The 112,044-nt window shown below is 67.6% G+C and carries 110 protein-coding genes (1 of these 110 only partly in view); 44 read left to right on the forward strand and 66 right to left on the reverse strand.

Annotation, left to right across the window (positions count from 1 at the left end; translation table 11 throughout):
- The 5 genes from ARTB_RS05220 to acs form a co-directional block, all read left to right on the forward strand.
- Positions 1-775 carry the 3' portion of an amino acid permease gene (locus ARTB_RS05220; RefSeq protein WP_243178045.1) on the forward strand. 809 nt of this gene lie to the left of the window's left edge, so 775 of the gene's 1,584 nt are visible here — the last part of the coding sequence; the start codon falls outside the window, past its left edge; its stop codon occupies positions 773-775.
- 121 nt (positions 776-896) lie between these two features.
- Positions 897-2,213, forward strand: coding sequence for an ATP-binding protein (locus ARTB_RS05225; protein WP_243178046.1), 1,317 nt, complete (start codon positions 897-899; stop codon positions 2,211-2,213).
- A gap of 195 nt (positions 2,214-2,408) precedes the next feature.
- Positions 2,409-3,698, forward strand: a complete 1,290-nt coding sequence (locus tag ARTB_RS05230) for a GAF domain-containing protein (RefSeq protein ID WP_243178047.1) — start codon at positions 2,409-2,411, stop codon at positions 3,696-3,698.
- A 260-nt stretch (positions 3,699-3,958) separates the two neighbouring features.
- Positions 3,959-4,969, forward strand: a complete 1,011-nt coding sequence (gene adhP, locus ARTB_RS05235) for an alcohol dehydrogenase AdhP (protein ID WP_243178389.1) — start codon at positions 3,959-3,961, stop codon at positions 4,967-4,969.
- A gap of 162 nt (positions 4,970-5,131) precedes the next feature.
- Positions 5,132-7,138 carry an acetate--CoA ligase gene (gene acs / locus ARTB_RS05240; RefSeq protein ID WP_439954097.1) on the forward strand — a complete coding sequence of 669 codons (2,007 nt, stop codon included), beginning with the start codon at positions 5,132-5,134 and terminating at the stop codon, positions 7,136-7,138.
- Positions 7,139-7,223: 85 nt separating this feature from the next.
- Here the strand turns inward: acs and ARTB_RS05245 are convergent, their stop codons facing one another.
- Together ARTB_RS05245 and exaC are read right to left on the reverse strand one after the other, a co-directional pair.
- Positions 7,224-7,811, reverse strand: coding sequence for an adenylate kinase (locus tag ARTB_RS05245; protein WP_243178392.1), 588 nt, complete (start codon positions 7,809-7,811; stop codon positions 7,224-7,226).
- A gap of 87 nt (positions 7,812-7,898) precedes the next feature.
- The gene (gene exaC / locus ARTB_RS05250; RefSeq protein WP_243178049.1) at positions 7,899-9,422 is read right to left on the reverse strand and encodes an acetaldehyde dehydrogenase ExaC; all 1,524 of its coding nucleotides are present in this window, start codon (positions 9,420-9,422) and stop codon (positions 7,899-7,901) included.
- Positions 9,423-9,605: 183 nt separating this feature from the next.
- Between exaC and ARTB_RS05255 the strand changes: the two genes are divergently transcribed.
- Positions 9,606-10,229, forward strand: coding sequence for a transmembrane-type terpene cyclase (locus ARTB_RS05255; protein ID WP_243178050.1), 624 nt, complete (start codon positions 9,606-9,608; stop codon positions 10,227-10,229).
- Here ARTB_RS05255 and ARTB_RS05260 read toward each other — a convergent pair.
- Genes ARTB_RS05260 through gluQRS form a run of 3 tightly spaced genes read right to left on the reverse strand, consistent with a single transcriptional unit; the run spans position 10,219 to position 12,863 of the window.
- Positions 10,219-11,220 carry an NADP-dependent oxidoreductase gene (locus tag ARTB_RS05260; protein ID WP_243178051.1) on the reverse strand — a complete coding sequence of 334 codons (1,002 nt, stop codon included), beginning with the start codon at positions 11,218-11,220 and terminating at the stop codon, positions 10,219-10,221. The genes ARTB_RS05255 and ARTB_RS05260 overlap by 11 nt on opposite strands.
- A 2-nt stretch (positions 11,221-11,222) precedes the next feature.
- Entirely contained in the window at positions 11,223-11,906 is a 684-nt protein-coding gene (locus ARTB_RS05265; protein WP_243178052.1) for an HD domain-containing protein, read from the reverse strand.
- 9 nt (positions 11,907-11,915) lie between these two features.
- Positions 11,916-12,863: a tRNA glutamyl-Q(34) synthetase GluQRS gene (gene gluQRS / locus ARTB_RS05270; RefSeq protein ID WP_243178053.1), complete on the reverse strand. Its 948-nt coding sequence runs from the start codon at positions 12,861-12,863 to the stop codon at positions 11,916-11,918.
- Positions 12,864-13,196: 333 nt separating this feature from the next.
- Between gluQRS and ARTB_RS05275 the strand changes: the two genes are divergently transcribed.
- Positions 13,197-13,655 (forward strand): Lrp/AsnC family transcriptional regulator, encoded by a 459-nt coding sequence (locus ARTB_RS05275; protein ID WP_176803545.1) that lies wholly within the window; start codon positions 13,197-13,199, stop codon positions 13,653-13,655.
- 14 nt (positions 13,656-13,669) lie between these two features.
- Here ARTB_RS05275 and ARTB_RS05280 read toward each other — a convergent pair whose 3' ends face one another.
- Positions 13,670-14,125 (reverse strand): Lrp/AsnC family transcriptional regulator, encoded by a 456-nt coding sequence (locus ARTB_RS05280; protein ID WP_079555658.1) that lies wholly within the window; start codon positions 14,123-14,125, stop codon positions 13,670-13,672.
- A gap of 117 nt (positions 14,126-14,242) precedes the next feature.
- Here ARTB_RS05280 and ARTB_RS05285 point away from each other — a divergent pair, with 117 nt between their 5' ends.
- Positions 14,243-14,905, forward strand: coding sequence for a LysE family translocator (locus tag ARTB_RS05285; protein ID WP_028277561.1), 663 nt, complete (start codon positions 14,243-14,245; stop codon positions 14,903-14,905).
- A 21-nt stretch (positions 14,906-14,926) separates the two neighbouring features.
- Here ARTB_RS05285 and ARTB_RS05290 read toward each other — a convergent pair whose 3' ends face one another.
- From ARTB_RS05290 to ARTB_RS05320, 7 genes are all read right to left on the reverse strand, one after another.
- On the reverse strand, positions 14,927-15,283 hold the full coding sequence (locus tag ARTB_RS05290) for a nuclear transport factor 2 family protein (protein ID WP_028277562.1): 357 nt from the start codon (positions 15,281-15,283) through the stop codon (positions 14,927-14,929).
- Positions 15,284-15,364: 81 nt separating this feature from the next.
- Positions 15,365-16,414, reverse strand: a complete 1,050-nt coding sequence (locus ARTB_RS05295) for a hypothetical protein (RefSeq protein WP_243178054.1) — start codon at positions 16,412-16,414, stop codon at positions 15,365-15,367.
- Positions 16,415-16,447: 33 nt separating this feature from the next.
- Complete coding sequence (locus tag ARTB_RS05300) at positions 16,448-16,948, reverse strand: DUF456 domain-containing protein (RefSeq protein ID WP_243178055.1); 501 nt, start codon at positions 16,946-16,948, stop codon at positions 16,448-16,450.
- 9 nt (positions 16,949-16,957) lie between these two features.
- Complete coding sequence (locus tag ARTB_RS05305; protein WP_243178056.1) at positions 16,958-17,221, reverse strand: hypothetical protein; 264 nt, start codon at positions 17,219-17,221, stop codon at positions 16,958-16,960.
- Positions 17,222-17,389: 168 nt separating this feature from the next.
- Positions 17,390-18,583 (reverse strand): NAD(P)-dependent malic enzyme, encoded by a 1,194-nt coding sequence (locus ARTB_RS05310; protein ID WP_439954098.1) that lies wholly within the window; start codon positions 18,581-18,583, stop codon positions 17,390-17,392.
- A 302-nt stretch (positions 18,584-18,885) separates the two neighbouring features.
- The gene (locus ARTB_RS05315) at positions 18,886-19,443 is read right to left on the reverse strand and encodes a helix-turn-helix domain-containing protein (RefSeq protein ID WP_439954085.1); all 558 of its coding nucleotides are present in this window, start codon (positions 19,441-19,443) and stop codon (positions 18,886-18,888) included.
- Between the two features lie 182 nt (positions 19,444-19,625).
- Positions 19,626-20,891: an MFS transporter gene (locus tag ARTB_RS05320; RefSeq protein WP_243178058.1), complete on the reverse strand. Its 1,266-nt coding sequence runs from the start codon at positions 20,889-20,891 to the stop codon at positions 19,626-19,628.
- 154 nt (positions 20,892-21,045) lie between these two features.
- Here ARTB_RS05320 and rraA point away from each other — a divergent pair, with 154 nt between their 5' ends.
- From rraA to ARTB_RS05335, 3 genes are all read left to right on the forward strand, one after another.
- On the forward strand, positions 21,046-21,522 hold the full coding sequence (gene rraA / locus ARTB_RS05325; RefSeq protein ID WP_028277568.1) for a ribonuclease E activity regulator RraA: 477 nt from the start codon (positions 21,046-21,048) through the stop codon (positions 21,520-21,522).
- A 102-nt stretch (positions 21,523-21,624) separates the two neighbouring features.
- A complete protein-coding gene (locus tag ARTB_RS05330) occupies positions 21,625-23,283 on the forward strand; it encodes an MDR family MFS transporter (RefSeq protein WP_243178059.1) in 1,659 nt (552 codons plus the stop codon).
- A 202-nt stretch (positions 23,284-23,485) separates the two neighbouring features.
- On the forward strand, positions 23,486-24,961 hold the full coding sequence (locus tag ARTB_RS05335; protein WP_243178060.1) for a sugar porter family MFS transporter: 1,476 nt from the start codon (positions 23,486-23,488) through the stop codon (positions 24,959-24,961).
- Between the two features lie 119 nt (positions 24,962-25,080).
- Here ARTB_RS05335 and ARTB_RS05340 read toward each other — a convergent pair whose 3' ends face one another.
- From ARTB_RS05340 to ARTB_RS05360, 5 genes are all read right to left on the reverse strand, one after another.
- Positions 25,081-26,307 (reverse strand): MFS transporter, encoded by a 1,227-nt coding sequence (locus tag ARTB_RS05340; protein ID WP_243178061.1) that lies wholly within the window; start codon positions 26,305-26,307, stop codon positions 25,081-25,083.
- A gap of 38 nt (positions 26,308-26,345) precedes the next feature.
- Complete coding sequence (locus tag ARTB_RS05345) at positions 26,346-26,810, reverse strand: MarR family winged helix-turn-helix transcriptional regulator (RefSeq protein WP_243178062.1); 465 nt, start codon at positions 26,808-26,810, stop codon at positions 26,346-26,348.
- A gap of 185 nt (positions 26,811-26,995) precedes the next feature.
- The gene (locus ARTB_RS05350) at positions 26,996-28,144 is read right to left on the reverse strand and encodes a mannitol-1-phosphate 5-dehydrogenase (RefSeq protein WP_243178063.1); all 1,149 of its coding nucleotides are present in this window, start codon (positions 28,142-28,144) and stop codon (positions 26,996-26,998) included.
- A complete protein-coding gene (locus ARTB_RS05355; RefSeq protein WP_243178064.1) occupies positions 28,144-30,114 on the reverse strand; it encodes a PTS mannitol transporter subunit IICBA in 1,971 nt (656 codons plus the stop codon). Before ARTB_RS05355 ends, ARTB_RS05350 begins: the two co-directional genes overlap by 1 nt.
- 58 nt (positions 30,115-30,172) lie before the next feature.
- Positions 30,173-30,901 (reverse strand): TetR/AcrR family transcriptional regulator, encoded by a 729-nt coding sequence (locus ARTB_RS05360; protein WP_028277575.1) that lies wholly within the window; start codon positions 30,899-30,901, stop codon positions 30,173-30,175.
- 184 nt (positions 30,902-31,085) lie between these two features.
- On the opposite strand from ARTB_RS05360, the gene ptsP reads away from it, so the two are divergent.
- The 3 genes from ptsP (at position 31,086) to ARTB_RS05375 (ending at position 33,560) form a co-directional block, all read left to right on the forward strand.
- Positions 31,086-32,771 (forward strand): phosphoenolpyruvate--protein phosphotransferase, encoded by a 1,686-nt coding sequence (gene ptsP / locus ARTB_RS05365; protein ID WP_243178065.1) that lies wholly within the window; start codon positions 31,086-31,088, stop codon positions 32,769-32,771.
- 22 nt (positions 32,772-32,793) lie between these two features.
- Positions 32,794-33,216: a helix-turn-helix domain-containing protein gene (locus tag ARTB_RS05370; RefSeq protein WP_243178066.1), complete on the forward strand. Its 423-nt coding sequence runs from the start codon at positions 32,794-32,796 to the stop codon at positions 33,214-33,216.
- Between the two features lie 74 nt (positions 33,217-33,290).
- Positions 33,291-33,560 carry a hypothetical protein gene (locus ARTB_RS05375; RefSeq protein WP_084476217.1) on the forward strand — a complete coding sequence of 90 codons (270 nt, stop codon included), beginning with the start codon at positions 33,291-33,293 and terminating at the stop codon, positions 33,558-33,560.
- An 8-nt stretch (positions 33,561-33,568) separates the two neighbouring features.
- Here ARTB_RS05375 and ARTB_RS05380 read toward each other — a convergent pair whose 3' ends face one another.
- Complete coding sequence (locus ARTB_RS05380) at positions 33,569-34,789, reverse strand: PucR family transcriptional regulator (protein WP_243178067.1); 1,221 nt, start codon at positions 34,787-34,789, stop codon at positions 33,569-33,571.
- Positions 34,790-35,034: 245 nt separating this feature from the next.
- On the opposite strand from ARTB_RS05380, the gene ald reads away from it, so the two are divergent.
- Entirely contained in the window at positions 35,035-36,153 is a 1,119-nt protein-coding gene (ald, locus tag ARTB_RS05385) for an alanine dehydrogenase (RefSeq protein WP_243178068.1), read from the forward strand.
- 132 nt (positions 36,154-36,285) lie between these two features.
- On the opposite strand, the gene ARTB_RS05390 is transcribed toward ald, so the two are convergent.
- From ARTB_RS05390 to ARTB_RS05415, 6 genes are all read right to left on the reverse strand, one after another.
- On the reverse strand, positions 36,286-37,341 hold the full coding sequence (locus tag ARTB_RS05390) for a Gfo/Idh/MocA family protein (RefSeq protein WP_243178069.1): 1,056 nt from the start codon (positions 37,339-37,341) through the stop codon (positions 36,286-36,288).
- A gap of 138 nt (positions 37,342-37,479) precedes the next feature.
- A complete protein-coding gene (locus ARTB_RS05395) occupies positions 37,480-39,177 on the reverse strand; it encodes an ABC transporter family substrate-binding protein (protein ID WP_243178070.1) in 1,698 nt (565 codons plus the stop codon).
- Positions 39,178-39,246: 69 nt separating this feature from the next.
- Entirely contained in the window at positions 39,247-41,415 is a 2,169-nt protein-coding gene (locus ARTB_RS05400; protein WP_243178071.1) for a dipeptide ABC transporter ATP-binding protein, read from the reverse strand.
- Complete coding sequence (locus ARTB_RS05405) at positions 41,412-42,422, reverse strand: ABC transporter permease (protein WP_243178072.1); 1,011 nt, start codon at positions 42,420-42,422, stop codon at positions 41,412-41,414. The genes ARTB_RS05400 and ARTB_RS05405 overlap by 4 nt, the downstream gene beginning before the upstream one ends.
- Before the next feature lie 2 nt (positions 42,423-42,424).
- Positions 42,425-43,411 (reverse strand): ABC transporter permease, encoded by a 987-nt coding sequence (locus ARTB_RS05410; RefSeq protein WP_243178073.1) that lies wholly within the window; start codon positions 43,409-43,411, stop codon positions 42,425-42,427.
- 357 nt (positions 43,412-43,768) lie between these two features.
- On the reverse strand, positions 43,769-44,401 hold the full coding sequence (locus ARTB_RS05415; RefSeq protein WP_439954086.1) for a TetR/AcrR family transcriptional regulator: 633 nt from the start codon (positions 44,399-44,401) through the stop codon (positions 43,769-43,771).
- A gap of 126 nt (positions 44,402-44,527) precedes the next feature.
- Here ARTB_RS05415 and ARTB_RS05420 point away from each other — a divergent pair, with 126 nt between their 5' ends.
- The 3 genes from ARTB_RS05420 to ARTB_RS05430 all read left to right on the forward strand — a co-directional run bounded on the left by ARTB_RS05420 (position 44,528) and on the right by ARTB_RS05430 (position 47,082).
- Positions 44,528-45,091 carry an NAD(P)H-dependent oxidoreductase gene (locus ARTB_RS05420; RefSeq protein WP_018775397.1) on the forward strand — a complete coding sequence of 188 codons (564 nt, stop codon included), beginning with the start codon at positions 44,528-44,530 and terminating at the stop codon, positions 45,089-45,091.
- Between the two features lie 163 nt (positions 45,092-45,254).
- Positions 45,255-46,547 carry an aminotransferase-like domain-containing protein gene (locus tag ARTB_RS05425; RefSeq protein ID WP_028277584.1) on the forward strand — a complete coding sequence of 431 codons (1,293 nt, stop codon included), beginning with the start codon at positions 45,255-45,257 and terminating at the stop codon, positions 46,545-46,547.
- 106 nt (positions 46,548-46,653) lie between these two features.
- Positions 46,654-47,082: a universal stress protein gene (locus ARTB_RS05430; protein WP_223914942.1), complete on the forward strand. Its 429-nt coding sequence runs from the start codon at positions 46,654-46,656 to the stop codon at positions 47,080-47,082.
- A 4-nt stretch (positions 47,083-47,086) separates the two neighbouring features.
- Here the strand turns inward: ARTB_RS05430 and ARTB_RS05435 are convergent, their stop codons facing one another.
- On the reverse strand, positions 47,087-48,730 hold the full coding sequence (locus ARTB_RS05435) for an AMP-binding protein (protein ID WP_243178074.1): 1,644 nt from the start codon (positions 48,728-48,730) through the stop codon (positions 47,087-47,089).
- Positions 48,731-48,986: 256 nt separating this feature from the next.
- Between ARTB_RS05435 and ARTB_RS05440 the strand changes: the two genes are divergently transcribed.
- Entirely contained in the window at positions 48,987-49,325 is a 339-nt protein-coding gene (locus tag ARTB_RS05440; protein WP_028277587.1) for a hypothetical protein, read from the forward strand.
- 124 nt (positions 49,326-49,449) lie between these two features.
- On the opposite strand, the gene ARTB_RS05445 is transcribed toward ARTB_RS05440, so the two are convergent.
- The 4 genes from ARTB_RS05445 to ARTB_RS05460 form a co-directional block, all read right to left on the reverse strand.
- The gene (locus ARTB_RS05445) at positions 49,450-50,982 is read right to left on the reverse strand and encodes a dihydrolipoamide acetyltransferase family protein (protein ID WP_243178075.1); all 1,533 of its coding nucleotides are present in this window, start codon (positions 50,980-50,982) and stop codon (positions 49,450-49,452) included.
- A 9-nt stretch (positions 50,983-50,991) separates the two neighbouring features.
- Positions 50,992-51,972, reverse strand: coding sequence for an alpha-ketoacid dehydrogenase subunit beta (locus ARTB_RS05450; protein WP_243178076.1), 981 nt, complete (start codon positions 51,970-51,972; stop codon positions 50,992-50,994).
- On the reverse strand, positions 51,972-53,252 hold the full coding sequence (gene pdhA, locus ARTB_RS05455; protein WP_243178077.1) for a pyruvate dehydrogenase (acetyl-transferring) E1 component subunit alpha: 1,281 nt from the start codon (positions 53,250-53,252) through the stop codon (positions 51,972-51,974). The genes ARTB_RS05450 and pdhA overlap by 1 nt, the downstream gene beginning before the upstream one ends.
- Before the next feature lie 147 nt (positions 53,253-53,399).
- Positions 53,400-54,518 (reverse strand): histidinol-phosphate transaminase, encoded by a 1,119-nt coding sequence (locus ARTB_RS05460; protein ID WP_243178078.1) that lies wholly within the window; start codon positions 54,516-54,518, stop codon positions 53,400-53,402.
- 128 nt (positions 54,519-54,646) lie between these two features.
- Here ARTB_RS05460 and ARTB_RS05465 point away from each other — a divergent pair, with 128 nt between their 5' ends.
- Positions 54,647-55,033 (forward strand): phage holin family protein, encoded by a 387-nt coding sequence (locus ARTB_RS05465; protein ID WP_028277592.1) that lies wholly within the window; start codon positions 54,647-54,649, stop codon positions 55,031-55,033.
- Here the strand turns inward: ARTB_RS05465 and ARTB_RS05470 are convergent.
- Both ARTB_RS05470 and ARTB_RS05475 read right to left on the reverse strand, forming a co-directional pair.
- Positions 54,984-56,438, reverse strand: a complete 1,455-nt coding sequence (locus ARTB_RS05470; protein ID WP_243178079.1) for a hypothetical protein — start codon at positions 56,436-56,438, stop codon at positions 54,984-54,986. The two genes, ARTB_RS05465 and ARTB_RS05470, sit on opposite strands and share 50 nt — an antisense overlap.
- The gene (locus ARTB_RS05475) at positions 56,438-56,782 is read right to left on the reverse strand and encodes a hypothetical protein (RefSeq protein WP_243178080.1); all 345 of its coding nucleotides are present in this window, start codon (positions 56,780-56,782) and stop codon (positions 56,438-56,440) included. The genes ARTB_RS05470 and ARTB_RS05475 overlap by 1 nt, the downstream gene beginning before the upstream one ends.
- A 260-nt stretch (positions 56,783-57,042) precedes the next feature.
- Here ARTB_RS05475 and purB point away from each other — a divergent pair, with 260 nt between their 5' ends.
- The 5 genes from purB (at position 57,043) to ARTB_RS05500 (ending at position 65,335) form a co-directional block, all read left to right on the forward strand.
- The gene (purB, locus tag ARTB_RS05480; RefSeq protein ID WP_243178081.1) at positions 57,043-58,485 is read left to right on the forward strand and encodes an adenylosuccinate lyase; all 1,443 of its coding nucleotides are present in this window, start codon (positions 57,043-57,045) and stop codon (positions 58,483-58,485) included.
- Complete coding sequence (locus tag ARTB_RS05485) at positions 58,482-59,153, forward strand: histidine phosphatase family protein (RefSeq protein ID WP_243178082.1); 672 nt, start codon at positions 58,482-58,484, stop codon at positions 59,151-59,153. The genes purB and ARTB_RS05485 overlap by 4 nt, the downstream gene beginning before the upstream one ends.
- A 156-nt stretch (positions 59,154-59,309) precedes the next feature.
- On the forward strand, positions 59,310-64,166 hold the full coding sequence (locus tag ARTB_RS05490) for an NAD-glutamate dehydrogenase (protein WP_243178083.1): 4,857 nt from the start codon (positions 59,310-59,312) through the stop codon (positions 64,164-64,166).
- 160 nt (positions 64,167-64,326) lie between these two features.
- Positions 64,327-64,830, forward strand: a complete 504-nt coding sequence (locus tag ARTB_RS05495; protein ID WP_043436378.1) for a GNAT family N-acetyltransferase — start codon at positions 64,327-64,329, stop codon at positions 64,828-64,830.
- 70 nt (positions 64,831-64,900) lie between these two features.
- Positions 64,901-65,335 (forward strand): acyl-CoA thioesterase, encoded by a 435-nt coding sequence (locus ARTB_RS05500; RefSeq protein WP_079555099.1) that lies wholly within the window; start codon positions 64,901-64,903, stop codon positions 65,333-65,335.
- Here the strand turns inward: ARTB_RS05500 and ARTB_RS05505 are convergent.
- The 4 genes from ARTB_RS05505 to ARTB_RS05520 form a co-directional block, all read right to left on the reverse strand.
- Complete coding sequence (locus ARTB_RS05505) at positions 65,274-66,326, reverse strand: FAD-dependent monooxygenase (RefSeq protein WP_243178398.1); 1,053 nt, start codon at positions 66,324-66,326, stop codon at positions 65,274-65,276. The genes ARTB_RS05500 and ARTB_RS05505 overlap by 62 nt on opposite strands.
- A 44-nt stretch (positions 66,327-66,370) precedes the next feature.
- Positions 66,371-66,763, reverse strand: coding sequence for a nuclear transport factor 2 family protein (locus tag ARTB_RS05510; protein ID WP_043436380.1), 393 nt, complete (start codon positions 66,761-66,763; stop codon positions 66,371-66,373).
- Between the two features lie 117 nt (positions 66,764-66,880).
- The gene (locus tag ARTB_RS05515; RefSeq protein ID WP_243178084.1) at positions 66,881-68,071 is read right to left on the reverse strand and encodes a 4-hydroxybenzoate 3-monooxygenase; all 1,191 of its coding nucleotides are present in this window, start codon (positions 68,069-68,071) and stop codon (positions 66,881-66,883) included.
- A 93-nt stretch (positions 68,072-68,164) separates the two neighbouring features.
- Entirely contained in the window at positions 68,165-68,944 is a 780-nt protein-coding gene (locus ARTB_RS05520) for an IclR family transcriptional regulator (RefSeq protein WP_243178085.1), read from the reverse strand.
- Positions 68,945-69,077: 133 nt separating this feature from the next.
- Here ARTB_RS05520 and ARTB_RS05525 point away from each other — a divergent pair, with 133 nt between their 5' ends.
- On the forward strand, positions 69,078-70,328 hold the full coding sequence (locus ARTB_RS05525; RefSeq protein WP_243178086.1) for an MFS transporter: 1,251 nt from the start codon (positions 69,078-69,080) through the stop codon (positions 70,326-70,328).
- Positions 70,329-70,341: 13 nt separating this feature from the next.
- On the opposite strand, the gene ARTB_RS05530 is transcribed toward ARTB_RS05525, so the two are convergent.
- A complete protein-coding gene (locus ARTB_RS05530; protein ID WP_243178087.1) occupies positions 70,342-71,424 on the reverse strand; it encodes an FUSC family protein in 1,083 nt (360 codons plus the stop codon).
- Between the two features lie 231 nt (positions 71,425-71,655).
- On the opposite strand from ARTB_RS05530, the gene mscL reads away from it, so the two are divergent.
- From mscL to ARTB_RS05545, 3 genes are all read left to right on the forward strand, one after another.
- Positions 71,656-72,171, forward strand: coding sequence for a large conductance mechanosensitive channel protein MscL (mscL, locus tag ARTB_RS05535; RefSeq protein ID WP_243178088.1), 516 nt, complete (start codon positions 71,656-71,658; stop codon positions 72,169-72,171).
- 94 nt (positions 72,172-72,265) lie between these two features.
- Complete coding sequence (locus ARTB_RS05540) at positions 72,266-72,859, forward strand: DinB family protein (protein ID WP_243178089.1); 594 nt, start codon at positions 72,266-72,268, stop codon at positions 72,857-72,859.
- Between the two features lie 90 nt (positions 72,860-72,949).
- A complete protein-coding gene (locus ARTB_RS05545) occupies positions 72,950-73,819 on the forward strand; it encodes an ACT domain-containing protein (RefSeq protein WP_243178090.1) in 870 nt (289 codons plus the stop codon).
- Positions 73,820-73,882: 63 nt separating this feature from the next.
- On the opposite strand, the gene ARTB_RS05550 is transcribed toward ARTB_RS05545, so the two are convergent.
- Positions 73,883-74,842, reverse strand: coding sequence for a diacylglycerol/lipid kinase family protein (locus tag ARTB_RS05550; protein ID WP_243178091.1), 960 nt, complete (start codon positions 74,840-74,842; stop codon positions 73,883-73,885).
- Positions 74,843-75,014: 172 nt separating this feature from the next.
- On the opposite strand from ARTB_RS05550, the gene ARTB_RS05555 reads away from it, so the two are divergent.
- Positions 75,015-75,251: a hypothetical protein gene (locus tag ARTB_RS05555; RefSeq protein WP_028277604.1), complete on the forward strand. Its 237-nt coding sequence runs from the start codon at positions 75,015-75,017 to the stop codon at positions 75,249-75,251.
- Positions 75,252-75,304: 53 nt separating this feature from the next.
- Here ARTB_RS05555 and ARTB_RS05560 read toward each other — a convergent pair whose 3' ends face one another.
- The 12 genes from ARTB_RS05560 to ARTB_RS05615 all read right to left on the reverse strand — a co-directional run bounded on the left by ARTB_RS05560 (position 75,305) and on the right by ARTB_RS05615 (position 87,007).
- Entirely contained in the window at positions 75,305-76,111 is an 807-nt protein-coding gene (locus ARTB_RS05560) for an IclR family transcriptional regulator domain-containing protein (RefSeq protein ID WP_243178092.1), read from the reverse strand.
- 62 nt (positions 76,112-76,173) lie between these two features.
- On the reverse strand, positions 76,174-76,881 hold the full coding sequence (locus tag ARTB_RS05565; RefSeq protein ID WP_243178093.1) for a 3-oxoacid CoA-transferase subunit B: 708 nt from the start codon (positions 76,879-76,881) through the stop codon (positions 76,174-76,176).
- A 1-nt stretch (position 76,882) separates the two neighbouring features.
- The gene (locus tag ARTB_RS05570) at positions 76,883-77,542 is read right to left on the reverse strand and encodes a 3-oxoacid CoA-transferase subunit A (RefSeq protein WP_243178094.1); all 660 of its coding nucleotides are present in this window, start codon (positions 77,540-77,542) and stop codon (positions 76,883-76,885) included.
- Positions 77,543-77,560: 18 nt separating this feature from the next.
- Positions 77,561-78,760: a thiolase family protein gene (locus ARTB_RS05575; RefSeq protein ID WP_243178095.1), complete on the reverse strand. Its 1,200-nt coding sequence runs from the start codon at positions 78,758-78,760 to the stop codon at positions 77,561-77,563.
- Positions 78,757-79,242, reverse strand: coding sequence for a 4-carboxymuconolactone decarboxylase (gene pcaC, locus ARTB_RS05580; RefSeq protein WP_243178096.1), 486 nt, complete (start codon positions 79,240-79,242; stop codon positions 78,757-78,759). Before pcaC ends, ARTB_RS05575 begins: the two co-directional genes overlap by 4 nt.
- Complete coding sequence (locus ARTB_RS05585) at positions 79,239-80,057, reverse strand: alpha/beta fold hydrolase (protein ID WP_243178097.1); 819 nt, start codon at positions 80,055-80,057, stop codon at positions 79,239-79,241. The genes pcaC and ARTB_RS05585 overlap by 4 nt, the downstream gene beginning before the upstream one ends.
- The gene (locus tag ARTB_RS05590) at positions 80,050-81,579 is read right to left on the reverse strand and encodes a lyase family protein (protein ID WP_243178098.1); all 1,530 of its coding nucleotides are present in this window, start codon (positions 81,577-81,579) and stop codon (positions 80,050-80,052) included. Before ARTB_RS05590 ends, ARTB_RS05585 begins: the two co-directional genes overlap by 8 nt.
- On the reverse strand, positions 81,576-82,166 hold the full coding sequence (gene pcaG / locus ARTB_RS05595; RefSeq protein ID WP_243178099.1) for a protocatechuate 3,4-dioxygenase subunit alpha: 591 nt from the start codon (positions 82,164-82,166) through the stop codon (positions 81,576-81,578). Before pcaG ends, ARTB_RS05590 begins: the two co-directional genes overlap by 4 nt.
- On the reverse strand, positions 82,159-83,067 hold the full coding sequence (gene pcaH, locus ARTB_RS05600; protein WP_243178100.1) for a protocatechuate 3,4-dioxygenase subunit beta: 909 nt from the start codon (positions 83,065-83,067) through the stop codon (positions 82,159-82,161). The genes pcaG and pcaH overlap by 8 nt, the downstream gene beginning before the upstream one ends.
- A gap of 41 nt (positions 83,068-83,108) precedes the next feature.
- The gene (locus ARTB_RS05605) at positions 83,109-85,082 is read right to left on the reverse strand and encodes a bifunctional sugar phosphate isomerase/epimerase/4-hydroxyphenylpyruvate dioxygenase family protein (RefSeq protein WP_243178101.1); all 1,974 of its coding nucleotides are present in this window, start codon (positions 85,080-85,082) and stop codon (positions 83,109-83,111) included.
- Positions 85,082-85,963, reverse strand: a complete 882-nt coding sequence (locus ARTB_RS05610; RefSeq protein WP_243178102.1) for a shikimate dehydrogenase — start codon at positions 85,961-85,963, stop codon at positions 85,082-85,084. Before ARTB_RS05610 ends, ARTB_RS05605 begins: the two co-directional genes overlap by 1 nt.
- Positions 85,964-86,164: 201 nt before the next feature.
- Positions 86,165-87,007 carry an IclR family transcriptional regulator gene (locus ARTB_RS05615; protein ID WP_243178103.1) on the reverse strand — a complete coding sequence of 281 codons (843 nt, stop codon included), beginning with the start codon at positions 87,005-87,007 and terminating at the stop codon, positions 86,165-86,167.
- A gap of 224 nt (positions 87,008-87,231) precedes the next feature.
- Between ARTB_RS05615 and ARTB_RS05620 the strand changes: the two genes are divergently transcribed.
- On the forward strand, positions 87,232-88,548 hold the full coding sequence (locus ARTB_RS05620; RefSeq protein ID WP_243178104.1) for an MFS transporter: 1,317 nt from the start codon (positions 87,232-87,234) through the stop codon (positions 88,546-88,548).
- Positions 88,549-88,674: 126 nt separating this feature from the next.
- On the opposite strand, the gene ARTB_RS05625 is transcribed toward ARTB_RS05620, so the two are convergent.
- Positions 88,675-89,760 carry an ATP-dependent DNA ligase gene (locus ARTB_RS05625; protein WP_223914914.1) on the reverse strand — a complete coding sequence of 362 codons (1,086 nt, stop codon included), beginning with the start codon at positions 89,758-89,760 and terminating at the stop codon, positions 88,675-88,677.
- A 118-nt stretch (positions 89,761-89,878) separates the two neighbouring features.
- Here ARTB_RS05625 and ARTB_RS05630 point away from each other — a divergent pair, with 118 nt between their 5' ends.
- The 3 genes from ARTB_RS05630 to ARTB_RS05640 all read left to right on the forward strand — a co-directional run bounded on the left by ARTB_RS05630 (position 89,879) and on the right by ARTB_RS05640 (position 92,997).
- Positions 89,879-90,877, forward strand: a complete 999-nt coding sequence (locus ARTB_RS05630; protein WP_243178105.1) for a TIGR03885 family FMN-dependent LLM class oxidoreductase — start codon at positions 89,879-89,881, stop codon at positions 90,875-90,877.
- A complete protein-coding gene (locus ARTB_RS05635; RefSeq protein WP_243178106.1) occupies positions 90,874-92,607 on the forward strand; it encodes an alpha-amylase family protein in 1,734 nt (577 codons plus the stop codon). The genes ARTB_RS05630 and ARTB_RS05635 overlap by 4 nt, the downstream gene beginning before the upstream one ends.
- Before the next feature lie 153 nt (positions 92,608-92,760).
- On the forward strand, positions 92,761-92,997 hold the full coding sequence (locus ARTB_RS05640) for a hypothetical protein (RefSeq protein ID WP_018775353.1): 237 nt from the start codon (positions 92,761-92,763) through the stop codon (positions 92,995-92,997).
- Positions 92,998-93,001: 4 nt separating this feature from the next.
- Here ARTB_RS05640 and ARTB_RS05645 read toward each other — a convergent pair whose 3' ends face one another.
- The 3 genes from ARTB_RS05645 to ARTB_RS05655 form a co-directional block, all read right to left on the reverse strand.
- The gene (locus ARTB_RS05645; protein WP_243178107.1) at positions 93,002-93,316 is read right to left on the reverse strand and encodes a MoaD/ThiS family protein; all 315 of its coding nucleotides are present in this window, start codon (positions 93,314-93,316) and stop codon (positions 93,002-93,004) included.
- A 15-nt stretch (positions 93,317-93,331) separates the two neighbouring features.
- On the reverse strand, positions 93,332-94,456 hold the full coding sequence (locus ARTB_RS05650) for a WD40/YVTN/BNR-like repeat-containing protein (RefSeq protein WP_243178108.1): 1,125 nt from the start codon (positions 94,454-94,456) through the stop codon (positions 93,332-93,334).
- 78 nt (positions 94,457-94,534) lie between these two features.
- Positions 94,535-94,747 carry a hypothetical protein gene (locus ARTB_RS05655; protein ID WP_028277621.1) on the reverse strand — a complete coding sequence of 71 codons (213 nt, stop codon included), beginning with the start codon at positions 94,745-94,747 and terminating at the stop codon, positions 94,535-94,537.
- A gap of 150 nt (positions 94,748-94,897) precedes the next feature.
- Here ARTB_RS05655 and ARTB_RS05660 point away from each other — a divergent pair, with 150 nt between their 5' ends.
- From ARTB_RS05660 to ARTB_RS05675, 4 genes are all read left to right on the forward strand, one after another.
- The gene (locus tag ARTB_RS05660) at positions 94,898-95,395 is read left to right on the forward strand and encodes a universal stress protein (RefSeq protein WP_243178109.1); all 498 of its coding nucleotides are present in this window, start codon (positions 94,898-94,900) and stop codon (positions 95,393-95,395) included.
- Positions 95,396-95,634: 239 nt separating this feature from the next.
- A complete protein-coding gene (locus ARTB_RS05665) occupies positions 95,635-95,970 on the forward strand; it encodes a metal-sensitive transcriptional regulator (protein WP_243178399.1) in 336 nt (111 codons plus the stop codon).
- A gap of 67 nt (positions 95,971-96,037) precedes the next feature.
- A complete protein-coding gene (locus ARTB_RS05670) occupies positions 96,038-96,268 on the forward strand; it encodes a heavy-metal-associated domain-containing protein (protein ID WP_243178110.1) in 231 nt (76 codons plus the stop codon).
- Positions 96,269-96,340: 72 nt separating this feature from the next.
- Positions 96,341-98,644 (forward strand): heavy metal translocating P-type ATPase, encoded by a 2,304-nt coding sequence (locus tag ARTB_RS05675; RefSeq protein ID WP_243178111.1) that lies wholly within the window; start codon positions 96,341-96,343, stop codon positions 98,642-98,644.
- A 27-nt stretch (positions 98,645-98,671) separates the two neighbouring features.
- On the opposite strand, the gene ARTB_RS05680 is transcribed toward ARTB_RS05675, so the two are convergent.
- Together ARTB_RS05680 and ARTB_RS05685 are read right to left on the reverse strand one after the other, a co-directional pair.
- Positions 98,672-98,944 (reverse strand): DUF2277 domain-containing protein, encoded by a 273-nt coding sequence (locus tag ARTB_RS05680; RefSeq protein ID WP_028277626.1) that lies wholly within the window; start codon positions 98,942-98,944, stop codon positions 98,672-98,674.
- A 221-nt stretch (positions 98,945-99,165) separates the two neighbouring features.
- Positions 99,166-100,119: an EamA family transporter gene (locus ARTB_RS05685; protein ID WP_243178401.1), complete on the reverse strand. Its 954-nt coding sequence runs from the start codon at positions 100,117-100,119 to the stop codon at positions 99,166-99,168.
- Positions 100,120-100,359: 240 nt separating this feature from the next.
- On the opposite strand from ARTB_RS05685, the gene ARTB_RS05690 reads away from it, so the two are divergent.
- Positions 100,360-100,902: a CGNR zinc finger domain-containing protein gene (locus tag ARTB_RS05690; RefSeq protein ID WP_243178112.1), complete on the forward strand. Its 543-nt coding sequence runs from the start codon at positions 100,360-100,362 to the stop codon at positions 100,900-100,902.
- A gap of 97 nt (positions 100,903-100,999) precedes the next feature.
- Here the strand turns inward: ARTB_RS05690 and ARTB_RS05695 are convergent, their stop codons facing one another.
- From ARTB_RS05695 to ARTB_RS05705, 3 genes are all read right to left on the reverse strand, one after another.
- A complete protein-coding gene (locus ARTB_RS05695) occupies positions 101,000-101,362 on the reverse strand; it encodes a hypothetical protein (protein WP_243178113.1) in 363 nt (120 codons plus the stop codon).
- A gap of 83 nt (positions 101,363-101,445) precedes the next feature.
- On the reverse strand, positions 101,446-102,039 hold the full coding sequence (locus tag ARTB_RS05700; protein WP_028277630.1) for a hypothetical protein: 594 nt from the start codon (positions 102,037-102,039) through the stop codon (positions 101,446-101,448).
- 59 nt (positions 102,040-102,098) lie between these two features.
- Entirely contained in the window at positions 102,099-103,454 is a 1,356-nt protein-coding gene (locus ARTB_RS05705) for an MATE family efflux transporter (RefSeq protein ID WP_243178114.1), read from the reverse strand.
- A gap of 149 nt (positions 103,455-103,603) precedes the next feature.
- Between ARTB_RS05705 and ARTB_RS05710 the strand changes: the two genes are divergently transcribed.
- Positions 103,604-104,038: a DoxX family protein gene (locus tag ARTB_RS05710; RefSeq protein WP_028277632.1), complete on the forward strand. Its 435-nt coding sequence runs from the start codon at positions 103,604-103,606 to the stop codon at positions 104,036-104,038.
- A 169-nt stretch (positions 104,039-104,207) separates the two neighbouring features.
- Complete coding sequence (locus ARTB_RS05715; protein ID WP_243178115.1) at positions 104,208-105,182, forward strand: acyl-CoA thioesterase; 975 nt, start codon at positions 104,208-104,210, stop codon at positions 105,180-105,182.
- Positions 105,183-105,194: 12 nt separating this feature from the next.
- Here the strand turns inward: ARTB_RS05715 and dnaB are convergent, their stop codons facing one another.
- Complete coding sequence (gene dnaB, locus ARTB_RS05720) at positions 105,195-106,580, reverse strand: replicative DNA helicase (protein WP_018775337.1); 1,386 nt, start codon at positions 106,578-106,580, stop codon at positions 105,195-105,197.
- Positions 106,581-107,276: 696 nt separating this feature from the next.
- Here dnaB and ARTB_RS05725 point away from each other — a divergent pair.
- Positions 107,277-107,723 carry a hypothetical protein gene (locus ARTB_RS05725; protein ID WP_028277634.1) on the forward strand — a complete coding sequence of 149 codons (447 nt, stop codon included), beginning with the start codon at positions 107,277-107,279 and terminating at the stop codon, positions 107,721-107,723.
- A 3-nt stretch (positions 107,724-107,726) separates the two neighbouring features.
- Positions 107,727-108,299, forward strand: coding sequence for a hypothetical protein (locus tag ARTB_RS05730; protein WP_243178116.1), 573 nt, complete (start codon positions 107,727-107,729; stop codon positions 108,297-108,299).
- A 57-nt stretch (positions 108,300-108,356) separates the two neighbouring features.
- On the opposite strand, the gene ARTB_RS05735 is transcribed toward ARTB_RS05730, so the two are convergent.
- Positions 108,357-108,791, reverse strand: coding sequence for a zf-TFIIB domain-containing protein (locus tag ARTB_RS05735; protein ID WP_243178117.1), 435 nt, complete (start codon positions 108,789-108,791; stop codon positions 108,357-108,359).
- 74 nt (positions 108,792-108,865) lie between these two features.
- Positions 108,866-109,492 (reverse strand): FMN reductase, encoded by a 627-nt coding sequence (locus tag ARTB_RS05740; protein ID WP_243178118.1) that lies wholly within the window; start codon positions 109,490-109,492, stop codon positions 108,866-108,868.
- A 140-nt stretch (positions 109,493-109,632) separates the two neighbouring features.
- Between ARTB_RS05740 and ARTB_RS05745 the strand changes: the two genes are divergently transcribed.
- Positions 109,633-110,055, forward strand: coding sequence for a DUF1801 domain-containing protein (locus ARTB_RS05745; RefSeq protein WP_243178119.1), 423 nt, complete (start codon positions 109,633-109,635; stop codon positions 110,053-110,055).
- A gap of 154 nt (positions 110,056-110,209) precedes the next feature.
- Here ARTB_RS05745 and rplI read toward each other — a convergent pair whose 3' ends face one another.
- From rplI to rpsF, 4 genes are all read right to left on the reverse strand, one after another.
- Positions 110,210-110,662, reverse strand: a complete 453-nt coding sequence (gene rplI / locus ARTB_RS05750; protein WP_018775331.1) for a 50S ribosomal protein L9 — start codon at positions 110,660-110,662, stop codon at positions 110,210-110,212.
- 17 nt (positions 110,663-110,679) lie between these two features.
- The gene (gene rpsR, locus ARTB_RS05755) at positions 110,680-110,919 is read right to left on the reverse strand and encodes a 30S ribosomal protein S18 (RefSeq protein ID WP_003800144.1); all 240 of its coding nucleotides are present in this window, start codon (positions 110,917-110,919) and stop codon (positions 110,680-110,682) included.
- A 125-nt stretch (positions 110,920-111,044) separates the two neighbouring features.
- The gene (locus ARTB_RS05760) at positions 111,045-111,620 is read right to left on the reverse strand and encodes a single-stranded DNA-binding protein (protein WP_243178120.1); all 576 of its coding nucleotides are present in this window, start codon (positions 111,618-111,620) and stop codon (positions 111,045-111,047) included.
- A gap of 55 nt (positions 111,621-111,675) precedes the next feature.
- Positions 111,676-111,981: a 30S ribosomal protein S6 gene (gene rpsF, locus ARTB_RS05765; RefSeq protein WP_026266755.1), complete on the reverse strand. Its 306-nt coding sequence runs from the start codon at positions 111,979-111,981 to the stop codon at positions 111,676-111,678.
- Positions 111,982-112,044: the final 63 nt, after the last annotated feature.

Here is a 112,044-nt window from a genome sequence, read left to right on the forward strand (position 1 = left end):
GACCGAAAACCCCGAAAAGATCATGCCGCGGGCCATCAACACGGTGATCGTGCGCATCGCGGTGTTTTACGTCGGCTCGCTCGTGCTGCTCTCCCTGCTGCTGCCCTACAGCTCCTACAAGGCCGGCGAAAGCCCCTTCGTGACATTCTTCGGCTCCATCGGGGTCGACGGCGTGGACGCCATCATGAACCTCGTGGTCCTCACCGCGGCGCTGTCCTCGCTCAACGCAGGCCTTTACTCCACCGGCCGGATCATGCGCTCGATGTCCATTTCCGGTTCCGCGCCGAAATTCGCCGGCCGGATGAATAAGTCCGGCGTCCCCTACGGCGGCATCGCCCTCACTGCCGCAGTGGCTGTCCTGGGCGTGATCCTGAACGCCGTGGTCCCGGCCGAGGCCTTCGAGATCGTCCTGAACGTCGCATCGCTGGGCATCATCAGCACCTGGGCCATGATCGTCCTCTGCCAGATGCAGCTCGCCCGGCTCGCAGCCCGCGGAGAACTGCTCCGGCCCGCGTTTCGTATGCCGGGCGCACCCGTCACGGGCTGGATCACCCTGGCCTTCCTCCTGGCGGTGCTGGTCCTCATGGCCTTCGACTCGCCAGTCGGAACGTGGACCATCGCCTCCCTCGCGGTCATCATCCCGCTGCTGATGCTCGGCTGGCGCCTCTGCCGGCACCGCATCCTGGAGATCGCCGCCGTCCGCGACGGGTTCACCGGCCCGTATCCGCTCGTGGCCAACCGACCCGTGCGTGGGACCGGCGGGGATTCGGAGTAACATCCCGGCAGTCCGCCTCCGCGTAACGCAACGTCCCCGCAACCTCTCCTGCACGTGGTTCGCATATGCTCAGCGGACAGACTCAACATGGCTCAGCGACGAACCACCCGGGAGACAGCTCATGACCAATTGGCGGATCAGGGATTTCCATTCGGCCGATCTTGACGGGATCCTGCACCTCTGGGAGTCCCTCAAGGAATCAAACGTCGAGCCCGTCTACGCGCTCTCGGAGGTGCTCGCCTCCTGCGAGAAGGACCACGCCGTCGTCGCGGTGCAGGGCGAGCAGGTGGTGGGCGCCGCCGTCGGACGGGCCGCCCACGACCAGGGCTGGATCGTCTTCCTGGCCACGTTGCCCGAATTCCGGGGCCGCGGGATCGGCACCTCGCTGCTGGCCGCGGTCGAGAACCGGATGGCACCGCACGGGCTCAACAAGCTCTCGGCCCTGATGCCGGAATCCGAAACCCGGGTGGAGGCGTTCCTGGGCCGCGGCTTCGCGCTGAAGAAGAACCTGCGCTACTTCGAACGGAAGATCCCGGTCCAGCGCCAGGAACTGGAACCCCTCAGCCTGCTTGGCGGCCGCATCCTGGCCCGTGACCTGTGGGAGAACGTCGCAGGCATGCGCCTCGAAAAGGAACTCCTGGAGCGCCGGCTGGTCCTTCCGCTCGCGGAGGCCGACCTCGCCGACGAATACGGTGTGGTGCCGCCGCGCGCCGTGGTCCTTTTCGGCCCTCCCGGTACCGGCAAGACGACGTTTGCGAAGGCGATCGCGTCCCGGCTGGAGTGGCCGTTCGTGGAGGTCTTCCCCTCCCGGCTGGCCGCCGATCCGAAGGGGCTGGCCGGGGCGCTGCGCGAGACGTTCCTGGAAATCGCCGAACTGGAGCACGCGGTGGTCTTCATCGACGAGGTCGAGGAGATCGCCGCGCAGCGCTCGGGCGAACCGCCCTCTCCCCTGCAGGGCGTCACGAACGAGCTCCTGAAGATCATCCCGGCCTTCCGCGAGCAGCCCGGCCGGCTCCTGGTCTGCGCCACCAACTTCATCCGCGCCCTGGATTCGGCGTTCCTGCGGCACGGCCGGTTCGATTACGTCATCCCGATCGGCCTGCCGGACCGGCAGGCCCGGGAGGCCATGTGGCAGCGCTTCATCCCCGTTGCCGTGGTGGACGACGTCGACGTCGAGCTCCTGGTGGACCGTACCGAGGGCTTCTCCCCCGCGGACATCGAATACGCGGCCCGCAGCGCCTCCCAGCGGGCACTGGAAAAGGCGGTGTACGACGACGGCGGCGCGGCGTCCAGCGGCAGCGCCTCAGTCCGCGAGGCGGTCCGGAAGGGCCCCTCGACCCAGGACTATCTCGACGCGATCGCGGACACCCGGACAACGGTCAGCGATGAAGTGCACCAGCAGTTCCTCGAGGACATCGACGCCCTGGGACGCGTCTAGATGGGCTCCGCCAGCAGTTTGTGATGGGGCCAGGCCGCGATCAAGGCATACAGCGGCGGTATCCTTGTGATTGGGGCCACTTGGACCCCACTTCTGTTTGTCGACACTGGAGCCACCGTGCGTAGTCCCCGGTTGCTATCCCCAAACCCGGCGACCGAGCCGGCGCAATCTGCTGCCAGGCGTGTCACAGCATCGATGCAGCTCAGCATCAGGTCCGGGACGGGTCCGCTTCGCAGAATCATTGAAGAATCCTGGAAGCGTTCGCTCCGGCTGCAGGCCAACCCTGACATGCCGCCGTCCTCGGTACTCCTCGATGGAGAAGCCCTTGAGGAGTACCGTCGCGGCCATCCGCTGGCGTCGATCATGCCGGTGATTAACAAGCTGCTGATTCAGCCCAGTTCCGACCAAGGGTTGCTCGTGGCTGTCGGGGATGAGCTGGGCCGGCTCCTGTGGGTCGACGGGGACGCTGCCCTGCGCCGGCGTGCCGAGGGCATGATGTTCGTTGAGGGCGCGGACTGGTCCGAGGCCAGCGTGGGCACGAGCGCTCCTGGAACCGCCCTGGCGCTGGGCCGCAGCCTCCAGGTCTCCGGTCCCGAGCATTTCAACCGGGCTGTTCACGCGTGGAGCTGCACGGCCGTGCCGTTCCGTGATCCAGACACCGGTGCCGTGATCGGAGTCCTGGATATCACCGGCACCGAGATGGCAGTCGCCCCGCACACGCTTTCCCTCGTAGAGGCTGCGGTCGCGGCCGCGCAGGCGCAGCTGCGCGTGGAGCGTCTCCTGCTGGCCGCTGCGCAACGCGACCGGCTCGCACGGCGGCGAGAGCCCGCGTCCGCCGCAAGGCCCAGAACCGTTCCCGGCAGCCCGGCCCGGAGCCTCTATCGCAACAGCCTGCAACTGCTCGGCCGCGACCACGCGCTGCTCAGCATCGAAGGAAGAACAGTATCGCTGTCTCCACGGCACAGTGAGATTCTGGCCCTGCTGAGCATCCATCCGGATGGTCTCAGCGGCGAAGAGCTGGGCGGCATGCTGTTCGGGGAAGTCCCAGCCATGACACTTCGGGCGGAGATGGTCCGGTTGAGAAAAGTCCTGCAGCAGTTCAATCCTGCCGCCGTACCGGAATCCCGGCCCTACAGACTCATCGTGGACGTGCTGCCGGACGCCGGACAGGTTCTCAGTTGCCTCCAGCGCGGGGCACACCGAGTCGCCCTGGAGATTTATCGCGGACCGGTGTTGCCTCGCTCCGAGGCTCCGGGTGTGGTGACGCTGCGCAGGCGCGTCTCCACACTCCTTCGGGAGGCGGTCCTAACGGACGGCAGCGCGGAAGCCCTGCTCCAGTATGCGGAACTTCCCGAAGCGAGCGATGACATTGCCGTCCGGATGGCGGCGCTGAAGCTGCTGCCGCCCCGCTCCCCTAAGAGAGCTGGGGTGGTGGCCGACATCGAGCGCCTGGAAGCCGAACTCGGAACTCACCAGCCAAGGTGACCTGACTCACAAGACTGCAACCTCGTCGCAACCCTCCCTTCCCTAGGCTTTAGGCAGCGGCCATCATCCTGCTCAGCACAAGTGCCAGCGATGGTTGGGTTATCCACACCCTGACAATCCGCGGGCCTCACCCGCACCCCCGGTGAGGCTTTCGGCGGACAACGGGCATCACGCCCGGCTTCTGGAGTGACGTTCAAACTCATGCCTGCGCATTATTTGCTGCGGCTACAAACGACGAAGGAATATCGACAATGACGACGATGAGAGCAGCTGTAGTTACCGAATTCGGCAAGGATCTTCAGATCCAGGACCTGCCCGTTCCCGTGCCGGGACGCGGAGAGGCCCTGGTCAAGGTCCTCACCACCGGCGTATGCCACACCGACCTGCACGCCGCGGAGGGAGACTGGCCGGTCAAGCCGTCACCGCCCTTCATTCCCGGCCACGAAGGCGTGGGCGAGGTCGTCGCCCTCGGCGAAGGCGTCACCGATCTGGCCATCGGCGATTTGGTCGGCAACGCGTGGCTCTGGTCCGCTTGCGGCGACTGCCAGTACTGCCGCACTGGCTGGGAAACCCTGTGCGAGGCGCAGCAGAACGCCGGTTACAGCGTCGACGGCTCCTTCGGCGAGTACATGCTGGTCGCCAGCCGGTTTGCCGCCCGCATTCCGGCCGGATCGGACCCGGTGGAAATCGCACCCGTGCTCTGCGCCGGCGTGACCGTCTACAAGGGCCTGAAGATGACCGAGGCCAAGCCGGGCCAGTGGGTCACCATCTCCGGGATCGGCGGACTCGGGCACATCGCTGTCCAGTACGCCGTCGCCATGGGGCTGCGGGTCGCTGCGGTGGACATTGCCGATGACAAGTTGGCCCTGGCCAAGAAGCACGGCGCCGAACTGACCGTCAACGCCCTGCACGAAGACCCCGTCGAAGTTATCCAGCGCGATACCGGAGGATGTCATGGAGTCCTGGTCACGGCAGTGCACCCGTCAGCGTTCGGGCAGGCCATCGGGATGGCCCGGCGCGGCGGAACGATCGTTTTCAACGGGCTGCCGCCGGGGGACTTCCCGGCGCCGATCTTCGAGATTGTGCTCAAGGGCCTGACGGTCCGCGGCTCAATTGTCGGAACCCGGCAGGACCTGGAAGAAGCACTCGACTTCTACGCCCAGGGCAAGATCCACCCCACGGTCTCCACGAGGGAGCTCTCCGAAGTGAATGCTGTCCTCGACGAAATGAAGCATGCCAAGATCGACGGCCGCGTGGTCATCAAGTACTGATCAACAAGTACTGATCAACCCGGCTGGCTGCGGCAGCGGCGTATCCCCAGGCACCCTGGGGATACGCCGCTGCCGCACACACGCAATTTTCACTGCAGAATATGTAAGAAAGAACAGGGGTTTCCCATGTCCAACGCCCGCACCGCGGTACCACCCGGCTCCATGGCCACGCAGATGACCCAGGGCGATGCCTTCGAAAACCTGTCGCAGGAGAACCGCCGTTTCGCGCCGTCCGCCGAGTTCGCCGCGAACGCAGTGGTCACCGCCGCCGACTACGCCGAGGCCGACGCCGACCGTCCCGCGTTCTGGGCGAAGCAGGCCCGGGAGCTGCTGAGCTGGTCCAGGGACTTCACCCAGGCGCTGGACTGGTCCGATCCGCCGTTCGCGAAGTGGTTCGTCGGCGGCGAGGTCAACGCGGCCTACAACGCCCTGGACCGGCACGTCGAGGCCGGCAACGGGGACCGGGTGGCCATCTACTTCGAGGGCGAGCCCGGCGACACCCGCACCTACACCTACGCGCAGCTGACCGAGGAAGTGAAGAAGGCCGCGAACGCGTTCGAGTCCCTCGGCGTGGCCAAGGGCGACCGCGTGGCCGTGTACCTGCCCATGATCCCCGAGGCCGTCATCACCCTGCTGGCCTGCGCCCGGATCGGCGCGATCCACTCCGTGGTCTTCGGCGGCTTCTCCGCCGAAGCCCTGCGCTCCCGGATCGACGACGCCGAGGCCAAGCTCGTGGTCACGGCCGACGGCACCTACCGCCGCGGCAAGCCCAGCGCGCTGAAGCCGGCCGTCGACGACGCGTTGTCCCACGAGGGAGACGGCACCGGACACACCGTGCAGAACGTCGTGGTGGTCAAGCGCAACGGGGCGGATGTGGACTGGCACGAGGGCCGGGACCACTGGTGGGCCGACACCGTCGGCGCCGCGTCCGCCGAGCACACCGCCGTCGGGCACGACGCCGAACACCCGCTCTTCATCCTCTACACCTCCGGCACGACGGGCAAGCCCAAGGGCATCCTGCACACGACCGGCGGCTACCTCACCCAGGGCGCCTACACGCACAAGGCGGTCTTTGACCTCCACCCGGAGACCGACGTCTACTGGTGCACCGCGGACGTCGGCTGGATCACCGGGCACTCCTACGTCGCCTATGCCCCGCTGATCAACGGCGCCACCCAGGTCATGTATGAGGGCACCCCGGATTCCCCGCACCAGGGCCGCTGGTGGGAAATCGTGGAGAAGTACAAGGTCTCCATCCTCTACACCGCCCCCACCGCGATCCGCACCTTCATGAAGTGGGGCAAGGACATCCCGGCCAAGTCCGACCTCTCCTCGATCCGTGTCCTCGGTTCCGTCGGCGAACCCATCAACCCCGAAGCCTGGATGTGGTACCGCGAGAACATCGGCGGCAACGCCGGCAAGAACGGCGAACGCAAGGAGCACCCCGCGCCGATCGTGGACACCTGGTGGCAGACCGAGACCGGGGCGCAGATGATCGCCCCGCTGCCCGGCGTCACGGCCACCAAGCCCGGCTCGGCCCAGGTCGCGCTGCCGGGCATCGCCGTGGACGTCGTGGACGAACTCGGCGAATCCGTACCCAACGGCCACGGCGGCTTCCTGGTGATCCGCGAACCCTGGCCTGCCATGCTGCGCGGGATCTGGGGCGACCCGGAGCGGTTCAAGGACACGTACTGGTCCCGCTTCGAGACCATGTACTTCGCCGGCGACGGCGCCAAGAAAGACGAGGACGGCGACTTCTGGCTGCTGGGCCGCGTCGATGACGTGATGAACATTTCCGGCCACCGCCTCTCCACCGCCGAAATCGAATCCGCCCTCGTCTCCCACCCCGCGGTGGCGGAAGCCGCCGTCGTCGGAGCCGCGGACGAGACCACCGGCCAGGCCGTCGTCGCCTTCGTGATCCTCCGCGCCGACGCCACGGACACCGGCGACGCGACCGTCCAGGAGCTCCGCAACCACGTGGGGAAGGAAATCGGCCCGATCGCCAAGCCCAAGATCATCCTCGTGGTCCCGGAACTGCCCAAAACCCGGTCCGGCAAAATCATGCGCCGCCTGCTCAAGGACGTCGCCGAAGGCCGCGAAGTTGGCGACGCGACCACCCTGGCAGACAACACGGTCATGACCCAGATCGCCCAGTCACTGAAGAAATGAGTCAGTAGACCGGGCCATCCCCGCGCAAATACGACGGCGGCGCCCCCCACTTTGGTGGGCGGCGCCGTCGTCGTCGTCGTCAGTGCTAGCGTCCGCTCATGACGGAGGTCTGAACGGGATGTTCCAGGCTCCGTATCACCCTGTTTGTGACGTCGTCGATCCCGCCCAAGCCGTTAACTGGGGCCAGTATGCCGCGCTCGGCATACTTCGCCACCACAGCTTCCGTCTGCCCGTGGTACAGGTCCAGCCGGTGGCGGATCACGGCCTCGTTGTCGTCGCTCCGCCCGGTTTCCTTGGCACGGTGCAGGAGACGGGAGACCAGTTCCTCGTCGTCGGCAGTCAACTGCAGGACGACGTCAAGAACCCGGTCTCCGGACGCCAGAATGTCGTCCAGCTCGTCAACCTGGCATGTGGTGCGCGGGTAGCCGTCCAGCAGGAAGCCCGACGTGGCGTCTTCCTGCAGCAGCCTGTCCCGCACCATCTTGTTGGTCACGCTGTCCGGGACGAAGTCGCCGTTGTCGATGTACTGCTTTGCTTCCAGCCCCAGCGGCGTTCCGCCTTTGACGTTGGCTCGGAAGATGTCGCCGGTGGAGATCGCAACGACGCCGAGGCGCTCGGAAATCCGTTCCGCCTGGGTGCCTTTGCCGGATCCGGGCGGGCCAATAATCAACATTCTCGTCATTTGTGAGTCCTTCGTGGTGCCGTCGTTGAAAGGGTGCGTCAAGGGCCCGCCGCTGTAGCGGCCGGCCCTTGATCGGCTTTAGAAGAAGCCGAGCTTGTTCTCTGAGTGACTGACCAGCAGGTTCTTGGTCTGCTGGTAGTGGTCCAGCATCATGGCGTGGTTCTCGCGGCCGATGCCGGAGGACTTGTACCCGCCGAACGCGGCACCGGCGGGGTAGGCGTGGTAGTTGTTGACCCACACTCGGCCGGCCTGGATCTCACGGCCGGCGCGGTAGGCGACGTTTCCGTTGCGGGACCAGACGCCGGCGCCGAGGCCGTAGAGCGTGTCGTTGGCGATACTGATGGCGTCGTTGTAGTTGCTGAACCGCGCCACCGACACGACAGGACCGAAGATTTCCTCCTGGAAAATCCGCATCTTGTTGTTGCCCTCGAAGATGGTCGGCTGGACGTAGAAGCCACCGGCCAGGTCTCCGTCGAGCTGTGCCTGGTTCCCGCCGGCGAGGATCCTGGCGCCCTCCTGGAGCCCGATGTCGATGTAGGAGAGGATCTTCTCCATCTGGCCTACAGACGCCTGGGCACCGATCTGGGTGGTGGTGTCCAGCGGGTTGCCCTGGATGATCTGCTGCGTGCGGGCCACGGCGTCGGCCATGAAGGAATCGTAAATGCCGTCCTGGACGAGGGCGCGCGACGGACTGCTGCAGACTTCGCCCTGGTTGAAGGCATACAGGGTGAAGCCCTCGAGGGCCTTGTCGTAGAAGGCATCGTTGGTGTCGGCGACGTCGTTGAAGAAGATGTTCGGGCTCTTGCCGCCGAGCTCCAGCGTGACCGGAATCAGGTTCTGGCTGGCGTACTGGCTGATCAGCCGTCCGGTGGAGGTTTCGCCGGTGAAGGCGATCTTGCGGATACGCGGGCTGGAGGCCAGCGGCTTGCCGGCCTCGACGCCGAAGCCGTTGACCACATTGAGGACACCGGCGGGCAGCAGGTCCGCGATGAGCTCGGCCAGCACCAGGATGGAGGCCGGGGTATTAGACGCGGGCTTGAGGACGACGGCATTGCCGGCGGCCAGGGCCGGAGCCATTTTCCAGACGGCCATCAGGATCGGGAAGTTCCAGGGAATGATCTGGCCCACGACGCCGAGCGGTTCGTGGAAGTGGTAGGCCGTGGTGTCGTCGTCGAGCTGGGACAGCCTGCCCTCCTGGGCCCGGATGGCGGAGGCGAAGTAGCGGAAGTGGTCCGCCGCGAGCGGGATGTCCGCGTTGAGGGTTTCGCGGATCGGCTTGCCGTTGTCCCAGGATTCGGCGACGGCGAGCATCTCCAGGTTCGCATCGATGCGGTCGGCGATCTTGTTCAGGACGGCGGCGCGCTCGGTGGCCGAGGCCTTGCCCCAGGAGGGAGCGGCTTTATGGGCGGCATCAAGCGCCAGCTCAACGTCGGCGGCTGCGCCTCGGGCCACCTCAGTGAATTGCTTGCCGTTCACCGGGGAGACGTTCTCGATGTATTGGCCGGTAGTAGGAGCCACCCATTCGCCGCCGATCCAGTTCTCGTAGCGGTCCTTAAACTGGACCTTGGATCCTTCTTGGCCGGGCTGGACATAAACAGTCATGGTTACTCCTCATGGGAAACAGACGTCTTCGTCCTGGCCGCAAGCCTAGAACTTCAAAGGTTGCGGCCACGCTGCAACGGGGCCGTCTGCTGCTCCCTGACCTTCCGCTGAGCGGCCTCTGCCAGCCATCGATATGCTCGCTGTGTCGGCACAAATTGACGCCTGCGCATGCGAGGAGGGACCGTGATCCTGTTTCTTACGGTTGTGAGCGGCCTGGCCTGGACCGTGGTCTACGTCGATGCCATCCGGATCGGCTTCAAGGACCGGAGCTACGCGATCCCGGCCGCCGCGCTGGCCCTGAATTTCGCCTGGGAGGCCATCTACGCCACGCGCTCCATCGCGACGGGAATCACCGCCCAGGGGGTCTTCAATATCGCGTGGGGCCTGGCCGACGTCGTGATTGTGTACACCTTCCTGAAGTTCGGCCGCTCCGAGCTGCCGGCCTGGGTGACGCGGCGGCTGTTTATCGGCTGGGCGCTCCTGCTGGGCGTCACGTCCTTCGCGGTACAGCTGCTGTTCGTCGTCCAGTTCGGCTGGGACGACGCGGCCCGCTACGCGGCGTTCCTGCAGAATCTGCTGATGTCCGGGTTGTTCATCGCCATGTTCGCCGCCCGGGCCGGCACCCGCGGCCAGACCCTGCTGATCGCCGTGGCCAAGTGGGTCGGTACCCTCGCGCCTACGATCGCGCTGGGCTGGTACGGCAACTCGCCCCTGATCCTGGGCGTGGGGGTGCTCTGCAGCGTCTTTGACCTGGTCTACATCGGCCTGCTGTGGCGGGCCCGCCAGCCGGGAGCCGCTAGAGGGTGACGACGATCTTGCCCTTGGCGTGGCCCTGTTCGAGCGCGGCGAAGGCTCCCCCAATTTCCGCGCACGGGTAGGTGCGGTCCATGACCGGCTGCACGTGGCCGGCGTCGACGAGGGCCGCCAGGGTGCGCAAATCATCCCCGCTGGGGTGCATGAACAGGTAACGGTAGCTGGCTTTCGCCTTGCGGGCGCGGCGGCGGATGCCCATGCTCATCAGCCAGAACGCGGCGGTGATCATCGGCGGCGAGCCGAGGTCTTTCGTCGCGGTGAGCGGCTCGGGAACGCCAGCAATGGATACCACCCTGCCGCCGGGCCGAAGAATGCGGAAGGAATCCCTGAGGGTCACGCCGCCGACCAGGTCCAGGACCGCGTCGAACCCGTGCAGTACCGCGGAGAAGTCATCCCGGTTGTAGTCGATGACGGCGTCCGCCCCCAGCCGGCGCACCAGCACCTCGCCGCGGACCGATGCCGTGGTGGTGACCTGGGCGCCGAGATACCTGGCGAGCTGGATGGCGAGTGTTCCCACCCCGCCGGCGCCGCCGGAGATGAAGAGCCGGGTGCCGCGGCCCACGGCAAGTTCATCGCGGAGGGCCTGCAGCGCCGTGAGCCCGGCCAGCGGCAGTCCTGCGGCCTCGGCGAATCCGAGCGACGCCGGCATGGCGGCCACCAATTCCTGCTGCACGCACACCAGCTCGGCGAAGGCTCCAAGCCTGGCCTTGTCCACCCGGGCGTAGACGCGGTCGCCGATGGAAAAGCGGTTGGGCCCAGGTCCGATTGCTTCCACCGTCCCGGCGAGTTCACAGCCGGCAACGATCGGCAGTCGGACATGGCTGATGGGCCGCAGCGCGCCCCGGCGGAACTTGAAGTCCACCGGGTTCAGCCCGGCCGCGGCGACCTTGATCCGGACGTCGCCCGGGCCGGGCTGGGGAACCGGAACATCCCGGAGTTCCATGGCGTCCGGGCCGCCGTAGCGTGTGAGGACGTAGGCGCGCATGCTCAGTCCCGTGCGGACCCGGTGTCGCCGGCCGGAGCATCGCCCGGCGCAGCTTCCGCGTCTGCTGCTGCAGCGTCTGCTGCCGTGTCTGCTGCGGGGACGTCATAGGAGAGGAACTCGTAGTCCGTGTCGTCCGCCTCGTCGAGCATGTCGTCGAGTTCGTTCAACAGCCAGGGATTGATCCGGGCCAGGATTTTCCGGGTTTCCTCGACAGGAACGGCGGCGTAGAGCACCGGGCGGGCATCATCATAGCGGGTGACCGGGGGCTTGTCCGGCCACTTTTCGGCCAGCGCCTTGACCCGTTCGGGCAGCGAATTGTGCGCGTTGTCGGCAATCTTCACGAGCGTGGCGTCGTGGTCCTCGGCGATGTACCGGATGCCGGCCTGGTAGTCGTCCGGATTCTCATGCAGGCGCTTCGTGACCCGTTCGATGATGTCCGCGGCACGCTCGGAGACCCCCATGTCCAGCAGCGCCTGCCGCGTCATCGGGGTATCCTCCGCGATGTCGTGGAGGTACCCGGCGATCCGGATGTCGTCGTCGAAGTCCGCCAGGGCGTCCCCGACGGCGAGCACATGCTCCCGGTATGGCCGCTTGAGCTTGTCCTTCTGGCGGTTGTGGGCCACCTCGGCCAGGACCTTGGCTGTCTCGACAGTGAAGCGGGGCTGGGGGTGTGCGGGCTCGGTCATGAATCCAGCCTACGCGCCGCGGCTGTCCGTCCCTGCCCGCAGGCCGGTTCCCGGATGCGCCCCCTTGTGCGCTCCCGGCACCCCGGGCCACACCCAGGGCTCGCGGGGCAGGGCGGCCGGGTCGAAGGCGGCGAGGACATCGTCGAGGCGGCCCGGCGGGAGGCCAAGGGAGTCCAGCAAAGTGTCCCGGACCTGGTCCGCGCCCACCCCGGCCAACGCCAGGTCGGCGAGCGTGACGGCGCCGTCGCGCTTGGCCAGCCTGGCACCGTCGGCGTTCAGTACCAGCGGCACATGCGCATATTCCGGAACAGGCATATTGAGCAGCGAGGCCAAATATGCCTGGCGCGGCGTGGACGGCAGCAGGTCATCGCCGCGGACCACCTGGTCGATGCCCTGCGCGGCGTCGTCCACCACCACGGCCAGGTTGTAGGCGGTCACGCCGTCGTTGCGCCGGAGCACGAAGTCGTCGACCACCCCGGTGTAACTGCCGTGGAGCACGTCCCACACCGTCGCCTCGGCCACGGTGGAGCGGAGCCGGACAGCCGGCGGCCGGGCGGCCCGCTTGGCCTCGCGCTCGGCGCCGCTGAGGTTCCGGCACGTTCCCGGGTAGGCGCCCAGCGGAGCGTGCGGTGCCGAGGGGGCCTCCTGGATTCCGCGGCGGGTACAGAAGCACTCATAGGTCAGGCCGGCCGCCGTCAACTCCGCGATCGCCCCGTCATACAGGTGCTCACGCTCCGTCTGGCGCACGACGCCGCCGTCCCAGCTCACGCCGATCGCCGCCAGGTCGCGGAGTTGTTCGGCCTCGGCGCCGGCCCGGGCACGGTCCAGGTCCTCCACCCGCAACAGGAACCGCCGCCCCCCGGACCGGGCGAACAGCCATGCCAGGATGGCCGTCCGGAGGTTGCCCACATGCAGTTCGCCGGAGGGACTGGGGGCGAAGCGGCCAGCTGAGGTCATGTGACTAGCCTATGCGGAGCAGCACAAGAGCCCCTCAGCTACCGATGACTTCGGGAAATCCGACGTCGGTGGCTCAGGGGCTCTTGCCGCGAGTGCGTTGTGCGGAAAGACGATGCGTGAACAAGAGTCAATCAGCGGCTGGTTCCTTGCGGGAGCCTCGTTCGGGGTCCGGGTGGTGTGCCGGGATGTCCGTAGCCTTCGGGATCGTGGCGGTGGCCTCGTCCCCTTGTTGTCACTATTTGAGCAGAAGCCCTACAGTTGATGCAACGGACCGGCCCCAGAGTAGTCAATCTGATCAACCACAGCCCGGGCCGCGAACAGGAAGTAGTCATTTTGCAGGAGCTCGACGCGACGGACCGGCGGATCCTCGCCGCGCTGGACGAAGATCCCCGCGTGCCGGTCATGGTGCTGGCGCAAAAGCTGGGCCTGGCCCGCGGCACCGTCCAGTCCCGCCTGGAGCGGATGTCGGCGTCGGGCGCGCTCCGGCCGAACAGCAGCCGGGTGCTGCCGTCCGCCCTGGGCCGCGGCGTGGCGGCCGCGGTCAGCGCGGAACTGGACCAGAGCCACCTCAACGAGGCAATCGCCGCCCTGCGCAACATCCCGGAAGTGCTCGAATGCCATGCCCCGGCCGGCGATACCGATCTCCTGATCCGGGTGGTGGCCAAGAGCCCGGACGATCTCTACCGCGTGTCCGAGGAAATCCGGCTGTGCCCCGGAATCGTCCGGACCTCAACGAGCATGTTCCTGCGCGAGGTCATTCCCTACCGGACCACGGGACTGCTCGGCGCCTGAGCAGGCGGCCGCGTTTAGACCGGCGGCCCGGCATTGGCCTTCAGGTTCTTCATGACCAGCGTTGACGTCAGGCGCTCGACGCCGGGCAGCGAGGTCAGTTCACTGTCGTAGAAACGCTGGTAGGACGGCAGGTCCTCCGCGATGACCTTGAGCAGGTAGTCCGGCGACCCGAAGAGCCGCTGGGCCTCGACGATGTTGGGATTGCCGGCCACCCGGCTCTCGAAGATCTCCATGGTGGAACGGTCCACCTGGCGCAGGGTCACGAACACGATCGCCTCGAAACCGAGCCCCACCGCGGCCGGATCAATATCCGCCCGGTAGCCCCGGATGATCCCGGCGGCCTCCAGATCCCGCAGCCGGCGATGGCACGGAGCCACGGTCAACCCCACCTTGGCCGCCAGGGCCGTGGCAGTCATCCGGCCGTCCGATTTGAGGTAGCGCAAAATACTTCTGTCAATGGCGTCAATCACGCAATTATCTTACCCAAAAGCGGCGATTCTTCAGTAAATAAGCGAGCACTTCCGGGCCGAATTTGCCTAGAGTTTTTCTTGTACCCGCCACGGGGTGCCGCAATCCTGGAGCCCGCCATGAACCCCCAGCTTTTCCTCGCCTTCCTGGTTGTCGCCGTCGCCCTGGCATGCACCCCCGGCGTCGACTGGGCCTATTCGATCGCGGCCGGGCTCCGGCAGCGCAGCTTCGCGCCCGCCGTCGCCGGTCTTTGCGGGGGCTACGCCCTCCACACGGCGCTGCTGGTGCTGGGCCTGGCGGCACTGCTCGCCGGGATGCCCGGCGTGCTGGGCTGGCTGACCGCGGCGGGCGCCCTCTACCTGCTGTGGCTGGGCTTCAGCACCCTGCGGTCCTGGCGCGGGGCGAGCTTCAGCACCGGCACCGCTGCTCCCGGTGCCGCCACACCCGCGAGCCAGTTCCGGGTTTTCCTCCAGGGCATGGGCATCAGCGGAATCAACCCCAAGGGCCTGCTGTTCTTCGTGGCCCTGGTGCCGCAGTTCGTCAGCCCTGACGCCGCGTGGCCGGTCCCGGTCCAGTCGGGTCTGCTCGGGCTGACCTTCATCCTGCTCGTGGGCGTCATCTACAGCTGTGTGGCACTCCTGGCGCGGAAACTGCTGCAGGCCAGGCCGGGCGCAGCGCGCCAAGTGACGCTGGCCAGCGGGATCATCATGCTGGCCCTGGGCGCCTTGCTGCTCGCCGAGCAGATTGTGCCCGCCCTCAGCGCAGCCATGACGCACGGGTGAGGGCGCGAATCCGCCCTGGGGCTACTTGCGCTGCATGTACCACTCGGTGAAGGACGACGCGCGGCCGTCCGCGGTCAGTTGGATGACCCACAAGTTGTCATAGCTCCGGCTGTTGCCGCGGTACGTCGTCAGGCCCTGCACAAACGCCCGGCCGCCGTCGACCCCCAGCAGCTTCCATTCAAACATCCAGTCATCCGGCTCATCACGCCCGGCAAGCCAGTGCTCCACGATATCGTCCCGGCCCTGCCACGGTTCGGCTTCCTGGGGGCTGGTCGCATAGATGGCGTCTTCGGTAAACAGCGCCCGGATGTCCTCCGGATCGTTCGTCGTCCACGCCGTGATGTAGTGCTGCATCCAGCGCTCCACCGCATCTCTCATGCCTCGTTTGTACTCCGCGCCCCAGGGGCCCGCAAGAGTAGTGGATACGTGGATTTGGCCGCGATCGGGCGTGGAAGCCTGTCAGTCGTCGTCAGCGCGCCCGTATTCGCGGTCCCAGAGTTCGTGCATTTCGGCGTCTTTGCGGATGGCTTTCACGGCCTCCAGCTGTGCAGGTTTGTGGCGCTGCCAGTCCCGGCCGCCGAGGGTTTTGCGGCCCGCCTCGAGGAGGAGCAGGGCGGTGTCCGTCAGCGCGTCGCTGCGGAGGGTGAAGTCAGTCTTCCGGCGCCGCAGGACTTCCTGCAGGGCAGACCGGGATGCGGTGTAGGCGCCGAGCCTGCGCAGCGACCGGGCACGCACCAGCAGCAGGGCCGCGGACAGATCATCCGCGTTCAGCAGGCCCTCGGTCTCTGCCACCACGTCGACGTCGCGTCCCAGCTCGGCCTCCAGCGAACAGCGCGCCAGGGCGAGCGGCAACGACGGCGGCAGGCCGGCCAGCGCCGCCAGCGCCGCCTCCGTCTGGCCGGTCTCGCGCAGGGAATGGGACAGCGCCAGGAACACGGCCTCCTCGGAGAAGAGCACCGGAACCTCAATCCGCTCGGCCACCTCCACCCTGGTGACCACGCCGGCCAGGTATTCGCCGGCGTAGCGGTTGGCGTCCTCGTCGTTCCGCAGTCTCAGGCCGTGCTGCAGGAGTTCGGACGCGCGCAGGTGCCCGCCGTGGGCGTACGCCAGCAGCCCGGCCATGAGATAGCACACCCCTGCCCAGCCGGGGTAGGAACGGGCCAGGGTTATCAGGCGGTCAGGATCGGTGCTGCCGAAGACGGCGGAGTGCACGGCCTTCATCCTCTTGGCGGAGGTCCGGCCCCCTACCCTGCCCAGCCGGGGCACCCCGCCTTCGGCGGCCAGCGTCCCGGGTGCCCGGCCCGCCATGAGTCCGGCCACCGCGCCGCCCACGGTGCCGGCCAGGCCGCGGACGGGTGTCCGTACCACTACCTTGCGGAACGGCGTCAGGTCGCGGGTGTCCGTGTACGGCCTGCGCTGGCCGTCGGGACTTTCGCCGTCAGCAAGCTGGCCAGCGGGAATGCGGCCGTCGGGAATTTGGGGGGCGGATTCGCCAAGTCCGGCGCTCATTCCCCCATGGTAGTAGGCTCCGGCAGGCCGCTGCTAGGCCGCCGAGGCCACCCAGAGGCCGATCACCCAGGTGCTCGCGGCGAGGCACGCGAGGCCGAATTCCACGATCATGCCCAGGCCCGTGGCCTTCAGCGCGGCCCAGCTCGAGGCCACTGCGGTGCCGAACACACGGGTCCGCTGCAGCTCGCTGAGCAGGAGCCCGGCGGCGAAGCCCACAAAGAGCCCCACCACGGGGATGACGAACATGCCGGCCACGCCCAGCACGAGGCCCACCACCACGGAACGGCTCGGGATGCTGTGCTCCTTGAGCTTCCGGCCGGTCAGGACGGTGCTGGCGGCCATGCCGGCCAGAACGAAAAGCATCCCGATCCCGAAGACCACCCAACCGGTGGTCCCGGCGCCGCCCCACAGAGCCCAGGCCAGCAGGCTCGCCCCAATCAGGATGCTGCCGGGCAGAACGGGAATGATCGTCCCGGCAACGCCCACCACGATGGCGAGGCCGCAGAGCACTGTCACGACAATCTCGGGGTTCATCGCACCAGTCTATGGCCGGTCCCGGGGCTGCCGTTGACGGCCCCGGGCCCGGGAATGCCGGCGCCTAACTTCCGGACGGCTCCCGTACATGACGGAGTAGTGCGAGATGTCCTTGCCCGAGTAGTGCGAGATTGTCACGGACAGCTGGCTGGAATAGAAGTAGTCGATCTGAGCACCGAGGCCCTGCTTGGCCGAGCCGGCCTTGACGCAGACGGCAATGATCTCCAGACCGTCCGGGGCGGTGATTTCCAGCGACTTGATGCCGTCGGCCACGTCTATTCTGCCGGTGTCCCATTCCGGACAGAGCTGGCCCTCCGGCTCGAGTTTTCCGGATCCCGGACGGAGTGCTGGTGGTTTCCCGCCGAACGACAGCGGCGACGCTCCCCCTAGGGAAGCGCCGCCGTCGTCGTCCGGTGTCGGATGTTTTCTGACGCGGTCCGGCTACTCGGCGGCCACTGCCGCGGCGACTGCCGCGGAGACAGCCGGGGCCACGCGCGGATCCAGCGGGCTGGGCACGATGTAGTCCGCCGAAAGGTCATCCTCGGCCAGTTCCGCGATGGCCCGGGCCGCGGCGAGCTTCATGGCCGGCGTGATCCGGCGGGCGCCGGCGTCGAGGGCGCCGCGGAAGATGCCGGGGAAGGCCAGGACATTGTTGATCTGGTTCGGGAAGTCGCTGCGTCCGGTGGCGACGACGGCCGCGTACTTGCTCGCGACCTCCGGCAGGACCTCCGGGTCCGGGTTGGACAGGGCAAACACGATCGAGCTGTGGTTCATCAGCTTGAGGTGCTCCTCGTCCAGCTTCGAAGAGGAGACCCCGACGAACACGTCGGCGCCGAGCAGCGCCTCCCCCGGGCCGCCTGTCACGCCACGCGGGTTGCTGCGGGCGGCGAGCTGGGCCTTCTTGCTGGCCGGATCGGCGGCGATGTCCGCGCGGTCCTTGTTGATGGTGCCGCGGGAGTCCAGGAGGACGACGTCGCCGATCCCGGCCGTCAGCAGGATTTCGGCGACCGCGATCCCGGCGGCCCCGGCGCCGGAGACCACCACACGCAGGCTGTCGAGGGTCCGGCCGGTCACCTTGGCGGCGTTGGTCAGGGCGGCGAGGACTACGACGGCGGTGCCGTGCTGGTCATCGTGCATGACCGGGCAGTCCAGCGCCTCGATGAGTTTCTCCTCGAGCTCGAAGCAGCGGGGCGCGGCGATGTCCTCAAGGTTGACGGCGCCGAAACTGGGGCGCAGCCGGACAAGAGTCTCGATGATTTCGTCGACGTTCGTGGTGTTGAGGACCAGCGGGATGGAGTCGAGTTCGCCAAAGGCCTTGAACAGCGCGGACTTGCCCTCCATCACGGGCAGCGAGGCGCTGGCGCCGATGTTGCCCAGCCCCAGCACGGCCGTGCCGTCGCTGACCACCACCACGAGGCGCTGGGCCCACGTGAGCGTCTTGGCGAGCTCCGGGTTGGCGTGGATGGCGCGGCTGACCTGGGCGACACCAGGTGTGTAGGCGATGGAGAGGTCGCGCTTGCTGGCAAGCGGGACGGTGCTGGAAATCGACAGCTTGCCGCCCTCGTGGGATGCGAAGATTTCCTCGTCGCTGAGCACGGCTACTGCCTCAGCCGGGGAGGTGGAATCGGCGGGAATGATCGTTTCAGTGGACACGTCGTTGTCTCCTGGGGCTCACCGTGGGCGCACGGCTCATGGAAGCTCAAGCAAGGATGCTCAAGTTGGTCTGGCAGGGGCGGCGGCGACCAGAGGTGGCGGTCGCCGGTGTTTCCCCGAATTGCTGGCGTCAGCCGGCTCCGGTCCAGCAATGGTAAACAGGGCATCGCGCCCGTTACGCCCGCCGGGAGCGTTACCGCCCCCCGGTGAAACGTTTCTCCTCCAGAATATGTGACCCGGATCACACGCGGGAGGGCATATTCCGGGCTGCTGGTCTAGACCAGTTACGCGGCCTGCGGGGCCCGCTGCAGGAGGGAACAGGCCTTCTTCAGGTCCTCCTCCGCTTCGAAGAGGGACAGCCGGCGGCAGCGGACGGCCTGGACCAGGCCCGTAACCGTGAGCAGCAGGACCCGGGCCACTGCCGGGTCGCCGCACGCCGCAGTGACTGCCTTCTCGGCCGTCGCATCGATCTCGCGCAGCAGCCGCGTTGTGTCGTTGTCCTTGACGTAGACCGCCCGGTTGAGGGACTGCTCCACGGCGGGCTGCATCAGGCGCATGTGGAAGATCTCCATCACCACTCCCGCGAGGGCCTGGGCCGCGACCTTGCCGGCCGCCGGCGAGCTCCCCGCGAGCAGTTCGCCCAGTTGCTTGCGGTACAGCGCCAGGACCAGTTGGGTGGCCGACGGGAAGTAGCGGTACAGCGTCCCCAGTGGCACGTCCGCCTTGGCCGCCACCTCGGACAGGACCACGGAGTCCAGGCCTTTGCGGGCAAACCCCGCGGCGACATCAAGGATCCGCACGTAACGGAGCCGCTGCCGGGGCAGAGTGGGTGGAGGGGCCATCGGTGGAAGATCTGAGTGAAAATCAGGCATCAGCAGCGTTCCGGGGGGTCGTTTTTCTCGGCAGCCGGGCGCGATCCGCCCACCGCGCTGCCGCGGCAATTGCCGTCCACTATACGCCACGAATCCGGGGGCCCGGCGAGTAGACCGGGGCGCCGAAGCCCCCTGTACGGAACGCGGCCGGGTCAGTCCACGCCCTTGATCTTCACCACGAACACGGCCCCCAGAAGCCCAATCACGGCGGCCGCCACGTACAGCGCCACATAGCCGCCCCAGAAGGCAACAAAGGGGTACGCGATCAGCGGGGCGAGCACTTGCGGCAGCGAGTTGGCAATGTTGATGACGCCAAGATCCCTGCCCCGGTTCAGGGCCGTGGGCAGCACCTGGGTAATGAGGGCAAAGTCCACCGCCAGATAGCAGCCGAAGCCGATGCCGAGCACGGACGCGCCGATCAGCGCACCCGGCCAGGTGGGGGCGAAGGCAAGAATGAGGGAGGCTGCGGCGATCACGGCGGATGAGATGATGACCAGCGGCTTCCGGCGGCCCAGGCGGTCGCTCAGCCGGCCGCCGACCACGCTGGTGATGATCACCATGACCGCATACAGGCCCGTGAGGATCAGGACGCCAAACTCGGGCTCGATACCCTGGGTTTCGCGGACGCGGACGGCGTCGTTGAGGAAGAACAGCAGGTAGAGGGTGACCATATGGTTGCCGATGTTCACCAGGAGCCGAGTCAGCCAGGCCCAGGCAAAATCCGGATGGCGGGCCGGGGAAATCCAAAAACCCCGCACAAAGCCGCCCAGGCTGAACGGCGGACGGGCCTGCGCAGGCAGCGGAACGTCGTCGTTCTTGTAGTAATAGAGGACGACGCCGGCGAGCAGCGCCACCGCGCAGACAACATACCCCGCGGCGAAGTTTCCGGCGACGGCGGCGGCGATCGCCGCCCCTGCCAGGATTCCCGCTGTCTGGCCCATGGCGGCAAGGCCGCCGACCATGCCGCGCTGGGGTACCGGCACGCGGTCCGGGATGGCCGCCGTGATGGCCGCATAGGCGCCGTTGCAGCCGGCCTGGACGAGGCACCAGAGCAGCGTCATGGCGGCAACGCCCGGGGCGCCCGCCAGCGCGATCAGGGCCGCGGCACCCAGGACGGCACCGAAGAGCACCCACGGCACCCGCCGCCCCCGGCGCGCGGTGGTCCGGTCGCTGAAGGCGCCGAAGAGGGGGTTGGCCACCAGGGACACGGCCGCCCCCGCACCCGTCACGAGGGCGAGGATGGCTTCCTTGTCCGGTTCGCTAAAGGCTGCCGCCTGCTGGCCGAGGAGCACCTGGAGCGGGCCGAAGAATGCCGCGTTGATGCCGACGTTGACCAGCACCACCCCTGCCGTCCAGACAGGCCGGACGCGGCGTTCGGGTTCGGCGAGCGCCGGCGCGGTGGTATCGGACATGCTCATGGCTCCCCCTGGAACTGATGCTCAGGCATATGTATCAGTGCGCAGCCAGACTACCGGGACTCGGCGGATCTGGGCGCAATGTGCGAGTCTCGATCATGAAACACACTGCCAACCCGCTCTGCCATGTCATCCCGTAAACACGCAAGGAGTCACTGTGAACGCTTCCGCCCTGAATACTGCAGACCTTTACGACGAGCGCGGCGGGGAGCTGGAATCCGTGTCGGTGCAGTTCCAGTCCCTGGGCGGGCACACGCATTTCAGCGGACCGGTCCGGACCATTCGCTGCTTTGAGGACAACGCGCTGGTCAAGACCGTGCTGGCCACTCCCGGCCACGGCTCCGTCCTGGTGGTCGACGGCGCCGGTTCCCTCCGCACGGCACTGATGGGGGACATGATCGCGGCGAGCGCCGTCGCGAACGGCTGGGCCGGCGTCGTCATCAACGGTGCCATCCGGGACCGGCTCGCCATCGCGGCGCTGCCGCTCGGGGTCAAGGCACTGGGCAGCAACCCGCGCAAGAGCGCCAAGGACGGCGCCGGGGCAATCGACGTGCCCCTGGAGATCGACGGCGTGGCCATCCGCCCGGGCGTGATGATCTGGTGCGATCCGGACGGGATCCTGGTCGAACGGTAAGGACTTTCTTCTCCCCGAGGTAGTGGCGGGAACAATTCAGCCAGTAACATAGTTACTGAAAGCAACTATCCGCTTAATCCCCCACTTCACCTTGGAGCAGTCATGTCCAAAACCACCTCCGTGCGCGCCGCGGGAGAGGTCCTGACCCACCGTCAGACCATCACCGTCATGGTGGGACTCATGCTCGGCATGTTCCTGTCTTCGCTGGACCAGACAATCGTGTCCACCTCGATCTACACGATCGCCAATGACCTCGACGGCCTCTCCCTGCAGGCCTGGGCCACCACCGCCTACCTCATCACCTCCACGGTGAGCACGCCGCTCTACGGCAAGCTCAGTGACATCTTCGGGCGCCGCCCGCTGTATCTCATCGCCATCGTGATCTTCCTCGCCGGTTCGCTCTATGCCGGCTCGGTCCACTCGATGACCGAACTCGCCATTGCCCGCGGCATCCAGGGCATGGGCGCCGGCGGCCTCCTGGCCCTCGCCCTGACCATCATCGGCGACATCGTGCCGCTCAAGGACCGGGCCAAGTACCAGGGCTACTTCATGTCGGTCTTCGGCATCTCCTCCGTCCTGGGCCCGGTGATCGGCGGCGCCTTCGCGGGCACCGAAACCATCCTCGGGATCGACGGCTGGCGCTGGGTGTTCCTGATCAACATCCCGATCGGTCTCGCGGCCCTCACAGTGGTGTTCATGTACCTGCACCTCCCCGCCAAGCACGTGAAGCAGAAGATCGACTACTGGGGCGCCGCGGCCATCACGCTGGCCATTGTGCCGCTCCTCCTCGTGGCCGAACAGGGCCGCACCTGGGGCTGGAGCTCCGCGAACTCCTACCTCTGCTACGGGCTCGGCGTCGTGGGTATCATCGCGTTCCTGCTTGCCGAACGGCACGCCGCCGACTACGCGCTGATCCCGCTCCGGCTGTTCCAGAACATCACCTTCGGCCTGTCCTCGCTGCTGAACTTCATCATCGGCATCGGCATGTTCGGCGCCATCGCGATGCTGCCCATGTACCTGCAGCTGGTCAAGGGCCTGACCCCCACCGAGGCCGGCCTCATGATGATCACCTTCACCGTGGGCATCCTCACCGGCTCCATCACAGCGGGCCGGACCATCTCGGCCTCGGGCACCTACCGGATCTTCCCGATCCTTGGCACCGCTACGCTGACGGTGGCCGCCGTCGTCATGGGCCTCTCCCTCGGCGTGGACACCCCACTGTGGGTCCCCGGCGCCATCGCCGTGTTCTTTGGCCTGGGACTCGGCTTCTGCATGCAGCCGCTGACGCTGGCCATGCAGGTCTCCGTGCCCTCGAAGGACATGGGCGTGGGCACTTCCTCCGCCGCGTTCTTCCGTTCCATGGGCGGCGCTGTTGGCACTGCCGTGTTCATCTCGATGCTTTTCAGCCTCGCGGCGGACAAGATCGCCACGGGCATGAAGGACGCCGCGCAGAATGCTGATTACCTCAAGGTGCTCAAGGATCCGGCCGTGGCCGCCGACCCGGCCAACGCTCAGCTCTACGACTTCTTCAAGAACGGCGCCAGCAACGACTCGCTGAACGACACCAGCTGGCTGCACACGGCCAACCCGACGCTCACCCGTCCCATCGTCGAGGGCTTCGCGCAGTCGATCGACGCCGTCATGCTCACGGCCGCCGTGCTCACCGGCATCGCCTTCCTGATCACGTTCGCCCTGCCGAACAAGAAGCTCACGGACCCGAAGGCGGTTGCCCGGGAGGGCGCCGTGGCCGCCGCCCACTAGGCGATCCCGAGGTCTGGAACACGACGACGGCCGGCAGTCTTTCTGGACTGCCGGCCGTCGTCGTCTGTCCTCAGCCGCAGCAGCGGCAAAGTGTATGTTTCGTCTCACTTTCCGGTGGTTGTGACAGGGGGCACGCCGGGTCGGGTGCAAGACTGGGTAGTTGCGGCGAAGGCCGTGGACCGCGAACTGCCAAGGGAGCCGTATGACCACCACCCATGACCAGACCGCCGCCAAGATCCCAAAAAGGGTCATTTGGCTGGCCGTAGCGGGCGCCGTCGGCGGCTTCCTCTTCGGCTTTGACTCCTCCGTCGTCAACGGCGCCGTCGACGCGATCAAGGACGAGTTCGCCCTCAGCGAGGCTGTGACCGGCTTCGCCGTCGCCGTGGCCCTCCTCGGCTGCGCGGCAGGGGCCTACCTGGCCGGCAAGATCGCCGACCGCTACGGCCGGATCCCGGCCATGAAGCTGGGCGCGCTGCTGTTCCTCGTCAGCGCCATCGGCACCGGGTTCGCGTTCGGCGTCTGGGACCTGATCTTCTGGCGCCTGGTGGGCGGGCTCGGCATCGGCCTGGCCTCGGTGATCGCGCCGGCCTACATTTCCGAAATTTCCCCCCGCCACGTCCGGGGCCGCCTGGCCTCGCTGCAGCAGCTGGCGATCACCACCGGCATCTTCGCCGCCCTGCTCTCCGACGCCGTGTTCGCGACGTCGGCCGGCGGCGCGGACCAGGCCCTGTGGCTTGGTTTGGAAGCCTGGCGCTGGATGTTCATGGCCGCCGCCGTCCCCGCGGTCGTCTACGGCTGGATCGCCTTCACCCTGCCCGAATCGCCGCGGTTCCTGGTGTTCCAGGGCAAGGACGAGGAGGCCCTCAGGGTCTTCAATTCGATCGCCCCGGACGATGACTCAGACCGGCACCTGCGCGACATCAAGAAGGCCATCGACGAGGACAAGCTCGCCGGCCAGAAGGGATCCCTGCGCGGCAAGGCCCTGGGCCTGCAGCCGGTGGTCTGGATCGGTATCATCCTGTCCGTGCTGCAGCAGTTCGTCGGCATCAACGTGATCTTCTACTACTCCACCACGCTGTGGAAGGCGGTGGGCTTCCAGGAAAAGGATTCGCTCACCATCTCCGTGGCCACCGCCGTCACCAACATCCTGGTCACGCTCGTGGCAATCGCCCTGGTGGACCGGATCGGTCGCCGTCCGATCATGCTGGCCGGCTCCATCGGCATGGCCCTCTCGCTGGGCACCATGGCGCTGGCCTTCGGCTCGGCCACCGGGTCCGGCGACGCGATCTCGCTGCCGGGTGCGTGGGGGCCGGCGGCGCTGGTCGCCGCCAACGTCTTCGTCATCAGCTTCGGCGCCTCCTGGGGCCCGCTGGTGTGGGTACTGCTGGGGGAGATCTTCCCGTCCCGGATCCGCGCCCGGGCCCTGGGCCTGGCCGCGGCCGCGCAGTGGATCGCCAACTTCGCCATCACCCTGAGCTTCCCGGTCATGGCCGCGGCCTCCCTGCCGCTGACGTACGCCATGTACGCGCTGTTCGCGGCGGCGTCTTTCTTCTTCGTCATGTTCAAGGTCCCGGAGACCAACGGCATGTCCCTGGAGCAGGCCGAAACCCTGTTCGTACCCAAGGGATCCGCAAAGGAAGCCGCCAAGGAATCCGCGAAAGAGTCCGCCAGGGCCTGAGCCGGCGCTTCTGTCAGGCCCGCCGCGCCTTCAGCGTTCCGACAAAGAGCGCCCATGCTTCCTCGGAAGCATGGGCGTTCTTTGTCACCTCAGCGGGTTCTGCACAACACCGGGCGTTGCTACACCACGTGCGGCTCGTGCGCCGCCAGGTAGCGGCGTCCGCCGAAGACGACGGCAATGGCGGCCACCATGGCCAGCGCGCCGGTGAAGAAGGGCACCTGCGGACCGAAGTGCTCGCCCAGCTGCGCCGCGGCAAACGGTGCCAGGGCGCCGCCCATCCAGCGCACGAAGTTGTAGCCGGCCGAGGCCACCGGCCGCGGCGAGTCGGACACGCCCATGGCCAACTCCGTGTAGATGGTGTTGTTGATGCCCAGGAGCGCCCCGGAAATGACCACGAGGACGACGACGGCCGGCACCGAGTGCCCGGCGGCCAGGCCCAGTCCCACAAGGTCGAGCATCAGCAGGACCAGGGTGCCGGTGAGGACCCGGACCGCTCCGAAGCGGTTCTGCAGCACGGGGGCGGCAAACACTGAGAAGACCGCGACGGCCACACCCCAGCCGAAGAACACCCCGCCGATCCCGTAGGCGTCCATGCCGAGGATGAACGGCGTGAAGGCGAGGACGGTGAAGAAGCCGTAGTTGTAGAACAGGCCGCTGGCCGCAGTCGTCCGCAGCCCCTTGTGTCCGAGGGCCAGCAGCGGATCCCGGAGCCGGACTTTCCGCTCGGGCAGCGGCGTCTTGGGCAGCAGGGCAATCAGCGCGATGAATGCGGAGGCCATCAGCACAGCCGTGCCGAAGAACGGGGCGCGCCACTGCCAGCCGCCCAGCAGTGCGCCCAGGAGCGGGCCGAGGGAAATGCCCAGGCCGAGCGCGGCCTCGTAAAGGATGATCGCCGTGCCGGCGCCGCCGCTTGCGACGCCGACAATCACGGCCAGCGCCGTGGCCACGAACAGGGCGTTGCCCAGCCCCCAGCCGGCGCGGAAGCCGATGAGCTCAGCCACGCTGCCCGACGTGCCGGACAGGGAGGCGAACACGACGATGACCGCCAGCCCGATCAGGAGCGTCCGCTTCCCGCCGATCCGGGAGGAGACGTAGCCGGTGATCAGCATGGCGACTGCGGTCACCAGGAAATAGCTTGTGAAGAGCAGCGACACCTGGCTCGGCGAGGCGTCCAGGTTCTTGGCGATCGCCGGCAGGATGGGGTCCACCAGCCCGATCCCCATGAAGGCGAACACTGCCGCGAGGGCCGTGGCCCACACTGCCTTGGGCTGTTTGAGCAGTGAGGCCTTCTCGGCCTCGAGGGTTACTTCCGCTGCCGGCAGGGTGTCGGCGGGCTGGCCGTGCATGGGGGCACTCCTAAGTGATTGGAATTGTTGGGTGAAGATCAGGCCAGGAGCGTCGCGTTGATCCTGCCGATGACCGGGAGGGCGGCCGCGAGAGCGGCGCGGTCTTCGTCCGAAAGGGACGAGAGAACGCCCGCCATGACGGTGTTGCGGCGCTCATTGGCGGACGCGACGGCAGCGAGGCCGGCGTCCGTGAGGGTGACCCGGACGGCGCGGGAATCGTCGGGATCCGGCTCGCGCCGGGCGAGGCCGGCGCGCTCGAGCTTGATGATCTGCTCGGTGGCACTGGGCACCTTGACGCCGAGGTTCCGGGCGATTTCGCCCACCCGCACACCGCCTGCGGCGCGCCCGGCGTCCAACAGCATCTTGAGCATGCTGAGCTGGGCGGCGCTGAGTTCGCCGTCGGCGTCCAAGCGGCGGACGAGGTAGATGCTGTGGCGGAGGGCCTCGCGGAAGTCCTCGGCGAGAGCGAGGAGGCCGGGGTCAGCCGATTCACTGGCGTTCATAGTTAGGTAGCCTAACAGTTAGGCAACCTAATGGTCAACGGCCAGCCCCTCCCTCACTTTTCGCGTCAAAAACACAGACCCTCCCTCACCAGAAGTGAGGGAGGGTCCGTGTATCGGACAATCATCTGAGGGAGCGTCGCCCAAAAACCCGCGCGATCTGAGGGAGCGTCGTTGGGCTGGAGCGGCTAGACGACCGCTGTGGCCTCCTCGATGAGGGAGGACACGGCGGCAAAGAGCGGGTGGTCCGCCGGCAGGCCAGTGATCTTCTCCGTGGCCTCGTCCGGCGTGGACGCGGAGAGGATTTTCGCCAGCTCCACGGCCTCGGCGTCGGCCGGATCACTGAAGCGCAGGGCCGCGGCGATGGCCCCGAGCAGCGCCTCGGGGACAATTCCGCGTTCGGCCAGCTCGGCAGCGGGACCGATGAAGCGCTCATGCCGGCTGAGTTTGCGCAGCGGGGCACGGCCCACCCGGGTGACGGTGTCCGGCAGGTGCGGGTTCGAGAAGCGGCCCAGGATTTTTTCCACGTACGCCTCCTGCTCGGCCCGGTTGAAGCCGTGCTTGGCCACCAGCAGCTCCTTGGTTTCGTCCAGGACGGCGCGCACATCGGCCGCGACGTCCTGGTCGGCCATGGCCTCGGAAATCTTGCCCAGGCCGGCCTCGAATCCGAAGTAGGCCGCCGCCGCATGCCCCGTGTTGACGGTGAACAGCTTCCGCTCGATATACGGTTCCAGATCGTCCACGAACGTCGCGCCCGGGACCACCGGCTCGTTCCCGGCGAACGGGGTACGGTCGATCACCCACTCATAGAACGTCTCCACCGTGACGTCCAGGCCCTGCCCGGCCTCCTGGTTCGGCACAATCCGGTCCACCGCCGTGTTGGCAAACACGGCGGCCGCGTCCAGGGCGCCCGCGGCCGGATCCCACTGGGCAACGACCTCGGACTTCAGGATGTCCGTGGCGTTGATCGCGTTCTCGCACGCCATCACCTGCAGCGGCGCCAGCCCGGCGGCACGGGCAGCAATCCCCTTGGCAATCACGGGCGCCACGAACTTCAGGATGTGCGGCCCCACGGCGGTGGTGACGATGTCCGCCGTCGCGATTTCCGCGACGACGTCGGCCTCCTGGGTGCCGGAGTTCAGCGCCCGGAAGTTGTTGACGGTACGGACTGCGGGGTTCTCTCCCACTTCGTGGACCTCGTAGCTGTCCGCGGCGGCCAGCTCGGTGATGAGGGCGTCCGCGACGTCGGCGAACACCACCTCGTACCCTGCGTCGTGCAGCAGCAGGCCCACGAAGCCGCGCCCGATGTTTCCGGCTCCGAAATGAACAGCCTTCACTAGGAGTTGACCTTTCCGAACAGGGCCAGCACTTCGTCAACCGTGGTGGCCGCCTCGAGCTGGGCCACCTGGGCCTTGTTAGTGAAGACCTTGGCGATTGAGGACAGGATGTGCAGGTGTTCGTTGTTGACGCCGGCCACACCGACGACGAACTTCACTTCCTTGCCGTTCCAGTCGATGCCGTTCGGGTAGCGGATAACGGAGACCGCCGACTTCATGATGTGGTCCTTCGCGGCATTGGTGCCGTGCGGGATGGCCAGGAAGCTGCCCATGTACGTGGAGACCGATTCCTCGCGTTCGTGCATGGCGTCCACGTAGCCGGAGTCGACGGCGCCGCGGTCCAGCAGAAGCTGCCCGGCCTCGTCGATCGCGGCGTCCCGCGTGGTCGCATGGCCGTTGAGGACGACGCTTTCGGCCACCAGGATGCCGGCGGGACCCTCCTCGGCTTCTGCCTCGGCGGCCGCGGGGGCGGTGCCGGCGGCGGCCGCGGCAGGGGCCGCGTCCGTGGTGCCGGCTTCCGTGTTGCTGGCCTCGACCAGTTCCACGATCTCGTCGTACCGCGGGCTGTTCATGAAGTTGTCCACAGAGACATGTACGGCGCTGGCGGTCGCGGGCTTGGCCCGTTCGGTCAGGTCCTGGTGGGTGATGACGACGTCGTACGTGTCGGTCAGGTTGGCGATCGCGGAGTTGGTGACCTTGACGTCCGTGAATCCGGCGGCCTTGATCTTGTTGCGGAGCACCGAGGCGCCCATCGCGCTGGAGCCCATGCCGGCGTCGCAGGCAAAGACGATGTTCTTGATCGGGGTGGCGAGGACGGCGACGCCGCTGGCGCCCACGCCCTCACCGATCAGGGCTGCGGACACCGAGCTCTTCTTGCCCTTCAGGGCCTCCATCCGGTGGGTGGCCTGATCGAGGTCGTCTTCGGCGGGCGCCTTGCTGGCTTTCAGGACCACGGAGGCGATCAGGAAGGACACGGTGGTGGCAAAGAGGACGGAGAGCGTCACGCCGACGTAGCTGTCGCGTGCCGTGGAGGCGTAGACCGCGATGATGCTGCCCGGGGCTGCCGGGGACCGGAGTCCGGCACCGGTGACCACGAGCGTAAAGATGCCGGTCATGCCGCCGCCGATTGCGGCGAAGATCGTCATCGGCTTCATCAGGACGTACGGGAAGTAGATCTCATGGATACCGCCGACGAACTGGATCACGGCTGCGCCCGGCGCGGACGCCTTGGCCAGGCCCTTGCCGAAGAAGGAAAAGGCGAGCAGGATGCCGAAGCCCGGACCGGGGTTGGCTTCAAGCAGGAACAGGATGGACTTGCCCTGCTCGAGCGCCTGCTGCGTGCCCAGCGGGGTGAGGATGCCGTGGTTAACGGCGTTGTTGAGGAACAGGACCTTTGCGGGCTCGATGAAGATGCTAGTGAAGGGCAGCAGGCCGTTGGTGACCAGGAATTCGACCACGGCGCTGGCGCCATTGCTGAAGGCCTTCACGATCGGGCCGACCACCAGCATGCCGACGACCGCCATGGCGGCGGCAACGATGCCTGCCGAGAAGTTGTCGATCAGCATTTCGAAGCCGGGCTTGACGCGGCCTTCCCAGATCTTGTCCAGCTTCATCATGATCCAGGCAGTGAGCGGGCCAAGGATCATGGCGCCGATGAACATGGGGATGTCGGTACCGACGATGACGCCCATGGTGGCCACCGCGCCCACCACGCCGCCGCGCACGCCGTAGACCATCCGGCCGCCGGTGTAGCCGATCAGCAGCGGGAGCATGTACGTGATCATGGGCCCGACAAGCTTGCCGAGCTCCGCATTGGGGAAGAAGCCGGCCGGGATGAAGAGCGCCGTGATGAAGCCCCAGGCGATGAAGGCGCCGATGTTGGGCATGATCATTCCGGACAGGAACGTCCCGAATTTCTGGACGTGTACGCGCATGCTGGTGCGTGGTTTCGCAACTGTCTCTGTTGCCATGTGAGTTCCTAACCGTCGTTCCCGCTGCATTGCAGGATGGTCCGATAATTTCGCCGAGCTAGCTGGTGGAGCTGTTGGAGATCCGGTGGAGCCATTCGAGGAAGAGTTTGAGTTCCGAGCTGGAGAGCTGGTCCGAGTGGGACGCCTGGAGGGCTGCGTTCAATGCGATGGCCGCCACAACCACTGAGGACTTTCCGCTGTCCACAGAACCGTTGTCCCGGGCCTGCTCGGTGGAAACCGCAAAGATCATGGCGTCGCGGGTCATGGCGGAGAGCTCGAGGTTCCGCTCCGGCACCTTTTCCGCGATCAGCATGAGGGTCATGCCCACATTGGCCGCCAGGATGGACCTGGCCGCCTCCTTGGGCGGGACGTTGAGCTGGCCGGAGACAGCCGCCTTGTTCAGCATTTCCTCCATGAGGGCCTCGGCATCGGCGACGATGGCCGGGCGGCTCTCAGGGCGGATATTGCCGAACATGACGAGGTACAGTTCCGGCTGTTTCAGCCCGAACTGGACATGGTTGTCCCACATCCTCCGGATGTCCTCCAGAGGCTGGCCAGAGGGCGCGAAGTCCCGTTCGCCCGCGACATATTCGTCGAAACCTGCTGCGACGACGGCGTCGAACAGCCCTTCTTTGTCACCAAAGTGGTGGTAGAGGGTCGGTGCCGTGACACCGGCCAGCTGCGTGATCTGGCGGGTCGAGACTGCGGATCCGCCGGAGTTGGCCAGCAGCTCGGCGGCCGCACGCAGCAGCCGGGCTTTGGGTGGTAGCTGGCCATCGATACTCATAACCGCTACCCTAGCACCTATAGCAACGCTATATGAACTGCATCACATACAATTTTTTCAGGTGCCGTGACCCGCCCGCTGCCGTAGCCGTCAGCCGCAGGCGCAAATGATCAGCAGGGTCGCTGCGGCACCTGGTTTACCGGCTTAGTGGCCACTGGCCTACGACAGAATATGAGGACCTTCAGTGCAGAACTTCCCAGGAGTAGGCGTTAGCCCCGGCCGCATCATCGGCACCGTCCGGCAGATGCCCAAACCGATCAGCGAACCGCCCGCCGGAGAGCAGCTTCCCGCCGGCGTCACGGCGGAGGACGCGACTGCGGCGCTGAAAGCCGCGGCGAAATCCGTCCACGACGAACTGAAGGCCCGCTCCGAGACCGTCTCGGGCGACGGCAAGGCCGTCCTCGAGGCCACGGCCCTCATGGCCACTGACACCATGCTGCTCAAATCCGCAACGAAACTGATCGGCCGCGGCACCTCCGGGCAGCGGGCAATCTGGGAAGCCGGCGCCTCGGTCTCGGAAATGCTGCACAACCTGGGCGGCTACATGGCCGAGCGCGCCACGGACGTCCTGGATGTCCGCTCCCGGATCGTGGCGGAACTGCGCGGAGTCCCCGCGCCGGGCATTCCCGTGTCCGCCACCCCGTTCATCCTCATCGCCGAGGACCTGGCCCCGGCCGATACCGCCACCCTGGATCCGGAAAAGGTCCTGGCCCTCGTCACCGCCGGCGGCGGACCGCAGTCCCACACCGCGATCATCGCCCGGTCACTGGGTCTGCCCGCCGTGGTCGCCGCAGTCGGGGTCGACGAACTCGCCGACGGCACCGAGGTGTACGTGGACGGCGCGGCCGGGCTCATCACCGCGAACCCGGACGAGTCCCAGCGCGCGGCCGCAGCTCACTGGGCCGCCACCGCCTCGCTGCTCGCCGCCTTTGACGGGACCGGCACGACGGCGGACGGCCACCTCGTGCCGCTCCTGGCCAACGTCGGCGGCGCCAAGGACGCCGTGGCCGCGGCAGGCCTGAACGCCCAGGGCGTGGGACTGTTCCGGACCGAGTTCTGCTTCCTGGAGCGGGACACCGAACCGACCGTGGAGGAGCAGGCCGCCGCCTACCAGGGCGTCTTCGACGCCTTCCCGGGCAAGAAAGTGGTGCTTCGCACGCTCGACGCCGGCGCGGACAAGCCGCTGCCGTTCCTGACGGACGCCACCGAGCCCAACCCCGCCCTGGGCGTCCGCGGCTACCGGACCGATTTCACCACGCCGGGGGTCCTGGAGCGCCAGCTGCAGGCCATTGCCCTGGCGGAGAAAGCATCCGAGGCCGATGTCTGGGTGATGGCCCCGATGATTTCCACCGCTGAGGAAGCGGCCCGCTTTGCCTCGCTGTGCACTGCGGCAGGGATCAAGACGCCCGGCGTCATGGTGGAGGTCCCGTCGGCGGCGCTGACGGCCGAGGCCATCCTCCGCGAGGTTGGCTTCGCCAGCCTGGGCACCAATGACCTCACCCAGTACGCCATGGCAGCCGACCGCCAGCTCGGCCCGCTGGCCGCCCTGAACACCCCCTGGCAGCCGGCCGTACTGCGGCTCGTGGGCCTGACCGTGGAAGGTTCCGCGGCCGAGGGCCACAACAAGCCGGTGGGCGTGTGCGGTGAGGCCGCGGCGGACCCTGCCCTCGCCGTCGTCCTCACGGGGCTGGGCGTCACCACGCTGTCCATGACGGCGCGTTCCATCGCGGCCGTCGCCGCCGTGCTGAAGACCGTCACCCTGGCTGAAGCGCGGGAGCTGGCCAAGCTGGCCTTGTCCGCGCCGAGCGCTACGGAGGCCCGGGCCTGGGTGCGGGCAAAACTGCCGGTCCTGGAGGACCTTGGGCTGTAGCGGCTGCCGCTAGGATGCACTCATGGCACTGATAGCCCCCCGGGTGACGGCCGGCCTCCCGGCCGAGGATGCGCAGAACCTCAGGTACGCCCTCGACGGCAGCCACGACATTACGGTGTTCGTGGACGGCACCGTCCACCGGCTGCCGCCCGCGGCGCGGGACGCCGTCGTCGATCTGCTGGGCCGCTTCAGCCGCGGCGAGGCCGTGACGGTCAGCAGCGTCGAGGAAATGCTGACGACGTCCCGGGCCGCGGAGCTTGCGGGAATCTCGCACACATATCTGCGGAACATGACCGACCGCGGCGAGATCCCGGTGGAGTACCGCGGAACGCACCGCCGGATCCGGCTGGCCGACATCATGGCGTGGCTCGAAACGCAGAAGAAGAATGGTGCGGGCGCCGGGACGCCGGCCGGCCAGGATGACGAGGCTGCCGGTGCTTCATGAAGCAGTGATAAGGATCAAGCAACGATCCCTGTCCGGCGCGGAAGCACTGATATCCCGCGGGATAAGCTTGGAATGTGGGTAAATTCAGAGGGTGGCACATCGTGGCAGGGATCGCCGCTATGCTGCTCGCTGGCATCTTCGGAACCGCGATGGGCCTGAACAACACCGCCACGTATTTGGCCAGCGGCGTCGCTTTCGTAGCGGTGTCGCTCTGGGTGGACAGCCGGATTTCCCGCCGCCGCAGTGCCGCCGGCATCGCCGGCCCCGGCCAGGACCTTGGCCAGGACGCTGGCCACGATGCGAAGCCGGCCCTCGACGCCGACCCCTCCAAGCGCGAGGGCTAAGCGCGCCGCTAGATTCTGGGCCGGCCAGCCCAGCGCCGCGCCTTGAGCCCGGCATGCAGTTCCAGCCGCACCATTCCCTTCAACGGGTCCACGCCCAGCAGCTGGCGGATCCGGCCGAGCCGGTTGTAGATGCTGCTCCGGTGCAGGTGCAGTTTGGCCGCGACCTCCTGGACCGAGCCGTCGTTGTCGTAGAACAGCTCCAGCACGGGCAGCAGCTCGTGGTTGCTGTCATGGTCCTCGAGGAGGCGGAAATACACGGAACCCGCGTCTGCCCAGGCTCCCGCGCCGCCGCCCGCCGAGGCCAGGAGCTGGTAGACGCCGGTGGCCCGGCAGTCGACGAGCTCGCCCAGCTGGGGATCCACCGCCGCGGCCTGGGCCGCCTGCCGTGACTGCCGGTAGGCCTCGGCCAGTTCCCGCGGCTTGGCGAATCCCTCGGACGTGCCAAGGATGATCCGCCGGACCGTGCGCCCGGAGCGTTTGGCGAGTTCGAGCTGGTAGTGGACCAGCACCTGGGCGTGGTCGGCGCGTCCCGTGGATTCCTTGAAGAGCACCACCGCATGGGTCTCCGTGCCGGCGCTGAACAGTGCGGCGTCTACCCCGATGGTCGCCTGCAGCGCCGCGGAGCGGTGAATAAGCGTGTCGGCGATGGGATCCGAGCCCCCGGCCCAGCCATCCGCGTCCAGGACGGTCACCAGCTGCCATGGCCCCTTGCCTTGGACCTCTTTCCAGCCCGCGACGGCCGCCGCCGCGTTGGCCTCCCCGGCGCACGCGGCAAGGAACTCCTGCTCGCGCCGGCGCCGGAACTCGGACTCCGCCGTGTTGGAATCCAGCAGCAGGGAGGACAGCTGCTCCAGCTCCGGCGCCACGTCCGGCAGCTGGCCCAGGACGGTCGCGGCACTGGGCTCCTCGGCGTCGAGCTGGACCCACAGGTACCCCACCCGGAAGCCCCGCACCAGCAGCGGCACGCACACGCGCCCGAGCATGCCGAGGTCCGCGTTGGCCGGCACGACGACCGGCCGGACCGCCGTCGCGATCCCGTGGGAGAGCTGCCACGCGATGACATCCACGGGGACACGCTTGCTGAGCAGGAAGTTCACCCGGACGCGGTCCGCGTGGGATTGGTTGGAGCTGTAGGCGAGGAGCAGACCGTCAAGGTCCTCGAGGGAGAGGCCGCGGCCCAGTCGCTGCGCCACCTGCTCCACGAGCTGCTCCACGTCCTGCTGCTGCATCCTGCCAGACTACTGCCCCCGCCCGCCGCACTGCGAATGCATCCGGGACGGACACGAGCCGACACCTGACGTCCGCGCCCTCGACAAATGTCTATTCCCGGTTTTGAAAAACCCCGGAATGACGCGGCGGGCGCCCACCGCCCGGTGTCGGCACCTGTCGCGTGCCTCACAGCGGGATTTATTCTGGAAGTACGAATCCCCCGCTCATCCAGGCCCACCAGGCCACCAGCTACTGGAGCTAACAAATGATCATCGGCGTACCCAAAGAGATCAAGAACAACGAGTTCCGCGTCGCCATCACGGCGGCCGGCGTCCATGAATTCCGGACCCACGGCCACGAGGTCCTCGTCGAGCGCGGCGCGGGCCTGGGCTCCGGCATCACGGATGAGGAATACGCGATCGCCGGCGCCGAGATCGTCGCCGAAGCCGACGACGTCTGGGGCCGCGCGGACATGGTGCTGAAGGTCAAGGAACCGGTCAAGGCCGAATACCACCGCTTCCGCAAGGACCTGATCCTCTTCACCTACCTGCACCTGGCCGCCGAACCGGAACTGACCCAGGCCCTGATCAACTCCGGCGTCACCGCCATCGCCTACGAGACCGTCCAGGAGGGCAGGTCCCTGCCGCTGCTGGCACCGATGTCCGAGGTTGCCGGCCGGCTGTCCGTACAGGTCGGCGCCACCTCCCTGATGGCCCCGGCAGGCGGCAAGGGTGTGCTGCTCGGCGGCGTCCCGGGCGTCCGTCCGGCCAAGGTCGTTGTCCTCGGAGCCGGTGTTGCCGGCACGAACGCCGCCGCCATGGCCCTGGGCCTGGGTGCCGACGTCACCATCCTGGACATCAACATCAACCGCCTGCGCGAACTGGACGCCCAGTACCAGGGCCGCCTGAAGACAGTCGCGTCCAACTCCTACGAGATCGAGAAGTCCGTGGTCGACGCCGACCTCGTGATCGGTTCGGTCCTGATCCCCGGCGCCAAGGCCCCGAAGCTCGTCACCAACGAGCTCGTGTCCCGGATGAAGCCCGGCTCCGTGCTGGTGGACATCGCCGTGGACCAGGGCGGCTGCTTCGAGGACACGCACCCCACCACGCACCAGGAACCGACGTACAAGGTCCACAACACGATCTTCTACTGCGTCGCCAACATGCCCGGCGCCGTGCCGAACACCTCCACGTACGCGCTGACCAACGTCACCCTGCGCTACGCCGTCTCGCTGGCGAACCTGGGCGTCAAGGCTGCGTTTGAGCGCGACGCCGCCCTGGCCGCCGGCCTGAACATCGCCGGCGGCAAGGTTGCCCACCGCTCGGTCTCCGAGGCGCACAACCTGCCCCTCGTCGCCGACTGGCACGAGCTGGTCTCCGCGTAGCCGGCACCGTGTAACCAACACATCTCCGCGTAGCGGCACTTCATCGGCTGCTCCGTAACCGCCCTTTTGGACCCCCAGAACGGCAGTTACGGAGCAGTCGATGGCTGTTTAGGCCCGCACCGTGCCGAGAACCTAGGCCAGGGACCGGGCCTGCTCGATCAGCTGCAGCACCTGGAGCGGGCCCGCGGGGTCGACGGGGACTGGCAGCGCCGAGCCGGCGCCGCCGTCGGCGATCTTGGCGGCCAGGATCCGGTAGAACTCCGGGTAGGCGCCGCGCTCGGTGGGCAGCCGGTCCAGGTGCCCGTCGCGCCCCAGCAGCCCGGCCCAGTCCGGATCTTCCACGCCGTAGTCGGCATCCAGCGGGCTTCCGCCGGCCAGGATGTACGGCTCCTGCGGGTCCACGCCGTGCTTGGTGAACCCGCCCTCGCTACCCAGGATGCGGTAGCGCGGGCCCTGCTGGGCGCACAGCATGTTCATCCACAGGTGGCTGGTCACCCCGGAACTGTGCCGCAGGACCACGAAGACGTCGTCGTCCGCCTTAGCTCCGGGCCGCCGGGCCGCCAGTTCCGCGTGCGTGACCGTAGCCGGCCCAAAAAGCTGCACGGCCTGGTCCAGCAGGTGGGTGCCGAGGTCAAACAGCACCCCGCCGCCGTCGTCCGCCGTTGCGGCCGCCTTCCATGCTTTGGGGACGTCGGGCGACCACCGCTCGAAGCGGGACTCAAAGCGGCTCACGGTGCCGAAGGCTCCGGTGTCCATGAGCGCTTTAGCGGTGAGGAAGTCGCCGTCCCAGCGCCGGTTCTGGAACACCGTGAGCACCCGGCCCAGCCGCCCGGCCAGGTCGATGAGCTCCTGCCCCTCGGCGCTGCTGACAGCGAAGGGCTTGTCGACGACGACGTCGAGGCCGGCTTCCAGCGCCGCTTTCGCGAGTGGGTAGTGGGTGGCGGGCGGCGTGCCGAGCACCAGCAGGTCCAGTTCGCCGGCGAGCTCGAGGAGATCGGCCGGGGTGTCGACGATCCTGGCCGCCGGATAGCTGTGTGCGGCGGCAGATCTCCTGCCGGCGTCGGTGGTGGCAATGGCATCGAGCGAATAGGCCGGGTTTGCGGCGATGAACGGGGCGTGGAAGACGCTGCCCGAAAGGCCGAAACCGGCGACGGCGGTGCGGATGGGCCGGGTTGAATCGTTGCTCATGGTGCCAAGGCTACCGGCTGGGCATGCACCGGGCTCCTGTCCGGCAGGGCCTAAACGAACGAGGCCGGTGCCGCCCGGATGGTTCCGGGGGCACCGGCCTCGGCCGTGCTGCTTGTTAGTGCGTGGTGCTTGTCAGAGCTAGCTCTTCTGCCAGCCGACGACGCTCCAGTCCGGGGTCTGGAACAGGGCTGCACCGTAGTTGGCCAGGCCGGTGCGGGCGAAGTAGATCTGCGGGCCGTTCATGATGACGCCCATCGAGAAGTACTTCTCCATGTGCTTCTTCTCGACGTCCATGGCGGCCTTGTTGCGCTGGGCGTCATCCTGGATGGACGCGAGGTCCTTGATGGCCTTGTCCAGTTCGGCGTCGCCAAGTTCGTTCTCGTTGGTCTTGGAATCGTAGAACTGCTTCACGCCGGAGGTGGCGTCGGCGCCAACCGTGTAGCCGCTGATGGTGAGCTGGAAGTCGCGGCTGCCAACCACCTTGCCGAAGTCGGCGTCACCGCGCTGGTCGATGCCAACGTCCATGCCGGCCGCCTGAAGCTGCTTCTGCAGCGTCTGCACGGTGGCGAGGCCGGTGGGGTCGTCACCGAAGTTGGTGATCTTGAACGACGCCGGGACGCCGTCCTTTTCCATGATGCCCTTGGCGTTGGCCTTGTAGCCGGCCTCGGTCAGGACCTTCTTGGCCGCGTCGGCGCCGGTTTCCTTGACCGGGTAGTTGTCCTGGTAGTACTTCGAGAACGGCATCAGCATCATCGAGCCCGAGCTGTTCTCTTCCCAGTTCAGTCCGCCAAAGCGGACGGCGCGGATGGCGGGACGGTCCACGGCGGTGAAGATTGCCTTGCGGACTGCGACGTCGGTAAGCGGGGCCTTGAGGGCGTTGAGGTTCAGGCCGCCGGCGAAGAGGCGCTGACCGCGGCGGACCTCGGAGTTCTTTGTGCCTTCAAGCTGCTTGTACTTCGTCAGCGTGCGGCCATCGGCCATGTCGATCTCGCCGTTCTTGAAGGCGGCGATCTCGGCGCTGGCCTCCAGCTGGCGGAAGATCACCTTGTCCAGGACCGGCTTCTCGCCCCACCACTTGTCATTCGGCACGAGGGAGACAGTCTTCGCGGCGGAGTCAAACTTGTCGACCTTGAACGGGCCGGCCATCCACTCGGGGTGCAGTTCGCCCGTGAAGCCGGTGTTGAAGATTTCGGGAGTGTTCACGGTCTGCGGGATGAAGCCGCCGAACATGTCGCTGAGCGGGTACACCGGCTGTGCGGTGGTGACAACGACTTCCTTGTCGCTGCTTCCCGCCTTGACGGAGTCGATGAACTCGTAGGCGCCGGAGCTGACGATGTCGATGTCCTTGTTCTGGCCATTGAGCATCTTCCACGTGTTCTCGAACGTGGCGGCGTTGATCGGGGTGCCGTCGTTGTAGGCGGCCTTCGGGTTGATCTTGATGGTGACGGTCTGCTTGCCGTCTTTGACCTCGCTCTTGAAGTCTTCGCAGAAGTTCTTGTTGAGGCTGGCGGTGCCGTCGAAGTCCAGCTTCCAGCAGCCCACGTAGCCGGCCTCGTCGATCGGGTAGTGCAGTTCAGTGTTGTCCGCTGAGTTGCCCGCGTTGGAGAAGCCGTTGAAGTCCGGTCCGATGTTGCCCAGGGGCAGCGTTACGGTACCGCCCTGCTGCAGGTCGGCTGCCTTCTTGGCGTTGACGCTGACCAGCTTGCTCAGGTCGCCGGAGGCATCCTGTGCCTTGGCGCTCTGGGCGGTGGTTGAGGCGCCACCGCTGCCGCAAGCGGTCAGCGCGAGGGCCGCCACGACGGCGGTGAGGCCGCCGATCCTGGTCCGATTTTTCATGTGATCCCCTTCATTTTTTCATGCGAGTGTGATGCGTGGGTTCTCGGGTGGTGTGGCTGGTCCGGTGATTCAGTGGTTTTCGTGGACAACGACCATGTCCGCGTCCAGTTCGCCGTCCGGGTAGAAGCAGGCGAACTGCTGGTCGGTGGCGGACGCTTCGAGGGCCGGCTCCAGGGTCAGGCACTTCTCCTGCCTGGCCGGCGGGAGGGCCGCGAACACGGGACAGCGGGTGGCGAAGTTGCAGCCGGCCGGCGCTTCCAGCGGCGAGGGCAGGTCGCCCTGGAGGATGATCCGCTCGCGGGTGCGCTCCAGCTCCGGATCCGGTACCGGGATCGCGGAGAGCAGGGCACGGGTATAGGGGTGGCGGGGGTTGTCGAAGACGGCGTCGACGTCGCCGATCTCCACGATTTTGCCCAGGTACATGACGGCAACGCGGTTGGAGATGTGCCGGACCACGGAGAGGTCATGGGCCACCATGAGGTAGCTGAGGCCGAGTTCGGCACGGAGCTTGTCCAGGAGGTTGATGACGCCGGCCTGCACCGATACGTCGAGGGCGGAGACGGGCTCATCCAGGACCACCAGCCGGGGGTTGACCGCGAGGGCGCGGGCAATGCCGATGCGCTGGCGCTGGCCGCCGGAGAACTGGTTGGGGAACCGGTTGACGTGGTCCGCCTGCAGGCCCACCAGCTCCATGAGCTCCATGATCCGCTTCCGGATGGCAGCCTTTGGCATGCCCAGGTTTTCCATCGGCTCGGCCAGGACCTCGTAGACGGTGAAGCGCGGATCCAGTGCCCCGGTGGGATCCTGGAACACCATCTGCAGTTCCTTGCGCATGGAGCTCTTGGCCTTGGCGTCCGCGGCCTGCTTGTTGCTCAGCCCGCCGATCACCACCTCGCCGTCCTGGTCCTTGTGGAATTCCATGATTTCCAGCAGGGTGGTGGTCTTTCCGCAGCCCGACTCCCCCACGATCGAGAAGCACTCGCCCTCGCGGATATCGAAGCTCAGCCCGTCCACGGCCTTCACCGTGCCGATCCTGCGCTTGATCAGGGCGCCCTTCATCAGCGGAAAGTGCTTCCTGACGTCGCGGAGTTCCAGGACAGTCTTGCGTTCGTGCCGGGGAAGGCTGTCAAAGCGGGATACCGGCACGTCCGGGACGGCGAAGACCGTGTGGACATCGACATCGGCGAGGGCCTCGCTCTTGATGCACGCGGCCCTGTGCCCGGTGCCGGGCGCCACCGCCCGAAGGTCCGGTTCGCCGTCGAGGCAGGCCTCGCTGGCCAGCGGGCACCGCGGCGCGAACGAACAGCCGGTGGGCGGCTGGGTGAGGTTCGGGGGGATGCCGTCGATCGGCACCAGCGACGATTTTTCCGCGACGTCCACGCGCGGGACCGCACCGAGCAGGCCCATCGTGTAGGGCATCCGCGGGCTGTAGTAGATGTCATCGACGCTGCCGGTCTCCACCGGCCTGCCCGCGTACATCACCATGATGTCGTCCGCCATGCCGGCGACCACGCCGAGGTCGTGCGTGATCATGACGACGGCGGCGCCGGTCTCCTCCTGGGCGGCGTGGAGCACCTCGAGGACCTGCGCCTGGATGGTGACGTCCAGCGCCGTCGTCGGCTCATCGGCGATCAGAACCCGCGGGTTGTTGGCGATCGCGATGGCGATCATGACGCGCTGGCGCATGCCGCCGGAGAACTCGTGCGGAAAGGCCTTGAGCCGGTCCTTCGGGCTGGGGATGCCGACCAACCCCAGGAGTTCGACGGCGCGTGCCTCCTTGGCCTGCTTGCTCATGGTCGGGTTGTGGACGGTCAGGGCCTCGATGATCTGGGTGCCGACCGTGTAGACCGGGGTCAGGGAGGACAGCGGGTCCTGGAACACCATGGCGAGGTCGCTGCCGCGGTGGCGGCACATGGCCTTGTCGCTGAGCCCCAGGAGCTCCTTGCCCTGCAGCCGGACGGAACCGGTGATTTCCGCCGTCGGGGGCAGCAGGCCCATGATCGCCATGGACGTGACCGATTTGCCGGAGCCGGACTCGCCCACGATGCCCAGCGTCTTGCCGGGCATCACGTCGAAGTCGACGCCGCGGACCGCGTGCACCACGCCGTTTTCCGTGTTGAAGCGGACGTTGAGGTCCCGGACGGAGAGGACCGCGCTGGCGGGGGCGTGCAGCCCGGCGGCGTGGAGGCGCTCGTCGGTGCCTTGGGCGGTGTCCCGTGCGGTGGTGTTGCTGGTCATTTGATCTTCTTCTGTTTCTTGCCGGTGGCGCTGCCGGTGGCGTTGCCAGTGGCCTTGCTCCTCTTGGCGCGGCCAACGGAGCTGGAGCTGGGGTCGAACGCGTCGCGGAGGCCGTCGTTCATCATGGCGAGCGAGCCGGTCAGCAGGAACATTACGATCAGGGGCGCCCAGAACATCCACGGAAAGGTGGAAACCTGGGAGGTCGACTGGCCGATCAGGACGCCCAGGCTCACGTCGGGGACCTTGATGCCGATGCCGATGAAGGAGAACGCGACCTCGGCGAGGATGGCGCCGGTGACGCCGCGGGTGACTTCCAGGACCAGCAGGGAGCCGATGTTCGGCACGAGGTGGCGCCAGACGATCCGGTGCGGCGGGATGCCCATGTACTGGGAGGCTTTGACGAAGTCACGCTGCATGAGGGAAAGCGACAGGGACCTGATGAGGCGTGCGGTCCCCATCCAGCTGAAGACCAGCAGCACGATGATGAGCAGCAGCCAGCTTGGGACGGTGTTCTTCAGGCCGTTGGCGCCGCCGCTCGTGGCCACCGCGACTACCAGCAGGGCGGGCATCATGATCAGGGCTTCGAGGATGAACAGCATGACCTTGTCCACCTTGCGGCCGAAGAATGCCATGGTGCAGCCGTAGACGGCGGCGATCAGCACCGAGACGAGGCCGACGACGACGCCGATCAGGATGGAGACCCTGGTGCCTTCGACGGTCAGGGCGTAGAGGTCGATCCCGGCCTGGGAGGTGCCCAGCGGGTGCTCCGCGGAGGGCGGCATGCCGATGTTGAAGGGGTCGATGGTCTCCTTGTCCCAGTTGCCGAAGAAGCCGCCGATGAAGGAGAAGAGGGTCAGGGCCAGGAAGATGGCGAGGCCGGCGACGGCTGTCCGGTTGCGCAGGAAGCGCCGCAGGATGATGCGCGACTTGCCGATCACGACCTCGTCGTCGCCGAACTTTCCTTCGTCCAGGACGGCGGCCGGGTCAATCGTGTTGAGGTTGGTCACGATTACTGCACCCGCACTCTCGGGTCCACGAGCGTGGTGGCGAAGTCGGCGAGGATCGCTCCGACCGCGAAGATGACGGAGCCGTAGGCGAGGGTCGCGGTGGCCGCGTTGACGTCCTGCAGGGCGATCGAGTCAATGGACCAGGACCCGACGCCGTGCCAGGCGAAGATTTTCTCGGCGAAGAAGCCGCCGGCGAAGATGGCCGGGATGGTGAACGCAATGCTCTGCGCCACGGGGATGAAGGACACCCGCAGGGCGTGCCGGCTGATGGCCTGGTTGCGGGTCAGGCCCTTGGCCCGCGCCGTCCTGACGAAGTCGGCGTTGACGTTGTCCAGCAGATACTGGCGCTGGGCGATCTGGTACGCGCCCCAGCCCACAATTGTGATGGCGAACGTGGGCACGGCGTAGTGGGCGAGCATGTCGACGAACTGGGCCCAGCCGTCGCCGTCCAGACCCGGGGTGGAGATGCCGGTGACAAAGAAGACCCGCTCCCCGACCGACTCGTTGATGTTGATGGCGCCCAGCTGCACCAGGAAGTAGGCGATCGGTGCGGGGACGATGTACATGAGGTAGCTGTACGAGGTGATGGCCCGGTCCGAGGCCTTGTACTGGCGGGCTGCGGTGAAGACGCCGAGGGCGACGCCGATCACGAGGGTCAGGATGATCGAGGCCAGGAAGAGCCGGGTTGAGATCCAGACCCGGTCGCCGAACTCGGCGTTGATGAAGGCGCCGTTGGGGCTCCGTCCCCAGTCCCAGCGGGTGAGAATGCCGGTGAGCCAGTCGACGTAGCGCTCCCACGGGTTGAGGGTGGGATCGAGCCCCTTGAGCCGGAAGGAATTGACCACCTGCTCGGGCGTGGGCCGCGGAATCCGCTCCTGCTCCAGCAGCGCCGGCTGCAGCGTGCTCACAGCCAGGAGATAGCCGGCGCTGGTGGTCAGGAAGATCATGAAGACATACGTGAGCGCACGTTTGGCGAGATATCGAAGCATGGAGCGGCTAGTTCTGGATCGCCGTTGCCTGAGCAGATCCGCGCGTCACGGCTGCGGCCGCACGGGCGGGCCCAACTGTGCCAGGGACAAGATTATTCACAACGTCGATCCTTCCGTCGTCCCCATCCGGCAGCGGGTTCCGCGGCCGGTTCGGGAGTATGGGCCAGCTGGTTTCCGGCCGCCCGCATGCCTTGCGGCTGAGCCCTTGTGGGCTATGTTGCGGGTCACATTCCAGAGGAAGCTATCACATTAGCCGGGCTCCGCCGGGCTCTCACGGGCCGCGACACGGCTGCTTCACTACAGATCGTTATGAATAACTCCGTGGAATGGATTTGGCCCACGGAACCGGCTGCGCCGCTAGTGGCCGCACACTACGCGCGTGACAAGCTCCCGCCAGGTGTCCGCAAGGCGCTCCGGCGCAATCCCGTGCACGCCGACGGAATGGAGCAGCAGTTCCGGCTCCAGCGACGCCCCGAGGGCCGACGCCATGACCCACGGGTCCGCCGTCACGCCGGCTTCGCGCAGCAGCATCTCGAGATGACGGCGCCAGAGCACGGCCGGCGGGACATCGAACCTGTTGTAGACCGAGGCGTCGGCGGCCCGCGCCAGCTCCCCGAATTCCAGGATCCAGTCAATGCGGGCGGCGCCCACGGCGATCAGCCGCTCCAGGGGCGGCGCGCCGGGACCTACCGGGGGCGGACCAAACATGAACCGGCCCTGAAATTCGGCCTCGGCGTCGCTAAGGAGCGCCATCATCAGCCCGGCACGGCTGCCGAACCGCCGGAAGACCGTCCCTTTTCCAACTCCGGCGCGCTGCGCCAGCCGGTCCATGGTGAGGGCGTCGACGCTGGATTCCTCAACGATTTCCCGGGCGGCGCAGAGCAGGAGCTCCCTGTTGCGCATCGCGTCGCTGCGCGCTGATTCTGCGGCGGGCGCGGCGGGGCGCCCTGCCCCGGACTGGGCACCGGGACGGATCGGGATGAGGCTCACACCGCTGATTCTAGCGCCCCGGAATATAACCGGACCGCAGTCCGTTTAGCATGGGTGAAGGCCCCCAAAGCCTCACGATCCACCAGCCGCCGGAATCACCCCGCGGCGTGATGCACAGGAGTACACATGTCCAAGAAGACCATCCTCACTCTCGTCGGCAGCCTTCGCGCCGGCTCCACCAACCTGCAGCTGGCCGAGGCCATCGCGCTCAACGCCCCGGAACAGGTGGACGTGGTCATTCACGAGAGCCTGGGCAACATCCCCTTCTACAACGAGGACATCGACGTCGAAGGCCAGGTGCCCGCGGCCGCCGCCGCCCTGCGGGCCGCCGCCAACGAGGCCGACACCATCCTGCTGGTTACGCCGGAGCATAACGGCACCGTCCCGGCATCGCTGAAGAACGCCATCGACTGGCTGTCCCGCCCCTTCGGCGCAGGCGCCCTCTCCGGCAAGCCCACCGCGGTTGTCGGAACCGCCTTTGGCCAGTTCGGCGGCGTATGGGCCCAGGACGAGGCCCGCAAGGCCGTCGGCATCGCCGGCGCCCAGGTCCTCGAAAACGTCAAGCTGGCAGTCCCGGGCTCGATGGTCCGCTTCGCCGAGGTCCATCCCAAGGACGACGCCGAAGTTGTCGAGCAGATCAAGGGCGTGTTCGACGCACTGGCCGAGGCTCCCGCTGCGGAAGCGGCGTAAGCTACCGCACCCCGCACTCCGCGCCAGATACCTCCCGGGGCCCCCGGCAGCCGTGTGCTGCCGGGGGCCCCGGGCCGCCCGGAGCATCCCGTCGCTTTCAGCCCTGGCATTCTCTGGAAACAATCGTTTCCCCCAAGACAACACGGGTAGTATCCTTGGGTTTGTGACCCACGAAACACTTGATGCCGCCGCAGCAGTACTTCCGGCCGAGGCCATTGACGCAATCGAACGTGCGGCTACGTCCGCCCACCGCCACGAGATCCTGTTCTCGGAGCGCGCAGCAAATATCAAGCAGTCGGCGGTCCGGGATGTCTTCGACATCTCGATGCGCCCCGGCCTCGTCTCCCTCGCCGGGGGCAGCCCCTACCTGCAGTCCCTGCCGCTGGAACGCCTGGGCCAGACCGCCGCGAAGATCATAGCCGAGCAGGGGATGACCGCCCTGCAGTACGGCGGCGGCCAAGGCACTGAAGAGCTCCGCATCCAGATCTGCGAGGTCATGGCGGCAGAGGGGATCCTGGACGCCGACCCCGCGAACATCGTCATCACGGCCGGCTCGCAGTCCGCGCAGGATGTGGCCACCAAGGTTTTCTGCAATCCGGGCGACGTGGTCCTCGTCGAGGACCCCACCTATGTCGGGGCCCTCAACACCTTCGAGGCCTACCAGGTGGAGGTCGAAACGGTGCCGATGGACGGTGACGGCATCATCCCTGATCTGCTGGAGGCAAAGATCGCGGCCCTCCAGACCGCGGGCAAGAACGTCAAGTTCCTCTATACCATTCCCAGCTTCAACAACCCGTCCGGCATCACCCTGTCCGCGGAACGCCGGCAATCCGTGGTGGATATATGCCGTCGCGCGAATATTCTGGTGCTGGAGGACAACCCTTACGGCCTGCTCCGCTTCGACGGCAAGCCGCTCATCCCCCTCCGGGCGGCCAACCCGGATGACGTCATCTACATGGGGTCCTTTTCCAAGATCTTCGCCCCGGGCCTGCGGATCGGCTGGGCCCTGGTCCCGGCCCACCTGCAGCGCAGGTACTACCTGGCGTCGGAGGCCGTCACCCTGTGCCCGCCGACGCTGAACCAGATGCTGGTGTCGGCCTATCTGCGCGACTACGACTGGCGCGGCCAGATCGAGACGTATCGGGGGCTGTACCAGGAACGTTGCGAGGCAATGCTGGCCGCCTTGGCCGAATACATGCCGGAGGGACTGACCTGGACGCGCCCCGAAGGCGGCTTCTTCGTGTGGGTTACGCTGCCCGACGGCGTGGATACTTACCCGCTGCTGAGGAAGGCCATCGACGCCGGCGTCGTCTTCATTCCGGGAGCGGCCTTTACAAACTCGGACGACCCGTCGAACAAGATCCGGCTGGCGTTCAGCGCGGTGCCGCCCGAATCGATCCGCGAGGGTGTGCGTCGGCTCGCGCCGGTCCTGCGGGAAGCCCTGGCCGCCCTGTAGCGTGAACACCGGCAGGATCCACGCGGGGCCGCGACTGGGGCGCGCTGGGGCCAGCTGATCGGCCAGGCACACTAAACAGCATTACTCGTTGAAAGAGGAGCGGTCCATGACCGGAATAATCGTTGTCGGCGTCGACGGCAGTGAAACTGCACTGCGGGCGGCGCACACCGCGCGCGACCTCGCAGTTTCCGTGGGGGCGACACTTCATGTGGTCAGCGCCTTTGACAGCGACAAGACACAGGTCTTCGGCAGCGGCAGTGACCAGTGGATCGTTTCCGACGCCGGCAACGCGGAAACGGTTGCGCGCTCGGTCGCGGAAGGCCTGCGCCGCCCGGACATCACCGTCACGTACGCCGCCGCGCGGGGCAAGCCGGCCGAGGCCCTGATTCGGGAAGCCGAACGGACCAGTGCCTTGATGATCGTGGTCGGCAACCGGCGCATGAGCGGAATCGGCCGGGTCTTGGGGAGCGTTGCGAACAGCGTGGCCCACAACGCCCCCTGTGACGTCTACATCGCCAAAACCGACGCCGACTGAGGCGCTACTGCTTCTTCGGTGCCGCTGCCGGCACGCCGGCTTGGCCGGTGTCTGAGCCTGCAGACCCAAGCATCCGCCGCAGGATTTTTCCTGAGGCGGATTTCGGCACGGCCTCGATGAACTCGACCTGTCGGACTTTCTTGAACGGCGCCACCCGGCCCGCCACGAAGTCCATGACGCCCGCCACGTCCAAGGCATCGCCGTCCGCGCCCGGCTGGCGGACCACGAACGCCTTGGGCACTTCCTGGCCGTCGGCGTCGAGGGAGCCGACCACCGCGGAGTCGGCGATGCCGGGGTGGGTGAGGAGCAGCGCCTCCAGTTCCGCCGGGGCGATCTGGTAGCCGTTGTACTTGATCAGTTCCTTGAGCCGGTCCACGACCGTCACCACCCCGTCCGCCCGCACCCTGGCGATGTCCCCGGTGCGCAGGAAGCCGTCCGCGTCCAGGGTGTCCGCGGTTTCCTGGGGCCGGTTGAGGTAGCCGAGCATCACGTTCGGCCCGCGGCACAACAGGTGCCCCGGCGCGCTGGTCCCTTCCGCGGGAACCGGGATCTCCTCCCCCGTGGCCGGGTCCACGAGGCGGCACTGCATGTTCGGCACCGTGTACCCCACGGAACTGACGGGGACCCTGAGCCCATCGCGACTTTGGCGCGGAATGAGGTGCGATACCGGGCTCATCTCGGTCATGCCGTAGCCCTGCAGGACCTGGCAGCCGAGGCGTTCGGCCAGGCGCTTGCCAAGTTCGCCGTCCAGCGGCGCCGCGCCGGAAAGGGTGGTGTGCACCGAGCCGAGGTCGTACTCGGCAACGAGCGGGTGCTTGGACAGCGCCACGGCCACGGGAGGCGCGATGAACAGGTAGCTGCACCGGTGGTCTTGGATGATCCGCAGGAACTCGGGCAGGTCGAACCGGGGCATGGTCACAAGCCTGGCCCGCTGGCGCAGCGCGAGGTTCAGCAGCACGGTCAGCCCGTAGATGTGAAAAAACGGGAGCAGCGCCAGGACCCGGTCTTCGGGGCCGACGTCGAGCAGACCCCTGGCCTGTTCCACGTTGGCGACGAGGTTTCGGTGGCTGAGCATGACCCCCTTCGGCCGGCCGGTGGTGCCGGAAGAGTAGGGCAGCACGGCCACATGCGTGGCGGGATCGAACGATACCCGGGGTGCCGGTGCGCCCATGGCGAGCAAGTCCGCCAGCGAGGGGTGGCCGTCGGCGCCGTCGAGCACCACGAGCCGTGAGGCAGGGATCCCGGTCCTTTCGGCGGCCTCACGGGCGGCCGGAAGCAGCGCCGATACGGTGAAGAGCCAGTCCGCGCCGGCGTCGGTGAGCTGGGTGGCGATCTCGTCCGCCGTGTACTGGGCGTTGATGGTGGTGACCGTTGCGCCTGCCCGGAGCAGGCCGTGGAAGACGGTGGCAAAGGCGGGGACGTTGGGACACAGGATGGCGGCCACGCCGTGCACGCCCAGGCCCTGGGCGGCGACGGCACCGGCGAGGGCGTCGATCTGCCCGCGCAGCGCCCGGTAGGTGGTCTCCGCACCGCTGGCGCCATCGACGACGGCGACCCGGTCCAGGTCCTCCTCTGCCAGAGCGCCGAAGAGGTAGTCGTAAATGCCGAGGTTGGGAACATCGACGTCGGGGTACGGGCTTGAAAACACGCAACATCTCCTTTGATCCGCTTCCGCCCGGGCTGTCGGCGGCTGGTGCCACTCTAGTGCCGGGCGTAGCCGCGGGACAGGAGGGCGCGGACTTGGCTGTGTCCGGTCGTGGTCGTGTCCGGACTTGATGAGGATCACCCTCTGTCGTGGGCAGCCTCACCGCCCAGCGGGCCGCCCGGCGCGGACCGGCTCAGTAAAATGGGAGGTGCCCTGCGATGGTGCGGACGTCCGAGAACCCACCTACCAAGGGAGCCCCATGATCACTCTTCAGCGCCGCCAGCTGGTTGGCCACGACATCCTTCTGGCCCGGCACGGCAACCACATCAGCGCCATGCGCGTGGACCGCGGCGCCGGTCGCGTTGTCGCATTCCTGGACGACGGATCGACGGACAGCGCACCCAACCTGATTGCCCCGGGACTGCGCATGCCCGACACCGTGCGCAGCGTGTTGCGGGAGGACTGGAAGTTCCTGACGGGAATCAGCGCGTGCTGCGCGGGGCTCGCGGGTCTGATGTTTGCCGCCTCGGTCGCCCTCGCCGGCATGAGCGGCGATCCCGCGCTGGTCCAGATCCTGACCGCATACTCGGGAAACTGAGGGGCCCGGGCCAGGCCGCCCGCCACTTAGAGACCGCAACGCTGAGAAACCCCAACACTGACAAACCCCGCCGCTGAAAAGGTTCAGCGGCGGGGTTTTGCGGTTTCATGGCCGGTTTCGCCGGCTAGTCCAGCAGCAAGGCCGGCTCTTCCAGGATGGCGGCGACATCGGCCATGAAGCGGGCCGAAAGGTCGCCGTCCACCACGCGGTGGTCGAAGGAGCCGCCGAGGGTGGTGATCCAGCGCGGAATAACTTCGCCGTCCAGGACCCAGGGCTTTTGCTTGATGGTGCCGAACGCCACGATCGCGACCTCGCCCGGGTTGATGATCGGCGTTCCGGTGTCGATCCCGAGGGCGCCGATGTTGGTCACGGTGAGCGTGCCGCCGCGCATCTGGGCAGGCTGGGTCTTGCCGGCCCGCGCCGTCGTGGCGAGCTCGTTCAGGGCAAGGGCCAACTGCTTGAGCGAGAGGTCCTGGGCGTTCTTGATGTTCGGCACCATCAGCCCGCGGGGCGTGGCGGCCGCGATGCCCAGGTTCATGAAGTGCTTGACGTGGATCTCCGCGGAATCGCTGCCGTCCGGGTTGTCCACCCACGTTGCGTTGACACTCGGGTTTCGCGCCGCCGCCCAAATGACCGCCTTGGCCAGGATCAGCAGCGGGGAGACCTTGATGCCTTCGAAGTCGCGGGAGGCCTTGAGGCGCTTGACGAATTCCATGGTGCGGCTGGCATCGACGTCGACAAAGATGCTGACGTGCGGCGCGGCAAACGCGGATTCGACCATGGCCTTCGCGGTGGCTTTGCGGACTCCCTTGACCGGGATCCGCTCGATCCGCTGGTCCTGCGGGCGGCCGGACTTGCCCCAGAACGAGTCCGCCTTGTCCACCTCGGCGTCCCGCTGGGCCTGGTAGCTCACCAGGTCCTCGCGGGTCACTTCACCGCGGGCGCCGGTAGGCACGACGTCGGCCAGGTTGATCCCGAGGTCCCGGGCGATCTTGCGGACCGGCGGCTTGGCCAGCACCTTGCCGACCAGGCCGCTGATGGCACCGCCGAAGGTGGGGCGCGCCTCGACGGAGCCGGCGGGGCCTGTGGCCGCGTCGGCAGGACTGCTGGCCGCGTCCGGGTTGATCCATATGTCGTGGGCCTCCACCCCCGCCCGCTCCACCATCGGGGCGGCAGCGCCGGTGGCTGGCGCCGCGGACGGGGCTTCGTGGCCGGCGGCCGCAGGAGCGGAAATCCGCCGCCGGCGCTTGACGGCGTCTGCCTTGGGACCGGAGCCCACCAGCGGACCGCCGGCCGGACGCCCGGCTGGTTCGCCGGCGTCGGAGTCATCAGCCGGAAGCGTGCCGTACATGGGCGCGGCGGAAGCCTGTTCCTGGCCGGCAGCCTGCTTCTGGGCCACAGGCGCCGGGGCGTCGACAGCGTCGCTCACGCTGATGATCGGCGTGCCGACATCCACCGTGACTCCCTCGGGCACCAGCAGTTCCGTGACGGTCCCGGCGAACGGTGAGGGCAGTTCCACCAGGGATTTGGCCGTCTCGATCTCGCACAGGACGTCGTTGACGGCCACGGTATCGCCGGCCTTGACCTTCCAGGCGACGATTTCGGCCTCCGTCAGCCCTTCGCCGACGTCGGGAAGGTTGAACTTGTTGAGCGTCATGGGTCCTCGTCAGTACGCCAGGGCGCGGTCGAGCGCCTCAAGGATGCGGTCGATGTCCGGCAGGTAGTCTTCTTCGACCTTGGCCACGGGATAGGGCATGTGGAATCCCCCGACGCGAATGACGGGGGCCTCCAGTGAATGGAACGCCCGCTCGCTGATCCGCGCGGCGATTTCGCCGCCGATGCCGCCGAACGTCGGGGCCTCATGGGCCACGACCAGCCGGCCGGTTTTCCGGACCGAGGCCGTGACGGTGTCGAAGTCGATCGGCGAGATCGAACGGAGATCGATCACCTCGACGCTGTGGCCGTCCTCGGCGGCGGCCTCGGCGGCGGCGAGGGCCACGGGCACCAGCGGGCCGTAGACGACGACGGTCGCGTCGGTGCCCTCGCGGAGCACATGCGCCTTGAAGGGGTCCGCGGACGCGCCCGGGGTCTCGGTGTCGACCTCACCCTTGAGCCAGTAGCGGCGCTTGGGCTCGAAGACGATCACGGGATCCTGGCAGTCGACGGCCTGCTGGATCATCCAGTAGGCATCGTGCGGATTGGAGGGGGTGATGATGCGCAACCCGGCGGTGTGGGCGAACAGTGCCTCCGGCGATTCGGAATGGTGTTCAATGGAGCCGATGCCGCCGCCGTACGGGATCCGGATGACGACGGGAACGGTCAGGTTGCCGTTGCTGCGCGAGTGCATCTTGGCCAGCTGGGTGGTGATCTGGTTGAACCCCGGGAACACGAAACCGTCGAACTGGATCTCGCAGACCGGCTGGTAGCCGCGCAGGGAGAGGCCGATCGCGGTGCCGATAATGCCGGATTCGGCCAGCGGGGTATCCACCACGCGGTCGGCGCCGAATTCGGCGATCAGCCCGTCGGTGACCCGGTAGACGCCGCCAAGGGCCCCGATGTCCTCGCCCATCAGCAGCGAGCGGGGGTTGTTGTTCAACGTGGCCCGCAGGCCCTCATTGATGGCTTTCGCAATGGTCATGGTGGTCATCAGCGGGCCGCCCTGTCTGTCTGGACTCTGTGTGCCTCACCGGCGTGTGCCTCATCGGCGGACGCCTCATCGGCGAACCCCGCGCTGTATTCCTCGAACCAGGCCAGTTCCTCGGCCACCAGCGGGTGGGCCTCCACATAGGTGTTGGCGAAGGCGGTCCGGATGTCCGGGGTTTCGAGGTCGTGGGTGGTCTTGCGGACATAGGCGGCGAGCTCGTCGCCGTCGGCCTTGACCTGCTCGAAGAAGCTGTCATCCGCGAGGCCCTGGGCCCGGAGATACTTCTCCAGCCGCGCCAGCGGGTCCTTGGCACGCCACAGGCTTTCTTCGGCGGATTCGCGGTATTTGGTGGGGTCATCGGCCGTGGTGTGCGCCCCGACCCGGTACGTGAACGCCTCGATGAGTACGGGACCATGGCCCTCGCGGGCCCGCTCCAGCGCCCATTCCGTGACGGCGTGGACGGCGATCACGTCATTGCCGTCCACCCTGATGCCGGGGAAGCCGTAGCCTTTGGCGCGGTTGGCGAGCGGGATGCGGGTCTGCACGGAGCTTGGCACGGAGATGGCCCAGTGGTTGTTCTGGCAGAAGAAGACCACGGGCGCCTGGTAGGAAGCGGCGAACACCATGGATTCATGGACGTCCCCTTCGGAGCTGGCGCCGTCGCCGAAGTACACCATGACGGCGGCGTTCGGCTCCACGGCCTGTCCCGCTTCCACGCTGGCGACGGCGTTGGCGGCCGCCAGTTTCTGGTCCCGCTGGATGCCCATGGCGTACCCGACGGCGTGCGGGGTCTGGGCGGCCAGGACCAGCGTGTAGAGGTGGAAGTTCGTGTCCTTCGGGTTCCAGCCGCCGTTGGAGACGCCCCGGAACTGGCGCAGCAGCTCGGCCAGGTCCACGTTCCGCGTCAGGGCCACGCCGTGCTCGCGGTAGGTGGGGAAGATGTAGTCCTGCGGCTGGCTGGCCCGTCCGGAGCCGATCTGGGCAGCTTCCTGCCCGGTGAGCGGGACCCACAGGGCCAGCTGGCCCTGCCGCTGCAGGGCGGTGGCTTCCACGTCGAAGCGGCGGATCTTGGCCATATCCGCGTAGAAGCCGCGCAGGGTGTCCGGGTCCAGCTTCTCGGCGTATTTTGAGAAAACCGGGTCCGAGCCCAGGGTGCCGTCCGGGTCCAGTAACTGCACCATCGGCTCGGCCGGGGCACCCAGTTGGGCCTCGGCCTCCGCTTCGAGCTGGTCATCCATCCCGGTTCCGTCGAACTCGGTAGAGGGCAGATGTGTGGCGCCCATACCGTCTCCTTGCTTGCCGCATCCGAATGCGCCGCAATCGCTGGGATATATGCCGGGCCGGGAATACATTCCAGGCCCGGCATATATTTTGGCTTACTGGTCCTTACTTTATCCGCACGGGGCGGCCTGAGCGCGCAGTGTTAAGCGCTAGGAACGCCGCGGCGGTTTTGTATAGATCGCACAGAGCTTCAGGAAACGGGTGTTGGCTTCCGTTTCGCCGATGCTGACGCGGACGCCCTCGTTGCCGAAGGCCCGTACGGACAGCGCCCGTTCCGCCGCCAGGGCGGCAAATTCCGCGCTGTTTTCGCCCAGATTGAGCCAAACAAAGTTGCCCTGGGCCTCCGGGACGAACCACCCGAGCTCACGCAGTCCCGCCGCGACCCGGTCCCGTTCGTCCACCAGGCTTTGTACCCTTTCTACAACATCGGCGAAGTGCTCGAGCGACGTGACGGCCGCCGTTTCCGCGATCTGGGACACGGCGAAGGGGGTAGCACTGACGCGCAGGTGCTGCGTCAGTTCGGGCCGGGAGACGCTGTAGCCCACGCGGAGTCCGGCGAGGCCGTGCGCTTTTGAGAAGGTCCGCAGGACGACGACGTTGGGGTACTTGCGGTACATGGCGATGCCGTCCACGGCGTCGCCGGCGCGCACGAATTCCTGGTAGGCCTCGTCAATGACCACCACGACGTCGGCCGGAACGGCGTGGATGAAGCGCTCCGTTTCCTCGGCCGTCAGGATGGGTCCGGTGGGGTTGTTGGGCGTGCACAGCAGGATCATCCGGGTCCGCGCAGTCACCGCGGCGGCCATGGCGTCCAGGTCATGCCGCCCGTCGGATGTCAGCGGGATCCGGACGCTCTCGGCGCCGGCCAGTCCGACGCAGATTGGGTAGGCCTCGAACGAGCGCCAGGCGTAGATGACCTCGTCGGCCTTGCCGTCGTCGTTCTGGCCGGCGAAGGTGGTCAGCAGCTGGTTCAGGGCGCCCAGGCTGCCGGCGCCCGTGACGATGTCCTCGGCGGGCACATCCAGGAAGCGGGCGAGCGCTTCACGCAGCCTGCTGCTGAGCGGATCGGGGTAGCGGTTGAAATCGGTCTGCGCCGCGATGGCCTGCTGCACTGCAGGGATCGGGGGCAACGGGTTCTCGTTGGAGGACAGCTTGTAGCTGGTCAGGCCTTCCACGGGGACGGGGGGTTTTCCGGCCGCGTAGCGGGGGAGGAGGTCTACCACCGGACGGGGCCTGATGCCCCCGGCCGGATTCTCTGATGAAGTCATGCCGACTAGCCTACTTCGGGTCGCTGCCGCAGTTGCGGGAGCTGATTGCTGTCCGTAGGGGATAGCCGTTGCTGACATGGGGAATATGGTCCCTGCCGTCGCCGCCGGGCGTATGACAGCATGGGGCCATGCGCTCAATCATCGTACGAGTCATCATCAACGGGCTGGCCCTTGCAATCGCCTGCTGGATCCTCACCGGGCTGGATATTTCCACCCAGAGTGACGGCACCATCAGCATCATCTTGGGGTACCTGTTCATCGGCCTGATCTTCGGTCTGGTGAATGCCTTCGTCAAGCCTATTGTCAGCCTCCTGTCGCTGCCGATCACTATCCTCACCCTGGGCCTGTTCACCGTGGTCATCAACGCGGCGATGCTCTACCTGACGTCCTGGATCAGCAGCTACACCACTGTGCACTTCACCATCGACTCGTTCTTCTGGACCGCCGTGTTTGCCGCCATCATCATCAGCCTGGTGTCCCTCGTGGCGAGCTTCCTTCCCGCCCTCGATCGCTAGGGGCGCCCGGGCTGCGCTGCGGTCCCGGAGGGGTTGCGGGGGTTGCCCGCGGTGCCGGCCGGGCCTCGCGCCGGAGCGAGAACCGGGTCACCGTCGCCGCCCCGCCAGTCCCCACCACTGCGGCCAGCGCGGCCGTGGAGTCCTTCAGCGTGTTGTCCCGGCTCGCGGAGACGAGCGCGGCCCCGTCGGCGTAATTCTCCAGCCGGTGCCCGGGGCCCAGGCCGAAGTCCTGTGGTGGCGGCACCGCCAGCGGGTTGGTGAGGGTCACGGTCACCCGGTCCCTGGTGTCCGGGTTCGCCAGTCCGTCCGCCCCCGGCACCCAGTCCTGCTCATGTTCCAGGTGCAGGCTGCGGATCCCCGGCGCGGGTCTGATCCCGCCCACCGGGGAGCCCGCGGTCAGCACGAACTTGAGGTCATACTCGGCCAGGACAGCGCGGTCCTTGCTGAGATTCATCGCGTGGATCCCGCCCTGGCTGTAGCCGACGGCCACGAGCTGATCGCCGGCCTCGGCCCCGGCCTGCCGCAGCGCCTCCCTGATGGCCTGCGCCGTCGACGCCGAGTCATAGCCCAGGGCCTCGGCGATTCCGGCAGGGTCGAAGGGGTTGGTGCCTTCCGGCAGGGCGCCCTGCTGGGTTCCGGGGATGATCACCACCCACGCGGGCCGGGATCCGCCGTCGACCTCGATAACCTCGATCCGGCCGCCCTGCTCTCCCACTGCCCCGGCCCGCCGCAGCAGCCCGGCCGGTGAGAGGTCGACGTCGGCCGTAAACCTCTCCCGGCCCACGATGCTGACGGGGCGGGGCTTGAGGAACACGAGCCCCGGCGCTTCCGAGGCGTCCCGCACCAGGCGGCGGATGTCAGCGGGCCCGGCCAGGGCGCTGGCTACGGCGGCCAGGGGCCAGGGCAGGCCAAGCAGCACGGCGAGATTCCGGGGCGCCATGGCGACCCAGCCTTCAACAGTGCCGCGCACCCCGGGCAGGGCGAAGGGCTCCGGTGCTGCGCCGTACTCGGAGCCGTGCAGTCCCATCCGCAGCAGCAGGGCATTCCGGGCTTCGGCATATTCGTATTCGCGGTGACTGGCGCGGACGTCGTCGCCGATCCGCTGAAGCTGGGACCGGACGCGTCCGACGTCCCGGCCGGCCTCCCCCACAGCAATGATGGCGTTGCTGCCGCTGGTGTAGGAGTCGGACTGATAGGGAAAGAGTGCGCGCCGGACGGTGTCGGCCTCCACCTCAACCATTTGCAGCTGCCGGACCAGCCCGTCCAGTGCCGCGGCACCCGCCAGCAGCTCCTCGAACTGGAAGCTCACCCCGCCGATTCCGCCCCGGATGAGCAGGCTGCCGTCGCGCGGCGGCGCGGAAACCCCGGGGCTGCCGCCGGAGCCCGCCGGACTCGACTCGGCCATCAGGGTCCCATCCGGTCCGCGGGCTGCGCCACGTTCCGGGCGTGCCGGAGCACCACGGCAACAGCATCGAGCAGCGCGTCCCGGCTCCGGTGCAGCGCGGCCGCGTGCAGGGACAAGGCCACACGGTAGGCGCGGCCGGCCGGTGACTGCCACGACTGCAGCTCGAGACGGGCGAGGGCGGCGAGCACCGCATCAGCCTCATCGGCGCACCGCGCAACGCGCGCAGCGAACTGCTGGACTTCATAACTGCGCGACGCGCACTCCAGGGCGTCGGCGGCCGTCACGCCAAGAACCGCCATGTCCTGCACCGCCATGTCCTGCACCGCCATGTCCTGCACTGCCACACTGCCCCCGGGTCCCGGTGGCATGCCGCTGCTGACCGGCCTCATCCCGGCCTCACCCCGGCCTCATCCCAGTGACCTGCCTCATCCAGCTGTCCATGAACCGACGCTAGCGGGCTGGCCCGTGCCCGCTGAAGAGAGCCGCCCGGCTATGTGGACAACGTCCCGGACCGCCAGGCACTGCAAGCCGGCAATGTCATCCGGCAATGTCACAAGGACGGGGGCGCTTAAGGCCCGACGGCACTTCGTGAAAGAATCGCCATATGCCTGAAACTGCCGCCACAGCTGATACCCGCACGCCGTCCGGACGCCTGGCCCTCGCCGCGTCCGACCACCAGATCGCGCTCGGCCCGCTGGATGGCCGCTACCAGTCCGCCGTCGCACCGCTGGTCGACTACCTTTCCGAGGCCGCCCTGAACCGCGACCGCGTGGCTGTTGAGGTCGAGTGGCTGATCCACCTGACCGGCAACAGCGTCCTGCCCGGCGCCGGGCCGCTCACGGCGGAACAACAGGAGCAACTGCGTGCGATCGTCACGGAGTTCGACGCCGCCTCCGTCACCGAACTGGCCGAGATCGAGGCCGTTACGGTCCACGACGTCAAGGCCGTGGAGTACTACATCGGCCGCCGCCTGCCCGGCATCGGAATCGACCGGCTGACCGCCATGGTGCACTTTGGCTGCACCTCGGAAGACATCAACAACCTCTCCTACGCCCTGGGCATCAAGGGGGCCGTGGAGGATGTGTGGCTGCCTGCGGCCCGCGCCCTCGTCGGCCAGATCAGCGCCATGGCCGGGGACAACCGCGCCGTGCCGATGCTCTCCCGCACCCACGGCCAGCCCGCCACGCCCACCACGCTGGGCAAGGAACTGGCCGTCATCGCGCACCGGCTCAACCGGCAGCTGGACCGGATCGCCCGCACCGAATACCTCGGCAAGATCAACGGCGCCACCGGCACCTACGCCGCCCACGTCGCCTCCGTCCCGGGCGCCGACTGGGAGCAGGTCGCCAAGGGCTTCGTCGAAGGCCTCGGCCTGATCTGGAACCCGCTGACCACCCAGATCGAAAGCCACGACTGGCAGGCCGAACTCTATGCCGACGTCGCGCGTTTCAACCGCATCCTGCACAACGTCTGCACCGACATCTGGAGCTACATCTCGATCGGGTACTTCGTGCAGATCCCGGTGGCAGGCGCCACGGGCTCCTCAACCATGCCGCACAAGGTGAACCCGATCCGTTTCGAAAACGCCGAGGCCAACCTTGAGATCTCCTCCGGCCTGCTGGACGTCCTCGGCTCCACCCTGGTCACCTCCCGCTGGCAGCGCGATCTCACCGACTCCTCCTCGCAGCGCAACATCGGTGTGGCGTTCGGCCACTCGCTGCTCGCCATCTCGAACGTTGCCAAGGGCCTGGACCGGCTCAAGGTTGCCGAGGACGTGCTGGCCGCGGACCTTGACACCAACTGGGAAGTCCTCGGCGAGGCCATCCAGATGGTTATGCGCGCCGAGGCCATCGCCGGCGTCGACGGCATGGAAAACCCGTACGAACGGCTCAAGGACCTGACCCGCGGACAGCGCGTGGATGCCGCCCGGATGCAGGAATTCGTCCAGAGCCTCGGTTTGTCCGCCGACGCTGAAGCCCGCCTGCTGGCGCTGACCCCGGGCAAGTACACGGGCATCGCGGACCAGCTGGTGGACCACCTCAAATGAGGCTTCTGCTCATCCGGCACGGCCAGACGCCCGGCAATGTGCTGGGCCAGCTGGACACGGCGCACCCGGGGCCCGGGCTGACCGAACTCGGCGAGCGTCAGGCCGAGACGTTGTCCCGCGCCTTGGCGAACGAGCGGATCCTGGCCCTGTACGCCTCCACCCTGGTTCGGACGCAGATCACAGCGGCACCGCTCGCCCGGGTGCACGGGCTTGAAACCGAGGTGCTGGAGGGCCTTCACGAGATCGAGGCCGGGTCGCTGGAAAAGCGCACGGACCACGAATCGCACAAGCGGTACATCGGCACCATTTTTTCGTGGGCGGACGGCGAGCTGGACCGCCGGATGCCTGCCGGTCCCAGCGGCCGGGACTTCTTTGAGCGCTACGACGCCGCGATCGCCAAAATAGCGGCACGGACAAACGGGGCGGGGGGCTCAGGATCCGTGGCCGTGGTCAGCCACGGCGCAGCCATCCGGGTGTGGGCGGGCCTGCGGGCGGACAACATCGAACCGGACTTTGCCATCAGGCACGTGCTGGACAACACCGGAATCGTGGCGCTGGAAGGCGATCCCGCCAACGGCTGGGAACTCATCCACTGGGACGACAGTCCCGTGGGCGGACTGGCACTGGCGGATCCGACGGCGGAGGATCCCACCGGCCGTCCGGCGTAGCGGGCCCGTCCGTCCCCGGCGGGCGTACAGGCCGTCCCGGCGGGGCGTACCGGGTCTGGACTCCTCACGGGAACGCGGCGATGATGAAAACAGGCGTGGGGACAGGATGGTCGGCCGCGGCATGCGGTTGAGCCCGCGCAGTGGAGGCGCAGGGGCATGTCACGCAAATCGGTACACCGGGGGCATGCGCCCGGCCGCGTTTTCCCCGGCTTCGATGAACAGTTCCTCGCGGCGTACTACGAGCACGCTGCGCCGGAGGACCTCCAAGGCTACAGTCCCGAAAACCTGGAGCAGCGCTCCAGGCACCATGCGGAACTAGCGGACGGCCGTCCGGCGGGCACGGCGGCCGTCGACATCCTGAACGAAAGCGACGCCAGCGTCCTGCTGGTGGTTGCCGACGCCATCCCGCACCTGATCCATTCGCTTACTGCGGAGCTGGCCCGCCAAAACGAGTCCATCCGGTTACTGGTGCATCCCAATTTTCTGGTGCGGCGGGATCCGCGGACTGATCGGTTGGTGGAGGTACGGCATGGGTCCTCGCAGTCCGGACCGACGGGCCCAATTGCTGGCGTCCCGGGCGCCGCGGCGACCGGCCCGGTCCAGGACCCGCCGGGGTGGAGATCCGAAACGTGGGTGGCGGCAGAGATAGGCCGCCTGCCGGGGTCACGGGCCATCGCGGAGCTCATCGCCAACGTGCGGCGTGTCCTGGCGGACGTCCAGTTGGTCGCTGATGACACCCCAGCCATCCACGCCCGTCTCGCCCGCACCATCAACTCCCTGGACCTGCTGCCCGCCGGCACGGTTCCGACTCCGGAGCAGCTCGGTGAGCTCCTGGGCTGGCTGGACCGCGGCAACTTCATGTTTCTGGGATACAGCGAATATGAATACTCGACGGCGGAGGGCCCGGATGTTGTGTCGTTGCTGCCCGGCGCCGGGCTGGGCCTGCTCAGGGACGGGCGGCCGGAGGCCCGCCAGCCTGTTACGGGGCTGCCCCATTCGCAGGTCCTCACCATCTCCATTTCGGATCTGAGATCATCCGTCCCCCGTCCGGCTTACTTGGATGAAATCCTCGTCCGGACCTTCGGTAGCGCCGGGAAGGCCACGGGAGAAGTCAGGTTTGTGGGCCTTTTCGCCCCGGGCGCCACGGGCCGGTCCGTGCGGCGCATCCCGCTCATCCGGGACAAGGTACGCGCCATCCAGGAGCGCTTCGGCTTCACCGAGGCCTCCCACCCTGGCAAGCAGCTCCTCACCGTCCTCGAGTCCTTCCCCCTGGACGAGCTGTTCCACCGGGACCTGGATGAACTTTCCGGGCTTGCCCGGGAGATCCTGCGCCTGCAGGCCCACCACCAGACACGGGTGTTCCTGCGCGCTGACAGCTACGGGCGCTTCATGACCGCGCTGGTGTTCCTCCCCCGGGCCAGGTACAGCACGGCCGTCCGCCTCCAGATTGAACACGAGCTTAAACAGGCTTTCGGGTCCTCCTCGCTCGAGTTCGAAGTCAGGCTTAGTGAATCCCCGATGGCCCGCGTGTTCTTCCGGATACTGTTGCCCGCCGGCGGGATGCCCGACGTCGATCCCGCTGAAGTGGAGCGGAGCGTTGTCAGCGCAACGCGGACGTGGGCCCAGGGCCTGGACGAAGCGCTCCGTGACAGGTTGCCGTCGGCGGAGGCCAGCCGGTTGTCGGCGCTGTGGTCCGCCGCCTTCCCGGCCAGCTACCGGGCTGATTTCGAGGTCGAGGACGCGGTCGAGGACATCACTACGTTTGAGCGGTTCGATCTCGACGGCACGGGCGGGCGGCCGCTGAACGATCCTCAGCTGGCCGTTTATGTCCGCACCGATGCCTCCCCGACGCTGGCCGAAGACGCCCGGATCCGGCTTTACCTGACCACCGCCCACAGCCTGACGCGGATCCTGCCGTTCTTCCACAACCTCGGACTGGAGGTGCTGAACCAACGGCCATTCGATGTGGTGCGCGGGAGGGACCGGGCCTTGTTCCTCTATGACCTTGGCGTCCGCTACCCGGCCGGCGTGGATCCGTCCCGCACCAGCGGGCTGCTGGGGGATGCCTTCGGAGCTGCCATGCGCGGGGACTCGGAATCGGACCGCTTTGACGGCCTCGTCCTCCGGGAGGGCATCGAGTGGCGCCAGGCGGCAATCCTGCGCAGCTATGCCAAGTACCTGCAGCAATTGGGCACAACGACCTCCTACGGCTTCATGGCCGATACCCTGCTGGTCAATGTCCGGGCAACCCACGCGCTCCTGGCACTGTTCAGGGCCAAGTTCGATCCCGAGCTGGAAGCGGCACGGCGGTTGGAGGACACCGACGCGGCCCGGAGGGATCTGCTGGCCGCGATCGACGACATTCCCGTCCTCGACGCCGACCGGCTGCTGCGCACCTTCATGAACCTGGTGGAATCCACGCTCCGCACTAACTACTTCCAGGCGAAGCCCCACCTGAGCTTCAAACTGAACCCTTCCGCGATCGCGGGCGCCCCGCTTCCCCGTCCCAAATACGAAATCTGGGTGTACTCGCCCCGCGTGGAAGGCGTCCACCTGCGCTTCGGGGCACTGGCCCGGGGCGGGCTGCGCTGGTCCGACCGGAGCGAGGATTTCCGCACTGAGGTCCTTGGCCTGGTCAAGGCGCAGAACGTGAAGAACTCGGTGATAGTGCCAACCGGCGCCAAGGGCGGCTTCTATCCCAAACAGTTGCCGGACCCGGCCATGGACCGCGACGCGTGGCTGACGGAGGGCCTGGAATGCTTCCGGACCTTCGTCCGCGGGCTGCTGGACATCACCGACAACCTGGTCACCACCGCCCACGGCGAAACAGTGGTGCCTCCGGCGCGACTGGTGCGGCACGACGTCGACGACTATTACCTCGTGGTGGCGGCGGACAAGGGAACAGCGTCATTTTCCGACGCTGCGAACGCGGTGGCCGCGGAGTACGGCTTCTGGCTGGGCGATGCCTTCGCGTCCGGCGGGACCGTGGGCTATGACCATAAGCAGATGGGCATCACGGCCCGCGGGGCCTGGGAATCGGTGAAACAGCATTTCCGCGAACTCGGGATGGACTGCCAGGTGGAGGACTTCACAGTTGCCGGCATCGGCGATATGGGCGGCGACGTCTTTGGGAACGGGATGCTCCTCTCCCGCCACATCCGGCTGGTGGCGGCTTTCGATCACCGCCACATCTTTCTTGACCCGGCGCCGGATGCGGGGGCCTCGTTCGAGGAACGGCGGCGGCTCTTTGCCCTCCCCCGCTCATCTTGGGCGGACTACGATCCAGCACTGATCAGCGAGGGCGGTGGTGTCCACTCCCGCCGGGCCAAGTCCATCAGCATCACGGACCAGGTCAGGAGCTCTCTGGGCCTGGAACCGGGAACCGTGTCCCTGCCGCCACACGCTCTGCTTCAGGCCATCCTCCGGGCGCCCGTGGACCTGCTGTACAACGGCGGCATCGGAACGTACATCAAGGCCTCATCAGAGGCCAACACCGGGGTTGGCGACAAGGCGAACGACCCCGTCAGGGTCAACGGCAATGAAGTGCGGGCGAAGATCATCGCCGAAGGCGGGAACCTCGGAATCACGCAGCTCGGGCGGATCGAGGCCGCCCTGTCCGGCGTCCTGCTCAATACCGACGCCATCGATAATTCAGCCGGCGTGGACTGCTCGGATCATGAAGTAAACATCAAGATCTTCGTGGACCGGATGATCGCAGCGGGAAAGATGCCGTCGCCGGAACGCGCCGGCTTCCTGCATTCCCTCACCGACGAGGTGGCCCGCCTTGTGCTGGCCAATAACGCGGACCAGAATGTCCTGCTCTTCAACGACCGGCACCTGGTGCGGGAATGGAGCCCGGGCTTCGAACGGACCATGGACTGGCTCGAGAACGCCACGGACCTTGACCGCAAGCTGGAGGCCCTGCCAAGCAACGAACAACTCAGGGAACGGCTGCGGTCAGGTGAGGGCCTGACCGCGCCGGAACTGTCGGTGCTGGCCGCCTACGCAAAGATCGAACTGGCAGCGGAGCTCAACGCCAGTGACCTTGCCGATGACCCGTGGTTCCGGCGCGTGCTCCGCGGCTATTTTCCACGCCAGCTGTCCGAACGCTTTGAAGCAGAGCTGGCGGACCACCCGCTGCGCCGCCAGATCGTGTGCACAGTCGTGGCCAACGACATGATCAATCTCGGCGGAATCACCTTCGCCTTCCGTGCCATCGAGGAAACCACTGCCCCCGCCGCCGCTGTTGCCAGGGCCTTTGTGGTGGCGCGCGAGGCCTACGACCTGTCGTGGATCGTCACCCGGCTGGCCGCACTCCCCGCCGGATATCCCACCGAACACGTCGCCGAGGCGACGCTGCACATGCGCCGGATCCTCGACCGGGCCACGCGATGGTACGTGACGCACGATCATCGCGACCAGCCCGTGGCCGCGGCCTTGGACAGGATCATGCCCACTCTGGAACTGCTGCGGACCCAAACACTGGACTACCTCCGCGGCTCCGACCTGGACCGCGCGGAAGACAGACTCGCGCACTGGGCCGCCGTGGGGATGCCCCGGGAGCTGGGCCTGCGCGCCTCGGACCTGTTGGAGAGTTTCGGGTTGCTGGACATCTCCCTGATCTCCGAACAAGTGCGCGAACCCATCCCCACTATTGCTGACCTGTACTACGCGGTGTTCCAGCGCATCGGCGCCGCGAACCTGCTGCTCAGCATCACCGATCTGCCCCGGCAGAGCCGCTGGGAGTCTCTCGCGCGGGCAGCCCTGCGCGACGATGTGTATTCCGCCGTAGCCGACATGACCGTCTCGGTAATGGCGACAACCCAGGGCCTGAATGCCACCGACGCCGGCACGTCCGATGCCGTGGAGCGCATCGTGGCCTGGGAACGCGGGCACCAGGAGCAGCTGGCACGGATCAAGGACACCTTCGCGGAAGTGACCAAACCGGGCCAAGTGGATATCGCCTCGATCTCCGTGGCGCTGAAACTCCTGCGGACACTGGTGCGCCGCTAGGCTGTGGCCGTCGCCACGTCGACCCGGAAAGTCGAGCCGAAAGCCGCAACTGCACTGCCATCCATCCACAGTTCTCGCGACGCTTACCGGCAGGAAACACAGCCGAAACCGCTGGTGCCTAGCCTTGGACTGCATAACACTTCGGCGAATCGAGGCAGTGATGCAGACCAACCCGCGGCTCAACATCCGTCAGGTCACTTGGGCAAACCCCGTCGGAGCGGACCTGAGGGCAGCCCAACAGGCGGAACTCGAGGCCCGCTTCGGCCGACCCGACCACGAACCCGGGCCGCCGCCGTCGGAAGCTGACACGGCGGTGTTCCTGGTGGCGCACGACAAGGCCTCGGGCCAGCCGGTGGGCTGCGGCGGCCTTCGCATGCTGGACGCCACCACCGCCGAAATCAAACGCCTCTACGTACTGCCCTACACCCGTGGCTCGGGAGTGGCGAGCTCCATCCTCGCGGCCCTCGAAGCCCACGCCCACGCGCTGGGAATCACCACCCTGACGGCGGAGGCCGGCTCGGTGCAGACCGACGGCCGGCAGTTCTACGAGAACTCCGGCTTCGTGTCCGTGCCGAACTTCGGGCCTTATGTCGGCCTGGTGCACTCGTACTGCTACGCGAAGCCGATCGATTCGCACAGCGCCGCGCACACCGCCATGGCGTGAGGCCGCGCGCCGCCCCGGGCCGGCTGCGTCACACAACGCCGCCGGTCACGGAGTCGGCTAACCTCGCACTATGGAATCGGCCGACATCACCTTCCGCACCCGCAAATGGGTGCGGCCCGAGGACCTCAACGCCAACGGCACCCTGTTCGGCGGGAGCCTGCTGAAGTGGATCGACGAGGAGGCGGCCATCTACGCCATCCTGCAGCTGGGAAACGGCCGGGCCGTCACCAAGTACATCTCCGAAATCAACTTCGTCAGCTCCGCGGTCCAGGGCGACCTGATCGAAATGGGTCTGACCGCGACCCGTTTCGGCCGGACATCGCTGACGATGCGGGCAGAAGTCCGGAACATGATCACGCGCCGCAGCATCCTCACCATTGACGAGATCGTCTTCGTGAACCTGAGCCCGTCCGGGAAGCCGGAGCCGCACGGCTATACCGAGATCACCTACGACCGGGACCGGATTCCGACGCACCATCTGACCGAGACCCTGGACCAGGACTAGCCAGGCCCAGCAGCGCGTCCCGCACAGGCTGGCCCCGCTCCGCCAGGGCCAGCCGCATCACGGCCGACGACGCCCACCGCAACGCCTGCGTGCGGAGGTGGCGCGCCCGGTTGTAGGCGCTCAGCGCCTCGTCCACGGGCCGGTTATTGAGCAGCGCCGCGAGGGTCACGGCGTCGACCAGCGCCTCGCAGGCACCCCGGCCGAGGTTGGGTGTCATCGCGTGGGCGGCATCCCCTAGCAGTGCCACCCGGGAGCGGACATAGCGACCAAGCGGCGGCGTCGTCCAGATCCGCTGCACCAGGGTCGTTTCCGGTACCGCATCGGCCAGGACGTCGCGGATGCCCGGGGCGTAGCCTCCGTAGCGGGCGCGGGTCTCCGCCAGGACCGCGGCGACGTCGAGGCTTCCCTGTCCCGCCCCGGTGCGGAACGCCGCGTACCAGTTGGTCCCGGCCGCCGCGGGACCAATCCCGAAGAGCTGCCCGCGGCCCCAGTATTCGCCCGTGAGCCCACGCCACAGCGATCCGGGAACCACGCCGCGGACCGCGACGTAGCGGGTGGGCCGGGCACCGGAGCGGGCACCCCAGCAGCTGCGGCGCACCGCGCTGTGGACACCGTCGGCGCCCACCACGAGGCCGGCAGGACCAGGCCGGACGACGTCGAGGCGGCCGGACACCCGGCGCACGCTGCCCGGGACTGCACCGTCGAGGAGCCGGATGAGATCAACCCGGGAGACGCCGATCAGCCCCGTCGCCTGCGCTGATGTCCAGGCCCTGCCGGAGGCCGCCCGGACGGTCATGCCGTCGATCACCGGGCTGGCCTCCCTGACGGCGTCCAGGATGCCCAAATCGCCCAGGGCGCGCTGGGCCGCGGGCCACATGGCCAAGGATGTCCCCACGGTCGGGAGCCCGTACCGCTGTTCGGTGACGGTGACCTCGAAACGCGCGGGATCCAGCCGGGCTGCAAGAGCCAGCCCGGCGATGCCGCCGCCGATGATGGAAACAGCCTGCGGGCGGGGCCGATCATGCGGTTGTTCGGTCAGGTCCAGAAGTCGTCTGCCTTGGCCGTGTCCTCGAAGAACTCCCGTCCTTCCGCGATCTGTCCGTCGCGGACCACGAACGTGATGACGGTCGGCATGTCCAGGGTTTTGCCGTTGGCTTCCCCGTGGGTTTGCTGGATCGCGACCGTATGGTTTTCCCCGCCGACGATGTCCTCGACGTTGGCTTGGAAGTGACCTTGGGTGCGCGCTCCCAGTTCACCGAAGTACGCCAGGATCGCGTCGCGGCCCTGTTTGGTTCCGGATAGCACGCCGCTTCCGGCAACGTGCCAGACTGCGTCCTCCGCGAACAGGTCGCTGAGGGTCGCCATATCCCCTGCGTTGAAGGCCGTGTAACCCCGCCGGACCAGTTCAACATTCTCTGCGGTTCCCATGATCGGACACCTCTCCATCGTCCTTGTCGGGTCATGCTGGGACGGTTATAGGCTAGTCCTGGCCCCTAGGCCTGTCGATGGAAATATCAACCCCCTGCCGGGATTCCGGCCGGTGCTCTAGCGGGCGCCCGGCCAGCCGGTGTAGGCCTCCGCGAGGTAGGCGCTGCCGTGGCGGGAGGACACCACGGACTGGAGCTCGCCAAGCTGGCGGGCGCGGGAGAAATCATCGGCGCCGGCAGGGGTGTGCAGCATGGAAGTCATCCAGTAGGAGAACTGCTGGGCCTTCCACACCCTGTTCAGGGCGCGGTCGCTGTAGGCGTCCAGGAGCGCGGTGGAGCCGCTGGCATAGAAGCTGTCGAATCCCTCGAAGAGGACCTTGACGTCATGCAGCGCCAGGTTCAGGCCCTTGGCCCCGGTGGGCGGCACCGTGTGCGCGGCGTCCCCGGCGAGGAACAGGTTGCCGTGCCGCATGGGGGCGTGGACGAAGCTGCGGAATTTCAGGACCGTCTTGTCGATCACGGGCCCTTCCTTGACCTCGAAGCCGTTGCCGTTGACGCGGCTGCGGAAGGCGTCCCAGATGCGGTCCTCATCCCAGTTGTTGACGTCCTCGTTGGGGTCGCACTGGAAGTACATCCGCTGGACCGTCTCCGTGCGCTGGCTGATCAGGGCGAAGCCGTTCTCCGAGTTGGCGTAGATCAGCTCGTCGGAGCTGCGCGGCGCCTCGGCCAGGATGCCGAACCAGGCGAAGGGGTACTCGTGGAAGTACCATTTGCGGTGCGCCTCGGGAATCTGGAACCGGCAGTGGCTGCGCGAGCCGTCCGCGCCGGCGATGAAGTCGGCCTGGACCTCGTAGTCGACGCCGTCCGCATCGGTAAACCAGACCTTGGGCTTGGCTTCGATGTCGTGGATGGTGGTGTCCGTGACGCCGTAGCGGACATCGCCGCCGTCGGCCTTCCTGCGTGCGGCGAGGTCCAGGAACACGTCCGTCTGCGGGTACAGCCACACCGATTCCCCGACGAGGTCCTGGAAGTCGATCCGGTGGCTTTCGCCGTTGAACCGCAGTTCGATTCCGTCATGCCGGTCGCCGTCACGCAGTACGCGGTCGGAGACACCGCTGTCGACGAGCATGTTGACCGAGCCGTGCTCAAGGATGCCGGCACGGACCGTCTCGGAGATCTCCTGGTGGCTGCGGATCTCCAGGACGGTGGATTCGATGCCGGCCTTGGCCAGCAGGTGGGACAGCATGAGTCCGGCCGGGCCGGCACCGATGATGGCTACCTGGGTGGTGATGACTTTTCGCTGTGCCATGTGCGTCTCGCTTCGTTGCGGGGTCCGGGCGGTCGGAGCCGGGGCCGTTTTCGTCTTCCGGCTAACAGTGTGCTCCCCCGGGGGTGATGCGCGTTACATGGATTCCGCTGAATGGAATACGGGATTCTCGCGGGGCTCTCCCAGCCGCCGCCCGATCCCCCGCGCCGCCGTCTGGAGGGCGGGAACAAGCGCCTGCAGGCGCGCCTCGCGAAGGGGAACAACGACGCCGAGGGCCGCCACGGTGTGCTTCCTGCGGTCCAGCACCGGAACCGCGATCCCCCACGTGTCAGGGTCCACGACGCCGGCCAGCTGGGCATAGCCCCGATGGGCGGCCTCGCCAAGGAGGGCGCGGAGATCCTCCAGGGGCAGCCGGCCGGTCGGATCACTGAATCCCTCGAGGTACTCGGCCTGGACGGGGCGGGGCTGGTTGGCCATGAGCACCAGCCCGGCGGAGGACACGTGCACGGGCATCCGGCCGGCCACCTGCGCCCGGTTGGCGACGGAGCCGCGGCGGGACAGCCGCTCCACAAAGAGCGCTTCCCGCCCGTCCAGCACGGCGAGGTTCACGTTTTGATGCAGCACCTGCTGGATGTCCTCCATGAACGGCAGGGCCGCCTGGCGGAGTTCGAGCGTGGGGGAATTGCGGTTGGCGAGCTCCCAGAGCCGCAGGCCCAGGCTGACGGAGCCGCCGGGGCCGACGTCGAGCAGGCCGTGCCCGGCCAACTGCCGGACGAGCCTGTGCGCGGTGGTCAGGGGGAGCTCGGCCCTCGCGGCAAGCTCCGAGAGCGGCAGCGCCGTGACGCCTTCAGGGAACGCGGCAATCAACCGCAGGACCCGGTCCACTACCGAGTCGCCGGAGTTCGAATTGGCCACCAAATCCCTTCCGTTGAATGGTTTTAAGTGTCCCATGCAACACGGCGCGGTGATACAACTCTCACAATGGAAAGAGGCCCCGCGAACACCGGCCAGGGCACGGAATCACCTAAACACTAGCGCTGAGGTAACAATGTCAACGTCGTCATTGGACAAGTCGTCGTCATCGGGAGAGAAATCACGGTGGCCCGTGTGGCTCTGCTGGCTGGCCATGGTGCTGGACGGCTTTGACCTGGTGGTGCTCGGCACGGTCATCCCGACCCTCATCAAGTCGCAGGAACTTGGCTTCGACGCCGTTGGGGCGACGTTCGCGGCAACCGTCTCCCTGGTCGGTGTGGGGCTCGGCGCGCTCTTCATCGCCCCGCTCTCGGACCGCTTTGGCCGGCGGAACCTGCTGGTGGCCTGCGTGGCGTGGTTCTCCCTCTTTACGATCGCCGTCGTCTTCGCACCCAACGTGGCGTGGTTCAGCGCGTTCCGGCTGCTGGCGGGGCTCGGCCTGGGCGCCTGCCTGCCCGCCGCCCTGGCGTACATGAACGACTACGCACCCGCCGGAACGGCCGGAAAGTCCACCACCCGGACCATGACCGGGTACCACGTCGGCGCCGTGGCCACCGCGTTCCTGGCCCTCATGGTCATTCCAAGCTGGCGGACCATGTTCGTGGCCGGCGGCCTGGCCGGCTTCGCCCTGGTCCCCTTCCTGTGGTTCAAGCTTCCGGAGACCCTCCCGCCGGTCCACCACATCCCTGCGGCCGCGGAAGAACGCGCCAGCCTCCGGGATCTGGGCCGCAAGCCCTACCCGCTGATTGCGGCCGGTGTGGCCGTGGCGTCCTTCATGGGGTTGCTGCTGGTCTACGGCCTGAACACCTGGCTGCCGCAGCTCATGGCCTCCGCCGGCTACAGCCTGAACGCCGGCCTCGCCTTGCTCCTGGTCCTGAACGTGGGCGCCGTGGTGGGCCTGCTGATCGCGGGGGTCCTGGCCGACCGGCACGGGACCAAGAAGATCGTCCTGCTCTGGTTTGGCCTCTCCGCCGTGTTCCTGGCCGCGCTCAGCATCCAGATCCAGAACGAAGTGGTGCTCTATGCCGCCGTCTTCGTCACCGGCGTGTTCGTCTTCAGTTCCCAGGTTCTGGTCTACGCCTGGGTCACCCAGCTCTTCCCCGTCCGCCTGCGCGGCACCGCTTTGGGCTTTGCCGCCGGCGTTGGCCGGCTGGGGGCAATTATGGGCCCGGCCGTCACCGGCGCGCTGGTGGCCGCCGGCATCGCCTACCCGTGGGGCTTCTATGTTTTCGCCGCCGCCGCTGTCCTGGCGGTCCTCGCCCTCGCCTTCGTCCCGCAAACCGTCCCGGCAGTGTCCCGCGCCGGCGCCAGCGTCGGGCACCCGTAGCCGTCAGTCGCTCCTAGGAGAAGCGCTCCGGGGTCCGCGCCTCGCGGCGGACCCTGAGTTTGCGCCACGCGCCGGGCGCCAGCACGACGGCGATGCCGACGGCGGCACCGATGATGGTCTCCACGATTCTGTCGCGGAGCAGGATGCCGGGCGGCACGGGTGCCACGAGAAGCGTGGAGATCAGCGCCAGCGGCGTGACGAAAACCTGCGCCAGCATGTACTGGCGCGCGATGAACATCTCGGCGCCGAACTGGCACGCGGCAATGACGAGCACCGTCTGCCAGGGCGTCGGCTGCAGGACCAGGATGCCGGCGAGCAGCACCAGCCCCAGGGCTGTGCCCGCGATTCGCTGCAGGCCGCGGCTGACGCGGTGCCGGGTGGTGTGGCCCACCAGCGGAACGACGGCGGCCACCATCGCCCAGTAGTTGTGGCCAATGCCCAGCCATTCCCCGGCCAGGGTCCCCAGCGTTCCCGCCAAGCCTGCCGCCACGAGGTAACCCCAGCTTTCGTGCCACGCGGTGCGTTTCTCCCGCGGAGTGAGGGCCGCCGGTCTCGGATTTACCCACGGGGTCCGGTGGCTCCGGGCCACCCGCGAGGACAGGCCGAGCAGCAGGGAGAAAGCCACCGTGAGGACCGCCACCAGCATGGCCTGCCACAGCGGCGGCTGGTTGGGGATTGACGCGATGGCCGCGAACGCGAAGATGTGGAACAGCGAACCGGCGGGGCGCAGGCGCCACCACGCGACAACCAGGGAGCATCCCCACGCGATCACGGTCGTGGCCACCACCAGGACCCAGGTGGTGTCTGCCGCCGACAGCCCGGCCAGGGCGTCCACCCGCGCGGTGAGGGCGGCCAGGAACATCACCAGCAGCATCAGCCCGCCGCCCCGGACCTGCAGGGTCAGGCGCCTGGCGTGCGGCTCGTTGCGGCCGTAGATGCCGGTGAAGGCGCCGAAGGAAGCGAAGATTGCCAGGTCCAGGCGGTCCAGCAGCACCAGCGTGATCAGCGGAACAAAGACTCCCACGGCGCAGCGGAAGGCAACCTGGTGGTCCTTGTTGCCCGGCGCGATGGTGAACATCTCGGCGAACACTTTCATGGCGCCGGCCTTACAGCGAAAAAGCTCTTCATGGGCGGGTTCTCACGGGTCGGGATGCCTTTCGTTGCAGCCGGAGTGTTACGACGGCGGCGCTGGCATCCAAGGGGGAGTTTACGCCGGAACGGCGCGGCGGCGGCATCGGAATCCGTTGATCGGGATCGGCCGGCTGCACCGCGAAGTGGTAGCGTCTATCGGTTGAATCAAGCCCGCAACGCACACCGGAGGTTCCCCATGCTCAGAGGATTCAAGGATTTCATCCTGCGCGGCAACGTGATCGAACTGTCCATTGCCGTCGTGGTCGGCACCGCCTTCACGGCCCTGGTCAGCGCGTTCACCGCAAACGTCGTCAACCCGATCCTGGCTGCCGCCGGCGGGGTCGAGACCCACGGCCTGGGCTTCTACGTCTGGCCTGGCAACGACAAGACCTTCATCAACATCGGCGCCGTGGTGACGGCCTTCCTGACCTTCCTCATCACCGCCGCGGTGGTGTACTTCATTTTCGTGGCCCCCATGAACCGGATCAACCGAATGGTCAAGAACCGGCTCAAGGCAGCCGAGCCCGAGGAGAAACCCATCCCGGCCGACACCGCGCTGCTGGCCGAGATCCGCGACCTGCTGGCCAATCTGGCCGGCCCGGACTCCGCCGCCACCCGTGCCCGCGTCGGGGATCACCCGGACGGGGAGTACCCGGATGGCAAGGCACACTCGTCCGAGCCGGCCGGAACCGCAATCCGAACTCACGTCTGACCCCTCCTTGCCTGGCCCTCTGGCGGGCGGCCGGACCGGAGTGCTTTGATGTAGGGGCCCCGCCGCGCGAGCCTGGCTGCCAAGGAGGAACACCATGCCGGACCTTAAGTGGAACCACGAGCTGGTGGACCAACTGGACTGGCATTTTGCCAACCAGGCCCGGCCGCGGCTGGACGGGTTGACTGACCACGAGTACTTTTGGGAGCCGGTACCGGGCTGGAATGTCCGCCGCAAAGACGCCTCAACACCCCCGGCCGCGCCGGGTTCGGGCGAATTCACCATAGATTTCAGCTACCCGGAGCCCGTTCCTGCTCCGGTGACAACCATTGCGTGGCGCCTGTGCCACATTCTGGTCGGCGTCCTCGGCGCACGCACGGCATCGCACTTTGGCGGCCCACCGGTGGACTACCAGAGCTTCGCCTACCCCGGCACCGCGGCCGGGGCGCTGGCCCAGCTGGACGAGTACTACGGCCGGTGGATCCACGGCGTGAAGGGCCTCCACGAATCAGGTTTGGCGGCACCCTGCGGGCCGGCCGAAGGCCCGTACGCCGATGCCCCCATGGCAGCACTGGTCCTGCACATCAACCGTGAGATGATCCACCACTTGGCCGAGGTCGCCCTGCTCCGCGACCTTTACGCCCACCGCCACCAGCTCCTGCGCGGCCCGGAGGGTGGACCGGGCTTGTAACAGCACGATCACCTGGCCTGGCCCGGTCCCGGCGCGAAACCGTCACCCGGCGGCAACCCGGCCGAAACAGCCGGCCGGGATCATGGGAGCATGACGCGCACTTCCGCAGGCAAAAACCCTGCCAAAACCACCGGCAAAGCCCAGTCCCCGGCCACTTCCGAGTTGAGCTGCGAAGTGTGCGGCCAGATGCCCGAACCGACCAAGGCACGGCTGACCCTGGCCAATGTCGCCGTGATGCTCCCGATCGAACTGCTGGTGCACGCGGCGGTGGTGGAAACCCACCTGCCCTACGTTGCCAAGGTCCTGGTGCTGACCCTGACCGCGACCATCCTGGTGATCTGGGTGGCCGAACCCTCGGCGGCCCGGATGCTCAGGGGCTGGCTGCATGCCCCGGCCTTGCGGCACCGTAAACGGCTCGGCGCCGCACCCGCCCTGTGGCGGGCGCGGACCGTCCTGAAAGACAAGCCCGGGTCGCTGCAGAAACTGACGCAGGCCCTGGCCGCGCTGAACACGAACATCCTCAGCATTCATGTTCACCCCGTGGCCGGCGGTGTGCTGGACGAGTTTGTGCTCTCGGCCCCGGGCGAAGTCCGCGAAGCCGAGCTGCTCCGGGCGCTGCGGGCCGGCGGCGGAGCGGACCCGCACGTCTGGCCGACCACCGCCCTGGCCATGGCCGACGGGCAAACCGGCGCGCTGAGCCTGGCCGCCCGGATCGCCGCCAGCCCGGAGGAGCTGCCGCTGGCGGTCGCGGAACTGCTGCGGGCACGGATCATCGCCGGCAACACCGAGGTCCCACCCCAGACGGGCGGTGACGGGACGGTCCTGAAGATCCCTACGGCATGGCACGGGCCCATCACGTTTTCCCGGCCCGGCGAGCCGTTTACGCCTGCCGAATCCGCCCGCGCACACCGTTTGGCCGAACTCGCGGAGATCCTGGCGCACCGGTCGGCGGCGCGTTAGCCGGCACGGCCGGCCGGTGGCCCGGCTGGCCGGTGAAATAGCCGGCCGATGGTTGGCGCAGGGTCAGATGCCTGTCATCCGGATGGTGAGGGCATCCTGCTCGACCGTGACCTTGAGGTGCTTGGCCTTGCCGAGGGGGTCGCCGTCGAGCTGGAATTCCTGCTCGTGGGCGAGTTCGATCTCGGCTGACTTTCCAGCGAAGTATTCCACCGACGCGTTCTTGGCGTTCCTCCGGCCGAAGACGCCGGCCAGCACATCCAGCCAGCCGAACCGGCCGATGGGGGCCAAAATCACGACGTCCAGGATGCCGTCGTCGATCTTGGCGTCGGGAAAGATCTCCACGCCCCCCATGATCTTGCCGCAGTTACCCACCATCACGCTGCGGATGCGGCGCCGTACCGGGTGCTCGCCGTCCATGCTGATTTTCGCCCTGATGGGCTTGCCCGGCAGGTGCCGGATGCCCGCCTCAACGTACGCGAGCCAGCCCACGCGGTCCTTGAGTTCGTCGACGGTGTTGGCCATGATCGCAGCGTCGTAGCCAAGTCCGGCCATCACCAGGAAGGTGGATTCCGTCTCGGCGTGATCCAGCGTGGCCTTCACTACGTCCACCTTGGTGTCCGTGCCGCTCAGGACGTCGTAGCTGGCCGCCACGGGGTCGGTGATGTCGATGCCGAGATTGCGGGCCAGCAGGTTCCCGGTCCCCAGGGGCACCAGGCCCATCGGCGTTCCGGTGCCTGCGAGGACTTCCGCCACGCAGCGGACCGTTCCGTCGCCGCCTGCGGCGATTACGACGTCGACTCCGGCCTCCAGCGCCTCGCGGGCCTGGCCCAGCCCGGTGTCCTCCTTCGTGGTTTCCAGCCACAGCGGATCCGCCCAGCCCTGGGTCTCGCACAGGCGGAAGAAGGAGGCGCGGAAGCTGTCGCCGGGAGACTTCATGGGGTTGATAACCACGGCGGCGCGCCGGGACGCTGTATTGTCCCCGGTTTCCAGGGTCTCCGACGTCGCGGTGCTGTTCTCTGTCATGGCGTCCTTAGGGGCAATTCGGCGGAGGGTTCCCGAACTAAAATCCTAGCCGCAGTGCCCGCGTAACCTGCGCAGGGCCGGCGCGAATCGTGGACGTGCGCTCCGCAGGCTCACTAGACTGGACTTCGTGATGTGCCGGAGGCTGCGCTCCGGACGCCGAAAGCGGGGGCAGATGACTGAAACAGAGAATTACTCAGCGACGGCAGAATCATCCAGCGTCGATCCGCACGACTGGGGCCGGGCGATGGCACTGGCGCTCACGCGGCTGGCCGAGCAGATCGCGCCCGGAGGCAGCGAAGACATCCATGCCTTGCTGGTGGGCAGGGACCTGCATTTGAAAATCGGTGACGAACCCGGTGGCGTGACGATCACGGTTTCAACTGAGCCGATCCCGGATCCCGCTACCTGACGGTTCTCTTCCCAGGACGTACGCCTTCCCAGACGTACCGTCTGAAACGCGTTTCACCGGCCCGAGGTCAGGTCCGCGGAGATAATTTCCGCCGTGGCCAGCGCCGCCTCACGCACGGCCTTGAGATAGGAGTCCGGATCGGGCTGCGCGGATACCGTCTGGGCCTGCAGCGAGACGTTGATGGCCGCCACCACTTTCGGCCCGTCGTGGACGGGCGCCGCAATGGACATCAGGCCCAGCTCCAGCTCCTGGTTCAGCAGGCACCAGCCCTGGGCGCGAACAGTATCCAGCTCCGCCAGGAGGGCGGCCCGCGTTCCGATGGCTCCGGGAGTCAGGGGCCGGATCTCGGCTGCCGCGAGGTACTCTTCCAGCTTCGCCGGCGGGAGGGCCGCGAGCAGCACCCTGCCCATGGACGTGGCGTAGGCGGGGAAGCGGGTGCCCACCGTGATGCCGACCGTCATGATCCGCCGGGTGGACACCCGGGCGATGTAGGCGATGTCGGTGCCTTCGAGCACCGCGGCCGACGTCGACTCCCCCAGTTCGAGGGAGAGCTCTTCCAGATGCGGCTGGGCGAGCTGCGGCAGGGAGAGCCCGGACAGGTAGGCGTAGCCGAGCTGCAGCACTTTGGCAGTCAGGGCGAAGATCTTGCCGTCCGTGCGGACATAGCCCAGCTCCGCGAGCGTGTGCAGGAACCGCCGGGCGGTGGCCCGGGTCAGCTCGGTCCGGGCCGCCACCTCGGTCAGCGTCATTTTGGGGTGTTCCGTGTCGAAGGCACGGATCACTGCGAGCCCGCGCGCCAGCGACTGCACGTACTGGTCGCTGGCCGCGGGCGCGCCGCCGCTCTTGGCTGGCTCAGTCATTTTCCGCCTCTCGGTCCCGCATCACTTTAGCGGTGCCCACAGCTTGTCCGGCCGCAGGCCTGTCAGCTTGGGTCCGCCGCCCGGAGCGGCATCGGGACCATGGCCTGGAGTTCCTCGAGCGTGCAGCCGAAGGTCTCCCGCACCTGGACGCCGTCGGGTCCGGTCAGGAAGACGGCCTTGTCGGTGTAGACGCGGGTCACGCAGCCGATCCCGGTGAGCGGGTACGTGCAGGTCTCCACGAGTTTGGACACGCCGTCGCGGGTCAGGAGCGTCATCATGACGAAGACGTCCTTGGCGCCGGTGGCGAGGTCCATGGCGCCGCCGACGGCGGGGATCGCGTCCGGGGCCCCGGTGTGCCAGTTGGCGAGGTCGCCGGTGGCGGAAACCTGGAAGGCGCCCAGGACGCAGATGTCCAGGTGTCCGCCGCGCATGATCGCGAAGGAGTCAGCGTGGTGGAAGTAGGACGCCCCCGGCAGTTCGGTCACGGGGATCTTCCCTGCGTTGATGAGGTCGCCGTCGATCTGCTCCCCCGTGGCCTCCGGGCCCATGCCGAGCATGCCGTTCTCGGTGTGGAGCGTAATGTTCTGCTCCGGCTCGAGGTAGTTCGAGACCAGGGTGGGCTGGCCGATGCCGAGGTTCACGAAGGATCCGGGGGCGATGTCGCCGGCCACGAGGCGGGCGAGATCGTCACGGCCCAGCGGCTTGCCGGACGTCTGGAGGTCGGCCTGGTTGCCGGTCCGCAGACTCTGGTCATTGGTTGGGATGCTCATCTCAGGCCACCTTCACAATGCTGTTGACGTAGATGCCGGGGGTCACGATGTTTTCCGGGTCCAGGCCGCCGGTGGGGACGATCCCGGACACCTGGGCGATGGTGTGTTTCGCGGCGGCGGCCATGATGGGGCCGAAGTTCCGCGCGGTTTTACGGTAGACCAGGTTGCCCCGGCCGTCCGCTGTGAGGGCCTTGATGAGGGCGACGTCGGCGTGGATGGGGGTCTCGAACACCTGCCACTTGCCGTCCAGGAAGCGGGTTTCCTTGCCTTCGGCGAGCATGGTGCCGTAGCCGGTGGGCGTGAAGAAACCGCCGATCCCGGCGCCGGCGGCACGGATCCGCTCGGCGAGGTTTCCCTGCGGGACCAGTTCGAGCTCAACCTCGCCGGCGCGGTACTTGGCGTCGAAATGCCAGGAGTCGGACTGCCGCGGGAAGGAGCAGATCATCTTCTTCACCCGGCCTTCCTTGATCAGCAGGGCCAGGCCCTGGTCGCCCTGGCCGGCGTTGTTGTTCACTACGGTCAGGCCGGTGGCGCCGCACTCCAGCAGCGCGTCGATGAGCTCGAACGGCTGCCCGGCGTTGCCGAAGCCGCCGATCATCACGGTGGAACCATCCTCGATGCCGGCGACGGCCTCGCCGACGGTGTCGATGAAATTCAGCATCTCTCTTAGCCCTGTCCTCTATGCCGCATCGCGGGAAGTTACGTTTTCGAGCACGACGGCGAGGCCCTGGCCGACGCCGATGCAGATCGCGGCGACGCCCCAGCGCTGCCCGGAGGCCTGCAGGGACCGGGCCAGGGTGCCCAGGATCCGCCCGCCGGAGGCGCCGAGCGGGTGGCCCATGGCGATCGCGCCGCCGTGCCGGTTCACGATTGACGCGTCGATGCCCCAGGCGTTGATGCAGGCCAGGGACTGCGCGGCGAACGCCTCGTTCAGTTCGACGGCGCCGACCTGGTCCCAGCCGATGCCGGCCTTGGCGAGGGCCTTGTTCGCGGCCTCGACCGGGGCGTAGCCGAAGTACTGGGGATCGTTGGCGTGCGCGCCGCGCCCCGCGATCCGGGCCACAGGCTCCATACCCAGGAGCCCGGCGGCCTTTTCACTGCCCAGCCACGCCGCGGACGCGCCGTCAGAGAGCGGGGACGCGTTCCCGGCCGTGACGGTGCCGTTCCCGGTCCGGAACACGGTCTTGAGCCCGGCGAGCTTCTCCGCCGAGGACCCGGGACGGATGCCCTCGTCGCGGACCAGGTCCGTGCCCGGGACCGGGACGACGAGGTTGTCGTAGAACCCCTCGTCCCAGGCCGCGGCGGCGAGATTGTGGGAGCCGGCGGAGAACTCGTCCTGCGCCTGCCGGGTCACGCCGTACTTCTCCGCCAGCCGTTCGGTGGCCTCGCCCAGGGAGATGGTCCAGTCCGCCGGCATGGCCCGGTTCACCAGCCGCCAGCCCAGCGTGGTGGAGGCCAGGGTCAGGTCCCCGGCCGGGTAGGGCTTCTCGGTCTTGGGCAGCACCCACGGGGCCCGGGACATCGATTCGGCGCCGCCGATCAGCATCAGCTCGGCGTCGCCGGTGTTGATCTGGCGGGAGGCGATGATCGCCGCGTCCAGCGAGGACCCGCAGAGCCGGTTGACCGTGGTGCCCGGAATCGAGACCGGCAGCCCGGCCAGCAGGGTGCCCATCCGGGCGACGTTGCGGTTCTCCTCCCCGGCGCCGTTCGCGTTGCCGAACACCACCTCGTCAATCCGCTCCACGTCGAGGGCCGGGGCGCGCTTCACGGATTCGCGGATCACGTGCGCGGCAAGGTCATCCGGGCGGATCCCGGCGAGGCCGGAACCGAACTTCCCGAACGGCGTCCTCACAGCGTCATAAATAAATGCCTGATTCATGGGTTCTTGTCCGTTTCTGCTTCGTCCATGGCTGCGTCGTCCATGGAATGGAAGACCTGCTGGGCGGTCTTGAACGCGGTGTTGGCGGAGGGGACCCCGCAGTAGATGGCGGTCTGGAGCAGGATTTCCTTGATCTCGTCCCGGCTCAGGCCGTTGGTGATGGCGGCGCGGATGTGCATGGCCAGTTCTTCCCAGTGCCCGTGGGCCACCATGGCGGTCAGGGTGACGGCTGAGCGCATCTGGCGGCTGATCCCGGGCCGGGTCCAGATGCCGCCCCAGGCAATCCTGGTGATCATGTCCTGGAAGTCCTCGGTGAAGGAATCCTTGTTGGCGTTGGCGCGGTCCACGTGCGCGGCGCCGAGGACCTCGCGGCGGACTTTCATGCCGCCGTCATAGATCTCCTGGCTGGTCGCGCCGGGCTGGACCACACCGTTGCGTTCGAGCCCGTTGAATTCGGCACTGCCGGTTTCGGAGAGAGTCATGCCCCCGCTCCCTGGGTCTCGGTCCAGGTGATGAGGCCCTTAAGCAGCTCGGCGACGTGGCCCGGCGCCTCGAACGGCGCCAGGTGTGCCACGCCCTCCAGGCTGACGGCCGTAGCAGTGCCGCCGCCGGAGGTGATACCCGCGGCGACTTCCCCGGCCATCGACGGCGGGGCGACGTCGTCCAGGGCGCCCGCCACAACCTGGGTGGGGACGCGGATGGTGCCGAGCTGGTCCCGCACGTCGAAGCCGGCCAGGGCCTCGCAGCAGAAGGCGTAGCTGAAGCGGTCGGCGTCCCGGAGGCTGTGCAGGAGCCGGCTGCTGAGCTCCGGCTGGCTCTCCATAAAGCCCGGCGCGAACCAGCGCTGCGCGGACCCCTGGATCATCACCGGGGTGCCCTGCGTGCGCACGGTTTCGGCGCGTTCCAGCCAGCCCTCGGCAGTGCCGAGCTTCGCGCCGGAGCACTGCACGGAGAGGCTCTTGAGCCGGTCGCCGTGCTTGATGCCAAGCTGCAGTCCGGTGGCGCCGCCGAGGGATACCCCGGCGTAGTGGAAGCGCGCGCCCGGGGCGATCGAATCGACCAGGCCGATCACGGCATCCGCGAGGTCGGCGACCGTGAAGGTCTCCTCCGCCGCGGGCGAGACGCCGTGCCCCGGCAGGTCCCAGGCGATGACGTCGACGTCGGCGCCCAGCAATGTGCCGGCCTGGCTCCACAGCAGGGAGGATGTTCCGAGCGAGGGCCCGACGATGAGGAGGGGCTTGTCGCCGAGTTCGCGCTGGGGCGACAGCAGGACTGCTTTGACGGTGGGTCTAGCCACGGGAAGCTCCGTTCTGGATGTGGTGGGCGAGGGCGCCGGCGTGGCCGGTGTATTCCGGATACGCCGCGAGGATGCGGCGGGAGATCTCAACGGCCTGGCCGAGGTAGTTGGCCGGGTTCAAAAGTTCCTCAAGCCGGGCGTCGCTGAGCAGCTCCTCCGGGACAGCGGCGCGGAGCAGTGCCCGGTAGGTGTCTGCCTGCTCCGCAGCCGGGGCCAGGAGCGTTTCGTCCACGACGGCCTGGAGCCGCTGTTTCCCGGTCCGGGCTGCTCCCGGGCCGGCGCCGTTCCCGTCCACAACGGTCCCGTCCAAAAGCGGTGCGACGGCGGCGCTGACGGCTTCGGAGAGCAGCAGCGGGCCGCCGAGCTCGAGGTTGCGGCGCATCGCGCCGGGGAAGACCGCCATCCCTTCGGCCAGTTCGCGCAGCTGCACCGCGGCGCCGAGGGCCAGGCGCAGCAGCTGGCGCAGGGCCGCCCATTCGCTGTGCCAGGCGCCGTCGGGGCGTTCGTCGTTGAAAGTGGCGGCCGCGAGATGCAGCTGTGCGGCCAGTGCCGGGGCCTGCAGGGCGGCGCTGCGGATCAGCACGGAGAGCACGGGGTTCTGCTTCTGCGGCATGGCCGAGGACACGCCGCGCCCCGCGACGCGCGGTTCCGCAACCTCGGCAACTTCGGGCCGGCTGAGGAACAGGACGTCCGCGGCCACCTTTCCGGCCGCGTCGGTCACCGCCGCCAGCGCGTCGCCGAGCGAGGTTACGGCCAGCCGGTTGGTGTGCCAGGGGGCAGGAACGGGAGCGAGACCCAGGCGGGCGGCCAGCCGGTCGGCGAGGTCAAACGGGGACAGTGTCCCCGCGGCCGGCCCAGCGCCGGCAGTGAGTACAGCGCCGTCAATAAGTACAGTGCCGGAGGCCAGGGTCCCGGCGGCGCCGCCGGTCTGTACCGGCAGTTCGAGGGCCTCGAGCCGGCCGGCCGCGGCGGCCAGCCCGCTGAACCATTGCGCGGCCCGCAGCCCGAAGGTGTAGGGAAGCGAGTGCTGGGTCAGGCTGCGGGCGACACAAAGCGTGTGCCCGTGGGTTTCGGCGAGGCCGGCGAGGGCGGCCGTTGCCGACCGGAGCTCCGCGAGCAGTTCGCGGATGGCCCCGGCGGCCAGCACCATCAGGGCCGAGTCGAGCACGTCCTGGCTGGTCAGGGAGGTGTGAACGGCGCGGACGGCGCCGAGTCCGGCGGTGTCCAGGTTCCTGACCTGCTCCCGGAGGTCGGCGAGCAGCGGGATGACGGGGTTGCCGCCGCCTTGCGCCCGGACGGCGAGGCCCGCGACGTCGTACCGCTGCACGTCCGCGGCGGCGGCCACCACCGCGGCGGACCCGGCCGGGGCCAGGCCGGCCTCGTCCAGGACCGCCGCCCAGGCGGCCTCGACCTTGAGGATGGCGGCGAGCACCGCACGGTCCCCGGTCAGCGCCGCCACGAACGGCGACGCCGACACGGGACTGAGCAGGCCGGCGTCGCCGTCGGTTTCGAAGAAGGTCACTTGGAGGCACCCTCGGCGCTGCTGAAATCCAGGAACACGGTCTCGCCGTCGCCCTGGAGGCGGATGTCCCAGCTCAGTCCGCCGTCGGGATCCCGGTGTGCGATCAGGGTCCGGCGCCGGTCCGGGTCAAGCGAGCTGAGCAGCGGATCCTTGGCCAGGGCCTCCTCGTCCTCCGGCAGGTAGACGCGGGTGAACAGGCGGTTCATCAGGCCCCGGGCAAAGACGGCGACGGCGATGAACGGCGCCGCGCCCTCCTCGGTGGGGCCGGGGTTCACCGTGGTGAAGGTGAAGACGCCGGTGTTGCCGACAGCGCTGCGGCCGAAGCCGGTGAAGGTGTAGCCGTCCCGGACCAGGGAGCCCGTGCGGTGCGGGACCTTGCCGTCCGCGTCGGCCTGCCAGATCTCCAGGATCGCGTCCGGGATCGGGTGCCCGGCGCCGTCATAGACGGTGCCCTGGAGCCGGATGGAACCCGGGGATCCGGGAGCCAGGAGCTCGCGGTCCTTGGCAAAGGGCAGGGCGTAGCCATAGAACGGCCCCACGGTCTGGCCCGGTGTCGAGGTGAGTTTACCCACGGCGTTGCTATTCATTCTCATCGCCTCCTGCGCCCAATGCCTCGTTTTCGGTCCAGGTCCGCTTGGACCCGGTCAGGACGATGTCCCAGTTGTACGCCAGAGCCCATTCAGGCTTGGTCTGCTCGTGGTTGTAGGTGGCCACGAGCCGGTCACGGGCATCCTGGTCCACGATCGACTGGTAGATCGGGTCCAGCGGGAACAGCTGGTCACCGGGGAAGTACATCTGGGTGACGATCCGCTGGGTGAACTCCTGCCCGAACAGGGAGAAGTGGATGTGGGCCGGGCGCCAGGCATTGAGATGGTTCTTCCACGGGTAGGCGCCGGGCTTGATGGTGGTGAAGCTGTAGGAGCCGTCCGCGCCCGTGATGCAGCGGCCGACGCCGGTGAAGTTGGGGTCCAGCGGCGCCGGGTGCTGGTCACGCTTGTGGATGTAGCGGCCGGCGGAGTTCGCCTGCCAGATTTCGACGAGCTGGCCGGTGACGGGGCGTCCGTCGCCGTCGAGCACCCGGCCGGAGACCACGATGCGTTCGCCGAGCGGCTCGCCGTTGTGCCCGATGGTCAGGTCCGCTTCCAGCGCGTGCACGTCCATGTGCCCGAACGCCGGCGAGTACAGTTCGATGGTTTCCGGATCCGCGTGGTGCAGATCCTTGGTGGGGTGGCGCAGGACGCTGCTGCGGTACGGCGCGTAGTCGAGCCGCGGCTGGGTTTCGGCCGGGGCTCCGCCTTTGAGGGCCTGCGCGTACGCTTCGCCGATCGCCTTCATCTCGGCGCTGAGGTCCGCCTGCGACTCCGCGGCAGTATCCAAGGCATGGACAGCGGGCGCATGCGTCTTTGGTGCGGCCTCCGTGGCTTCGTCGGACACGTCCTCGGTGATCGGGTCGGCGTTGAAGACGTCGAGGTTGATTTCTTCAGGCACAGCAGCCTCCTTTCGTGGGTGTGTTTGTTGTTCGGATGGGGTCAGGAAGTACGGGTCAGCTGGTGCAGGTGGTCGTACTGGACGGCGTGCCGCACCGGGGCGTTCGGGGCGCCATAGCCGTCGTAGGCACCGCGGCGCTCCACCATTTCGAAGAACACGCTGCCCACGGTGGCGGTGTAGAAGTGCAGGAACTCGCCGTCGGCATCGCGGTCATACAGCAGGTTGAGCTCACGGAGCGTGGCCAGGAATTCCGGGTCCAGAGCGAACCGGGCGTCGAGATCCTCGTAGTAGTTCGCGGGGATCTGCAGGAAGTCCAGTCCGCGGTCCCGTGCGGACCGGGCCGTGGCCACGAGGTCTTCCACGGCGAAGGCGATGTGCTCCTGGTAGCCGGGGCGGTGGCCGGTGCCGGCAGTCCCTTCCTGCTGGATCAGCGGGGCCAGGTTCAGCACCAGGCGGACGCCGCGGTCCTGCGTCAGCATCACCTGGGACCGGACCAGCCCGGTGGGGCTGGCCACCTCGGCGAACGGCTGCGGTTCCAGTGCGAGGGCGCTGGTGTAGAAGAGCACGGCCTCGTCGAAGTGCTGCCACGGCTGCGCGAGGTTCACGTGGTCGATCACCGCGGCCGGGTGCTCTGCCGGGTCCGCCGCGGCGACGTCCAGGCCGTCGCCGAATTCCCGGGTCCACGCGGCGGTGCCGTCCGGGCTGCCCTGGCAGAGGAAGATTTCGGTGGAGTCCGGCGCGGCGAAGCCCTGGAAGACTTCCTCGTTGGCCTGGCTCTTGCGCGGCACGGCGGGGGCCTTGAGCTGCTGGGCGCGGGCGGCGGCGATAACGGGAGAGTCGACGTCGAAGCCCAGGGCGGAGATGGCAGGGGCGGCGGGAGCCGGCTGGCCGGTACCGGCGGCAGCGGTCGCCGTGCCGATGGCTGCCGGTTCTTCATTGATGATCACGCGCGCGTGGCCCATGGTCCACAATTGCACATCCTTCGTGCGATGCCGCCCGTTGAACGCAAACCCCAGCTGACCCAGCAGGGTTTCCAGTCCGGCGGTGTCACCGGCCCGGACCTCGGCGAAGTTGAAGCCGGCGGGCTCGGCCACGCGGGGAAGCGTGGCCAGCTCCATGGGGTAGCGGCGCCGGGCACCGGACACCGGGCCGGCCGCCCCGCTGGTCATCCCGCCTGCTGCATTCGCCGGGTTTGCCTCGAGCCAGGCGGCGCTCTGCTCTTCGAGCCAGATCAGCGACCGCATGGCGTCGACGGCGGTGCGTTCGACGTCGGCCTGGCGGAAGACGTCGTTGAACACTTCCAGCGACACCGGTCCCGTGTAGCCCGCGCGGACCACGTGGCCCATGAACTTGGCGAGCTCGAACTGGCCCTCCCCTGGAAACACCCGGTAGTGCCGGCTCCAGGACAGCACGTCCATGGACAGCTTGGGGGCATCGGCGACCTGGACGAAGAAGATTTTCTCCGGGTCGAAGGCCTCGATCGGCGCGGTATCCCAGTCCCGGGAGAGTATGTGGAAAGAGTCCAGGCAGGTGCCCAGGTTGGGGTGGTCCACCATCCCAACCAGCCGGTGGGCGTGCTCGTAGTCGTTCACGTACATGCCCCAGGCCAGGGCCTCATAGGCGACCCTGACGCCGTGGTCACCCGCGAGGTCCGCGAGCCGGGAAAGCTGTGCGGCGCGGAGCTCGTCATCGTCGATCGTGGCGGTGCCGACGTTGGAGCAGAGCAGCATGGTGTCCATGCCCAGGCGGGACATGAGCCGGAACTTGGCGTCCGCGCGGCGCAGGTTGGCGGCGAGCAGGTCCTCGGGAACGCTGTCGAAGTCCCGGAAGGGCTGGTAGAGATCCAGGTTCAGGCCGAGGTCGGCGGCCAGCTTCCGGACGTCCTCCGGGCTCAGCGGGGACGTCACGAGGTCCTGTTCGAAGATCTCGATCCCGTCGAAGCCGGCCACCGCGCAGGCCTGCATTTTTTCCCGCAAGGTGCCGGCGAGGCAGACGGTGGCGATCCCGGTGCGCATCAGGCGGGCACCTCTTCCGCGGCCACAAGTTCCAGGAAGTGGGAGCGCATGCGGTCGGCGTCAGCCTGGCGCCCGGTGAAGATCCGGAAGGCATCCGCCGCCTGGCCCACGGCCATCCGGCCGCCGTCGAGCACCTCGCAGCCCTTGGCGCGCGCCTCGCGGACGAGCTCTGTTTCGATCGGCCGGTACACGATGTCGGCCACCCAGTGCCGGGACACCACGAGGGACATGTCCAACGGAACCCCCGGATGGGCGGCCATGCCCACGGGGGTGCAGTGCACCAGGCCGTCGGCCTGCGGCATGAGCTGCGGGAGCTCCGCCGTCGTCCGGGCGGTGACGGTCCGGTCCGGGAAGAACCCGGCGAGCTCGGCCGCCCGGGCGGCGGACCGGGCCGCGTCGGTGTCCACGAGGTCCAGCTCGCGGACCCCCGCGGTGAGCAGGGCGTAGGCGACGGCGGAGCCGGCGCCGCCGGCTCCCAGCTGCACCACGCGATCCAGGGCGGCGCCGGGGAGCCCGGAGGCCAGCGCCGCGGCGAAGCCGGAGAAGTCGGTGTTGTGGCCGATGAAGCGGCCGTCGCGGATCACCACGGTATTGACGGCGCCCAGGCGCCGGGCGTCGGCGGAGACCTCATCCAGGTACTCGAGCACGAGCTGCTTGCAGGGGTGCGTGATGTTCAATCCGTTGAACCCGAGGCTCCGGGCGCCGGAGAGCAACTCCCCCACGGCCCGGCCGGGCAGGCCGAGTTCGGTGAGGTCGATGGGGCGGTAGAGGTACCGGAGGCCCTGCACGTCGCCCTCGCGTTCATGCATGTAGGGCGTGAGGGAGGGCATGACGCCGTCTCCCACGAGGCCCACGAGGAAGGACTCTGCTCGATTGCTCATCCAGTTTGCTCCTTTGACAACGGCACTCGGCGGGCGGCGACGCTTGCGGCGTCCGCGGCGGGCCGGGTGATAGGGATTACATTACAGACTTTGTTCACATGTTGCACTGTTGTTCGAATGACGAACATATTATTACGCCGCCGGCGTGTTTCGGCGCCCGCTTTCATGACGCCCGCTTTCATGACGCAGGCTGGTCGGCCGTCACCGCTGGGGCAGCCGGGCCGACAGCTCGGCGGCCGCCGCCTGCAGCAGCGGCACGAGGGCCGCGAGGGCCTCCATGCTCAGGCGGAAGACCGGGACCGCCGTTGCCAGCGAGGCGAAGGCGTGCCCCTGGGCGTTGAAAACCGGGACGGCGACGGCGCGCATGCCGAGTTCGTTTTCCTCGTCCATGGTGGCGAAGCCCTGGCGCCGGACCTGCTCGATTTCGGCCCGGAAAGCCTCGCGGTCCGTGATGGAGAGCGCCGTCAGCGGCTCCAGGGGCAGTTCCTCGACGAGCTGGGCGCGGGTGGCGTCGTCGGCGAACGCCACCAGTGCCTTGCCCACTGAGGTGGTATGAAGTGCCCCGAGATGCCCGGGGTCGCTCGTGACCCGGAACGTCTGCGGGCCGTCCACCTTGTTCACCGTCAGGTGGTGGATGCCGTCCCGCACGGAGAGGATCGTCGCCTCACCCGTTTCCTCGGTCACGCGCCGCAGGATGGGCAGCGCCGTACCCGCGAAGCCGTGGTGGTTGGAGACGCGCTGGCCAAGCTGGAAGACCCTCAGCCCCAGGTGGTAGCGGCGGCCGTCCGGCTCGTAGTCAACGAAGCCGTCCCGCGTCAGGGAGCCGAGCAGGCGGTACGTGGTGCTGAATGGCAGATCCGCGCGGCGGGAGATCTCCGCGGCGCTGGCACCCCGCGGCTCGTCGCCCAGGAGGACCAGCAGACCCAAGGCCTTGCCCACCATGTCCGTCCGCGAGTCCTCCCTGGCGGCCTTTGCAGGCTTCGAAGGGACTTCCGCCGGATGCCCGGAAGCGGCGGGAACTTCTGTGGTTTGATTCACACTCATGCATCGATGTTCCCACATAGTGAGAGCTATTTCTAGATGGTGATTATTTTTGTTGACAAGTGACTGCGCTCACAGCATGATTGCTACATCGCACAAGTAGCTTCCACCATGTGGCTACTAGTCCGGGTCTTTCCACGGACCTCCGGCTGCACCACACTTAAGCAAGCGGCAGCCGAGACCTTCCTGATCCATCCGCGACAACGTCGTCACACCAAAGGAACACCATGAGCCACACTGTCCCGTCCACGACGCCGGGTATAACCACAGGAGGGACGCCGAAGAAGGCGGCCCTTGCCAGCTTCCTGGGCAGCGCCGTCGAGTATTACGACTTCTTCATCTTCGGTTCCGCAGCCGCGCTGATCTTCCCGCATGTCTTCTTCCCCGACGCGGACACCAACGCGGCGATCATGTCGTTCGCCACCTTCGGCTTTGCCTACATTGCCCGCCCGGTCGGCGCCGTTATCCTCGGCCACTTCGGTGACAGGATAGGGCGCCGGAAGGTCCTCATGTTCACGCTGTTGCTGATGGGCGCCTCCACCTTTGCCATCGGCTGCCTGCCGGACTTCAAGACGGTCGGCTGGTGGGCCCCTGTCCTGCTGGTGCTGGCGCGTCTCTGCCAGGGCTTTTCCGCTGCCGGCGAGCAGGCCGGCGCCTCGTCCATGACGCTCGAGCACGCCCCGGACAACCGCCGCTCCTTCTTCACCTCCTGGACCCTGACCGGCACCCAGGGCGGCCAGATCCTCGCCGCCCTCGTCTTCATCCCGGTCCTCGCCCTGCCTGACGACATCAAGTACACGATCGGCTGGCGCATCCCGTTCTGGCTCAGCGCCGTGGTTGTGCTGGTCGCGTTCTTCATCCGCCGCACCCTGCACGAGCCGCCGGCGTTCGAGGAGGCCCAGAAGACCAAGCAGATCTCCAAGCTCCCCGTCGCGGACCTCCTCAAGAGCCACTGGCGCGATGTCCTGCGTGTCATCGCCTGCGCCTTCATCGCCGCCGTGTCCACCGTCTTCGGCACCCTGGCCATCAGCTACGCCAAGAACGTCGCCGGCGTGGACGGCACCACCACCCTATGGCTCGTCGTCGGCGCCAACTTCATGGCACTGGGCACCCAGCCGCTCTTCGGCATGCTCGCCGACAAGATCGGCCGGAAGCCCGTCTTCATCTACGGCGCACTGTCCAGCGCAGCCCTGACCCCGGTCTTCCTGCTGAGCCTCGAATCCGGCAACGTCGCGCTGATGTTCCTTACGGCAATCGCGTTCTTCTCCTTCGGCTACGCTGCGGCCAACGCGGTCTGGCCCTCCTTCTACGCCGAGATGTTCAGCACCAACGTCCGCTTCTCCGGCCTCGCAATCGGCACCCAGCTGGGCTTCCTGATGGCCGGCTTCGCCCCGGCGATCGTGGCGGCCATGGGCGGCATCCAGCCCGGCGGCTGGGTCCAGATCTCCATCTTCACCGCAATCATCTGCCTGATCGCCACGGTCGCGGCGCTGACGGCCAAGGAAACGTTCCGGGTCCCCACCAAACAGCTCGGCCAGCAGTAGCCCCGCACCGACAGCGGATTTCAACCGCACTTCCGCACCGCTTTTCCGCATTAACGACGGCGGCCCGTCCCTTCGGGGGGCGGGCCGCCGTCGTTAATGCGTTGAGCGGGTGAGCGGGCTACCCGGTTAGCGGGCGGCGCCCAGTACCGCGGCGAGATCGAACTTCACCGGTTCCTCCAGCTGGTCATAGGTGCAGGAGCGCGGATCACGGTCCGGACGCCAGCGCAGGAACTGGGCTGTGTGCCGGAACCTTTCGCCCTCCATATGGTCATACTTCACTTCCACCACGCGCTCGGGCCGCAGCGGGGTGAAGGACAGGTCCTTGCCGCCGCTCCACCGGCTTCCCTCGGCCTTCCGCGGAGTGCGCGCCCCCTCCTCCTGCCGGGCCCAGGCCCAGGGGTGGTCGTCAAAACCGGTGACCAGCTCCTGCAGCTCGGCAAACAGCTCCGCGCGCCGGGCCATCGGGAAGGCTCCCACCACGCCGACGTTCGCCAGCACCCCGGCGTCGTCGTAGAGCCCCAGGAGCAGTGAGCCGATCCGGTCCGGACCGGAGGTGTGCACGCGATATCCGGCCAGCACGCAGTCCGCCGTCCGTTCGTGCTTGACCTTGACCATCGCGCGCTTGTCCGGCTGGTAGCTGCCCTCCAGCGTCTTGGCCACAATCCCGTCCAGTCCGGCGCCCTCGAACTGCCGGAACCAGCGCTGCGCCGTGTCCCGGTCGGAGGTCGCGGCTGTGAGGTGGACCGGCGCCGCGCTGGCTGCCAGTGCGCGCTCCAGCTGCCGGCGGCGCTCGGAGAAGGGTTTGCCCGTGAGATCCTCGTCGCCGAGGGCCAGCAGGTCGAACGCCACGAAGCGCGCCGGGGTCTGTTCCGCGAGCAGCTTCACCCGGCTGGCGGCCGGATGGATGCGCTGCTGGAGCGCGTCGAAGTCCAGCCGGTCCCCGGAGGCCGCCACCAGGATGATCTCGCCGTCCACCACGCAGCGTTCCGGCAGCTCCGACTTCAGCGCCTCGACAAGCTCGGGGAAATAGCGCGTCATCGGCTTGCCGTTCCGGCTGCCGATCTCCACCTCGTCGCCGTCACGGAAAATGATGGAGCGGAAACCGTCCCATTTCGGCTCAAAGAGCCAGCCCGTTCCGGCGTCCGGCGACGGCAGCGCGGGGAGTGCTTTGGCCAGCATGGGCGCAATGGGAGGCATCAACGGCAGGTGCATAGCGCCCATTCTTGCGCCGCGGTCCCGGCACCGCCACCCCCACGCCGTGGCTTCTCGCGAGGGGCTCCTCAACTGGGGGCTCCTCGACACGGCCCGGCCCCGGCGGTAAACATGGGTGATGGCTACCATCGGGTTCCACGCCTCGCATGAACAGATCAGCCCCCGCCGCCTCCTGCAGGACGTTCAACTGGCCGAGCAGGCAGGCTTCGATGCCGCCATGTGTTCGGACCATATTGAGCCGTGGTCCGCCCGGCAGGGCCACTCCGGGTTCGCCTGGTCCTGGCTCGGGGCCGCGCTGGCTACCACCGGTCTGCGCTTCGGGGTGGTGACGGCGCCCGGGCAGCGGTACCACCCCGCGATCATCGCGCACGCCTCCGCCACCCTGGCGGACATGTTTCCCGGCCGCTTCTGGATGGCCCCGGGCAGCGGCGAGTATATGAACGAGCACATCACCGGCCAGGCCTGGCCGCCGAAGGAAACGCGTCAGCGCCGGCTGGAGGAATGCGTAGACATCATCCGCCGGCTCCACGCCGGCGACGTGGTCACGCACCACGGCCTCGTCACGGTGGAGCAAGCCCGGATCTGGGATGTTCCGGAGACCAAACCGCCGATCATTGCCCCGGCGGTGAGCGTGGAAACAGCGCGCCGTGCAGCGGACTGGGCCGACGGACTCGTCACCGTCAACCAGCCGGCGGGAAAGCTGAAGGACATGGTGGCGGCGTACCGGAACGCCGGTGGCCGCGGGCCGGCAGCCCTCCAGGTCCACCTGTCCTGGGCGCCGACAGAGGCAGAGGCCGTCGCGATCGCCGAGGACCAGTGGCGCACCAACGTCTTTGCTCCGCCGATTCCCTGGGACCTGCCCACGGCGGCCCATTTCGACGGTGTCAGCGCCGGTGTCCAGGAGGACCAGGTGCGGGCGGCCGTCAACGTCTCCGCCGATGCCGGGCGGCACGCCCAATGGCTGGCCTCCTATCTGGACCTCGGGTTCGATGAGCTGTACCTGCACTTTGTCGGCCAGGAGCAGACGCCGTTTATCGAGGCCTTCGCCGAGCACGTCCTCCCCCAGCTCCGCCCGGCGGCGGGACCGGCTCCGTTCGGAACGGACGGTGCGCTGTGAGAATCGCCGAGACCTCGGACCTCTGGTGGAAGAACGCGGTGATTTACTGCCTGGATCCGGAGACGTTCTTCGACGGCGACGGCGACGGCACCGGAGATTTCGGCGGACTGATCCAGCGGGTGGACTATCTTGCCGCGCTCGGCATCACGTGCATCTGGCTCATGCCCTTCTACCCTTCCCCGGACCGCGACGACGGCTACGACGTCACCGACATGTACGGCGTGGATCCCCGGCTCGGAAGCCTGGGGGATCTGGTGGAATTCATCCGCACCGCCCACGACCGCGGCATCCGGGTGATCGCGGACTTTGTCATCAACCACACCTCCGACCGGCACCCGTGGTTCGTCCAGGCGCGCAAGTCCGTGGACAACCCCTACCGCGACTACTACGTCTGGCGGAAGGACACGCCGCCGGACACCTCGGACCAGGTGGTGTTTCCCGGCGAGGAAACGTCCATCTGGACCCAGGACAAGGCCACCGGTGAGTGGTATCTGCACATGTTCGCCAAACACCAGCCGGACCTGAACGTGATGAATGCCAAGGTGCGGGACGAGATTGCGAAGTCGATGGGATTCTGGCTTCAGCTAGGCCTGGACGGGTTCCGGCTGGACGCGGTGCCCTTCTTCCTGGAGCTGATCGGCGAGCCCAAGGATGAAGCCGCGAAAATCGACCCGCACCAGTACCTGAGCGCCCTGCGCAGCTTCCTCAACCGCCGCCATGGCAGTGCGGTGTTGCTGGGCGAGGTCAACCTTCCATACAAAGAGCAGCTGAAGTACTTCGACGGCCCGGCCGGCAACGAGCTGAACATGCAGTTTGATTTCCTCTCCATGCAGAACATGTACCTGTCACTGGCCCGACAGGACGCCCGGCCGCTGGCCCGGACGCTCGGCAGCCGTCCGAAGATCAATCCCGACAACCAATGGGCCATGTTCGTCCGGAACCACGATGAACTCACCCTGGACAAGCTCAGCGATGCCGAACGCGAGGAGGTCTTCGCGGCCTTCGGCCCGGATCCCGATATGCAGATGTACGGCCGCGGACTGCGGCGGCGGCTGCCCACCATGCTCGGCGGCGACCCGGCCAGGATCCGCATGGTGTACTCCCTGATGTTCTCGCTGCCGGGCACCCCGGTGCTCTTCTACGGCGAAGAAATCGGGATGGGCGAAGACCTGCGCGCGAAGGGCCGCTCGGCCGTCCGCTCTCCCATGCAGTGGGACCACACCGAAAATGGCGGCTTCTCGACCGCCCCGCCGGGGGACCTCGTCGCCCAGCCCGTGGACGGACCGTTCGGGCCGGCGCGCATCAACGCCGCGGCCGCGAAACGGGATCCCGATTCGCTGTGGAACTTCATCGCGACGCTGATCCAGCGGTACCGGGAATGTCCCGAGCTCGGCTGGGGCAGGTTTGCCCTCATCAAGCAGGCCTCACCGGCGGTGTTGCTGCACCGCTGCACGTGGGACGGCTCCACGGTGGTGGTCGCCCACAATTTTGGCGCCGAGCCGGCGTCTGTGACGGCCTCGGTGGTCCCGCCGGAGGGCGAGGAAGGCGGCCCGGGGGGTCCGGACGGGAAGGACGCGGCGGGGCGTTCCTACGCCGGGGCCGTGCTCCGGGATCTGCTCGGCGGCGAGGACATCCCGCTCTCCGACGACGGCGCCTTCGAAGTCCCGCTGGACCGCTACGGGTACCGGTGGCTCCGGGTCGAGCGCCCGGGCGAACGCCAGCTCCCCTGAGGGCGCACCGCAGCCCTGATGGGGACCGGTATCCGTTGCGCCCCCGAAATCTAACCGGCCCCTTACCGTGCCGAAACGCGGACGCAACATTGGCGCAGGAGACTGGAAGTGCCGGCAAGAGCAGGCACCGACTCCAGTCCAGGAGGCCCCGCCATGTTGAAGGAAGCGAAAGCCCATGTAACCCGCGTCCGCGCGCTCGACCAGCTGCACCGCGGCGATGAGATCGAGGCCCGCCTGCGGGTGGGCCCGAACTACGATGACGTCGTGATCCGCCGCGGCAGCGTTCAGGAAACGGCCCCCGGAATCGGCGTCGTCTGGATCATGGACCGCCACACAGGCATGCGCAAGGCCATCAACGCCGACGAATGCAGCGTCTGGCGGGTCGCCTGAGGCGTCAGCCTCCGGCCACCGACTGGATGATGAGGACTTCCTGGCCCGGCGCCACGGCAGTCACCAGACCCTGCAGCCGCCGGATTTCATTCCCGTTGACGTATATATTCACGTAACGGCGAACACTTCCGGTCTCGTCCCGCAACCGCCGCGACAGCGCCGGATAGCCCCCGGTCACCGTATCCAGCACCCACTCCACCGTCACCGCTGCCTCGGCGGGCGCAGTCAGGATGGACTGCCCGCCGGCGAGCGGTTGGAGGACGCTGGGCAGGACCACGCTGATCACCGAGTCTGCCGGCATGGCGTCGCCGCTGTTCATGCGCTTTTTACCCCTTCACGCCTGCGCCGGGAGCAGGGCAGTGGAGACCACGGCTGCCCGCACGCACAGCACGTCCGGCAGGTGCGAGGCGACCTCGGTAAAGTGTTCTCCCTCGTCAGCGCTGGCGTAGACACTGCCGCCGCGCGTCCCGAAGTAGACGCCCGCAGGCTCCGCACCGTCGACGCTGGCAGCATCACGGAGCACTGCGTTGTACTCGGCTTCCGGCAGCCCGGCATCGAGCCGTTTCCAGCTGGCGCCGGCGTCATCGGTCCGGTGCACGGCAAGCTTCCCTTCCGGAGGGATACGTTCGCCGTCAGCCTTCAGCGGGACCACCCAGGCGGTACCGGCCCGGCGCGGATGCGTCAGCATCACAAAACCGAAGTCCGCCGGCAGCCCTTCGGCGATCGACTCCCACGATTCGGCGTCGTCGTCGCTGCGGTACACGCCGTGATGGTTTTGCGCGTACAGGCGGCCGTCGACGGCGGCGTCGGCCGCGATCTTGTGGACGCACTGGCCGAATTCCGGGTTGGGATCCGGCATGAAGTACGCGGAAATTCCCTTGTTGCGCGGCTCCCAGGAGGCGCCGCCGTCGAGCGAGCGGTAGACCCCTCCGGTGCTCATGGCGACGTGGACTTTCTCGCCCGTGGGGTCGACGACGATTGAGTGCGCCGCAGCGCCGCCATAGCCTGCGCCCCATTCGCTGCGGTGCGGATGGTCCCAGAGGCCGCGGTTGAGCTCGAAGTGCTCGCCGCCGTCGGTGGATTTCCAGACCGAGATCGGTTCGCAGCCCGCCCACACGACGCCCGGGCGGGAGCCGGCGTCGGGATAGATCTGCCAGATCCGTTCCAGGGCGGCGTCGGTGCCGTCGGGGAACGTGATGGCGCCGTTTTCGGGTTCGGTCCAGGATCCGCCGAGATCATCTGAGTGGAAAACCGTGGGACCCCAGTGCTCGGAGCGGACCCCCACCAGGATCCGGGTCCTGTCATCGCGGGTATCGATGGCGATGCTGGGCACCTCACTCATCAGAAAATGCGGGCCGGACAGCGACCAGTCCTTCCGGTCCTGGCTGGTCGCCAGCCAAAGGCCTTTCTTGGTCCCGATCGCCAGGACGTAACTCTCTGCAGTAGCCATGGGGTCCATGCAACCATCCCCGCCGGAAGGCCGCAACGGTTTTCTCCCGGGGCCCGCCGGCCTGCGCTGCCGCGCCGGTGGCATCTTTCAGTCGACGAACTCCGACTGCGTCTCGATAAAGTCCCAGTCCGCGGCAGTCAATACGGCCGCGCCGGCGGCGGACGGTTCAGCCGGACCGGGCCCGCCGGCATCCGCGATTCCCCGCTGCACGGCCTCGGGCAGTTCGATGGTCCGCAGGTTTTCCCGAAGCCATTCTTTGCTCGCCAAATCCAGATCCAACCACCACATGTAGATCTCCACGGCGGCCACCTCCTCCTGTGTTCTTCAACCGTAGGCCCCACCCCCGGGCTGTTCAAGGGAGGCTGCGGCAAACGGCGCCCGCACCGCCCCGGGCCGGCAGACGGGAAGTAAGCCCCTGTTCAGGGCCGCACCCCGGCGCCAGAATGAAGTATGCCTGACGACTCCGCCCACGGCCCGGCGCCCCTCGTGGTGGGTGTGGTTCCGGGACAGCATCCGGAAGTGCTGCAGACGGCGGCATCCCTCGCGAAGTCCCTCGCCGCGCCCTTGATCTGCGCCTATGTGGACGAGGCCAGCTACCTCGTGGAGTGGGATCCGGCGCGGTCCGCGCACCGCCTGTCCCTGCATCCGGACGCGGACGACGCCCGGATCCGGGCCACCGCCCAGGAGCTGCGTTCCGTTGTTGAGGCACTCTGCGTTCCCCTGGGCATCGACTGGACGCTGCGCACCCTGGCCGGGGATCCCGCCCGGGCGATCGGCAGGCTGGCCGCGGACACCAACGCATCCATGATCGTGGTGGGGACCCCCGAACGCGGCATCGGCCACCGCATCTCCGCCGCGCTCAACGGCTCCGTGGCGGCATGGCTCAGCCACCATCAGGAACGTCCGATCCTGATCGTTCCGGCCCTCGCTCCGGCCGGAAGAAAGTAAAGCGAAAGTACTTATTCAGAGCGCTGGTGTTACCCCACTACCGGCGAGTAAGCTCGATCTGTAGGCCGGAGGAACGGCCTACCCCAAAGCTGCTCCGGAGTGCGTATCCCCCAATAACGCACTCCGGAGCTCTTTGTTTTGCGCAAACATTCCACATGCTGCGCCGGCCGCGCCGCGGGCTTGCAACATACCCCCAGGGGGTATATGTTGAGGGCATGAGCGAGTCAGAAGTCCCCGGCATGGCGCGTCTGGACACTGTTCCCCTTGACGCCCCGCCCCCTGAACACGGCTACACGTCCAACAAGGACGCCTACCTTCGCCGTCTCAAGCGGATCGAAGGGCAGGTCCGCGGCATCGCCCGGATGGTTGACGAGGACAAATACTGCATCGATATCCTCACCCAGGTCGCCGCCGTCACCAAGGCCCTGCATGCCGTGAGCCTCGGGCTCGTCGAAGAGCACATCGGCCACTGCGTTGTCGGCGCCGCCGCCGAACCGGATCCGGAGCTTCGGGCGGAGGCCATCGACGTCAAAGTCAAGGAGGCCACCGATGCCATCGGACGCCTGCTCCGCTAGTACCCGTACCACCCACCACACCACCGGGCCGGGGAACCACACCCGGCCCAGCGACAAGGAGCACCCCATGGCCCCCGTTTCCACCACCGTCAACGTTTCCGGCATGACCTGCGGCCACTGCGTGTCCTCTGTCAGCGAAGAACTTGAGGCGCTCTCCGGCGTCGAAAAGATCGACGTCGACCTCAACGCCGGCGGCATCTCCACCGTCACGATCACCTCCAGCGAAGCACTGTCCTCCTCCGAAATCGGCGAGGCAATCGCCGAAGCCGGCTACCTCGTGGTCGCCAGCGAAGCCTGAGTGACAACAGCGCCGGGCGGGCGCAGACACCGGAACGGCAGAAAACCAATCGAGCGGGAAAAGAAGGGCGCCGTGAGCAGCGAGCAGTTGTTGGACCAGGCCGGGAGCCGTGTCATCGACCTCGATATCGAGGGCATGACGTGCGCTTCCTGCGTCAACCGGGTCGAGCGCAGGCTCGGAAAGCTCGACGGCGTCGAGGCCAGCGTCAACCTGCCCCTCGAGTCCGCCCGAGTCAGCGTCCCGGCGGACATCACCGACGACCAGATCACCGCCATTGTCGCGGCTGCGGGCTACAAGGCCACGGTCCGGTCCGCCAGGTACCCGGGCACGCCGGTGGAGGACGCAGGACTCCTGGCCGGCACCGAATTTCCGGCCGGCACAGCCGCACCCTCGCTTCGCCCGCGGCTGGTTGTGGCGGCCGTACTCACCGTCCCGGTCTTCGCAATCTCGATGATCCCGGCATTCCAGTTCCCGAACTGGGGCTGGGTGGCCGCGATCCTGGCCCTGCCGGTGGTTGCCTGGGCGGCGTGGCCGTTCCACCGCGCCGCGGCCATCAACGCGCGGCATCTGGCCTCGACCATGGACACCCTGGTATCCATCGGCGTGATTGCCGCCTACTCGTTCTCGGTTGGGCAACTCCTTGCCGACCCGGGCATGACCGAACATCCCGCAGCGGAGGGCATGGGCTCCGGCGGCCTGTACTTCGAGGTCGCATCCGTGGTCACCACGTTCCTGCTGCTCGGCCGCTACCTCGAGGCCAACGCCAAACGGAGGGCGGGCGACGCCCTTAAGGCCCTCCTGGACCTGGGGGCAAAAGACGCTACTGTCCTGCGCGGCGGCACCGAGCACAAGATCCCGGCCGACCAACTGGCCCTCGGAGACGTGATCGTGGTCCGCCCCGGCGAGAAAATCGCCGCCGACGGCGTCGTCATCGACGGTACCTCTGCGGTGGACGCCTCCCTCGTGACTGGCGAATCCGTGCCCGTGGAAGTCGGCCCGGACAGCCAGGTCACCGGGGCCACCATCAATACCTCAGGCCGGCTCCTGGTCCGCGCCACCCGCGTCGGGTCCGAGACCACCCTGGCCCAGATGGGCAGGCTCGTCTCCGCGGCGCAGACCGGAAAGGCACCCATCGCCCGGCTCGCCGACCGCATCAGCGCCGTCTTCGTACCGGTCGTCCTGGTCATCGCCGCCCTCACCTTCGGGGCCTGGCTGATTGCGGCCGCACCGGCCGTCAGCTCCGACGAGGTCCGGGCCGCCTTCACCGCCGCCGTCGCCGTGCTGGTCATTGCCTGCCCCTGCGCCCTCGGGCTGGCCACCCCCGTCGGACTGCTGACCGGGACCGGGCGGGGCGCCCAGCTGGGGATCCTGATCAAGGGTCCGCAAGTCCTCGAGGACACCCGGACGGTGGACACGATCCTGCTGGACAAGACCGGGACCGTCACCACCGGCCGCCTTGCCGTGGACGGCGTCCAAAGTTTCGGGCCGCACAGCGAAGCCGAGGTGCTGCGCCTGGCGGGGGCAGTGGAAAACGCCTCCGAGCACCCGATCGCCCGGGCCATCGCCGCTGCGGCGTTGGGCGCGGCGGCGGGGCGTGTGAACAACGACGGCGCCGGCCTCCCCGCCGTCGCCGGCTTCCGCTCCGCACCCGGCGGCGGCGTCGATGGCACGGTCGACGGCCGGCGCGTGGTCGCGGGGCGCACCGGCTGGCTGTTGGAGTCCGGCGTCGCTCCGGCCCCGGCTCAGCGCGAGGCGCTGGGTGCTGCCGAGGACTCCGGCGCTACGGCCGTCTGGGTTGCCGTGGACGGTGAAATCGCCGGAATCATCAGCCTGCGGGACACCGTTAAGCCCGGCTCCGCGGCCGCAGTTGCCCGGCTCCGGGAGCTTGGGCTCCGGCCGATCCTGCTGACCGGCGACAACGCCGCTGTGGCTGCCCAGGTGGCGGCCGCCGTCGGGATCAGCCCGCGCGACGTCTTTGCTGGTGTGCTCCCGGCGGGCAAGGTTGAGGCCGTGCAGAAGCTGCAAGCAGCCGGCGCCACTGTGGCCATGGCAGGGGACGGCGTCAACGACGCCGCGGCGCTGGCGCAAGCAGACCTGGGCATCGCCATGGGCTCCGGCACCGACGTCGCCATCGAGGCAGCCGATCTGACGGTGATGGGCAACGACCTCGGACAGGTGGCGCAGGCGATCGAGCTTTCCCGCCGGACGCTCGGCACCATCAAGACGAACCTCTTCTGGGCCTTCTTCTACAACGCCGTGGGCATCCCGGTGGCAGCCCTGGGCCTGCTCAACCCGATGATCGCCGGCGCCGCCATGGCCGCCAGCTCCGTGCTGGTGGTGGCCAACTCGCTGCGGCTGCGCAGCTTCGGGAAGTAATCCGGCCTTAGCCCGGGCGCCCCCGCCTCAGGCCGCGCCGTAGCGGATGGCGGCCCTGGCTTTGGCTTTGGCCGCTTCCTCCCCGCGGTCCTTTGCCGGGGCGTGGGTCACCAGGGAGTCGAGGAGGTGCTGCGTCGCATGGGCAATCTCATGCACGGCCCGGTTGAAGGCCTCCTCGTTGGCCTTGGACGGCTTGGTGCTGCCGCTGATCTTGCGCACGTATTGCAACGCGGCGGCCTCCACCTCCGCGGTGGTGGCGTGGGGTTCAAAATTGTGGAGGGTCCGGATATTTCGGCACATATCTCCATGCTAAGGGCGGTCTGCCCTTCAGGTCATGGCTGATGCTCGAAAGAACGGACGATTTCATTCCACCGCTGCAGCTCGACAACGGGCGCCACGTTGTCTTCCTGGACGCCACACCGGTCTACCCCGAAGAAGCCTGGCACTTGAAGGATCATCATGACCTGGCGGGGCTTTTTGATCTCTGGGATGAGGACCCCCGAGACTTTACGGACAACCGCCTACGGCACGGGCTCGCAGTCGTTCGCGTGGTCCAGCGCTGCCGCGCCGGTGCCGGACGGGGCCCGGAGCTCGTCCAGCCGGACCAGCACCACCCCGCCGACGATCAGCAGGCCGCCGAGGAGCTGGATGGGTCCGGGCAGTTCGCCGAGCAGCAGCCACGCCCAGATGACGGCGAACAGCACCTCGGTGAGCGAGACAAAGGACGCGACTTTCGAACCGAGTGCCCGCGCGGCGACAATTCCGGACACGTACGCCACCACCGTGGCCAGGACCACGAGGCCGCCCAGCGCCACCCACCACGGGGTGACCCAGGGCCCCAGGCGGGTGTCGGCCGTGCTGAAGGCCATCGGCAGCAGCCCGGTTGCCGCGGCAAGCCACATGACGACGGCGCCCACCATGAGCCCGCCGGAGGCCAGCAGGATGGGCGGCAGGGTGTCGTTTTCCTTGGCCGTGATGAAGAAATAGATGGCCAGGCACACCGCGGCCGCGATCCCCCACAGCACCCCGATGAGGTCGATCTTGACGGCTCCGGTGAGGTCCAGGACCAGGATCAGTCCGCCGAGGGACAGGAGAGTGCCGGCGATGGTCAGTGGCCGCGGCCGTTTCCGGCTGGCGGCCCACAGCCAGAGGACGATCAGCACCGGCGCCAGGTACTCCAGCAGCAGGGCGACGCCGACCGAGAGCCGGGATACGGCGTTGAAATAGAACAGCTGGCAGGCAGCGACGCCGATGAATCCGAACAGCAGCACGGTCAGCCAGTTGTCCCGGAGCTGGTGCCAACGCCCGCGCAGGGAGGGAATGGCGAAGACGGCCAGAATCAGGGCCGCACCGGTAAGCCGGGCCGTGACGGCCGCCCCGGGAGTCCAGCCCGTTTCCAGGAGCGCCTTGGCGAATGATCCGGAGAGCCCGAACACCGCGGACGAAAACAGGGCGACGCCCAGGCCCGATGCCATGAACCCGGATGGTGCGGCGGCCCGCGTGGTGCTCTGCCTGGCGGCCTGCTTGCCTCCCCGTTTGCCGTCGAGTTTGCTTCCCTGCGGGGTGCCGCCCGGTTCGGAGGCAGACCGCTGGGCGGCAAGGTCTCGGACCGGCGTGGCGACGGGGCGCTGGGGGGCAGACACGGGCATTCTCCTGTCAGGAGTAAAGTAGGGTTATGCTCATGACATTACGCCCCGGCAAGGTAAGGAGTCAAGATGGTTTTTGCCCCTGACACGGAAGTTGCCCTGCGTTCTGTGGTCAACCTCATCAACACCGCGGCCAACGGCGAGGAACATTTGGCCACGGTCAGGGATCTGGACGCCTTCCTGGAGGCCGAGGGCTTCACCGGTTCCCGCACCCGGGACGGGGCGGAGCTGGCCAGCGTGCGGCGGCTCCGCGGCGAGCTCGCCGAGCTCTGGCAGGCCGAGGAGTCGGCAGCCGCGGAAACCGTGAACCGGCTGCTCCGGGAGGCCCGGGCGCTGCCCCAGCTGGTCAAGCACGAACCCTGGGACTGGCACCTGCACGCCACCACCCCGGAGGCGCCGCTGGCGGACCGGATGAGCACGGAGGCGGCCATGGCAATCGTAGACGTGATCCGCAGCAAGGAAATGGACCGCCTGCTGGCGTGCGCCGCGGACGACTGCGACGCCGTCGTGCTGGACCTGAGCCGCAACCGCTCGAAGCGCTACTGCGACACGGGAAACTGCGCCAACCGCGCGCACGTGGCCGCGTACCGGGCCCGCAAAGCCGCGTCCTGACGCCGAAGGTGCCGGCGGAGGGGCCCGCGGCGCCGGGCCCCGCTGTCAGGCCGGCCTGTCGGGCCTCACCTTGAGGCCACGCTGCTAGGCCTCGTTGCTAGGCCTGCGGGCCGCCGTCCCGGGAATCGCCCGGGCCGGACTCGGGCCGGGGCTGCGCTGACGGGCCGCCATGGCCGGAGGGCGTGCGCTTGGAACTGAGGTTGACGCCGGAGCCCTTCCCCAGGTCAGCGGGATTCTCCTTGTGGCTCATGGCCAGCATGGCGGCCACCACCAGGATCACAATAAACGCGATGCCGGCGCCGATGAGCGCCAGATCGAACCGGGGCGAGCGGGCGCTGCCGCCCGAGGCGAAGATCAGGACGCCGAAGAAAACCACCACGGCCCAGAACGCGGAGAACATGAGCGGTCCCTTGACCGAGGTCCGCAGGCTGCGGGGCGCTCCGGGTTTCTGCTGTGCCAAGGTGTTTTCCTCCTGCAGCCCGCGCAAATAGCGTGGCTATCTTGTTACCGCCATTGTTCTACGCCGGGTAGAACCTGTCGGTACTAGTTTACGGCCTCCGCGGAATCGCCCGGAGCATCATGGCGCAGGGTCAGTCCGGACAACATCCACAGGACGCCGCTGATGATGGCCCCGCCGCCGGCAACGCCGAGGAGGGCGTGCGGGCCGAGGCCGATGAAGAACGGCAGCGCGATCGCAGTGCCCAGTCCGATCACGCCGGAGGCGATCCAGTCACGGGCCAGCACGGACCGGCCGCGCCCACGAATGCCCGCGAACAGCTCCGCGGCGCCGGCCACGCCCAGGCCCAGGGCCGCGATGGTTCCGAAGACGAGCGGGGCAGGGATCAGGGCCACGGCCGCGCCGGCTCCGGCCAGGGCTGCCCCGCCGGCGGAGAGGACTCTGCCAGCGCCTTCCCGCGGGGGGAATCCGGTCTTGGGCACGGTCCAGATCATCACCACACCGGTGGCCAGCAGGTAGAGGCCGCCGGCCCAGCCCATGCCCGATTCGGGCGGCGCCGCCCAGAACACGGTGACCGCGCCAAACACGAGCGCGACGGCCGCCCTGACAAGCACGGGCTTGAAGAGGTCGGCCGCGGCGCGGATGGCAGGGGTCGCGTCAGGCGCTGCGGGAAGAGTCACCCGTCCAGTTTAGTGCGAAGCCGCCGCATCGCACGTCTGCCGGCGGCGCCTGCCCGCACTCACCGCGCGCCGAGCACCATCCACCGGTCCGTCCGGGCCCGGAGGCCCAGCGTCAGCGCCCGCGCCGCCATGTAGCCGAGTGAGAACGCGGCCCACAGCCAGAGCAATCCGGCGCGGGCACCGGCGCCGGAATACAGCACGGCCAGCAGCAGCGGCAGGTAGGCAGCGAGGTTGACGACGCCGGCGATCGCCAGGTAGCGGGCGTCGCCCGCGCCGATGAGGACGCCGTCGAGGACGAAGACGTACCCGGCCAGCGGCTGCCCGGCGGCGAGCACCCACAGGGCGAGGGTCAGTGCCGCCCGGACTTCGGCGTCGGGCGTGAAGAGGGCGCCCGCCCACGGTGCCGCGGCTGCCAGAAGGATTCCGGTCAGGACACCGAAGCCGACCCCCCACCGGGTCATGGTGCGCGTCAGCGCGCGTGCCGCCACCGGCCGGGCAGCGCCGAGTTCCTTGCCGATCAAGGCCTGGGCCGCGATCGCGAGGGCGTCGAGGGCGAAAGCGAAGAACGTGAAGATGGTCATGGCCAGCTGATGCGCGGCGAGATTGACCGGCCCCTGGGCGGTGACCACCACCACCGTGGCGAGAATCGCGATCCGCAGGCTGAGCGTGCGCAGCATCAGCCAGGAACCCACCCCGGTCAGGGCCCGGATGCCACGCAAGTCCGGCCGCAGGGACACCCCGTTGTTGCGGGCATTGCGCCGGACGATCAGCACATAGACGGCCGCCATGGCCCACTGCGCAATGCTCGTGCCCACGGCCGAGCCGGTCACGGACCAGCCCAACCCGTAGACGAGGACAAGGTTCAGCGCGATGTTCAGCGTGAAACCCGCGGCGGCGACGATCAGCGGGGTCCGGGTGTCCTGGAGTCCGCGCAGCACCCCGGTGCCCGCGAAGATGAGCAGCATCGCCACGAGGCCGGGCATGGACCCGCGCAGGTAGTCCACGGCAAAGGCATGCACCTCGCCGTCGGCGCCCATCAGGTCCAGGAGCGGCCCCGCGGCCAGGAACCCGGCGACCGCAAGGACGAGCCCGAGCAGCAGCGCCAACCAGATGCCGTCACGCCCGGCGGCGAGGGCTTTGGCCAGCTGGCCGTTGCCGATGGCCCGCGCCACTGCCGGGGTGGTGGAGTACGCGAGGAACACCATCAGTCCGACTGCCGTGTGCAGGACCGCCGATGCCAGCCCGACGCCGGCCAGTTCGGCTACGCCGAGATGGCCCACAATGGCCGAATCCGCGAGCAGGAACAGCGGCTCGGCGATCAGGGCGCCGAAGGCCGGCACTGCCAGGCGCAGGATTTCCCGGCGCTGCCCGGTAGTCGGCGGCGGGGCGGTGGACAGCGGCGGGGAAGGTTGCACGCGTTAACCCTAGCCGGGCCACTGAATCGACCCCGCGCGTCATTTAGTTGACATTTCAACTAAATATCCGGGAGACTGGGACTTGAACGCAACCGAAGCCGCGGCGGCTGAGAGCCGCGACGCCCCCTACTTACGAAACGGTATTTCCCATGAACCAGCCCGCCCTGACCACCTCCGCCCGAACTATCCTGCGCGTCATCGCCGGCTTCCTTTTCGCCGCCCACGGCTGGCAGAAGTTCAACGAATTCACGATCGCGGGCACCCAGGCCGCCTTCACCCAGATGGGTGTTCCGGCAGCCCAGGCGGTGGCTCCCGTCGTCGCGACCCTCGAGCTCGTCGGCGGTGTCGCGCTGATCCTGGGCGTGCTCACCCGCGTGTTTGCGGTCCTTCTCGCACTGGACATGCTCGGCGCCCTGTTCATGGTCCACGCCTCCGCCGGCGTCTTCGTCGCAACCGGCGGCTATGAACTCGTCCTGATCCTGGCGGCCGCCGCCGCAGCCGTGGCCCTCGTCGGTGCGGGCAAGTTCTCCGCCGACCGCGCCCTCTTCGGCCGCGCCGACTCGAAGCTCCGCGTCCTGGCCTAAGGCATCCACGGCCTAGCTCACGGCCTGGAGCGCGCGACGACGGGCGGTCACCTTTTGGTGGCCGCCCGCCGTCGTGTGTCTCCAGGGTCATGGCCTGGTTATGGCGTGCCGGACAGCCATTGTGTCGCCGGCCGGCGGCGCCTGCCGGGCCAATCAGTAAACTCACATTATGAGCGAGAATGCGCCCAATTCCGTGACCCTGCGCTTCCTGGCGGCGCCCACCGATGTCGGCCACAGCGGCTCGGTCGACGCCGGCACCGTGCTCGAGTGGGTGGACAAGGCGGCCTATGCCGCCGCCGTCGGCTGGGCAAAGTCCTACTGCGTGACGGCCTACGTGGGGAACATCCACTTCGCGGACCCGGTCAACAGCGGCGACATGGTGGAGGTCGAGGCCACGATCGTGTACACCGGGCGGTCCTCGATGCATATCCGCACCGTGGTGTCCTCGGGCGATCCGAAGGGCGGGCCCGCCACCATGCGCAGCCAGTGCATCGTGATCTTCGTCGCCGTGGGCGCGGACGGCAAGCCCATACCGGTGCCGCAGTTCGTCCCTGAGACGCCGGATGAAATCGAACAGCGGGACCACGCGCTGGCCCGGATCAAGGTCCGCGAGGACATCGTGGAGGCCATGAGCGGACAGGAATATACCGACGCCGGCACGGCCGAGCGCGTGGTGCTGCGGTTCATGGCCGCGCCCACGGACGTGAACTGGGGCGGCAAGGTGCACGGCGGCATCGTCATGAAGTGGATCGACGAGGCTGCGTACGTCTGCGCCTCCCGCTACTGCGGCAAGGACACCGTGGCCGTATTCTCCGGCGGTGTGCGGTTCTACCGGCCGCTGCTGATCGGCCACGTCGTAGAGGTGGAGGCCCGGCTGGTCTACACCGGCACCAAGGGCATGCACATCGCCGTCCACGTCCGGTCCGGAGACCCCAAGGGGCGAGAGCTGAACCTGACCACATACTGCCTGACGGTCATGGTCGCCCGCGACGAGACCGGCACCTCGGTCCCGATCCCGCAGTGGGTGCCGGTGTCAGCGGAAGATATCCGGCTCCACGCCCACGCCCGCGAACTGCTGGAAATCCGCGGCCGGGCCCCGGGGAACCGGCTGCCCAACCACCTGCTCGCGGCCGGCGACCGCTAGGGCCGGGCGGGGCTAGAAGCCGCCGCCACCGCCGGCGTCGGCGGCCATGTTGGCAAACCGCGAGTAGTGGCCCTGGAAGGCCACCACAATGTCTTTTGTGGGGCCGTTACGGTGCTTGGCGATCAGGATGTCCGCCTCGCCGGCGCGCGGGGACTCCTTGTCATAGACGTCTTCGCGGTGCAGCAGGATCACCATGTCGGCATCCTGCTCGATGGAGCCGGATTCGCGCAGGTCCGAGACCATGGGGCGTTTGTCCTGGCGCTGCTCGGAGCCACGGTTCAGCTGCGACAGCGCAATCACCGGCACCTGGAGTTCTTTGGCCAGGAGCTTCAGGGCACGGGAGAACTCGGAGACTTCCTGCTGGCGGGATTCCACTTTCTTGCCCGAGCTCATGAGCTGCAGGTAGTCCAGGATCACCAGTTTGAGGTCATGCTGCTGCTTCAGGCGCCGGCACTTGGCCCGGATCTCCATCAGCGACATGTTGGGGCTGTCATCGATGAACAGCGGCGCATCGTTCATCCGGCCCATGGTGGTGGCAATCTTGGACCACTGCTCGTCCTTGATGGTGCCCTTGCGGAGGTCCTGGAGGCCGATCGTGGCCTCGGCGGACAGCAGGCGCATGGCGATCTCGTTGCGGCCCATTTCGAGGGAAAACATGACGGTCGCGAGGTTGTTCTTGATGGCGGCCGAGCGGGCGAAATCCAGAGCGAACGTGGACTTGCCGACGGCCGGGCGGGCGGCGATGACGATCATCTGGCCGGGATGCAGGCCGTGGGTGAGTTCATCGAGCTCGTAGAAGCCGGTGGGGACACCCACCATGCCCTCGCCGCGGTGGCCGGAGGCCTCGATCTCGTCCACGGTGGATTCCATGACGTCCTTGAGGACCACATAGTCCTCGGCGGTCCGGCGTTCGGCGACGGCGTAGACCTCGGCCTGGGCCTGGTTGACCAGGTCTTCTACCTCGCCGTCCTGTCCGTAGCCGAGCTGGACGATCTTGGTGCCGGCGTTGACCAGGCGGCGCAGCACCGCGCGTTCGCCCACGATTTCAGCGTAGTAACCGGCGTTGGCCGCCGTGGGGACGGTCTGGATGAGTTCGTGCAGGTAGGCGGGTCCGCCGATCCTGTTGATTTCGCCGCGCTTGGTCAGCTCGTCCGAGACGGTGACGGCGTCCGCGGGCTCGCCGCGGCCATAGAGGTCGATGATGGCCTCGTAGATGGTTTCGTGCGCCGGACGGTAGAAGTCCTGGCCACGCAGGATCTCGACGACGTCGGCGATGGCGTCCTTGGACAGCATCATGCCGCCCAGGACTGACTGCTCCGCGGGGATGTCCTGCGGAGGCTTGCGGCTGCCCTCGGCTCCCCGCGTACCCTCGACTGAGTCCAGATGCGTAACTGACAAAACTGCCGTCCTTCATTGTGTGCCGCGGCGGATGTCCGTTCGCCGCGGCGCGTAAGCACTGCGCCTTATGCCCAATGCCCTCGTACCAGTGCCTTAAGGCCAAGCGCCGAACTGCTGTGATGCGGGCTGCAAAACCCGGCACATGCCGGCCGCTCTATTCTTACCAGTCAGCTCCGACAGTTCGCGCCGGCCCAGCGACCGCCGTTATCCACAGTGCTGGTGCGGCCGCAGGGCACCGGATCCCGGAGTCGGTGTCCTGGCGGGCACCATCCGGCGACCGCAGGTTTTCCGCTTCCCTCGCCCGATATCCTGCTACGTTATCCGCCGCCGGGGCAGGCACCAACCCGGCCGCCCCGCTGCCCTGTGGATAACCTGTGCACTAGTGCCTGATGCTTGTGCACACTCTGTGGGTAGAGCTGTGGATAGAAAAAATGTTAAGCCTGTAATCAGCGCTTGACCTGCGGAAATGTTGCATTTATCTTGTGGACACAAAACAATTTCCGCCAAGCTTCATCCACAGCCTGCACCTTGGGGCTGGGGATACGATGCGGCACAGGAGGCCACATTTGCAGCCCGATACGCGCATTTTGTGACCGGATTCATTCCCGCCGAGCCGAATTGACGCCAGCAGCGGCGCACTGTACGCAAGGTGCGGAACATGCTGTGGATAACCGCAATCTGGCATAAGCTCTAATCATGGGCGATGTACTGATAGTCATGTTGCCTGCCCTTATCCTCGCGACGGTGCTCTGGGCGGCGGTCACGGCGTTGAAGCCGCGGAACCACGGCATCTCAGAGGCCGAGCGCTACCAGCAGGAACTGGCGCTCAAGTCCCAGGCCCACTACGCGGCGCAGGTCCGGGCTGCCGAGGCCTCCCGCGCCCGGATTGAAGCGACCACGCGCCCCAGCCAGAACTCCCAGCAGCAGTCGCAGCAGGCCGACCACGCCCGCTCCGCCCTGTTGGGCCGGGACAGCTCCGGCCACCAGGATGCGTTGTCCGCCATTGGACACCTGAACCCACAGCTCCTCTTGCAGCTCCAGTCACTGGCCCACGACGGCCACAAGACGAAGGCCGTCCGGCTGCTGCGGCAATCGACCCGCTCGGACCTGAAGACCGCAAAGAATTACGTAGATCGGCTCTAGCACATGGACTCCCTGCTCATTCCCGTACTGATCCTGGTGCTCGTGGCCGCCGCCGTACTGCTGGCGGTACGGGCGTGGAGCCGCCGCGGCGAACGCACCAGGCCGGTACCAGCGCCGCAGCCGGACCCCAACTCCGCGGAGCTGGCCCGGACGGCGGCCGCCAGGCTCACCGAGGAGCAGCACCGGCAGCTCTACGCGCTGATCGCGCAGGGGCAGGCCATGGCCGCCATCAAGGTCTACCTCGAGGCCACAGGCGAGGGCCTCCGAGCGTCCCGCGACGCCGTCGCGGCGCTGGCAGCCCACCCCCAGCCCTTCCGCGCCCCTGAGCCGGCGCCGGCGGCCATTCCGGACGACGACGACGTGCCGCAGCGGTTCTCGTACCGTTACCGCGCGATCGCCAGCAAGGGCGATGTCACCCGCGAGGTGAGCAGCAACATGCTCAATGATGAGATCTACGGGAGGATCCGCACCCTGGCCAAGAGCGGCGACACCGAGGCCGCAGCGACCGCCCTGACCCGCCACTCGGATATTTCCATGAAACAGGCCCGGGAATTCATCGCACTGCTCGGCGACTGAACCCCGCTGGCCCACGCCCGCTCCGGGGCCACCCGCACGGCCGGCGACCCGGCAGGGCTAGAAGTCGAACAAGTCCCCCAGCCAGCCTTCCTTCTTCTTCGGACGGCGGCGGTCATCGTACCGCGGCTGCTCATACCTCGACTGGTCGGGACGCGGACGGTCGCGGCGGTCATCGTACCGGCGCTCGTCATAGCGGCGGTCATCCGGACGCCGGTCGTCCCGGCGCGGGTCGAGGTTGTACAGAGGCGGCGGAATATGGCCAGCCGCCGCAGGTGAAAACTCAGCAGGTGGAAACGCAGGTGGGACCGCTGCCGGCGGGACTGGTGCGGCGGGGACGCCGGCTTTCGGGCCCAACGACTCCGCCGCACGGTCGATGATCTTGTCCAGCTCTCCCCGGTCCAGCCACACCCCGCGGCATTGGGGGCAATAGTCGATCTCCACGCCGCTGCGTTCACTCATGATCAGGTCAATAGAATCCACGGGACACTTCATGTCCCGGACAACGAGCGGGCGGCCGAAAAGGTTCGGACGGCGCTGCGGGCCCGGAAGCCCGGCGCCGGGCAGACCTACCGCTGGGCAGCGATCCCGGCCAGCAGCTGCTCAAACGGCAGGGACTCCAGCGCGGCCGGCTTCTGCTGCGGCCCTGAGTCCTGCAGCAGGGCGACAAACTCCCCCGCTGCCCTGTCCACACGCACCGACAGCGGCGAGCCGCCGTCGTCGTTGTTTCCCCAGTCCTGCGGCCCGGCGAAAACCGCGGTGGCGGCGATCCGGGTGCGCAGGTAGGTGAACAGCGGCCGCATCGCGAAGTCCAGCACCATCTGGTGCCGGTCCGTGCCGGCGGTGGCCCCGATCAGCACGGCCTTGCCTTCGAGCGCCTTGGGATCGAGCACGTCGATGAAGGACTTGAAAAGCCCGCTGTAGGACGCGCTGAACACGGGGCTGACGGCGATCAGGCCATCAGAGGCCTCGACGCCGGCGATTACTTCGGCGAGCCGCGGAGCCGCATACCCGGTGACAAAGTTGTTGGCGATGTCCACGGCGAGGTCCCGCAACTCCAAGACCTCGATGTCCACGGCGTAGCCGGCCGCGGCAAGCTGCCGCTCGACCGAGGCCGCCAGCTGGTCCGCGAGCAGGCGGCTTGAGGAGGGGACGCCGAGTCCGGCGGAGATAACGGTGATACGGCGGGTTTCCACGGAGTGCTCCTAAGTTGAATCCTGGTCAGCAACGCGACTACATGCGTTTGCATCTACCTCTAGAAGCTCCGGGCAAGGGGATTTATTCCCGGCCACCCTCCCCGCCTGACAGGAATCCCGCGCTCTGCAAGACTGCCCTCATGGCTGAAAACATAACGCAGGCAACCGGCGCGTCGGTTCAGGAGTTCCTGGCCGCCGTCGAGCATCCGGTCCGGCGCGCCGACGGATTCCGCCTGCTGGCGCTGATGTCCGAAATAACGGGCGAACCGGCGCAAATGTGGGGTCCGACGATTGTGGGCTTCGGCCGCTACCACTACAAATACGCGAGCGGCAGGGAGGGAGATGCCGCGGAGGTCGGCTTCTCGCCCAGGAACTCCAGCCTGTCGCTCTACGGCCTGACCTATGGGCCGGAGGCCGCCGAACTCCTCGGCCGGCTGGGCAGGCACAAGCTCGGCACCGGCTGCCTGTACGTCAACAAGCTCGACGACGTCGACGAGGCCGTGCTCACCGAACTGGTCCGGCTCGGCTACTGGCATGTCACCACGGCGCTGCGCCACGACTAAGGGGATCCGCCCCGCCAAAGCAACGCGGGGTCACCTGCGGCCCATGACGCCGTCCAACATGGACCGGGTTAAAGCGGAAGGCCCCCGCCTTCGGTCCTCAGAGAGGTCCGGAGGCGGGGGCCTTCCAGCAGTTCAGGACTGCAGCCGGTGAGGGCTACTTGCCTGCGACTACGTCGAGTTCGATCACAGCGGAAACGTCGTCGTGCAGACGGACGTTTGCCTGGTAGGAACCGGTCGACTTGATGTGTGCCGGCAGTTCAACCTTGCGCTTGTCGATGCGGCCCAGGCCTGCGGCCTCAACAGCGTCGGCCACGTCGCCCTGCTTGACGGTGCCGAACAGGCGTCCGGTTGCGCCAGCCTTGACGACCAGCTTGACCGGCTTGGCGGAGAGTGCAGCAGCCTGCTTCTGAGCATCTTCCAGGGAAGCGTGCTCGCGGGCAACGCGGGCAGCCTTGATGGACTCAACCTGCTTCTCGCCACCCTTGGACCAGGTCAGGGCGAAGTTGCGGGGCAGCAGGTAGTTACGTGCGTAACCGTCCTTGACCTCGACAACGTCGCCAGCAGCACCGAGACCGGTTACTTCGTGGGTCAGAATGAGCTTTGCCATTTTAGTTAATCCCTTCCTTAGCCGCGGCCAGCGCCGGAGTAAGGCAGCAGAGCAACTTCGCGGGCGTTCTTGATTGCCTGGGCGATCTTGCGCTGTTCCTGCACCGTGACGCCAGTGACGCGACGGGCGCGGATCTTTCCGCGGTCGGAGATGAACTTGCGCAGCAATGCTACGTCCTTGTAGTCGATGACAGTGATGTCAGCGGCCTTCAAGGGGTTGGACTTTGGTTTGGGCTTACGGAGTTCAGCCTTAGCCATCGTGGAGCTCCTATTCGATGGAGCCCGTGGATATTGATCCACGGGATGGTGGTGATCCGGCGCAGTCTGCACCAGGCCGCCTTGCGGCGGCCAGTCGGTTTTCGTTGCCGGACCTTAGATGTTGTTTAGAAGGGAGGTTCGGAATCCGGGCCGTTGCCCCAGCCGCCGCCCGCATTGCTGACCCCGGGCGTGGCCCACGGGTCTTCCTGCGCGGCGGGCTGGTTGCCGCCCCAGGTCCCACCGGTGTTGCCACCCTGGTTTGCACCGTGGCCGCCACCGAATCCACCGCCGCTGTTGCCGCCGCCGAAGCCACCCTGACCACCCTGACCGCCGGAGCGCTGGGTGCGGTTGACCTTGGCGTTGGCGTAGCGCAGGCTCGGGCCGATTTCGTCGACCTCAAGCTCGATAACGGTGCGCTTCTCGCCTTCTTTTGTTTCGTAGGAACGGCTCTTCAAGCGGCCGGAGACGATTACGCGCATGCCCTTGGTCAGGGACTCGGCGACGTTTTCGGCTGCTTCGCGCCAGACCGACGCGCGGAGGAACAGGGTTTCCCCGTCCTTCCACTCATTGGACTGCCGGTCGAAGGTGCGGGGAGTAGAAGCGATGGTGAAATTCGCTACGGCCGAACCGGACGGTGTGAACCTGAGTTCGGGGTCATTGGTGAGGTTACCGATAACCGTGATAGTGGTTTCGCCTGCCATCTACTGCCTCCTTGTGCGTTCCTGCGGGGATAAAGATTGAAGGTTGGCTGCTGAATTACTCAGCAACAACTTTCTGCTCTTCGGGGCGGGTGATCTTGGTGCGCATGATGGTCTCGTTGAGACTCAGCTGGCGGTCAAGTTCCTTGGCGGTAGCCGGCTCGGCGGTGAAGTTCACCACGGCGTAGATACCTTCGGACTTCTTCTGGATTTCGTAAGCCAGGCGACGACGGCCCCAGATGTCAACCTTTTCGATGGTTCCACCATCGTTGGTGATGACGTTCAGGAACTTCTGAAGCGACGGCTCAACGGCACGCTCTTCGACCTCGGGGTCGATGATTACCATCAATTCGTAAGGACGCATATGTGAACCCACCTCCTTTGGGCTAAGCGGTTACGGCATTTCCGTAACAGGAGGTTCATTTGC

Origin of the sequence: Arthrobacter humicola (genome assembly GCF_022803015.1) — a bacterium.
Classification (GTDB): domain Bacteria; phylum Actinomycetota; class Actinomycetes; order Actinomycetales; family Micrococcaceae; genus Arthrobacter; species Arthrobacter humicola_A.

Excerpts from the sequence above, each read along its gene's own strand:
- ARTB_RS05465 (WP_028277592.1), top strand. The coding sequence starts at position 54,647 with ATGCGCTCAATCATCGTACGAGTCATCATCAACGGGCTGGCCCTTGCA.
- ARTB_RS05295 (WP_243178054.1), bottom strand. The coding sequence starts at position 16,414 with ATGAGCGCCGGACTTGGCGAATCCGCCCCCCAAATTCCCGACGGCCGC.
- ARTB_RS05540 (WP_243178089.1), top strand. The coding sequence starts at position 72,266 with ATGCCGGACCTTAAGTGGAACCACGAGCTGGTGGACCAACTGGACTGG.
- ARTB_RS05450 (WP_243178076.1), bottom strand. The coding sequence starts at position 51,972 with ATGACCACCATGACCATTGCGAAAGCCATCAATGAGGGCCTGCGGGCC.
- ARTB_RS05565 (WP_243178093.1), bottom strand. The coding sequence starts at position 76,881 with ATGAGCATCCCAACCAATGACCAGAGTCTGCGGACCGGCAACCAGGCC.
- ARTB_RS05645 (WP_243178107.1), bottom strand. The coding sequence starts at position 93,316 with ATGAACAGCGGCGACGCCATGCCGGCAGACTCGGTGATCAGCGTGGTC.
- mscL (WP_243178088.1), top strand. The coding sequence starts at position 71,656 with ATGCTCAGAGGATTCAAGGATTTCATCCTGCGCGGCAACGTGATCGAA.
- ARTB_RS05225 (WP_243178046.1), top strand. The coding sequence starts at position 897 with ATGACCAATTGGCGGATCAGGGATTTCCATTCGGCCGATCTTGACGGG.
- ARTB_RS05735 (WP_243178117.1), bottom strand. The coding sequence starts at position 108,791 with ATGAAGTGTCCCGTGGATTCTATTGACCTGATCATGAGTGAACGCAGC.
- ARTB_RS05445 (WP_243178075.1), bottom strand. The coding sequence starts at position 50,982 with ATGACGCTCAACAAGTTCAACCTTCCCGACGTCGGCGAAGGGCTGACG.
- ARTB_RS05485 (WP_243178082.1), top strand. The coding sequence starts at position 58,482 with ATGAGGCTTCTGCTCATCCGGCACGGCCAGACGCCCGGCAATGTGCTG.
- ald (WP_243178068.1), top strand. The coding sequence starts at position 35,035 with ATGATCATCGGCGTACCCAAAGAGATCAAGAACAACGAGTTCCGCGTC.
- ARTB_RS05640 (WP_018775353.1), top strand. The coding sequence starts at position 92,761 with ATGTTGAAGGAAGCGAAAGCCCATGTAACCCGCGTCCGCGCGCTCGAC.
- adhP (WP_243178389.1), top strand. The coding sequence starts at position 3,959 with ATGAGAGCAGCTGTAGTTACCGAATTCGGCAAGGATCTTCAGATCCAG.
- ARTB_RS05690 (WP_243178112.1), top strand. The coding sequence starts at position 100,360 with ATGGTTTTTGCCCCTGACACGGAAGTTGCCCTGCGTTCTGTGGTCAAC.
- ARTB_RS05395 (WP_243178070.1), bottom strand. The coding sequence starts at position 39,177 with ATGAAAAATCGGACCAGGATCGGCGGCCTCACCGCCGTCGTGGCGGCC.
- ARTB_RS05340 (WP_243178061.1), bottom strand. The coding sequence starts at position 26,307 with ATGCACGGCCAGCCCGCCGACACCCTGCCGGCAGCGGAAGTAACCCTC.
- ARTB_RS05230 (WP_243178047.1), top strand. The coding sequence starts at position 2,409 with ATGCAGCTCAGCATCAGGTCCGGGACGGGTCCGCTTCGCAGAATCATT.
- ARTB_RS05390 (WP_243178069.1), bottom strand. The coding sequence starts at position 37,341 with ATGAGCAACGATTCAACCCGGCCCATCCGCACCGCCGTCGCCGGTTTC.
- ARTB_RS05355 (WP_243178064.1), bottom strand. The coding sequence starts at position 30,114 with ATGGCAACAGAGACAGTTGCGAAACCACGCACCAGCATGCGCGTACAC.
- ARTB_RS05370 (WP_243178066.1), top strand. The coding sequence starts at position 32,794 with ATGGCACTGATAGCCCCCCGGGTGACGGCCGGCCTCCCGGCCGAGGAT.
- ARTB_RS05360 (WP_028277575.1), bottom strand. The coding sequence starts at position 30,901 with ATGAGTATCGATGGCCAGCTACCACCCAAAGCCCGGCTGCTGCGTGCG.
- ARTB_RS05610 (WP_243178102.1), bottom strand. The coding sequence starts at position 85,963 with ATGAGCAATCGAGCAGAGTCCTTCCTCGTGGGCCTCGTGGGAGACGGC.
- purB (WP_243178081.1), top strand. The coding sequence starts at position 57,043 with ATGCCTGAAACTGCCGCCACAGCTGATACCCGCACGCCGTCCGGACGC.
- ARTB_RS05460 (WP_243178078.1), bottom strand. The coding sequence starts at position 54,518 with ATGACTTCATCAGAGAATCCGGCCGGGGGCATCAGGCCCCGTCCGGTG.
- ARTB_RS05570 (WP_243178094.1), bottom strand. The coding sequence starts at position 77,542 with ATGCTGAATTTCATCGACACCGTCGGCGAGGCCGTCGCCGGCATCGAG.
- ARTB_RS05650 (WP_243178108.1), bottom strand. The coding sequence starts at position 94,456 with ATGGACCCCATGGCTACTGCAGAGAGTTACGTCCTGGCGATCGGGACC.
- ARTB_RS05420 (WP_018775397.1), top strand. The coding sequence starts at position 44,528 with ATGTCCAAGAAGACCATCCTCACTCTCGTCGGCAGCCTTCGCGCCGGC.
- ARTB_RS05285 (WP_028277561.1), top strand. The coding sequence starts at position 14,243 with ATGAACCCCCAGCTTTTCCTCGCCTTCCTGGTTGTCGCCGTCGCCCTG.
- ARTB_RS05500 (WP_079555099.1), top strand. The coding sequence starts at position 64,901 with ATGGAATCGGCCGACATCACCTTCCGCACCCGCAAATGGGTGCGGCCC.
- ARTB_RS05335 (WP_243178060.1), top strand. The coding sequence starts at position 23,486 with ATGACCACCACCCATGACCAGACCGCCGCCAAGATCCCAAAAAGGGTC.
- ARTB_RS05510 (WP_043436380.1), bottom strand. The coding sequence starts at position 66,763 with ATGGGAACCGCAGAGAATGTTGAACTGGTCCGGCGGGGTTACACGGCC.
- ARTB_RS05605 (WP_243178101.1), bottom strand. The coding sequence starts at position 85,082 with ATGCGCACCGGGATCGCCACCGTCTGCCTCGCCGGCACCTTGCGGGAA.
- ARTB_RS05625 (WP_223914914.1), bottom strand. The coding sequence starts at position 89,760 with ATGCACCTGCCGTTGATGCCTCCCATTGCGCCCATGCTGGCCAAAGCA.
- rpsF (WP_026266755.1), bottom strand. The coding sequence starts at position 111,981 with ATGCGTCCTTACGAATTGATGGTAATCATCGACCCCGAGGTCGAAGAG.
- ARTB_RS05330 (WP_243178059.1), top strand. The coding sequence starts at position 21,625 with ATGTCCAAAACCACCTCCGTGCGCGCCGCGGGAGAGGTCCTGACCCAC.
- ARTB_RS05660 (WP_243178109.1), top strand. The coding sequence starts at position 94,898 with ATGCCTGACGACTCCGCCCACGGCCCGGCGCCCCTCGTGGTGGGTGTG.
- ARTB_RS05320 (WP_243178058.1), bottom strand. The coding sequence starts at position 20,891 with ATGAGCATGTCCGATACCACCGCGCCGGCGCTCGCCGAACCCGAACGC.
- ARTB_RS05345 (WP_243178062.1), bottom strand. The coding sequence starts at position 26,810 with ATGAACGCCAGTGAATCGGCTGACCCCGGCCTCCTCGCTCTCGCCGAG.
- ARTB_RS05575 (WP_243178095.1), bottom strand. The coding sequence starts at position 78,760 with ATGAATCAGGCATTTATTTATGACGCTGTGAGGACGCCGTTCGGGAAG.
- ARTB_RS05490 (WP_243178083.1), top strand. The coding sequence starts at position 59,310 with ATGTCACGCAAATCGGTACACCGGGGGCATGCGCCCGGCCGCGTTTTC.
- ARTB_RS05495 (WP_043436378.1), top strand. The coding sequence starts at position 64,327 with ATGCAGACCAACCCGCGGCTCAACATCCGTCAGGTCACTTGGGCAAAC.
- ARTB_RS05620 (WP_243178104.1), top strand. The coding sequence starts at position 87,232 with ATGAGCCACACTGTCCCGTCCACGACGCCGGGTATAACCACAGGAGGG.
- ARTB_RS05545 (WP_243178090.1), top strand. The coding sequence starts at position 72,950 with ATGACGCGCACTTCCGCAGGCAAAAACCCTGCCAAAACCACCGGCAAA.
- ARTB_RS05670 (WP_243178110.1), top strand. The coding sequence starts at position 96,038 with ATGGCCCCCGTTTCCACCACCGTCAACGTTTCCGGCATGACCTGCGGC.
- ARTB_RS05300 (WP_243178055.1), bottom strand. The coding sequence starts at position 16,948 with ATGAACCCCGAGATTGTCGTGACAGTGCTCTGCGGCCTCGCCATCGTG.
- ARTB_RS05725 (WP_028277634.1), top strand. The coding sequence starts at position 107,277 with ATGGGCGATGTACTGATAGTCATGTTGCCTGCCCTTATCCTCGCGACG.
- ARTB_RS05680 (WP_028277626.1), bottom strand. The coding sequence starts at position 98,944 with ATGTGCCGAAATATCCGGACCCTCCACAATTTTGAACCCCACGCCACC.
- ARTB_RS05245 (WP_243178392.1), bottom strand. The coding sequence starts at position 7,811 with ATGTTGATTATTGGCCCGCCCGGATCCGGCAAAGGCACCCAGGCGGAA.
- ARTB_RS05630 (WP_243178105.1), top strand. The coding sequence starts at position 89,879 with ATGGCTACCATCGGGTTCCACGCCTCGCATGAACAGATCAGCCCCCGC.
- rplI (WP_018775331.1), bottom strand. The coding sequence starts at position 110,662 with ATGGCAAAGCTCATTCTGACCCACGAAGTAACCGGTCTCGGTGCTGCT.
- ARTB_RS05315 (WP_439954085.1), bottom strand. The coding sequence starts at position 19,443 with ATGGCCCCTCCACCCACTCTGCCCCGGCAGCGGCTCCGTTACGTGCGG.
- ARTB_RS05715 (WP_243178115.1), top strand. The coding sequence starts at position 104,208 with ATGAGCGAGAATGCGCCCAATTCCGTGACCCTGCGCTTCCTGGCGGCG.
- rpsR (WP_003800144.1), bottom strand. The coding sequence starts at position 110,919 with ATGGCTAAGGCTGAACTCCGTAAGCCCAAACCAAAGTCCAACCCCTTG.
- ARTB_RS05430 (WP_223914942.1), top strand. The coding sequence starts at position 46,654 with ATGACCGGAATAATCGTTGTCGGCGTCGACGGCAGTGAAACTGCACTG.
- ARTB_RS05760 (WP_243178120.1), bottom strand. The coding sequence starts at position 111,620 with ATGGCAGGCGAAACCACTATCACGGTTATCGGTAACCTCACCAATGAC.
- ARTB_RS05685 (WP_243178401.1), bottom strand. The coding sequence starts at position 100,119 with ATGGCATCGGGCCTGGGCGTCGCCCTGTTTTCGTCCGCGGTGTTCGGG.
- ARTB_RS05260 (WP_243178051.1), bottom strand. The coding sequence starts at position 11,220 with ATGCGCGCCTACGTCCTCACACGCTACGGCGGCCCGGACGCCATGGAA.
- exaC (WP_243178049.1), bottom strand. The coding sequence starts at position 9,422 with ATGACTGTTTATGTCCAGCCCGGCCAAGAAGGATCCAAGGTCCAGTTT.
- ARTB_RS05290 (WP_028277562.1), bottom strand. The coding sequence starts at position 15,283 with ATGAGAGATGCGGTGGAGCGCTGGATGCAGCACTACATCACGGCGTGG.
- ARTB_RS05400 (WP_243178071.1), bottom strand. The coding sequence starts at position 41,415 with ATGACCAGCAACACCACCGCACGGGACACCGCCCAAGGCACCGACGAG.
- ARTB_RS05440 (WP_028277587.1), top strand. The coding sequence starts at position 48,987 with ATGATCACTCTTCAGCGCCGCCAGCTGGTTGGCCACGACATCCTTCTG.
- pdhA (WP_243178077.1), bottom strand. The coding sequence starts at position 53,252 with ATGGGCGCCACACATCTGCCCTCTACCGAGTTCGACGGAACCGGGATG.
- ARTB_RS05665 (WP_243178399.1), top strand. The coding sequence starts at position 95,635 with ATGGCGCGTCTGGACACTGTTCCCCTTGACGCCCCGCCCCCTGAACAC.
- ARTB_RS05530 (WP_243178087.1), bottom strand. The coding sequence starts at position 71,424 with ATGAAAGTGTTCGCCGAGATGTTCACCATCGCGCCGGGCAACAAGGAC.
- pcaC (WP_243178096.1), bottom strand. The coding sequence starts at position 79,242 with ATGACTCTCTCCGAAACCGGCAGTGCCGAATTCAACGGGCTCGAACGC.
- ARTB_RS05555 (WP_028277604.1), top strand. The coding sequence starts at position 75,015 with ATGACTGAAACAGAGAATTACTCAGCGACGGCAGAATCATCCAGCGTC.
- ARTB_RS05560 (WP_243178092.1), bottom strand. The coding sequence starts at position 76,111 with ATGACTGAGCCAGCCAAGAGCGGCGGCGCGCCCGCGGCCAGCGACCAG.
- ARTB_RS05265 (WP_243178052.1), bottom strand. The coding sequence starts at position 11,906 with ATGACCGAGCCCGCACACCCCCAGCCCCGCTTCACTGTCGAGACAGCC.
- acs (WP_439954097.1), top strand. The coding sequence starts at position 5,132 with ATGGCCACGCAGATGACCCAGGGCGATGCCTTCGAAAACCTGTCGCAG.
- ARTB_RS05730 (WP_243178116.1), top strand. The coding sequence starts at position 107,727 with ATGGACTCCCTGCTCATTCCCGTACTGATCCTGGTGCTCGTGGCCGCC.
- ARTB_RS05550 (WP_243178091.1), bottom strand. The coding sequence starts at position 74,842 with ATGACAGAGAACAGCACCGCGACGTCGGAGACCCTGGAAACCGGGGAC.
- gluQRS (WP_243178053.1), bottom strand. The coding sequence starts at position 12,863 with ATGACCTCAGCTGGCCGCTTCGCCCCCAGTCCCTCCGGCGAACTGCAT.
- ARTB_RS05525 (WP_243178086.1), top strand. The coding sequence starts at position 69,078 with ATGTCAACGTCGTCATTGGACAAGTCGTCGTCATCGGGAGAGAAATCA.
- ARTB_RS05470 (WP_243178079.1), bottom strand. The coding sequence starts at position 56,438 with ATGGCCGAGTCGAGTCCGGCGGGCTCCGGCGGCAGCCCCGGGGTTTCC.
- ARTB_RS05410 (WP_243178073.1), bottom strand. The coding sequence starts at position 43,411 with ATGCTTCGATATCTCGCCAAACGTGCGCTCACGTATGTCTTCATGATC.
- ARTB_RS05515 (WP_243178084.1), bottom strand. The coding sequence starts at position 68,071 with ATGGCACAGCGAAAAGTCATCACCACCCAGGTAGCCATCATCGGTGCC.
- ARTB_RS05710 (WP_028277632.1), top strand. The coding sequence starts at position 103,604 with ATGAACCAGCCCGCCCTGACCACCTCCGCCCGAACTATCCTGCGCGTC.
- ARTB_RS05380 (WP_243178067.1), bottom strand. The coding sequence starts at position 34,789 with ATGCAGCAGCAGGACGTGGAGCAGCTCGTGGAGCAGGTGGCGCAGCGA.
- ARTB_RS05745 (WP_243178119.1), top strand. The coding sequence starts at position 109,633 with ATGGCTGAAAACATAACGCAGGCAACCGGCGCGTCGGTTCAGGAGTTC.
- ARTB_RS05615 (WP_243178103.1), bottom strand. The coding sequence starts at position 87,007 with ATGAGTGTGAATCAAACCACAGAAGTTCCCGCCGCTTCCGGGCATCCG.
- pcaG (WP_243178099.1), bottom strand. The coding sequence starts at position 82,166 with ATGAATAGCAACGCCGTGGGTAAACTCACCTCGACACCGGGCCAGACC.